This window comes from Streptomyces sp. NPDC001443 (assembly GCF_053597355.1).
Genome location: NZ_JBSFIA010000005.1, coordinates 1 through 115,343, shown reverse-complemented (window position 1 = coordinate 115,343; position 115,343 = coordinate 1). Strand labels below are relative to the sequence as shown.

The following is a 115,343-nucleotide window of genomic DNA, read 5'->3' as shown; positions in this document are numbered from 1 at the left end:
GGCGCGACGGCCCACACCTTCGGAACCGTGGTTCTCTGCGGAAGTGGATCCCATGCTCAAGTCCTCGCCTTCTCACAGGACTCAGGCGGTGAACCGGATCCTCCCGGCACCGCGGTCAGGTCAAGCAGGGTCGTACAGGACGTGCAGTTCCTCGAATCGCCGACAGGTATAGTCCACTTCACGCCAACAGGGCAAGATCGAATGCAACGTTGGTCATCGGTCTTTTCCGAGTTGAGACCTCCCGGAAATATGAGCCGCCTGTGGGCGCCTTGCCGGATAAATCCGCGACATAGAGCCCGAATGCCTCAGTCAACACCCTTGACAGCAAGGGCCACTTGCACCACTACTGGTCCCTGCGCCTGAAAGTTGACAACGTTGTCCAAAGCAGGGAGGGCTCCCCCGGATGCGGCACAGAACTCGGCACGGATGGGGTACGGCGGTCGCCTTGACGGCCGCCTTTGTCATGGCGGTGGGTGCGCAGGGAGCCGCGGTCGCGCAGCCCGCGACCGCGGCGGCGGACCGGGAGTTCAGCTCCTCGTTCGAGGCGGGCGACCCGGCCCCGGACTGGTCCAGCACCGTCGACACGGCCGCCGACGGCAGCGACCGGGCCTCGGGCGTCGACGGCGGCTACAGCACCGGCATCCCGGGCAACGCCACCGACCACGTCACCGACTTACGGGCGAGCGGCGAGAACACCGGCGCGGGCGAGGTGAAGGAGAACCTCGTCGACGGTGAACCGGGCACCAAGTGGCTGGCCTTCGAGCCGACCGGCTGGGTCGAGTTCGACCTCGACAAGCCGCTGACCCTCGTGACGTACGCCCTCACCTCGGCCAACGACTACGCCGAACGCGACCCGCGGGACTGGACCCTGAAGGGGTCCGCCGACGGCACGCAGTGGACGACCCTCGACACCCGCTCCGGCGAGAGCTTCGCCGAACGGTTCCAGACGAAGTCCTACGATCTCGCCGAACCGGCCGCCGGCTACCGGCACTTCCGGCTGGAGGTCACCCGCAACAACGGCGCCTCCGGCATCGTCCAGCTCGCCGACGTGCAGTTCTCCACCGGCGGCGGCGCCGGGCCCGTCCCGCCCGCGATGCTCTCGCTGGTGGACCGGGGCCCGAGCGGCTCGCCCACCGCCAAGTCGGGCGCCGGGTACACCGGCACGCGGGCCCTGCGTTACGCCGGACGGCACACGGCGGCGGGGCGTGCGTACTCGTACAACAAGCTCTTCGACGTGAACGTGGCCGTCGGCCGCGACACCGAACTGGCCTACCGGATCTTCCCGTCCATGGCGGACGGCGACCGCGACTACGACGCCACCGACGTCGCCGTGGACCTGGCCTTCACCGACGGCACCTATCTGAGCGGGCTGGGCGCCACCGACCAGCACGGATTCGCGCTCACCCCCCAGGGGCAGGGTGCCTCCAAGGTGCTCTACGTCAACCAGTGGAACGACGTCGTCGCGCGGATCGGGTCGGTCGCGGCCGGCAAGACGGTCGACCGGATCCTGGTGGCGTACGACTCCCCGGGCGGCCCGGCGAAGTTCCGCGGCTGGCTCGACGACGTGAAGATCCGCACCGCGGCGCCGCAGAAGCCGAAGGCCCATCTGGCGGACTACGCGCTCACCACCCGCGGCACCAACTCCAGCGGCTCCTTCTCCCGCGGCAACACCTTCCCCGCGACGGCCGTGCCGCACGGCTTCAACTTCTGGACGCCGGTGACCAACGCGTCCTCGCTGAGCTGGCTGTACGACTACGCACGTGCGAACAACGCCGACAACCTCCCGACGATCCAGGCGTTCAGCGCGAGCCACGAGCCCAGCCCCTGGATGGGCGACCGGCAGACCTTCCAGGTGATGCCCTCGGCCGCCGCGGGCACCCCGGACACCGGCCGCACGGCCCGCCAACTGGCCTTCCGGCACGAGAACGAGACCGCTCGGCCGTACTACTACGGGGTGCGGTTCGAGAACGGGCTGAAGGCGGAGATGGCGCCGACCGACCACGCGGCGGCCCTGCGCTTCACCTATCCCGGCGACGACGCGAGCGTCCTCTTCGACAACGTCACCGAGCAGGCGGGGCTCACCCTCGACCCGGCCACCGGCACCTTCAGCGGCTACTCGGACGTGAAGTCCGGGCTGTCGACCGGCGCGACCCGGCTGTTCGTCTACGGCGTCTTCGACAAGCCGGTCAAGGACGGTTCCTCCAGCGGGGTCAAGGGCTATCTGCGGTTCGACGCCGGCGCCGACCGCACCGTCACGCTGCGGCTGGCCACCTCCCTCATCGGCCTCGACCAGGCCAAGGACAACCTGCGCCAGGAGATCCCCGACGGCACCTCCTTCGACACGGTGCGCAAGCGGGCCCGCGGCCAGTGGGACCGACTGCTCGGCAAGGTCGAGGTCGAGGGCGCCACACCGGACCAGCTGACCACGCTCTACTCCAGCCTGTACCGGCTGTACCTGTACCCCAACTCCGGCTTCGAGAAGGTCGGTTCCAAGTACCAGTACGCCTCGCCGTTCTCGCCGATGCCCTCCCCCGACACCCCCACGCACACCGGCGCGAAGATCGTCGACGGCAAGGTGTACATCAACAACGGCTTCTGGGACACCTATCGCACCACCTGGCCCGCCTACTCGCTGCTGACCCCACGTCAGGCCGGGGAGATGGTCGACGGGTTCGTGCAGCAGTACAAGGACGGCGGCTGGACCTCGCGCTGGTCCTCGCCCGGTTACGCGGACCTGATGACCGGCACCTCCTCCGACGTCGCGTTCGCGGACGCGTACGTCAAGGGCGTCGGCTTCGACGCGAAGGCGGCGTACGAGGCCGCCGTGAAGAACGCGACGGTCGTACCGCCGTCCTCGGGCGTGGGCCGCAAGGGCATGGCGACCTCCCCCTTCCTCGGCTACACCAGCACCGACACCCACGAGGGCCTGTCCTGGGCGCTGGAGGGCTACCTCAACGACTACGGCATCGCCGAGATGGGACAGGCCCTGTACCGCAAGACCGGCGAGAAGCGCTACAAGGAGGAGTCGGCCTACTTCCTCAACCGGGCCCGGGACTACGTGAACCTCTTCGACCCGCAGGCCGGGTTCTTCCAGGGCCGGGACGCCAAGGGCGACTGGCGCCTGGCGTCGTCGCAGTACGACCCGCGGGTGTGGGGCTACGACTACACCGAGACCAACGGCTGGGGCTACGCCTTCACCGCCCCGCAGGACAGCCGGGGCCTGGCCAACCTCTACGGCGGCCGCGACGGCCTGGCGAAGAAGCTCGACGCCTACTTCGCCACCCCCGAGACCGCCTCGCCGGACGTCGTGGGCTCCTACGGCGGTGTCATCCACGAGATGACCGAGGCCCGGGACGTGCGGATGGGCATGTACGGGCACTCCAACCAGGTGGCGCACCACGTCACCTACATGTACGACGCGGCGGGCCAGCCCTGGAAGACGCAGCAGAACGTCCGCGAGGTCCTCTCCCGGCTCTACACCGGCAGCTCGATCGGCCAGGGCTACCACGGCGACGAGGACAACGGCGAGCAGTCGGCCTGGTACCTGTTCTCCGCGCTCGGCTTCTACCCGCTGGTGATGGGCAGCGGCGAATACGCCGTCGGCTCACCGCTGTTCACCAAGGCGACCGTCCATCTGGAGAACGGCAAGGACCTGGTCGTCAGGGCGCCCCGGAACAGCACGCGGAACGTCTACGTTCAAGGCTTGAAGGTGAACGGCCGTACCTGGACGTCGACTTCGCTCCCCCACGCGCTGCTCGCCAAGGGCGGGACGCTGGACTTCGCCATGGGGCCGAAGCCGTCCTCCTGGGGCAGCGGCAAGAACGCGGGGCCCGTGTCGATCACCCGGGACGACCAGGTGCCCACCCCGCGCGCGGACGTCCTGAAGGGCCCCGGCGCCCTGTTCGACAACACCTCGGCGACGGACGCGACGGTGACCTCGGTGGACCTGCCCGTCGGCGCGAGCACCAAGGGCGTCCAGTACACGCTCACCTCGTCCGCCGACCGTACGAAGGCCCCGACGGGCTGGACCCTTCAGGGCTCGTCCGACGGCACCACCTGGCAGACCCTGGACCGGCGCACCGGGCAGTCGTTCGCCTGGGACCGGCAGACCCGCGCCTTCTCGGTCGGGTCACCGGGCTCGTACGCGCACTACCGGCTGGTCCTGGACGGCGAGTCGACGCTGGCGGAGGTGGAACTGCTGGCGTGACGGCCTGACGCGGTGCCGGTGAGGGGGCGGGTCCGGTGACGGGCCCGTCCCTTCGCGTACACGGTTCGGAGCTCTGCGGGCTGCCGGGCGCGCCGCTCAGGACGCGACGGGCTGCCGGGGCAGTCTGGGCAGCAGTCTGCGCAGCGCGTCCGCGTGCTGATGGACCCGCCGGACCACCGCTCTGCGGGTGGCCGCGAAGGCCGGGACGTCCCGGGACGGGCCGCACTCGGCCGCCGCGTACAGGTCGTCCAGCCAGGCACCGGTGCCTCTGGTGCCGTCCGGCGCCACCGGTACCAGCCTGGTCAGCACCTCGGACTCGGCGCCGCCCAGGAACCAGACGCGGACCATCAGGTCCGCGCGCCGGTAGCGCAGGCCCCCCTCGATGTCCTCCGCAGGACAGAAGCCCTCGCCGTCCACCAGGAACGCGAAAGCCGTACGCGCTTCGGCCCGGAACTCCTCGGGCAACAGCGGCCGTTTCCCCATCCAGGGATGCTTGCACGCGGCGATGTGCCCCCGCCAGCGGAACGGGCGAGGGCACATCTTTTCGGCTTTTCGGCTTCGTCAACCCACGGCGACGGCGAAGACGTGGAGATCGGTGTCGTCCGGGAGCCGGACCGACGCGACGGCCTTGCCGGCCGGGGCCGTGAACGGCTCGGTGGCGAAGACGTAGGTCACCACCGGATCCCGGTCCGCGCCCGCCACATTGCGGTAGGCGGTCCTGGCCACGACCGTGTTGCCGTACTGGACGGTGCCCCCGCCGCCGCCGACCGTCCAGTCGGTGAAGGACAGGTCGACGGTGTCGGTGCCGCCGTCGGTGTACGTCACGGTCGCCCTGGCCCGCTGGTTGCCGTTGACGGCGCTGCCGATGAAGGACAACGTCCCTGCGGGCCGGTCCAGTTCGATGGTCTGTCCGGCCGCCGAGACGTTGTCCGGGCGGGCGCTCGGCGAGTCGGGCCAGGTGAAGGCGAGTCCGTTCACCGTGCCCGGCGCGCCCGGGGTGAGACCGGCGGCGGCGAGGGCCTGGCGCGAGTAGCTCCAGCCGCCGCCGTCGTAGTCCGCCTCGTCGTGGTCGCCGACGTCGTCCGAGACACCGGTGTTGTCGTACGCGGCGAGGAGGGTGCCGGGGGCGGCGACCGTCAGCGCCACCGGCTGCCGGTAGGAGGTGTCGCCCGAGGTCACGGTGACCCGCACGTCGTAGAAGCCCTGGTGCGCGGCGGGGTCCGCGGTGAGCGTGATGCCCTGGGAGCCGTCGGTCACCGTGCCCTCGGCGGGACTCGCCGTGACCCCGGCGGGCGTCTCGACCCGGTAGCGCACCTCCGGGCCGGTACCTCCGTTCAGCGCCAGCGCCCGGATGCTCAACTCGGCGCTGCCGCCGGGCGCGAGCGTCGCCGTGGTGGGTCCGACCCCGATCTGGTACGGCTGTTCGCCGGCCCGGAAGGACGGCGGGGCGTCGGCCGGGTCGCTGCCCCAGGTGCGGTCGGGGGTGGCGGAGAGCGTGTAGTCCAGGCGGCCGCCGTCCCGCACCAGCGAGGCGGGCAGCCAGGGCCGTTCGGTGCTGCGGCCGTCGACCTTCAGGGATCTGATGTACGGCGCGTCCGCCGCCGCGCCCTTCGCCCGGATCGAGATGTCGCCGCCGTGCGGCCTGCTGATCTCGATGCGATCGAACAGCGGTGAGGCGAGGACGAGTTCGGCCCGGGACGGGACCTGTGGGTACATGCCGAGGGCGGAGAAGACGTACCAGGACGACATGGCGCCGAGGTCGTCGTTGCCGGGGATGCCGCCGGGCTGGGTCGACCACAGCCGGGTCATCGCCGCGCGGACGGTCTCCTGGGTCCTGTAGGGCGCGCCCGCGTAATCGTACAGGTAGGGCACGTTGGTCGACGGCTCGTTGTCCAGCTCGGACTTCTCGCCGCCGCTGCCGGTGAACGCCCAGCCGCCGTCGGCGTCGTGGAAGAAGGTGTCGAGCCGGGCGAGCGCCTTGTCGCGGCCGCCCATCGCGGCGAACAGCCCGGCCGGGTCGTGCTGCACCATCCAGGTGTACTGGGCCGCCGTGCCCTCGACGAAGCCGTTGCCGGTGGCCGGGGTGAAGCCCGTGACCCAGCTGCCGTCGGCCTTGCGGTTGGCGATGTAGCCGCCGGAGGGGTCGGCGGCGAGGTTGAAGCTGTTCTGCCACCACTGGGCGCGGCGGGCGAAGTCGGCCGCGGTGTCCTTCCGCCCGGCGGCCGTGGCGAGCCGGGAGAGCGCGTAGTCGGCGCCGGACATCTCCAGGGTCTCGGCCGCGCCGCCCCAGGCGTTGGAGACGGACGGCATGTAGTGCAGGTCGAGGTACTTGTCGAGGGACGGGCGTTGTCCGGCCGACAGCACCGGTTTGCCGGCCGCCGACAGGTCCTGCTCGGTCGGGACCGTGGCCGCCTTCACCAGCGAGGCCAGCGCGCCGCGCAGATCGAAGTCCGTGCCGCCGAAGGCCCGGATGCCGGCCAGCGCGATGGGCGACGGGTCGCCGTTCATGACGTGGGTGCCGCTCGCGCCGTGCAGCCAGCGGTCCCAGACTCCCCCGTTCTGCCGCGCCAGTTCGTACAGCGACTGCGCGACGTCCGAGCCGGTGCGCGGATCGAGCAGGGTGAGGAGCTGGACCTGGGAGCGGTAGACGTCCCAGCCGGAGAAGGTGCCGTACTGCGCCCGGTGGCCGCCGCCGACCCGGTGCACCTTGTCGTCGGCGCCCCGGTAGCGGCGGTCGGCGTCGCTGATCACGTTCGGGTGCAGCAGCGCGTGGTAGAGCGCGGTGTAGAAGGTGGTGCGTTCCGCGTCCGTGCCGCCGCCGACCCGGATCGCGGACAGCCGCTCGCGCCAGGCCCGTTCGGCCGCTGCGCGCACCTTGTCGAAGGAGCGGCCCGGCGGGTTCTCGGCTCTGAGGTTGGCCTCGGCGCCTGCGCGGCTGACGTAGGAGATGCCGACCTTGACGTTCACCGGGCCGGTGCCGGGCTCGAACTCGACATAGCCGCCCGCCCCCTTGCCCGCGACTGGCCGCCCGCCCGCCGAGAAGCCGCCGGTGCCGCCGCTCGCGGAGGTGGATCCCGGGGTGAGCCGGTCGTCCTGCCAGGTGCCGGTCGCCTTGAACGCGCGGTCGAAGTGGGCGGTGAAGTAGAGGGTGTAGTAGGCCCGTCGGCCCTCCGGGTCGAGGTAGCCGCAGAAGTTGCCGGAGGTCACCGAGCCGGAGACGGTACGGGCCGCGGGGTCGATCTCGACCGTCGAATCGGTGGAGCCCACCTCGGAGTTGGCGGTGCGCACCAGCAGCGAGGCGGGCTTGCCGGCAGGGTAGTCGAAGCGGGCCGAGCCGGTACGGGCGGTCGCGGTGAGGTCGGCGGTGACTCCGGAGGCGAGGCCCACCCGGTAGTGGCCGGGTCCGGCCGTCTCGTCGGCGTGACTGAAGTCGGAGGCGTACACCGCGTCCTTGGTGTCGCTCGCCGGGGACGAGGTGACCTCGCCCGCGTACGGGAAGAACGGGATGTCGCCGCTGCCGCCCGCGCAGCCGGTGCCCGACATGTGGGTGAGGCTGAAGCCGCGGATGCGGGTGGCGTCGTACTGGTAGCCGCCGGGCGCCGCGGTGCGGGTGGCGTCGCCCCGCGTGTTCTCGGGGCTGAAGGAGAACATGCCGAACGGCGTGACCGCGCCGGGGAAGACATCGCCTCCGTTCCTGGTGCCGATGAGCGGATCGACGTACGGGGTCGGGTCGTCGACCAGGACGGTCGGTGGCGCGGTGGTCGCGGCGGTCGCCGCGAGGGCGGGGGTGCTGCCGCCGGCCGCGAGCGCGACGGCCAGTAACAGCGACAGTGACACGGGACGGAAACGCATGACGCGGCCCCTCCTCCTCCGGACGGGTCGCGCACCACGGGTCGCACAAGCCGCAGGGACAGTAGCGTGCGCCGGCCGTACCGCGGAAGGGCGCGTCCCCCGTGCGGGCCCACCTCGCCCGGAATGATGCTCCCGACTCTTGACATCGTTGTCTGCTGTGACGGTAGAGTCATACGCAGATCAGAAGACAACGTTGTCGCACCACGGATTCCCCAAGCCATGTTCCGCCCGGTCGCACCGACCCCCCTACGGGACCGACCGGCCCGCGGACCCGGAGGGCACCGGCTCGGCCCCACGGGTCCGCCCAGAGCGGCGGCTCAGCCCACCTGACAGGGCAGAGCCGCCGCGCTGTCCCCGCCGGAGCCGGAGACGACGTATCCGAACGTCGCGCTCTGCCCCGGACTCAGTGAGCCGTTCCAGTCGGCGTTGTGCACCATCACGTCCTGCCCGCTGTAGGTGGCGTTGCCGTTCCAGAGGCTGGCCACCGACTGACCGCTCGGCAGGGTCCAGTCGACCATCCAGCCCAGCATCGGGACGTCGCCCGAGTTGGTGACGGTCACCTCGGACTGGTAGCCGCCGTTCCAGCTGTTGGTGGTCCGGCGGGTGGCGGTGCAGGTGCCCGGGACCGGGTCGGTCGGGTTGCCCGGGTCGTGGATTCCGGTCACCTCGCCGTTGCCGCCGTCGAAGACGACGTCGGAGCAGGAGTAGAAGGTCTCCGCGCTGTCCGAGCGCTGCCAGACCATGTAGACGATGTGCCGTCCCGACTTGCCGGCCGGGAGCTTCCCGGACCAGGAGTAGTTGGCCTCGACCGTGCCGGGGGTGCCGTTGAGCGGGGGGTGGTCGACGGTGAGGAACGGCTGGTCCTCCATGTCGTTCCAGGTGAGGGTCCTGGTCGGGTCGAAGCCGTCCTTGGTGATGTAGACGTAGAACCAACCGGGGTGCGCGGCCCAGGCGTTGTACGAGAAGTCGACGGTCGCACCCGAGGTGAGGTGGGTCAGCGGCCAGTCGCCGCGCGGCAGGTCGAAGCCTGTGAAGTTGGGGTTCCCGCCGCTGCACAGCGAGCCGTCGGGCACGAAGCCGCGGGTGCGGCCGGCGCCGTCGGAGCGCAGCACGGAGAACCAGTTGTAGAACGGGGTGGTGCCGCTGACCTGCTGAGCGGCCTTGCAGGCCGGGTTGACCGGCTTGATCTCCCCGGTGTCGGTGAGCCCGTCCTGCCAGCACAGGAAGGTGCGACTGCCGGGCTTCATCGGGGTGCCGTGGGCTTCCGCCGGACCGCCGGCCGTGAGGATCAGGCCGAGGGCCGGAACGGTCGTGAGCAGGGCCAGGAGGACGAGGAACAGGGCGCTGCGGGAGGCCGGACGCGGTGATCGCCGCAGCCGTCGCGGGGGCGCGGGCGACGACTCGCCCGTTAATGTCATAGACATGTCAGGCAACATGACGGAGGGACGTCCCTTCGCTCGACGGTCGTGAGGAACGTGCGTGCGCGTACGCGCGCGCCGCAGGCGCGCGGGCGACAGGGGGGCGGGAGCGCTTCCGGGCGGGTTCCGGTCCACCGGGTGGGAGCGCTCCCACCCCCTGGTGCGGAAGGTAGCGCCGGACGCCGGAGTTGTAAACGGGCGGCGCCGGGATTGCCGGTGGGCCGCCGTAGGGAGCCGTGTCCTTCCCCGGCCGACGGACGGACCGGCTCTCGTAGCGGCGTGGTCACCCGTCGGTCCGTACCACCTGGGCGGCGGGGCGGCCGACCTGACGGACGCCGACCTGACGGACGCCGTCCGGTCGTACGACTTCCTCGGCGTCGCCGTCCGCGATGTCGGCCGGGGCGTCGGCCGTGAGCGGCAGTTCGACGGTGAACTCCGTGCGGCCCGGCTCGCTGCGCACGTCGACGCGGCCCCCGTGCGCGGTGGTGATCGCCGCGGCGACGGCGAGGCCGAGACCTGAACCGCCCGCCGCGCCGGCCGCCCGGCTCCGGGAGGCGTCGCCCCGGGTGAACCGCTCGAAGACCGAGGGGAGCAGATCGGACGGGATACCGGGCCCGTCGTCGCGGACCCGGACGACGCAGCCCGCGCCGCGGCCCCCCGCGGTGGTCTCCACACTGACGACGACCGTCGTACCCGCCGGGGTGTGGGTCCGCGCGTTGGCCAGCAGGTTGGCCACGACCTGGTGCAGCCGTACCTCGTCGCCGACCACCACGGGCGGTGCGCCGAGACGCAGGTCCAGTTGCCAGTCGTGGCCGTCGCCCGCGGCCCGCGCGTCCCACACCGCCTCGGCGACCAGCGAGGCCAGGTCCACCTCGGCCGACTGGAGCGGACGGCCCTCGTCGAGCCGGGCGAGCAGCAGCAGGTTCTCGACCAGGCCCGTCATCCGGGCCGACTCGGCGGAGACCCGGCGCCAGGCCAGCAGCGGCTCGCCCTGGCCGGTACCGCGGTTCATCAGCTCCGCGTATCCGGCGATGGAGGCGAGCGGGGTGCGCAGTTCATGGCTGGCGTCGGCGAGGAAGCGGCGCATCCGCTCCTCGCTGTGGCGCATCCGCTCCTCGCTGCGCCGGCGTTCGGCCAGCGAGGACTCCACCTGGTCGATCATGCGGTTGAGGGCGGCCCCGACCTGGCCGGCCTCGCTGCCCGGGTCGGTGTCCCGCTCCGGCACCCGGGTGAGGGCGGTGCCCTCGCCCCGGCCCAGCGGGGCGTGGGAGACGGCGACGGCGGTGGCGGCGACCCGGCCGAGGGGGCGCAGCTGGCGCCGTATGACCACGGCGCACACGCAGCCCGCGGCGGTGAGGCCGGCCACGGCGACGCCGCCCTCCGCCTTCACCAGCCGGCTGATCAGGTCCTGGACGTCGTCCATCGGCAGTCCGGCGAGGACCCGGACGCCGTCCGCCTCCAGCGCGGTGACCCGGTAGGTGCCGAGGCCGGGCACGTCGCGGGTGTGCGGCGAGCCGTCGGCCGCGAGGTGCGCCAGGGCCGCGCTCTGGGCGTCGGTGAGGTTCCGTGGCGGCGCGTCCTCGTCCACCAGGGCGGCGGCCAGCACGCGGCCGTGGTCGTCGAGACGGGCGGCGAGCATCCCGGCCGGGTGCCCGCGCTCGCCGAGGAAGGTCAGGTCCCGGTCGAGGTCCGGGTGGAGCGCGGCCCCGCCCAGGCTGTGTTCGGCGGCGTCGGTGACCCGGTCGTCCAGGTTCCCCAGCAGATAGGCGCGTTGGACCAGGGCGGTGGTGAGTGCCATCGCGGCGCACACGGCGGCGAGGGTGACGCCGATGAGGAGGAGCAGCCGCGTACGAAGGGTGTGGCGGCCGGACGGCCCGCCGGGCAGACGGCCCGACGGGCGGCCGGGCAGACGGCCCGACGGGCGGCCGGGCAGACGGCACGGCCGGCGGCCGGGCGTGGGGCCGGGCAGGTCGAACGGGGGCTCGTCGTCGACGGTCCGCGCACGGACACGGCCGCTTCGGAGCCCAGAGGTGCCAGTCATGTACCGATCCTGTCCCGGTCCGCTGGGGGAACCCTGTGTTCACCCTGAGGACCGGCGATGACCTGGCCGGAGGGCGGAGGGCGGAGGGCGGAGGGCGGAGGGCGGAGGGCGGGACGGTGACGGCCGGACGGAGCGGAGACCGCCCCGGGACCGCGGAGGCGGAGACGCGGACGCAGACGGCGGACGGCGGACGGCGGACGGCGGACGGCGGACACGGCGAAGGGCCGCATCCCCGGTGCGGGGGATGCGGCCCTTCGCCGTTCGGCGGGTGCCTACTTGCGGATCAGGTTGCGCAGCACGTACTGCATGATGCCGCCGTTGCGGTAGTAGTCCGCCTCACCGGGGGTGTCGATGCGGACGACCGCGTCGAACTCCACACCGGTGTCGGTGCTGACCTTGACCGTGCGCGGGGTGGTGCCGTTGTTGAGCTCCTCGACGCCGGTGATGGAGAAGGTCTCCTCGCCGGTCAGACCGAGGGACTCGGCGTTCGCGCCCTCCGGGAACTGGAGCGGCAGGACGCCCATGCCGATGAGGTTCGAGCGGTGGATGCGCTCGTACGACTCGGCGACGACGGCCTTGACGCCGAGGAGCGCGGTGCCCTTGGCGGCCCAGTCGCGGGACGAGCCGGAGCCGTACTCCTTGCCGGCCAGGATGACCAGCGGGATGCCCTGCTCGATGTAGTTGCGCGAGGCGTCGTAGATGAAGGAGACGGGGGCGCCGTCCTGGGTGAAGTCGCGGGTGTAGCCGCCCTCGGTGCCCGGCGCGATCTGGTTGCGCAGGCGGATGTTGGCGAACGTACCGCGGATCATGACCTCGTGGTTGCCGCGGCGCGAGCCGTAGCTGTTGAAGTCACGACGCTCGACACCGTGCTCCGTGAGGTACTTGCCTCCGGGGGTGTCGGCCTTGATCGCACCGGCCGGGGAGATGTGGTCGGTGGTGACCGAGTCGCCGAGCTTGGCGAGGACGCGCGCGCCGGCGATGTCCGAGACCGGGGTGGTCTCCATCGTCATGCCCTCGAAGTAAGGGGGCTTGCGGACGTACGTCGACTGCGGGTCCCACTCGAAGGTGTCGCCCTCGGGGATCGGCAGCGCCTGCCACTGGGCGTCGCCGGCGAAGACGTCCTGGTAGGACTTGCTGAACATGTCCTCGCCGATGGCGTTCGCCACGACGTCGTTGACCTCGGCCTCGGAGGGCCAGATGTCGGCCAGGTAGACCGGCTTGCCCTCGGTGTCGGTGCCGAGCGCGTCGCGGGTGATGTCCACCTTCATGGAGCCCGCGAGGGCGTAGGCGACGACCAGCGGCGGGGAGGCCAGGTAGTTCATCTTGACGTCGGGGTTGATACGGCCCTCGAAGTTCCGGTTGCCGGAGAGGACCGAGGTGACCGCGAGGTCGTGGTCGTTGACGGCCTTGGAGACCTCGTCCGGCAGCGGGCCGGAGTTGCCGATGCAGGTGGTGCAGCCGTAGCCGACCAGGTTGAAGCCGACCTTGTCGAGGTAGGGGGTGAGCCCCGCCTTGTCGAAGTAGTCGGTGACGACCTTGGAGCCGGGGGCGAGGGTGGTCTTGACCCACGGCTTGCGGGTCAGGCCCTTCTCCACGGCCTTCTTCGCGACGAGCGCGGCGGCGACCATGACGTACGGGTTCGAGGTGTTGGTGCAGGAGGTGATGGCCGCGACCGTCACCGCACCGTGGTCGATCTCGTAGGTCGAGCCGTCGGGGGCCGTGACCGTGACCGGGTTGGACGGGACGCCGTTGGAGGAGGCCGGGGCGTCGGAGGCCGGGAAGGACTCCTTGCCCGCCTCGTCGGCGGTGTCCACGTAGTTGCGGACGTCCGTCTTGAACTGCTCGGCGGCGTCGGCGAGGACGATGCGGTCCTGCGGGCGCTTCGGGCCGGCGATCGACGGGACGACCGTCGACAGGTCCAGCTCCAGCTTCTCGGAGAAGTCGGGCTCGGCGGCCGGGTCGAGCCAGAGGCCCTGCTCCTTGGCGTACGCCTCGACGAGCGCGACCTGCTGCTCGGAGCGGCCGGTGAGCTTGAGGTAGTTCAGGGTCTCGCCGTCGATCGGGAAGATCGCGGCGGTGGAGCCGAACTCCGGCGACATGTTGCCGATGGTGGCGCGGTTGGCCAGCGACGTGGCGGCCACGCCCTCGCCGTAGAACTCGACGAACTTGCCGACGACACCGTGCTTGCGCAGCATCTCGGTGATGGTCAGCACGAGGTCGGTGGCGGTGGTGCCGGTGGGCAGCTCGCCGGTGAGCTTGAAGCCGACCACGCGCGGGATGAGCATGGAGACCGGCTGGCCGAGCATCGCGGCCTCGGCCTCGATGCCGCCGACGCCCCAGCCGAGCACGCCGAGGCCGTTGACCATGGTGGTGTGCGAGTCGGTGCCGACGAGGGTGTCGGGGTAGGCCTGACCGCCTCGGACCATGACCGTGCGCGCCAGGTGCTCGATGTTCACCTGGTGGACGATGCCGGTGCCCGGCGGGACGACCTTGAAGTCGTCGAACGCGGTCTGGCCCCAGCGCAGGAACTGGTAGCGCTCCTTGTTGCGGCCGTACTCCAGCTCGACGTTCTGGCCGAAGGCGTCCTTCGTGCCGAACTTGTCGGCGATGACGGAGTGGTCGATGACCAGCTCGGCCGGGGAGAGCGGGTTGACCTTGGCCGGGTCGCCGCCGAGCTCCTTGACGGCCTCACGCATGGTGGCGAGGTCCACGACGCAGGGCACGCCGGTGAAGTCCTGCATGATCACGCGGGCCGGCGTGAACTGGATCTCCTGCGACGGCTGCGCCTGGGAGTCCCAGTCGCCGAGCGCGCGGATGTGGTCGGCGGTGATGTTCGCGCCGTCCTCGGTGCGGAGCAGGTTCTCCAGCAGCACCTTCAGGCTGTACGGAAGGCGAGCCGAGCCTTCCACCTTGTCCAGCCGGAAGATCTCGTACGACTCGTCGCCCACCTGCAGCGTGCTGCGGGCGTCGAAGCTGTTCGCCGACACGACAGTCTCCTTCATTGATGTGCGCGTACCACCGTCGATCCTGCCGCCACACCAACTTGGCCGATCCGCTAAGGTGAGGCTAAGTTAGGTAACCCTTACTAGTGGGGCGGCAGCGGGGCGCCTCGGCAGATATCTCGATGTCGAGATAACTCTAGTACATGGGGGCTGGATGGTCATGCCCGGCCCTGCTCCGCCATGCCGATATTCGGCTCCGCCTCACGACAACTCCACGGAAGCACGGCCATCAGTGGGCCGAGTCGGGGTAGACGCAGCACAGCAGGACACCCTCTCGCCCGAACGGAGGCCCCGATGCCCCTCACCTTCCGCAAGAGCTTCCGGATCCTGCCCGGGGTCCGCCTGAACATCAACCGACACTCCTGGTCGATCACGACCGGCGGAGAACACGGCCCCCGGCACACCCGCAGCAGCACCGGACGTCGTACGACATCGATGGATTTGCCCGGACCTTTCGGGTGGCGGCGCACCCGTACCGCCAAGCGCCGGTGACGGCACATCACCCGAATGGCCCCCCTCGGAAGGTGCCATCTCATATCTGAGATAGCCTCAGTCCCATGGCAGACGACTACCTCGTACGCATCGGCAAGCTCATCCGTGACGCCCGGCAGCACCGTGGCTGGTCACAGGCACAGCTCGCCGAGGCACTCAGTACCAGTCAGAGCGCCGTCAATCGCATCGAACGCGGCAACCAGAACATCAGCCTTGAGATGATCGCCCGGATCGGCGAAGCGCTGGACAGCGAAATCGTCTCTCTCGGCTACGCGGGTCCGATGCATCTGCGGGTGGTCGGCGGCCGTCGGCTGTCCGGTGCCATCGACGTCAAGACGAGCAAGAACGCGTGCGTGGCGCTGCTGTGCGCCACCCTGCTCAACCGGGGCCGCACGGTGCTGCGCCGGGTCGCCCGTATCGAGGAGGTCTACCGCCTGCTGGAGGTGCTCGGCTCGATCGGCGTGCGCACCCGCTGGATCAACGGCGGCGTCGACCTGGAGATCGTGCCGCCGGCCCGGCTGGAGATGGCGTCGATCGACGCCGAGGCCGCCGTCCGCACCCGCTCGATCATCATGTTCCTCGGTCCGCTGCTGCACGTCATGGACCGCTTCAAGCTGCCCTACGCCGGCGGCTGCGACCTCGGCACCCGGACCATCGAGCCGCACATGATCGCGCTGCGCCGGTTCGGCCTGGACATCGCGGCGACCGAGGGTCAGTACCACGCGCAGGTCGACCACACGGTCCGCCCCGACCGGCCGATCGTGCTGACCGAGCGCGGCGACACCGTGACCGAGAACGCGCTGCTGGCCGCGGCCCGGCACGACGGCGTCACGGTCATCCGCAACGCCTCCTCCAACTACATGGTCCAGGACCTGTGCTTCTTCCTGGAGGCGCTGGGCGTCAAGGTCGAGGGCATCGGCACCACCACGCTCACCGTGCACGGCGTACCGGACATCGACGTCGACGTCGACTACTCCCCCTCCGAGGACCCGGTCGAGGCGATGAGCCTGCTGGCCGCCGCGGTGGTGACGGAGTCGGAGCTGACCGTGCGCCGCGTCCCCATCGAGTTCCTGGAGATCGAGCTGGCGGTCCTGGAGGAGATGGGCCTCGACCACGACCGCACACCGGAGTACTTCGCGGACAACGGCCGTACCCGCCTGGTGGACCTGACGGTCCGGCCCTCCAAGCTGGAGGCGCCGATCGACAAGATCCACCCGATGCCGTTCCCCGGCCTGAACATCGACAACGTGCCGTTCTTCGCGGCCATCGCGGCCGTCGCGCAGGGCCAGACGCTGATCCACGACTGGGTCTACGACAACCGCGCCATCTACCTGACGGACCTGAACCGGCTGGGCGGCCGCCTCCAGCTCCTCGACCCGCACCGGGTCCTGGTCGAGGGCCCGACCCGCTGGCGCGCCGCCGAGATGATGTGCCCGCCCGCGCTGCGGCCCGCGGTGGTCGTCCTGCTGGCCATGATGGCGGCCGACGGCACGTCCGTGCTGCGCAACGTGTACGTCATCAACCGCGGCTACGAGGACCTCGCCGAACGCCTCAACTCCATCGGGGCGCAGATCGAGATCTTCAGGGACATCTGATGTGAAGGCGCCGCCGTACCCTGTCTGAGCAGCCGGAACGCTGATCCTGAGAGGGTGCGGCGGCGCCTGTGGCACTTCTCTGGGGCTTTGCGGCCGTGGCGGCCGTCCGAGGACGCAACGACCGCTCCGGCTTACGGATCTGCGTCGGCGCTACGGCGCGTCGAGCAACACTGAGTGATGGAACGGCCGCTGATGACGAGTCTTCCGGATGCCGACGCCAGCGTCGACGCTACCTGACCGGGATGAGGCATCAGGCGAAGCGACCTCTATGTTGCCGCCCTTTGCCGTGACCTTGGGCCATGCATGTCAGGCTGTGCGAGCTGGCGTTGCTCCTGTCGCACGGCCATGGGCAACCGGTCGAATACGCCTGCACCGTGATAGCTGAGTGTGATGGTGGGGCTGTCGTCGGCGAGGGCGGCCCAGGCCACTCGAGGATCGCGTGGAGCCATACGATCACGGGAGGCGGGCTGGGAATTCGCGGAGGCCACGCCGTGTACAGCAGGTTCCGCCGGCCAGTAGGCGACTTCCCACGCGTCGGCCTGACGTGGACCAGGAGCCGGGGGGAAGCTCGGATAGGCAGGTGCGCGCGGTGCTGACGTCCGCTTGTTCTCGCCGCTCGAAACCACGATCGTCACCCCGACGATGATGAGTATGAGCCCGGGCAGGGTCGCGGGGTGCACGCTCTGTCCCATCAGCCACCAAGCGGTGATCGCGGCGACGGGTGTTTCCAGCAGGAGCAGAACGCTCATGGTCGTCGCCGATGTCCTGCCCAGGGCGAAGTTCATGGCTCCGAGTCCCAGAAGCTGCGGAAGGACCAGCAGGCCGAGCAAGGACAGGTGGGTCGAGGCATCGAACCCCGTGAGGGGAGTGCCCGCCATCCGGCAGATGACGAACAGTTCCAGCCCACAAACCAGTGAGCAGACCGTCGAATACAGGGGTGTACTCATGTCCGACCGCGCCTTGTGGCTCAGGGCCGTGTAGGCGGCTTGCGCCACAGCCCCGGCGAGGGCGAGCAGGTCCCCCATCAAGGCGGTGCCACCGGACTTGATATCCAGACCGGCGGCTGCGGCAGCTCCGACCACGGCAAGGGAGAGACCCGCCCAGGTTCTCCTGCCGGCTCGAACGCCCTGGGCCGCCGCGATGAACGCCTGCCAGACGGGCTGCGTGGCGACGAGTGCTGTCGACATGGCGACAGTGGTGAGCCGTGTACTGGTCATGAAGGCTGCGAAATGGAGGGCGAGCGCGGTAGCCGCGAGTGAACCTATGCCCAGAGGCCTCCACTGCTCACGACGCAGAAGACCACGCCGGCCGCGGACGACACCGGCCACTTCACGTCGGCGCAGCAGCAGCAGGAAGATTCCAAGAGTGGCGAAGCCGAGGGCGTTGCGCCAGAAGGCCATGGCGAGAGGCGAAGCGGTGGCGGACGCGGTCAGCGGAGCCGTGGCCGAGATCGAGACGACGGCGACCCCCATCGCCGCCACGGTCAGCGGATCGATCTTGGATTTCATGCCGTATCACCGCCATCGGTTCCGCCGAAGCGTCTATCAGGCAGGCGAGAACAGGTTTCGGCGTCCGGCGACGGCAGAGCCGTTGGTAATCTGCGACGGGTATTCATACTGATGTGCCCCTGGGGTACGAACCGGGTCGGCCGAGACTCACGTCTGACGGACTCGGTAGTGCGTCACGCTTCGGGGCCGCCACCGACACTCCCCATGATCAAGGCGCCTGTAGGCAACCGAGGCGCGAGCGTCGGCGCGGCTGGACTTCCCGGCGGGACGGTGAATGGTGCCCCGCGCCCACACAACGGGACAGGCCGTCGAGCGGTTCAGAAGTTCTGCCGGCACTGGCCCGCCCACGGAAGAACGAGACGTTCACACGGGCCGGCGCCGGGTTCGGGGTGTCGGAAGCGACGGCATGGCGCTACGTCGACGAGACGCTCGAGGTCCTGGCCGCCCGGGGCGCCATGGTTCTCGCGCGCGGCACCGGGACGAACTCACGACCTGAGCGCGGCCCGCGCCCACGGCATCGGCCAAGCCTGCCCGAGTCGGCAGATCCTCGTCCTCGCCGACCGCGCCTGCCAGGGCGCCTGCGCCACCTGGCGACTGTTCAGGATGAAAGAGGCTCAGTGTCGTCAAGGTGGAGGTTGCGCCAGTTGCTGCTGCGTGACGCGTGCAGCCCGTGCCGGCGCATGTTCGAAGGCAACCGTCCTCGAAACGGCGCAAGACCTTGATGGTCTGCACTTTCAGCCATGAAGCGCTCAATTCGGGGAAGCCAACCTACAGCGTCGCGAATTACGTCACCGGAGAACCCGTTACGGGGGAAATCGTACGGCGGGTTCGGAGGGGGCCGCGCGAAAAAGGTCCTGCACATGGCAAGCACCTCGTCGCGCGGTCTATCCAACCAACCGCCTCAAGCAGTGGCGCGGCCTGGTCACACGAACCGACATACTCGCGATCGCCTATCGGGCCGCACTCCGCCTTGCGGGCATCCTCACCTGGATCCGAAGCCGACCCGAGAGGCAGCACCTAACGGCGTGGCCCCTTGGGTGCGGGAGCAGGAGCAGTTGCCTGCGGTGCAGAGTTGACAGCTCCCTGGTTCGCCTTCGGCTGTGCAGGCCCGGGCGGCAGATGCATGTTTGCATATTGCGCGACAGGATTTGCGGCACCACCGCTGAAGTTTTGCTCACTTTCAAGGTGCTGCGTGAAAGATTGGCCCAATTGCGCCCATCGGCCAATTTGAGACTGCAGCTCGACCCGCCGATCGACGCTGAACGACACGGCCGCCTGGGTCGCCGCACTCGGCTGCTGCGCGTGCTGTTCACGCCAATATTCGTACTCCGCGTGGGCAATCTTCCTGTGCGCCGCTTCGGCCTTCGGACTGTCGAGGGGGGTGAGGTAGGCGCTGGTGAGTGCCGGGTCCGTGAATACCTTGTGGACATCACGTGCACCATGCTCTCCCGCCCCATAGCGGATCCCTTCAATCGCGGCTGCGACGGCGTGGCCTACGGTGAATTCCTGCACCCCCTGCTGGTTGAGCACTCCGTGAATATGCGACATGGAATCCTCGCGAGGCTTGCTCGCCTGCGGTGCCGGATCCGACCGCAGGTCCATGATCTTCATCAGCGTGTCCACTTCTACCCCATTTCTGCGATTCTTTCGGACCTGTAAAGCACAACGCGAAAGACATCTCCGGGGTTCAACACGCGGTGTCATCAAAGCAGCGGGGCCGTCGCCGGTCACAGGAGCTGATCGTCCCCGCCTTGCGGCACAACGCTCGACAGCCTTCTTGGCGAGCAGGACACAGACACCCTCGTCGAGGTTCCAACCCCGGGTCCTTGAACCCTTTCGGGATCCAGCACGTTACTGACTGCAAGCGAGAGCCGCCATCAGACCCCCGGCACAAGGAACGCACGGAGGCTACCGAGATGCCAGAGCAGAACTCGTCCAGGGACGAGCAGCCACCGGCCTACGAAGGCCACGCCCCCAACCCGTTCGATTTCCTGGACCCAGACTCACAGGGCCTGCAGGACGCCATGGAACGTGGACACAACCAGGCATCGACGCACGGCTCCTCCGGAGCCAATTACGCACAGCCACCAGCGTACGGGGGTCCGCCGAACCCTCTGGCGTTTCTCGACCCGGATTCCAGAGCACGGCAGTCCGAAATCCAGCGCGGCCTTGTCGAACCGCCGCCAGCGTATGCGGGTGCGCCGAACCCTCTGGCATTTCTCGACCCGGATTCCAGAAGGCGACAAGAGGAAATAAGTGCCGGTCAGATTGGGCAAGTAAATTACTCGCAGGGGCAGATCGGACCGGAGGCTCAGGCGCTGATTGCTCACTACGCGAGTTCAGGCCGCACATCCCAGCAGCCTGCCCGGCAGCGCGACGGGCAGGGCAGCTCCTCCGCGCAGCAGACCTCTCATCATGGCAGCTCACGGTCCGGTAAGCGCAGACGCTGATGTCGACCTTTGGGCGAAGAGGGAACTCCTTCCTGCCTCAAGACCATTGAAGGCGAGTCCGGCTTACGAGTCAGGCTTGTTTCCGCCCGCCCCAGTGACGGATGCGGCCCTCGCCGTCAGGGCCGAGGTAAGTGTAGACATCGAGGCGAAGTGGGATCTTTTCGCCTCAGTGAACCTCTTTCGTCCTGTCTCCCAGGTGTAAATGGGCTGGTGGGCAGGGGGCGTGACAAGGCAGGGCCCCTCGTCGTTGGCGTGGTGATCTCACTCATCACACCGGCGACCGAGAGGCCCTGTTGGTTCCGTATCCTTCCATGCTCGATGTCCCGTACGAACTCGTCGAGCATGTCTCCTGGCTCGTCTACGCAAGAACGAGACGTACCGGCAGGTCGGCGTCGGATTCGGTGTGTCCGAGGCGACCGCCTGGCGCTACGTCGACGAGACGATCGAGATACTCGCCCCCTGGGCGCCCGGCCCGCACGAAGCCCTGACCGGACTCGGAGAGGGGCGGGCCAGACGCGGGCGTTGAGCTTGATCCCACACCTCCAGAACAGCCACATAAGCAGGCGATGGAGAGGAAACCGACCTCAAGCAGTCGGACGAACACCGGCAACGCCTGCCGTCTGCCGACAGGTGGGACAGGCCCGTATACACGGCGGCGGACCCGGACGCGCAGGCGTTCCCGGTCCGCAGCGCGGGGACACCGACGAGGCCGTCGTCGATCCGGAGCTCCGACGAGGAAGGAAATCCGAGCGGCTGCATCCCGGGGTTGAAGTGACCGAGCGTCATGCCGGTGCACGACGGAACGCCGTGGCCGGCAGGCCTCCTTCCCCCCTGGCACAGGCGCGATGGCGCCGGCCCGATCTCACCGTCCCCCTCGAAGCGCGGGTGGACGGCGGGATCGGTCGACGAACCGGCTCAGCCTCAGCAGCCGCCGACCGAGAGGGAGGACACCGCGTTGTCGTAGAGGTACAGCAGTTCCTGCTTCGCGCCCGCCGGGATACTGAAGGAGTAGCCGTGGTAGTCGGCATCGGTCCAGATGCAGACTTGACGGCCGCTGCGGTTCCACACGGAGCCGGCCCGATCGTTCCACGCCCAGTCGATGTAGGGGATGTCCACCGGATCGACCGCCAGCACGTCCCCGGTGTTGCCGTGGCCGTCAAAAAGGTAGATCTTGCCGGCGGGCCGGTTCACGGCGGTGGCGGTGGTGTGCACGGAGGGCTTGGCGGTCACGGTCGCCGTGGTCTTCGGCGGCCTCACCGTCACCGTGGCGTTCGGCGGGCTCACGGTCACGGTGCCGGCTGCCTCGGCGCCGCCGGCATGGGCCTTTTCGGGCTTCGGCTTCTTCTCCGTGTTCGAGGCGCTGGGCGACGGCGACAGGCTGGGCGACGGCGACAGGCTCGGCGACACGGAGACAGTGGGTGACGCCGGCGGACCGTGGTGTGCCGGGAGCCCGCTCAGCTTGTCGCCGGCACCGGCGGCCTCGCTGTGTCCTCGGTCACCGCCCGATCCGCTGCCCAGCAGCACCAGCGGCAGGACGACCACAGCGGCCACCCCAAGTGCCACCGGACCGACGAGCAGGGGCCGTTGCAGCAGGCCGGGAGCGCGGTACTCGTCGTCCGACTGCCGCGACGTCGCGCCTGCACCGGCGTCCCTGGAGCGGCGCAGCCCCGACAAGGAAGCGACCCGGGAGGAGAGCGAGGGCAGCGGAGATCGCGAGGGCTCGGGTGGCGGTGGTGAGGGCAGCGACCGGACGAGGTCGTCGTCCGGGCCGTCGTCGAGGTCCTCCAGGCCGTCGGAGTCGACGAAGTCGTCGTCCGTGCTGTCGAGGGCGGCATCGAACGAGGCGCCGCTACCGGAAGACACGGCCCCGCCGGTCTGGTTGTGCGCCTCGTGGAGCTCTGGCGACCCGGCTTTCGTTATCACCGGTGGCGGCGGCGCCGGTGCAGCCTGCGAGAGCTCGACCGGCTCCTCCACCAGCCTGCTGGAACCGTCGGGTGCCACTTCCACGAATGTCACATGCTCGGTGGCGGGGTCGGAAATAGCCGCGGTGACGGGCGAGTTGCGCCGGCGCGCGTGCCGGTGCAGCGTGTCGAGGACCGCCTCGTCGAGAGACTGCCCGCTCGCCGCCTGCACGGGCACCCCGTCGATGGAGGCGGAGCCGTCGGCGTCGATGAACACAGTGAACCCAGGCGTCCGCCCAGCGGCTCCCCCGGCAGACTCCCGGCTGCTCATGTCCACAGGCTCCCCGGGCTCAGCGCGCCGGCCCGACGCGGTGAGGCCGTCCGTTCCTTCGTCCCGGTTCATCCCTGTTCCCTCCCTGCGTTGTGCCTGCCAGCAACAACGGGAGGCGCGGGAACAAAGTTCAATGGCCTTGCCAGGGCGAACCCGTTTCGCCCTTCGGGACCGATCACCGGCCTGCCCGGCCTCGGGCAGACGACATCGTTTGCGGGCGGGCGGCAGGACGGGGCCGGCTCTGGTCCGGCAGGAACGCCTGTCGTCCCACCCCGACGGTGCCTGTCAGCGCTGTTCTGTCGGCAACCAGGGGGGCCGGTGGGTTGGGGTGGCCGTCTGGTTCGGAGGTGGGCGCCGCAGGAGGGTTTTCCGCAGCCACTGCTTCCCGCCGGCCATCCGGCCGGGCGGCAGGACGGGCGGTGGTCTCCGAGTGGTGTTCCAACGGCAACGGACTCCGCAGGTTGCCGGAGTACCAGGGGCTCGAGGGGTGGAGGTCACCACCGGCATCCAGAGCCTTGCCGGGCGATGCGGGCGCGGTCACCGATGCCACGTCGACCAGCGTGACCGCGTCGTCGTTCATCTCTTCCTCGCTGTCATCTGAGCGGCTGTCGGCGCGCGTCCGGTCGGACGAGGGCTCCGCCGACGCACCCCCCTCAGCCATCGCGGAAGCCGCTCTCATATTCGGGGAGAGCTTCTCTCGCAGCCACGCCAGTAGTTGGGCAAGGCGTCCCGGGTACGTGGAACGCGACCGTCGTGCAATCGCCTTCAGGTCGTCCTCGATCAGCTCCCGCGCCAGTTGCTCCGCGGGCGGCAGGGGCGGGGGCGAAGGCCTGATCCACCCGGACTCACGTGACTCCGGCCGGGAGCCAGGAGTGTCGAAGGACATGCTTGGATCAGGGCCTCTTTGATCTGCTCGCTACGCTCGGAGATCCAAGTTCTTGTCTCCGCCGCAAAACGCCACACCCTCCCCTCGAATAATCGACCTGGTAAAAATTCCCAAGCCCTCCGTTTGGATCTGAGCCTGCCATGTTCTCCCTCTCCTTGGGTGAACGGTTGCTCTGCTCGACAGGCACAACGGCCGTTCCGGAGCGTAGGCTCAGTACGGGCGCCGTCCGAGCTCGGAATCATCGGGCCGACGGCGGCGGCGCGAACGGGTCGAGCACGTCGACCGTCGGCTTCTCCTTCGGACGGTGGGCACCGGGTTTGCAGCCGGCGAAGGGGCCCTGCGGGTCCCGGAGGGAGTCCATGACCGAAGGCAGGAAGTCGCGATGCCAACGGGCAGGGCCGGACATGTCGGATTCAGGACCGGTCAGTTCTCCCCAGGCGAGCCAGAGGCCGTGGAGCTGGGCGACCGCTTCGGGGTGTTCCCACCAGCGGGAGCACCAGGGAGACGCGGACGTGACCTCCCTGCCGTAGACGGGCAACAGCACGTGATGCGTCCACAGGGTCAACTGACGCAGCGTGTTGAGGTAGGCGGGACCCTGCAGGTAGAGGATGAACTGTGGTGCCGGGGGGTGCTCCCGTGGCGCCTCACCCGCGGGCTCGGGCGCAGGCCGCTCCGCCGATGCGGCGGTGTCCTGCCCGGATCGGGTGTCCTGGAGACTCCCCGGCGATGTCGTGCCCATGATCCTCCTCTTGCCTGCACGGCTTTCCTGTCGGTCATCGAGCACAACGGGGTGACAACAGGAGGGGTTCAACAGCCCGACCGCCCACCTGGCGAGTTGCCCTCCGGACATGAGACAGAACCATTCACCGGCAAGACTCTGCCTGTTCATTCAGGTTTTCTCCCAATTCACCTGGCACACGATGTGTTCCGGATGACGGGCACGTACTGATCGAGAACGTCGGAGTCTGTCATACCGAACCGGGATCATCCGTTTAGTCCGCCGGTGGCGCCGAAGAAAACCGATGACAGGCCGTAGGAGATGGACGACATGGGCAGGTCCGCCTGAACCCGGCCTGGGTGCCGCTTGAGGCCATCTCAGCCGATGCCTTCACGCAGGGACCGGAGGGGCGGCCTGGATCTATTCGGTTGTCGAAATGGAACGCGAGATCGCCGGCGAACAAGGGTGGAGCCTGTCGTCATGCTGGGGCACCCGACGATCACGGCAGCATTCACCCCTGACGGCAGGACACGGGTGCAGGAGGCCATGATGAGTGGCGAGCCGCACGCCTATCCGTCGAAAAATCTCGTCGTACTGAACGAAAAGTCCGGTCGCTATATGAGCGTGAAGGCTCGTGGTGAAGTCGATCCCCGAGAAATCGCGGCGTGGGGGGAGGCGGTGCGCCGGCTGTTCAGCAAGCACCTCCCGGGAGTCATCGTGGAGTTCCAGCAGATCAAGACCCTGAGACCGCCGGAGAATGAGGTCATCGCCCATTTCGCCAACACCGTGTTGTCCCCTGCCAATCCAGGGACGACAACTGGCAACTCCCGTGCCGGGGTGGACACCTCCTCCCACCTCGGCAAGGCAAACGCTCCCACCACGGGAAAAGCGGCACGGCGCTGAACTCTTAGGTCACGGGGAGGATTCCAAGTACTGTCTTGTGCGTGGACGTACGCGCACAGACGTTGTTCCAGGTGTCCCTGCTGGGTCCGCTGCGGCTCCGGCGGCGAGAGAGCGAACTTCCACTCGGACCGCCCCAACAGCGCGCTGTCCTCGCGCTGTTGCTGCTGCGGCGTGGCCGGGTCGTCGCGGTCGACGAGTTGGTGGACGGGATCTGGGGCGCCGACCCGCCGACCGCCGCGGTGTCCGTGTTGCGGACCTACGTCTCCCGGCTGCGCAAGGTCCTCGAGCCCGACCGTCCCGCAGCCGAGCCACCTCGGATCCTGGTGTCCTTGGGTGACGGGTACGCGCTGCGTTCCGACGGCTTCCTGAGTGATCTCGACCGGTTCGACGACCTCGTGACGCAAGCCACGGCACATCGTGCCGAGGGCGACGACCGGACCGCCGTGAACCTCCTGCGCAGCGCTGACGAGTTGTGGGTGGGTGTTCCGCTCGACGGGCTGCCGGGGGCGTGGATCGAGGTCGAACGCAGTCGCCTGAGGGAACGGCGGCTGTCCACCCTGGAGACGCGGCTGCGCCTGGAACTGCAGCTCGGACAGCACGCCCGGGTGCTGCCCGAGCTGACCGCCCTGTCCGAGGCGCACCCGTTGCGCGAGGCACTGTGCGAGCTCCACATCGTCGCCCTGTACCGCAGCGGGCGCCGGACCGAGGCCTTCGACGTCTACGCCCACACGCGCCGCATCCTCGTCGAGGAACTCGGCATCGAACCCGGCCCGTCACTACGCGCCCTGTACGACGGTCTCCTCGCGAGCGATCCCGGGCCTGCCCGGCCCGGCTCCCAGGAGATGTCGGCGGACACCGATCACGATGCACGAACCCACCACGACCACTACCAGGCTCACGATCACGACCAGGCTCACACCAGCACCGTACGGCCATCCCAATTGCCCGCGGATCTGGTCACGTTCGCCGGACGCCGCGCCGAACTCGACTATGCCGAGGCGCTGCTACCCGACCAGGAACGTCCCACGACTGCGTTGTCGGTCCTGGTCAGTGGAATGGCCGGCGCGGGTAAGACCACCCTTGTCGTGCACTGGGCGCACCGGGTTGCCCACCGCTTCCCCGACGGCAGTCTCTACGTCAACCTCCGCGGCCACGACCCGACCGGTTCCCGGATGGATCCCCGTGAGGCGCTGGAGGGGTTCCTGGTGGCGGTCGGGGTCGCCTCGCAGGCGGTCCCCGAGGGGCTCGACGCACGAGCGGCCCTCTACCGCAGTGTGCTCGCCGGCCAGCGTCTGCTGATCGTGCTGGACAACGCCGCCGACACGGAACAGGTGGAGCCTCTGCTGCCGGCCGTCCCCGGCTGCCTGGTCGTCGTCAGCAGCCGCAACCGGCTCAGCGGCCTGATAGCCCGGCACGGTGCCCATCCACTCCCACTGGGCGTGCTGTCCGCCGGGGAATCACTCGAACTACTGGCCCGGCGGCTGGGCGCGGCACGCATCGACGCCGAACCGGAGGCCGCTCGGGACATCATCGACCTGTGTGCCCGGCTGCCACTGGCACTGTCGATCGTCGCGGCGCGTGCCGCCCTGTACCCCGGCTTCCGGCTCGCCGACATCGCCACGGAGCTACGGAAAGACCACGGCAGCCTGGACGCGTTCTCCGGTGGCGACCTGGGCACCGACGTCCGCGCCGTCTTCTCCTGGTCGTACCAGGCCCTCTCCCCTCAGGCGTCCCGCCTCTTCCGCCGACTCGCGCTGCACCCCGGCCCCGACATCACTCGCGCCGCGGCCGCCGCGCTGGTCGGCACACCCCTACGCCAGGTGCACGCTCCACTGACGGAGCTGACCGGAGCGAGCCTGCTCACCGAGCGTGCCCCCGGACGGTTCGTCTTCCACGACCTGCTGCGCACCTACGCCACGGAGCGCATGCGGGCCGAGAGCAGCAAGCCGGTGTGCAGTGCGGCGCTGCTCAGGTTGCACGATCACTTCCTTTTCACCGTGCACAACGCCGCCGCGGTTCTCGACCGCTTCCGTGAAACCATGCCGCTGCCGCCGGTTGATGCAGACGCCGCCCCGCTGGAATTCAGTGACCGCGCGCAGGCGGCCGCCTGGCTGCGCACGGAACGGCACGTCCTGCGCGCGATCGTCGGGCACGCCGCCGCGCATGGCTTCCACACCCACGCCTGGCTCACGGCCGCGGCGCTGGACGTCTATTTCAACCGGCTCGGCTACTGGCACGACCTGCTCGAAATCGAAACCACGGCACTGGAGTCGGCCCGGGCAGCCGGCTCGGTGACCGGCCAGGCCTACGCCCTGTGCGGACTGGGGGGCGCACACTCCCAGCTCGACCACCCGGATCAGGCGCTGCGACACCTCGAAGAGGCGCTGGAGCTGTTCCGGTCAGTGGGCCACGCGATGGGCCAGGCCCTGACCCATCGCGGCCTCGCCTACCTGAGCAATCGGACGGATCGCCCTCGGGCCGCGCTCGACCACTACGCGCAGGCCATCGAACTGTACCGGTCCGAGGACAACGCCAGCGGCACGGCCGGCGTGCTCAACCAGGTCGCGTGGACATGCATCCTGATCGGCGAAGCCGAGATGGCTGTTCAATGCTGCGAGGAGGCCATCCTGCACTGCAAGGAGTTGGGCGACCGCTACGGCGAGGCCTCGACGCGGGACACCCTCGGCTACGCCCTGTACCACCTCGCCCGACACCCGGAGGCCATCGCGTGCTTCCAGCGGTCGCAGCGGTTGTTCCACGAGATCGGCGACCGCTATCTCGAATCCGACGTCCTGCGTCACCTGGCCGCCGCCCACCTCGCCGCCGACGACCGTGACGCCGCGCGCGCCGCCCTGACGGCGGCACTCGCCCTGCTGGAGGAAGGCGACCACGCGGCGGCCGACCAGGTGCGGCAAGAACTGTACGAACTGGACGAACCGGAAACGGGTGTGCCGCCTGCCTGAAGCAGGACGCTCATCACGCCCCGTCGTCCGTCAGAGCCTCTTTGAGGCTGCGCAGAGCGTAATAGACCCGGGACTTCACCGTGCCCTGCGGGACGCCCAGAGCCTGGGCCGCCTGCTGGGTGGAGTGGTCCGCGAAGACCGTCGCCTGGAGCGCCTCACGGTGCGCCGAGGTCAGCGACCTCATGGCGTCCCGCACCACGATCGACGACAGCATCCTTTCGATGACGTCCACCTCGGCGGACATGTCGGCCAGCCAGGACTCGCCGTTGACCTCCGGCGGTCGCGCCATCCGCGTCCGATGCGCATCGATGACGAGGTTGCGGGCGACCCGGAACATCCAGGGCCGTACTGCCATCCCCTCGCTGTCGGCAAGGGCTCTGCTGTTCCAGCAGCGCAGCAGCGTCTCCTGGAGGATGTCCTCCGTACGGTAGGTGTCCCCGCCCAGCATGCGCAGCACGTACGAGTAGAGCGCCGGGCCGTGTTCCAGGTAGAGAGCGCGCAGAGCCCGCTCGTCGGGGGAGGTCGCGCTCGCCGATCCGATGACCGTCACGTTCAAGGTGTGCTCCTGGTGCTCGCGGTGGCCCGCCCCGATCCGCAGATCGGATGGCCGGGCCTCGTGGAGCTGGAGTCTTGCGACGTGCCGTGCATGTTCGATTGACAGTCGGTCCACGCGATGGACGACGGCGATATACGCCCAGGTCGTGCGCCGTGTTTCGGCTGCTGCCCATGGAAAGGCTCAGGCGAACACCTCCAGCTCGTCCAGGCGTCCGCGGATCCGTCCGGCGAGTGCGGCGTGGGACGGAGCCAACGAGCCCTGACGGCTCAACTGCGTCCACATGTCCAGCAGTTCGCGTCCGTGCACCTCGATCGCCCGCTCGTCGTCGAGCCACTGCCAGGCGGCCGTCGCCCGCACCACGTCCCCGTGCGCCGGCCGGTCCCCGACCCGACACCGGATCCGGGCGACGGCCAGGGCCAGTACGACGGCTTCGCGGTGTTCGCCGCACAGGTGCGCGACGTAGGCTTCCAGAGCCCGCGCCTCCACGGCGTACGGATCGTCGGCGCCCGCCTCGTCGGTGAGCCTCTGGCGCAGTTCGGACGCGAGGTCGTACGCCTCGTCCAGTCGGCCGGCCCGTGCGAGAGCGCCGATATGGCGGATCTGTTCACCAAGTCCGGCGGGAAGAGTGACAACGGGTACCGGGACAGGAACAGCGGCTCGATCGAGTACGGGGTCGGCCGCCTGGGCGGCAGCGGCGGCGCGGGCCACGGCGGCGGCGATGACGGTGCCGCCCACCGGGACGGGACCGGGGGCGGGCTCGGCGACCGGGCGGGGCTCAGGGTCGGTCCCGCACTCTCCCGCAGGCTCGTGTTCCGCTTCGGACTCGCGACCGGGCCCGGACTCGGACTCGAGACCAAGGCCTGCCCCGGACACCTGAGCGGGTTCGGGCGAGGGGTCGGGCCCGGGCTCGGATCCGGCGGTCGGCGGCGGCTCGAGGAGGCGGCTGGAGCCGTCCGGCGCGACCTCCAGGACGAAGTGGCCCTCGTCGGGCCGCTCGGTCACCGTCGCCTCGACGGGGCCACCCCGTTCGACGGCGTGCCGGTGCAGATGGTCCAGTACGACTTCGTGCACGGACCGGCCCGGTGCGGGGACGAGGGGTTCCCCGTCGATCTCGGCGAGCCCCTCGTGGGAGATGTACACCTCGTGGCGTGTCATGGCTGTCCTCCTCATGGGGTCGGTGCGGGCGCGAGGGCTTCGGTGGGAACGGCAGTGGGGAGGGACGTCTGGATGCCGGTGGGGGTGGCCATGCCCGAGGGAATGGCCGCCAGCCCCGAGTACTTGGCGAACTGGGCGCGCACGGCCGCGACATAACCCTGAACCTCGTTGGTCTGCGGCACGCCCTTGGCGGCCCGGACGGCGTCCATGCCCACGTCGTAGCCGGCCAGAGCGAGATCCAGGACACTGCCCGTGGCCTCGTTGGCGGCGATCATCTTCTTCGCCTGGTCGGCCAGATCGCACATGTAGTGTCCCTGCGCCATGATCGAGTCCTTGGCGTCCGACGCGGAGGTCTTGCCGTTGTCGTCGTCGTCCTTGCCGTACTTCGTGAAGATGTCGGGCGGCAACTGCGAGATGCCCTGTCTGCCGTCCGGTCCGACGAGGGACGCGTTGAAGCCGGACGCCTTCTCGATCTGTGACGCGATGACGATCGGACCGATGTCGGAGCAGAGTTTGCCGGCTTCCTGGATGGGGTCCACCAGGTCCTTGGGGACCGTCGAAGTGTCCAGGTCACCCCGACCGTCGCCCTGGAAGACGGCGATCACCGCGCTGGCGTCGCCCGGACCGGGAACGTCGCCGCTGCCCCCGCCGCCGAAGATGGCGTGGAACAGCAGGTAGACGGCGATCAGCGGGGCCAGGAGGACACCCAACCCGCAGAAGATGATGATGACGACGGCCCCGCCGGCCAGAGTCGCCGGGAACAGCAGGCAGCCCGCGCCGCCGACGGCGACCGCCGTGTTCCGGACGGCCTTCGATCCGCCTTCTTCCTCGCCCATGGGTGCACGCCTTCTTCCCCTTGCCTTGAACCGCTGTGCCGCATCGAACCGTTGTGCTGTCCAACGGGCTCGGCAGATCGAAACGGGCCCCGGAGCGAAGAAGTTCAAACCGGTGGAAACCAGATGATCCAGAACAGCGGACGTACGAGCCAGGGGGGCGGGGCACGCATGGGCGGACCTTCGGCGGCACCGTCGGGCCGGGGAGGCTGGGTGCGGGGACCGATGGCCACCGCGCCATCGCACCCGGCCCCCGAGGACGACGCAACCGGTACGGCGGCGGGACCGGCCACAGGGACGACCGCCTCGCCACCCGCCACCACCACCTCGTCGCGGACCACCGGACCTCGAGTCCCGGCCCGCACCACCGCGCCGGCACACCCCGCCGGCCGGACCGCTTCACGCACGGCGGCTCCGTCGTCCCCGCACCCGCCCCGCCGCCGTGCCGGCGCCCCGTCGTCCGAACCGGCCTGGGGCGAACCCCGCCGGCCCGGACCGGCACGCGGCGGTTCACGCGAAGCGGTCGGCTGGGTCAAGGCGCACGGCGGTGCCGGAGTGACTTCTCTGGCGGAGGTGCTGGGCGGGACGGACGTGGGAGCGCGCTGGCCCGACCCCTCCCGGGGCGAACCACGACGGGTTCTGCTCGTCGCGCGGACGAGCGCACGCGGCCTCACGTCCCTGTCCCAGGCGTTGCGCGTGCTGCACGAGGAACGCGCTCCGCAGGGGATCGAGCTGATCGCCGTGGTCCTCGTCGCCGACGCCCCCGGCCGCCTGCCGCTCGTCCTGCTGCGCCGTATCCGCGTGCTGCGCTCCGCCGCGCGGGTCCTGCGGGTGCCGTGGATCCCGGCGTGGCGAACCGGCCGTACCCCGAAGGTCCTGCCCAGGCAGTTCGACCGGCTCGCCGAACTGGTGGGTGGCGAGCTGTACACCGAGGGAGTCGCGCCATGACCCCTGCCCCGTCCGGCGCTCGGTTCCTGGCCGCCACCACCACCTACACCCCGCCCCAAGGCGCGCACACGATCATCGACCTCCTCGCCTGGTGCACCACGGCCGCGGGCGTCTTCGGGCTGATGGCCGTCGGTATCAACATGGCCGTCCAGCTCAACCGAGGGGAGCCGGGAGAGGGCGGCACCCACTTCCGCGGAGCCTTCATCGTCGCGCTCGCCTGCCTGGTCGCCTCGACCGCCGGCCCGCTCGTCACAGCCCTCGGCGACCTCTCCCTTCTCGGCGGGCCGTAGGTCCGTCACACCCTTTCCTGCACATAGATCCAGCCTTCTGCCCACCGCTCGTGCGGGCACCTGATTCCCCGGAGATCCCCCATGTCCTCGCTTCTCGTCGAAGCCACTCGTTTCCTCGCCGACGGGCCCTCGCCGGGCACCGGCGGCGGTGTGCCCCAGCCGAAGAGCAACGCACCCGGCGACCTGCAGAGCAAGGTCAACACGGTCCTCGGCATCGTCGCCTGGGCCGGTACCGCGGCCGGTGTGCTCGGTGTGCTGGTCACGGGCGCGATGATGGCCGTCTCTCTCAAGCGCGGCGAGAGCTCGGAGCACATGAGTCGCCTCGGCATGGTGCTCGGCGGCTGCGTGCTGGTCTCCACCGCCGGTCCACTGGTCGCCTTCGTCTTCAACTGAGCCGGCGGACCATCATGATGCGACGCAGACAACGGCAGGTGGAGGAACCCGGGCCGTACTGGAAGCAGCGCAGCTGGCAGTTGTCGGCGGGATTCCTCGGTCTCGTCGTGCTGGTCGGAGGGTTCGTCGCGTTGACATCCCCCGGCGACAGCGCGAGTCCGGTGGCGTCCCGGGGCCCGCTGTCCGGCAGCTCCGTGGCGCCGGACGGGCGCCCCGCAGGCTGCCGCACCGACGACACCGCGGGAGACGCGCTGCCGACGAAGGCGCCGAAGGACGTCAGCTGGCGCACCCTCGGCATCTCCCGCGTGCCCGTCTCCGTCTCGGCCGGGCCCACCCGGACGGCCGGGCCGGTGCACTGGTGCTACGCGCACACGCCCGTCGGTGCCGCCCTGGCCGCCACCGTCATCCCGTCCCAGATGAGCGGATCCGGTTGGAAGACGGTCAGCCGGCAGCAAGTGGTGGCCGGGAACGGACGCGATCTGTTCGAGTTCCAGCGCTCGACGATCCAGAGCATCGACAGTGCCGACCAGGCCGGCGGCGCGCCCGTCGGCTCGTACAGCGGCTTCTCGGTCACCTCGTACACGAGCCGGGCGGCGAACGTCAGCCTGCTGATCAGTACCGGTCAGGGCTATGCGACGACCGGCATCCGGCTGCGTTGGAACGGCGGGGACTGGAAAGTCGTGCCCGGCGGCGACGGTTCCCTGCACACACCGGTTACCACGGTCCAGGGCAGCTCGCACGGATACATCCTGTGGGGGGCGTGAGATGACCTGCGGCTCGACCGGCAATCCGCTCGGGGACCTGGTGGTGGGTTTCTTCTCGTTCCTCGGCGATCCCATCGGAACGATCATCAAAATGATCGCGAAGATGATTCTCTCGGCCGCGATATCGGTGTTCGGCGCGCTGACCACCAATGTGCAGACACTGCCGGACACCACCACGTCGAAGAACATCAGCAGCCAGACCCAGTGGCTCGTGGTCTATCTCGCGGTGGGATCGCTGCTCTTCTCGGCCGCCCGCATGGCGGTGGAGCGGCGCAGCACCGCGGGAACGACCGCCCTGAAGGGCATACTGCGGGTGATCCTGGTCTCGGGTGCCGCCACCACCATCGCGATGGCCGCCTCCAGTGTCGCGGACGACTATTCCACCTATCTGTTCAATGCAGGCGCACAGGACATGTTGAACAAGGCCGGCTCCTGCTCCTGGGACGACGGCGTCCAGGCCTTCCTGATGCTGATCCTGGCGTTCCTGCTGCTGATCGGCGGGATCATCCACACGGTCCTGATGTACATCCGGCTCGGCGTCGTGATCCTGCTGCTCGGCACTCTGCCGCTGGCCGCTGCCGCGTCGATGACCGACTGGGGCGGCGGCTGGTGGCGCAAGCACATCGGCTGGTTGATCGCCTGGCTGCTGTACAAGCCGGCGGCCGGACTCGTGATGTACGCGGGTGCGCAGATGCTCACGTCGAACGCCAAGGGAAGCAGCGGGGTGAACGAACGCATCGCCGGAATCGGAGTGATGCTGTTGTCCGCGGTCGCGCTGCCCGCGCTGCTGAAGCTCGTGGTGCCCGCCACCGCGGCGCTCGGCGGGGCGTCCGCGTACTCCGGAGCCATGCAGTCGGCGGGTGGTGCCCTGGCCACCGGCGCCCGGTCGCTCGGCGGCGGTGTCGGCGACGGCATCGGTGTCGGCGGCGGCAACCAGGGCCGACCGGGCCCGAGCGGCGCGTCGGGGAGCTCGGGCGGCACCGGTTCGACCGGTGCGGGTGGTTCGAGCGGCGCCGCGGCAGCATCGGGCGGCGGGAGGACGGGCCCCGCGGCGGGCCCCGGTGGTGCCGGAGGCGCCGACGGGGGCGGGGGCACGGCGGCGGGCGCGGGCCGCGGCGCGGCAGCGTCAGGCGCACGAGCGGCCGGTGCGGGGGTCGCGGCGGCGGTGACCGCGGCGCAGGTCCTCGGCCGGACCGCCTCCGGTGCCCTGGACGGCGCCGATGGCGACCAGGGCCACAACCCCAGCCCCCACCGTTGATCCGGTGACGGCTCGCCGGCGTGTCCGGCAGTACGCCGTCGCCCCCTGAACGGGCCGCCGGGCTCCCGCTCCCCCCGCGGAGCCCGGCGGCCCTCCCCACTTCCCGGCCCCTGCGGCCCCCACCGGTGTGGCGCCGTCACGCCACGCCTCTCGCTCCACGAAGGGAAACGGACACCCATGTCCACGGAAGTCGCCACCCATCCGACCTACGGGAACTGGCGCAGGCCACGGCGGCCGGGGCTCGGGCCGCTCGGGCTCGTCGGTACCTTCGGTGTCTTCGGCGGTCTCGTCGTCACGTTGCTCGCGTCGTTGATATCGCTGTACGCGGCGCTGGTCGTCTTCGTTCCGGTCGTGCTGCTGCTGACGCCGCTGGCCATCCGCACCCAGGACGGGCGCAACGTCTACCAGTTGCTCGCCCTGCGCATCGGCTGGCGCCGCCGCAGGGCCAGGGGCGCGCATCTGTATGTGTCCGGCCCGCTGTCCGTGCGGCCGGGCGGACGCTTCCGCCCGCCCGGCCTGCTGAACAAGGTCACCGCCATGGAGGGCCGGGACGCGTACGACCGCCCCTTCGGGATCCTGCACCACCCGGGCCGCGACCTGTACACCATCGTGCTGGGCTGTGATCCCGACGGCGGCTCCCTGGTCGACCCGGACCAGATCGACGTCTGGGTCGCTCTCTGGGGCGAGTGGCTGGCACGGCTGGCCCACGAACCCGGGCTGCGCGGTGCCTCCCTGATCGTGGAGACCGCACCCGACCCCGGCACCGCCCTCGCCAACGAGGTGCTGCCCCGCATCCGGCCCGACGCCCCCTCCGCCGCCCGTGCGGTGATGGAAGAGGTCGTCGAACGCTACCCGACCGCGTCCTCCGAGATGCACACCTACGTCACCCTCACCTACGGCGCGCCCGGCGGCCACAGGCGCAGGAAGGACGACGTGGTCACCGACCTCGCCGTCCGCATCCCGGGCCTGCTCAGCGGGCTCGTCGCGGCCGGTGGCGGATCCGCGTACCCCCTGTCGGCGGAGCACATCGCCGAGGTCGTGCGGGTCGCCTACGACCCGGCGGTGGCCGCCGACGTGCTCCAGGCCCGTGCGCAGCAGGGCGGTACGGGCCTGGAGTGGGAGGACGCCGGACCGGCCGCCGCCGTGGAGACCGTGAACAGTTACCAGCACGACTCCGGGGTGTCACGAACATGGCTGCTGACGCTGGCACCGCGCGGCACCGTCCGCTCGTCGGTGCTCAGGGGCCTGCTGGAGGCGAGTCCCGGCACCCGCCGCAAGCGGGTCGCGCTGGTCTACCGGCCTCTCGATCCCGCCACCTCGGCGCGGATCGTCGAGGCGGACCGACGCGCCGCCCAGTTCATGGCCACGTCGGGCCGGGGCATGGTGCAGGCACGCGCCGCCTCCGAGGTGCGGGCGGCCGAGCAGACCGCGTCGGAGGAGGCCGCGGGTGCCGGGCTCGTGGAGTTCTCGCTGATGCTGACCGTCACCGTGGACGACATCGGTCAACTGGCCGACGCGACGGTCGCCGTCCGCAATCTGACCGCGGCGTCCCGGGTGCTGATGCGCCCGGCCGACCGCATGCAGGCGGCGGCGTTCGGCTGCACGCTGCCCGTCGGCATCCTCCCGTGGGAGCAGACCCTGGTACCGCACGAGTTGCAGGAGGCGCTGTGAGCCGCCGGAGCGAGGAGAAGAAGGCCGAGCGGGAGGACCGGATCGCCGAGGAGACGATGTGGCGGGCGGGCCACGGCGCGGCACCGCCGAGCCTGTCGGCCGCGATGCGGGAGACGTCCGGGAAGAAGGGCCGGTCCGGCGGACAGAAGCCGGCCCGCCCCAGAGAGCTCTACGTCCCACCGCGCGGCTGGTACGGCCCCGGCGGCGGCCGCGTCGGCTACATGGATCCGCCGACCATGTGGCGCGCCACCACCGTGCAGGCTTGCGGCATGTGGCCTTTTGCCGCCGGTTCCGGATCTCCGATGACCGGTGTGCCGCTCGGGCAGCACCTCTTCACCGGCGCGACCGTCTGCGGCGACCCGCTGAACTGGTTCACGCGTGCCCGCTACATCTCCAATCCGTCCCTGTTCATGCTCGGCATGCCGGGCCTGGGCAAGTCCACCCTTATCAACCGGATGCTGATCGGACTGAGTGCGACCGGCGTCGTACCCCTGGTGCTCGGCGACCTCAAACCCGACTACGCCGATACCGTGCGCGCTCTGGGCGGCCAGGTGATCTCCATCGGCCGTGGCCGGGGCGGCATCAACGTGCTCGACCCGGGCGCCATGGGCGCTGCGGCCGCGCGGATCGGCGGCCAGGCGGGCGAGGTCCTGAAGGCCGAGACGCACGGCCGGGTGCTGAACATGGTCGCCGCGTTGGTCACCATCGTGCGTGGCCGTCCCATGGACGACCACGAGCAGTCGGTGCTCTCCGCGGTCCTGCACCACCTGCGTGAACGCACCCCCGAAGGCCGTGCGGTGCTGCTCCCCGACCTCCTGCGGGTCCTGACCGAGGGTCCCGAACGGGTGCGCGCGGTCACCCTGGACCGAGGTGACGACGCCCGTTACCGCGACGCCGTGGACCCGCTGCACCGCTCACTGCTGGGCATCCTCGACGGTCCGCTCGGCGACACCTTCGCCTCGGAGACATCCACCCGCATCCACCCGGACGCACCCGCCGTGTGCATCGACATCTCCGGCATCGGTGAAGCCGACACCCAGTTGACCGCCGCCGCGATGCTCGCCGCCTGGTCCGACGGGCTGGGCACGGTGGCCGCCTCACACGCGCTGGCCGACGCCGGACTCGCGCCGAGACGCTGGTTCTTCACGGTCCTCGACGAGCTCTGGCGCCCGTTGCGGGCCGCTTCCGGCATCGTCGACCGCATCGACGCGCTGACCCGTCTCAACCGGTCCCTGGGCCTGGGAGACGCCAAGATCACTCACACCCTCAAGGACGCCGAGGCGCTCGGCACCGACGCCGACCGTGCCAAGGCCCGCGGTTTCGTGGAGCGGGCCGGGATGGTGGTGTGCGCCGGACTGCCGAAGGCGGAGATGGAGGATCTCGGCAAGGTGGTGGGCCTGTCCCGGCGTGAGATCGAACTCGTGTCGTCCTGGTCCTCGCCCCCCGGCTGGGGCGTCTCCGGCGAACACGAGGAGCCGCCCGGCCGCGGCCGTTTCCTCATCAAGGTCGGCGGCCGGCCCGGCATCCCCATCAAGGTGGCCATCACCGACGCCGAACGGCGCCTGCACAACACCAACACCCGCTGGACGACCGACGAGGAGGCCGTCGAGCAGTCCGTGGCACACGCCGCCGAGCAGGTGGCGCGAGCCGCCCAGGAGGAACCGCCCCTGCCGGGGAGGTGGACCGCGTGACCGGCAAATCACCCTCGACCGGTGGTATGCACGAGCTCGCCCCCTGGGCGATCGTGGCCGCCGCCGGAACCTTCCTCACCGTGTTCACCGTCGGCTGGGCCGGCGGCACCCTCGGAGCCGGTGTCACCGGCCATGGCTGGGACGCCCCGCCGTTCGCCCTGTCCACCGCGGCGCGCCTCGCCTCCGGCGGTGCGGACGACCTGTGGCCGGGCGCCTCGCCGACAGCGGTCTACGGTGGCATGCTCGGCCTCCTGGCCCTGGTCGCGCTGCCCACGGCGTTCCTCGTACGGCTCCTGCTGGACCGGGCGAGCCGCACCAAGGGCCTGGCCGGCAGGCGCGAGCTGGCGAGCATGTGCCCCAAGGGCATCGAGGCCCGGGCCCGCGAACTGCGCCCCAGTCTCAAGGGCCGGGAGAACGTCCACCCGGACGAGACCGGCAACCTCCTCGGCGACCTCGACCCCGACGGCCCCGAGTTGCGCAGCAGCTTCGAGGACGTCGAACTCGACCTGATGGCTCCGCGAGCCGGCAAGTCCACAGGTATCGCCGTCCCCCGGGTGCTGCGCGCCCAGGGCGCCGTCCTGCTCACCTCCAACAAGTCCGACGTCTACGCCGTCACCCGCGCCGAACGGGCGAGGTCCGGCCGGGTCTGGACGTTCGACCCGCAGGGCATCGCCCACACCGAACGTGCCATGTGGTGGAACCTGCTCGGCGACTGCCGCACCATCGAGGGCGCCCGCCGGCTGGCCGGGCACTTCGTCGCATCCGTCAACGACGACACCGCGAAGAAGGACTTCTGGACATCGGCCGCGCAGAACACCCTCACGGCGCTCTTCCTGGCCGCGGCGCGCGGTGGGGCCCCGGTCACGGAACTGTTGGGCTGGCTGGCCGATCCCGCCGACCGCACCCCGATCGACCTGCTGCGCGACGCCGGCCTGGTGGCGATGGCGGAGCAGTTGCAGGGCACGGTGCGCGGTGCCGTGGAGACCAGGGACGGCATCTACGAGACCGCGAGGCAGACCGTGTCCTGCCTGCTCGACCCGGAGATCCTCGCCTGGGTCACGCCCGACCCGCTTCTCCCCGAGTTCCGCCCCGACCGGCACGTCGTCGGCACCGACACCCTTTACCTGCTGTCCAAGGACGGCGGCGGCTCCGCGGCCGGTGTCATCGCGGGCCTCGCGGACGCGACGATGCGGGCGGGCGTGGTGGCCGCCGAACGCATGGGCGGTCGCCTCGACCCACCGCTGACCGCGGTCCTCGACGAGGCCGCCAACGTCTGCCGCATCTCCGATCTGCCCGACCTGTACTCGCACTTCGGGTCCCGCGGCATCAACGTCGTGACCCTGTTGCAGAGCTACCGGCAGGGAGCCCGGGTATGGGGCGAGGTCGGGATGGACGCGCTGTGGAGCGCGGCGACCGTCAAACTGCTCGGCGCGGGCCTGGACGACGCGGACTTCGTGCAGAAGATATCCACCCTGGTCGGGCAGCACGACGTGAAGACGCCGAGCGTCTCCCGCAGCAGGGACGGGTCGCAGCGCTCGTACTCCTACCGACAGGAGTCGATCCTGCCGCCCGACAAGATCCGTGCCCTGCCCAAGGGCACCGCCCTGCTGCTCGCCACCGGCGTCCGGCCGGCGCTGATCCGGCTGCGACCCTGGTACAAGGAGCCTGGCGCGGACCTCATCTCGGCGCAGGCGAAAGCGGAGTCGAACGCGATCACCGCACGGGCGGCAGCCCGTCTGCCCGGGGGTGCGGCGCCGGCGAAGGGCAGGCGCTGGGAACGGGACGCCGTGCCGACGTGACCTCGATCGGCGGCGGTCGGGCGGGATGCTCCGCGCCGGGAACAGCGGTCCGCGATCGTACGTACGACGCCGTCCGCTCGGGGTGACCGCCGGCCGGAGCATACGGGCGCGCGGTCACCCGCCTGACGCTGCGGGCCCTCGGCACGGCGCCGGTGGGCAGGCCTCGACCGGTCGAAGCCGCGCGGGACGCCGGGCCGGGGCCCGTCCGCCGGCCGGGTGCGTCACGACGTGGCCGCCGCCGCGGTGCCGAAGGCGACGGTCGAGGACAGGAACCACCCGAACGACGGGGCGATCAGATGCCGAAGCGTCCACAGCCGTGCCGCCGTGGGGTGCTCTCGTACATAGACCACGGGTACGGAACGGCCGATCGGAGGCAGTCCGCACAGCGGCGCGTACACACCGGGATCGAGGATGAACTCCCGCCCGACATGGTCGCGGTAGAGGACAAGCCCACCGCGTCGCCGGTCCGCCGGGTCGCGCGCAGTGACGACTCCCGTCACCCGCAGGCCGCGCGCCCGCAGCCGTACGGCCGTCAGCAGGGCACGGGTGCCGAGCAGCAGGCATCCGAAACCGATTCCCGTCCCCAGCGCCGGCAGTACCAACTCCATGTCCATCCGTTCTCCTCTCCTCGTTCCCTTCGACGAACCTGTCCCGCAGAGCGCCGTCTTCGCTGCCCGGCACCGGCTCGGACCCACGGCAGACCACAACGGCGGGTGATTCAACGCGGTTCAGGTCGTCCACGGACCTCTTGAACCAGGCTGCCCAGCAGGTCCGTTGTGTGGGCGAAGCCCTCAGAACGTCGGCTGCGAAGGGATTTTTGGACCGCATGACACGGATCTCGCGCGCGCACGGCCACCGCACAGAGGCGGCCGTCGCCCTGCTGTGTGCTCTGACGATGACGGCACAGGTGCCCACCGCCCACGCGGCCCCCGATCCGCATACGGTCACCCTCGACGAGGTGCGTCGCCAACTGGACGACCTGTACCACCAGTCCGAGGTGACCACCGAGCAGTACAACGCCGCCGACGAGAAGGCCACCGAGCAGCAGAAGAAGATCACGGTGTTGAACGGCCGGGTCAGAGCGGCCGAACTGAAGGCAGCGCGCCTGGAGTCGCTGGTCGGCGCGGCGGCCCGCGCTCAGTACCGCGGTGGCGCACTCCCCGTCGAGGTGCAGTTCGCGCTCGCCTCCGATCCCGAGCACGCCTTGGAGGACGCGGGACTGGCTCAGCAGGCGCAGCAGAGCACGCAGCAGAAGCTGACCGCGTTGCAGGCGGCCCGCAAGGACCTGCGCGCCCGTACGGACGAGGCCACTGAAGAACTGACGGATCTGAAGGCGAGTCGCCGCGCCATGGCCAGGAGCCGCGACAAGATCGAGGCGCGCATCGCCGACGCCCGAGCCCTGGAGTCACGGCTGCAGGAAGCACAACTGCGTCGGCTGGCCGAACTGGAGCGGCAGGATCAGGCCGAGGAGCAGGCCGAGTGGGTCGGCACGGGCATCCTGGACGAGGTCGGCACCAAGGCCAGCGACGCCGGCCGGAAGGCCATCGAGTACGCCACCGAGCAACTCGGCAAGCCCTACGTCTGGGGCGCCGAGGGTCCCGATTCGTTCGACTGCTCCGGTCTGACCTCCCAGGCCTGGCTGCACGCGGGTGTCCCCATCCCCCGCACCTCCGAAGAACAGTGGGCCCGGCTGAAGCACGTACCGATCACCCGGATGCGCCCCGGCGACCTCGTCATCTACTTCTCCGACGCCAGCCATGTCGCCATCTACATCGGCGACGGGAAGATCATCCAGGCGCCGCGGCCGGGGCGTTGGGTGTACGTGTCACCAGCGGGATCGATGGAGATCCTGGGAGTGGTACGGCCTGATGCGTGAGGTGCGCCGCATCGACCACGGGACCCGAGGGTCCCACCGGATGGCTGCCGCTCACAGGGGCGCTCCGGCCGGACAGGGTTCCTGATCGGCGTGGACGAAAGGAGCAAGGCCCAACCTCCCGACGAGGCCGGTCCCCGTCGCCTCGTGCAACAGGGACGTCACTGAACGGAAGCAGTTCACCACCCTGGCACCAGTGTCATGTCGAGTGTCACTACCATCCTGAGGGTGATCAAAGAGACCTCGACCACCATACGTTTCTCCATACTGGGACCGGTCCGGGCCTGGCACAGAGGTCTTGAACTGGATCTTGGTTCACCGCAGCAGCGGGCCGTCCTGGCCGCACTGCTGCTGCGCCGCGGACAGGCTGTCACGCTCCCCGAACTCATCGACGCCGTATGGGGTGCTGAGCCACCGATGGCCGCCGTGTCCGTTCTGCGCACTTACGTCTCGCGCCTTCGCAAAGTCCTGGAACGCGACCGTGGTTCCGTCGGAACGGCGCGGACGATCGTCTCTGTCGGAAACGGGTACCGGGCCCAGATACCGGAAGAGATGCTGGATCTGGCCGTGTTCGAACGACAGATCGCGGACGCTGCGCGCGCGTTCTCCGCCGGTGACGAATCCGTCGCCGCGCAGCTGCTGCACGAGGCTCTCGGCAAGTGGCGGGGTGTGCCACTGGCCGGTCTGCCCGGCCCGCTGGCTGAGGCCGAGCGCTCCCGCTTGGCAGAGGAACGGCTGACCGCGCTGGAGAAGCGCCTGGACCTCGACGTCCGCCTCGGCCGTCACGGCGAGGCCATCGGGGAGCTGATGTCACTGAGCCGTGAGCACCCCTTGCGTGAAGAGCTGTGCCGGCTGCTCATGCTGGCCCTCTACCGGTCCGGAAGACAGGCAGAGGCCCTGGAGGCCTACCGAAGGACGCGCGCCACCCTGGTGACCGAGTTGGGCGTGGAACCCGGCCCGGCCCTGCGAGATCTGCACGCGCGAATCCTCGCGTCGGACGCGTCTTTGACTCCTGTCACTCCCTCCGACGCCCGACTGTTCCACCGGGAGGCCGGACAAGGCCCCGTGGCCGGTGCGTCACCCACGCAGGATGCAAGGGCCCGGGCATCATCCACGTGGGGCGCCCCGGCGGAGGCCGAGCCCTCGGAAGACGCGACTGCCGTGGCAGCGGCCGGGAGCGCCGTTTCCGCCGACGCCCCGGGCCGGTCGCAGGACCGTAGTACGTCCAGGATCCACCCGCAGGAGCCTCTTCAGGTACCCGTCGTCGGGCGTCCTACCGCCAGGTCCGCCAGTCCCCCTCGCCCCGCGCAACTCCCCGCCGATCTCGCCGCCTTCACTGGCAGGAGTGCCGAACTGGAGCACGTTCTCGCCCTGCTGCCGCGCGACGGGAACACGCCGACCACGCTGACGGTCAGTGCGATCGGTGGCATGGCCGGTGTCGGCAAGACCACCCTGGCGGTCCACCTCGCCCACCAGGTCGCCGACCGTTTTCCCGACGGACAACTCTGCGTCAACCTGCGGGGCTTCGATCCGACCGGCTCGGTGGTTCCTCCGCAGGAGGCCATCCGTATCCTTCTCGACGCTCTCGGTGTCCCCCCGCAGCAGCTGCCCGCCGGTCTCGAGGCCCAGGCCGCGTTGTACCGCAGTCTGCTGGCCGAACGGCGGGTGCTGATCCTCCTCGACAACGCCCGCGACAGCGAGCAGGTCCGCCCGCTGCTGCCCGGTTCCCCCGGCTGCCTCGTCATCGTCACCAGCCGCAGCCAGCTCACCGGTCTGGTCGTCGGCGAAGGAGCACATCCACTGACGCTGACTCAGTTGACGCCCGTCGAGGCACGGGAGTTCCTGATGCGCCGGCTCGGCGCCGAGCGGCTGACCGAGGAGCCGGCTGCGGTGGACGAAATCGTGACACGGTGCGCCGCGCTGCCCCTGGCGCTCGCCGTTGTCGCCGCGCGCGCCGTCACGCATCCCGACTTTCCGCTCAGCGCCATCGCCGCGGAACTGCGGGACAGCCACGACAGCCTCGACATCTTCGCCGGGGACGACATCACCACGGACGTACGGACCGTCTTCTCCACCTCCTACAAGGCTCTGTCCGCGCCGGCCGCGCGGATGTTCCGACTGCTGGGACTGCACGGCGGCCCGGACATCTCCGCGCCCGCAGCGGCCGCTCTCGCCGGGATCACCCCACGGGAGGTCCGCGCCCCGCTTCTCGAACTGACCCGTGCCCACCTGCTCACCGAGCACTTCCCCGGCCGTTACACCCTGCACGACCTGCTGCGCGTCTACGCCACCGAACGAGTCGCGGCAGAGGAGACATCCCAAGAGCGTGAGCCGGCAGTCCATCGGCTGCTGTCCTGGTATCTGTACACGGCCGATGCCACCTACCCGCTGCTCGCCCCGACCCGCCGCCGGATCCCCCTCGAACCGCCACCGGCCTTCTGCCGGCCACTGTCGTTCACGACCCATGGCGAGGCCCTGAACTGGTGTGAGACCGAGCGGTCCAACCTGGTCGGCGCGGTCCACCAGGCGGCCGCGCTCGGTCATGCGGACATTGCCTGGCGACTGCCCGCCGTCCTATGGGGGTTCTTCTACTTGCGCAGCCACCTGGAGGACTGGCTCGACACCTGCCTCACAGGCCTGACCGCCGCGCGCGATGCTCACGACCGTCGGGGCGAGGCGCAGGCCCTCCTCGACAGTGCCGCGGCGCTGCGCTCCGCGGGCCGCTACGACGAAGCCGTCGACCATCTGCACCGAGCGGTGACCGCCTGCCGGGAGATCGGGGACACGGACGGCAGGCGGAGGGTGGTGGGCAACCTCGGCGACACTTACCTTCAGAAAGGGCGGCTCGACAAGGCCGTCGAGTACATCCGCCGGTCGCTCGCGCTCAACCGAGCCACCGACAACATCTGGGGCGAGGGCATCGCCTTGAGCAACCTCGGGGATGCCTACCAGCGGCTCGGCCGTTTCGAAGAGGCCGCCCGCTGTCTCGAACGGGCTCTTGTCGTCCTGCGCGACGGTGGCAACCGCTGGGTCGAGGGTGTCGCCCTCGACGTGCTCGGCACGGTCCACTACAGGCTGGGTGCCCACGACCACGCGGTCCGGCACTACCTGCAGGCGCTCGCGGTCCACCGGGAACTGGGCAACCGGTGGGGGGAGGGACACACCCTGGGCAACCTCGGCGACGTCCAACTGGCCGTCGGTACACCCGAGGCGGCAGGGGCGACATGGCGGCAGGCCCTGGCGATCTTCGCCGAGTTCAATCACCCGGACGCCGTGAACATCGAGAAGAAGCTGCTGTCCCTTCAGTGAGCCTGGCGGTAGGCCTGGCCCGCGGTGTTCGCGGTCGTGCCGTCGTACAGGCCGGTCGGGCTGGTCCGGGTGGACAGCGTGAACCATGCGTAACGCTCCACGTGGTCGAGGCCGTCCAGCATCTGCGTCGAAGCCTTGATGAAGTCGGCCTCCTGCTGAGGGCCGGGGTATCGGGGGGTGCCCTGCGAGAAGTCGATCAGACCGTACTCGGTCAGCCAGACCGGCTTGTGGTATCGGTCATGTACTCGCTCGATGTAGTCGTGCAACTGGCCGGCCGCGTCCGGACCGAAATCAGCGCCGTACCAGTGCAGCGGGATGAAGTCGACGCGCAAGCCGCGCTGAGCGGCCCCCTGCATGAAGCGGTCCAGCCAACCGCCGGGGACATCGGCGTCGTAAGAGACCGCCGGGGCACCCAGACGCAGACCCGTGTCCTGCAGCCTGGGCCACAGGTCCAGCGCCTGTTCCGGCGTCATGTTCGCCTGGGCGGCGCTGTCGGGCTCGTTGAAGCCGAGAAGTGCGGTGCCCTCCTTCTTGGCGTCGGCGAGTTGGCCGTCGGTGACCGACCCGGGGCCCCAGAGCATCGGAACGTACTCGACACCCGCCGGCGGGGTGACGCCGTCTGTCGACGAGGCCCAGTTGAAGTACCAGGAGACGCCCGAGTCGGCCAGCGCCTGAGAGGCGCCGTCGAACGGGTTGAGGCTGACGCCCTTGCGACCGGGGACGTAGGTGGTGCCGGTGCCGGCGGATGAGGTCGGGGCGGGGGAAGAGGCGACGCCGGTCCCGTGGAAGGTGACGGTCAGGCCACTGCACTTGGTGCACTGGTACACGGTCCGGTTGCCGGGCTCCGCGTCCTGCTTCGACCAGGCGTACGCGGTGGGGCACTTCTGGTTGATCGCGTCGCTGTAGGGGGTCTTGGCGTCCCGGTTCGGGTTGACGCAGACCAGAGGTTTGCCCGAGGCCAGGTCCTTCGTCAGGTCCTCGGGCGGACAGGACGCCAGCAGGTCCACCGCGCAGCCCGCCGCCGCGCACTCCCCGGACACGGGCGGTGTCATGGCGTCGGGGGTGATGGTGACAGCGGTCGACACGGCGTCGACGTAGCTCACGTCGTACCAGGGTGCGAGCACGTCGGCGGAGTCGAAGTTGAACTCGGCCAGACTCGTGGGCTGCTGTCCTGTGGAGCAGTGGTCGGCGTGGGGGCCGCAGTCGCCCACCGCGCAGTGGAAGGTGCTGCCGTCCTCACCGGAACAACCTTGCCGGGCGAAGAACGTGCCGCGCCAGTGCCTGGCGCCCTGGTGCTCGGGCATCGTGATCGTGGCGGACTGGCCCGGGTCGAGGGCCGGAAGCCCGGTCAGCGCGGCAGAGCCGTCCGCGTTGACGTTGCTGCCGATCCAGATTCGGCTGTCGGTGCTGTTTCGCAGGGTAAGAGTGTGGCTGGTGCCCTCCACGGCGGCGGCCGGTGCACCGTTGATGCGTGCGGCGTCGTGCCGGTTGAGGATGATGGTGGTGGTGGTCGTCGCGCCGACGAGGACCAATATCAGAATGAGCAGAAGCGAGCGTCTGCGCATGAAGCGTGCCCTTCGGATCGCGCTTGCGCCGGATCGGTGGATCAGGTGCTGCCTACGCAGGCACGACGGATGCGGCCGGAGCGCGGTTCAGCCCGACCCGACGGCAGTGCGAGCAGGGCGCGGGGCGGCCCGAGGGACACCATCTTCCTGCCGGTCCGCAATCACGGAATCTCCACGTTCGCCTTGAACCCTCAAGGGGTGGTTGCCGTCGTGCTTGTGTACGTCGCACAGAGCCGGCGGCCGGTTCGGTCCGGCTCAGTCTGTAAGGAGTTATGCATGAAGTCATGGCGTTCCCGTGTCGCCGCCGTGGTCGCTGCCGCGGCAGTCACCATTCCGCTGACCGTGGGCTCCGCGTCCGCGTCGGTCCCCACCGACCCCGATGGCTTCCACCTGGCTGGTGGTTCCCCCCAGTACCAGTCGTGCATGGATGAGGGTCAGTCCGGCCTCGGGCAGGGATACACGGAGTACCAGTGCCGCTGGAACCCGAGCAGCAGCACCTGGGAGGTGTGGGTCCGCTCGACCAACCCCAAAGACGGCTACATAGGCGGCAGGGTCTACCTTTTCGACGGCCATGACAACACCGGGGACGTGCTGGCGGTCGATCCGGTGGACATCCCCTACATCGACTGGGCATGGAACGACCGGGCCAGCTCGGTGTGGAACCTCAGCAGCAGTCAAATCTGCATCTGGACCGATGCCGACCACCACGGCTACTCCTACAGCATCCCGGCGGGCGCGAAGCAGGAACTGCTGTACCTCTACGACAACGCGGTGTCCTCCCTCTCGGTCGGCGGCTGCTGAGGCTGAGCCGACTGGTCGACCGATCCCGCCGTCCCCCCGCGCTTCGAGGGGGGACGGCGGGATCGGGCCGGCGCCACCGCTCCTGTGCCAGGGGGAACGAGGCCTGCCGGCCACGGCGTTCCGTCGTGCACCGGCAAGTCGACCGCCGAGACGTGCGAGGTGACGGGACGCCTCCAGAGGCAAGCTCCGACCAATGGGACTACGCAACCTTGGATCCCGCTGCTGCGGCTCACGCAGTGGGGTGGCAGCCCTCCGCGGCAATCACCAGAGATGGAGTGCAACTCGGCCGCACCAACGTGTGACTGTGTCGCTCACCGGTTGGGGAATGCGGCCGATCACCCGGAACGTGTTCGGCGGTATCCCTCGGACATGACGGACGCGGAGTGGTCCGTGGCCCGGCCGCTGCTGCCGGTGCCCGGCCGGTTGCGCGGCCGGGGCGGGCAGCCGAAGGCATACTGCCATCGGGTGGACGCTCGAGGCGGACCGCATCACGGCACCGGCGTCCGCCGGACGTGTCCGGCCTCGGTCCGCAGGCCCTGCCGCTCCAGGGTGTGCGCCAGCTTGTCACGCCATCGCTTCGATCTCCGTACGCGGACGGCGGCGGGAGCCAGCTGCAACGCGGGGTCGTGCTGCCCGACCTCGTGCAGGGCGATGACCATGTCGACGACCTGCTGGACCGCCCTGGTCCGCACGGCGAGCTCCGCCAGTACGGCGTCCCGCTGCCATACGCACCGCTTCTCGTGGAGCAGGCGGACGAGTCTCGCGCTCCTCGAGGCCCGGTCGGCGCCCTGGCAGGCCTGCCCGGAGAACACCGCCTTGACCCCTTGAGGAACCAGTCGCGTGCCGTGCAGCGCCTCCATCACGGCGGCCACGTCCTCCACGCAACGGTCGCCGGCCCGGGTCAACAGCTCCCACCAGAGCGTGTGCGTGGCGGCCTCGGGTGCCAGCAGGTCCGCGATCTCCGCGACCGCGGGCGGCTCGCGCAGGGACAGGGCGGACAGGAAGTTGCCGAGGCATCCCTCGTCGATGCCGTCCACTCCGCGCCGCAGACTCTCCACGAGGGCCACGGCCTCGGCCGGTGGGCGCAGAGCCGCGCACGAGATGAGCAGATCGGCCTCCATGGACAGACCCGCCGCCTCCAGACAGCGCAATGCGTGGAGCATCTGGGGAAGCGGACGCCGGGCCGCCACGCCCAGCAGTTCCCGAGCCTCCGCAATCAGGTCGACGTCGTGGAGCTGTGTGAGGAGGTCCGGCAGACGCTCCATGTGCAGTCCGCCCTTCAGCTCCTCCGACACCTGTGCCAGCTGCCGGGGGATCGGCCGGGGCCGTCGCGCCTGGGCCGGTTCGTCCGCCGTCGGCGCCGACTGCGGTCGGAGCGTCTCCCGTTGCTCCTGGGCCGGTTCCGCCGCCAGTGGCGTCGACTCCGGTCGGGACGTCTCCTGTTGCTCCTCGGCGGGTCTCGGATGAACCCGGCGTTGCTGTTGCTCCAGGAGTTGTTGCGCGGCCCGCAACAACTCCTCCCGTTGCTCCAACCTCCTTTTGAAGACCCTGTTCTGATGGGCCGCCCCGCCGCTCAGCTGGGCGGCGTCGAGGATCTTCTCCAGTTGCTCCCACGGCATGACCGCACCCGGATCCGCGGCTCTGCCGAGAACCTCGTCGTGCAGGCTTCTGACCCATGAGCAGTCCGGGACGCGTCTGCCCGCAAGGTAACGGGAGACAGCTCCCTTGTCGCAGTACATGCGCGCTGCGTACCCGTTGAGTGATTCGCCGAGCAGTCCGAACAGCGCGCGCAGCGCCTCCGCCAGTGCACTGTTCTCCGCCGACAGGTCCGCACCCAGATCCTTGAAGTGCCGCACGACCGCTGCTCCCGTCCCCCGAGTGTTGCGACATTCGGGCAACCCGTGGTCGCTGCCGCAACACCGTCCCCGCCGTGGAAAGTCGACAGCACACCCACTGCCCTGTCGAAAGGCCCCGTCCATGAGCCACCACGGCGAACTGTTCGCCTTCATCGCGGTCCTGGCGGCCGGCATCGCGTTCATCGCACTGGGCGTGAGCCCGGGCTCGCTCTCCACGATCGCCATCGCGCTGAGCGGATTGTACGGCGCGTACCGTCACCAGAGGTCGGGAAACGGGACGGGAGGGGACAAGGACCGGCACAACGGTGGGAGTTGACCGATGTGGCCCTCCCAGGACCTGTGCAGGCCCTACCGTGGAAGCAGCGCAGTGCATGGGGTCGGTGCTCGGGATGTGCCGGCGAGTTCGGGGGGAAACATGCCGCTGACCAGTCTCACGCCGTTGCCGAAATACCGTACGGACCTTGTCACCCGACGGCTGTGCGCCACGGCCCATCTGGACGAGCCGTTCGCGCGCGCGGTGTGGTCCGAGTACGCGGAGGACGGACTCCAGGCGACGGCTCTGCCGCAGGGCATCAACCTGGTCGCCCTGGTCCGGCACACCCGGCAGGCGCTGACCCGCCTGCACCAGCGGGACAGGGTCCTCGCCCTCGCCGCGCTGGCACTGCCGGCCACGACGCTGGTGGCGCTGTGGCAGGTGATCGCCGGTCACCGAGGAGCGGCGGCGATCGCCGGACTCGCGGCGGCCGCCGTCCTCGCGGGGTCCTGGTACGTGACCTTCGCGACCGAACTGCGCTGCCGATGGGCCGCGTTGGCGCTGACCGGGGACGCCGCGCTGAACGACCTGGCCCCGCCGGTGGATCCGGCGGTGGAGAGCCGTCTCGAGTCCATGAAGAAGGCCAACCTCGTCGCCTATCACTCGGCCGTCGAAGCGGTGAACCCCTTCGTCGGCAGCGGTTGGCGGCTCACCGAGGCCGTGTGGCGGCCCATCGACGTGAGCCGTCCGGCCAAGGACGACCAGGGCCGCGAGCAGCAGATCATCCCGTTCGACGCCGCCGACCTGCACCACTACCTCGCCGTCGAGATGCCCAAGACCATCGGCCTGGAGACCCTCCAGGCACGCAACCGCCTCTACGTCCGCGGCCTGCACGTGTCGTACATGGGCAAGGACGTGCTGCCGGACCCCGCCCGACCACCGGCGGTCGTCGTACCCAGGCAACTGGTCAAGACCGGGGTGGTCACGACCGGCGCGGGCGCGGAGACCTATCTGTGCCTGCGCATGCTCGGGCCGGGCGGGCGTGTGGTCGTCACCATGCACCTGCGCGCCCATCTACTGATGCCCCGGCTGTCCTGGGAGGTCGCCGCGTATGTGATCCCGCCGCTGTCGGAGCGGTTCGACGCGGTGGAGTACCTGCCCACCGGCCCGGCCCGTCTGTGGTGGCACACCTTCCGCACGGTCAACCGGAGCTTCCGGAGCACCCTGTTCGGCTCCCTCGGCCGGCTGAACGGCGAGAACCGGCGACTGCGCCGCCTCTCCCGCGGCCTGGAGCGGGACCGCAAGGAGATCCGCAAGGGACGCAGGGACTGGGACTACGGCGCGGTCGCCGGGCTGCGCGAGGCGGTCGCCGACTGGGAGCGCATGGGCTACAGCGAACGCCGCGACACCTCCCACTACTTCAAACGGCTGGAACAGGGGGTGCTCCTGGCCACCAGCGCCTTCCTGCGCGCCCACAACATCGACACCTCCGACTTCGAGGACACCGAGCGGCAGGTGGCCAACGCGCCGACCTACAACTTCAACGGCGCCATCACCGGTCCGGCGATGTTCGGCCAGCACCTCCAGCAGTTCAACAACCAGCACCATGCGCCTCAGTCGGGCGGCGGCCAGCCACCGGCGGGCCCGTCCGGCAACCCCTGAGCACCACACGAGCCGCCCTGAGCACCACACGAGGAGACAGTCGTCATGAACAGCTTCAACTTCAACGGCCCGATCCAGGGTCCGAGCCAGTTCGGTGATCACAACACCCAGCGCAACACCTTGCACGGCGGCTTCCAGGCAGCCACCGCCCTGCAACTGGCCGACTCCCTCGTCCGCGAACTCGGCCCCTCCACCCCGCCCGAGGCCCAGGCCGTACGGGACGAACTCGCCCGCGCCGAACAGACGGGGGAACGGGCGGACCGCGGCAGGGTCCGCGCCTGGCTCGACACCCTGGCGCTGGGCCTTGGCACGGGGAGCAGTGCGCTGGCGCTGGTCGAGCAGATCCGGCAGGCCGTCGGCGGCTGACCGGTGTGCGGTGCCGGGCCGGCCTGCCGGAGCAGTTGATGACGGACCGTCAGGCCGTGTGCACCACGGCTTCCACTCCCTCCCCCAGATCCAGTCCGAGCCCCGGGCGCAGCGAGACGGTGCGACCGGGGTCGACCTGGCTGGTGGTGCCGTCGGGCCGACGGGCGTGCCAGACCACGGCGCCTCGGTTGGTGAGGCCGAACTGGCCCGGGCGCTTCGGGTTCTCCGTGAGCTCCGCGATCACCTGCGGTTCGGAGAAGTGGTGCCGCTTCGGCTCGGCCTGGAGGTGATGGGCGTACAGGCGTGCCTCACGGCCCAACCTCACGGTGCGCACGGACCGCGGCTGGCTGGTGGTGACCACCAGCCAGGCAGGCATGAGGAGCGTCTTGCGGCAGCTCCAGCACGAGCGCGTGGTCTTCCCTTCGGGCTCGGTCATGTTCTGCCGGCCGCAGTCGGCGCACACCACGACCGTGTCCCGGACCTTGCTCAGCGTCTCCCGCCACTGCGACTCGCGCACCCGCCGCGACGGCTGCCTGAGCCCCTCCGTGAAACTGTGCACGAACAGGTCACGCAGCGCCTGCGGCACCGCGTCCCAGGTGGCCAGCACCGTGGACTGCTCATGGGGGTCGGGGCTGTTGGAGTGATCGACCGGGTCGAAGACGAACACCGGATGCGTGCCGTACAGCTTGCGCTGGGCCGCCTCGTCGAAGCAGCGGATCGCCAGTTCGGCGCGGCCCTTGAGAGGGTGATGGTTCATCAGGAGCATGAACAGCAGCACGGCGAGGGAGTGCAGGTCCGTCTGGGTACTGGGCATCACCCCGTCGTCGCCGCGCACCAGTTCCGGAGCCATGAACTCCATCGTTCCGGAGATGCCCGAGACCGCCCCCTCCACCACCGCGTTGTCGTTGTCACAGATCAGCACGTCACCGTTGGCGGGGTCGAAGAAGACGTTGCCCCAGGAGATGTCCCGGTAGGCGACGCCCCGGGAGTGCAGGGCCTGGTACGCCTCCACCATGTGGATGCCGGCCGTCAGCAACTCCAGGTAGCGCGTGGAGACCTGACGCCTGAACAGTTCCGGCAGTCCCCGGAACTTGTCCGGGCGCAGGTGCATCAGATAGCCGAAGCCGCCGTTGCCGTCCAGCACGACCTGCTGCGGCCACAGGAACCGCTCGTCGGAGAAGCCCCGGCCCACCAGGTCCTCCACGATCTGCAACTGCTGGTCGGTGGCGCAGGCCGCGTAGTACCACTTCAGGGCGCGCTCCCCGGCGGGCGTGCGCACCCGGTAGACCTCGCCCTGGCCGCCCGAGCCGAGCAGGCCGACGATCACGACACTCTGGCCGTCCTCGGTGGTGAGCGTGGTGCCGGTGGGGATCATCCCGTTCGTCATTGTTCCTCCGTGCCGGCCGCGGCACGCCAGGCCGCGGCCACCGTGGTGTCGTCACCCGAGTACTTCGCGGCCTGGGCCAGCCAGTCCGGCAGATCGGCCTCGACCGTCGACGGGCCCTGCTCCAGCAGCCGTTCATAGGTACCGCGGACGAAGTCCAGGTAGCCCTGCCGGTCCACGAAACTCTTGGAGAGCCCGTCGGTCGACAGCAGCACCAGCGAGGGCGCGCTGTCCGCGGCGGTGATCGGCGACCAGTGCACGCGTACCAGGTCCTCGGCCTGACGGCTGCACAACGAGTCCGTCTCGTCGCCCAGTTCGGGCCGACCCGGATCCAGTGGCAGCCGCAGTTCGCCCCTCAGGTCGACGACCGCCAGCTCGCCGTCGCCGAGTTGCCAGCCCACGAGCAGTCCCGGGACGACGACCGCGCCGATCAGGGTCGTACCGTAGGGCACCAGATCGGCGTACCGGACGCCGGGAGCCCGGGCCGGATCCGACGGCCCGGAGCGCGGTGGGGGCGGCGCGTCGCACGACGGCTCGCCCTCCGGTCCGGGAACAGCGTGCCGACGCCGGGCGTCCTCCAGCACCTGGTCCTGCCACAGGCGGACCAGCTCACGCGGGAGCCGGTCCTGGGCCTCTGCCTTCAGGCGGGGCCACGGTGCCCCGGTCAGTGCCCGCTCGGCGAACTCCTTCGCCAGCCGCACGAAGATCTGGACCGCGTACCTGGCTCCGACATGACTGCGGGCATGGGCTGCCGAGCCGTGCCCGTCGGCGACCGCCAGCACCACGGCGTCGTCCCGCCCCGGCAGCGGTTCGGCGAGCGCGAAGTCCTGGTAGGTCCCCTTGCGGGGACCCATGACGTTCGCGCACAGGATCCGCCAACGCGCGTCCGGGGACAGGCCGCTGCCGGCCGGTGCTCCGGGCACGGTCACCATACGTCGTCATCGTCGTCGTCCGACGGCACGACGGGCGGCGCGTACGGCGTGTACCCCGACAGGGTCTTGGCGTCCGAGCCCGCGGCCACCGGGATCGAGGCCGCCTTGACCGCCACCGTGGACGCCCAGCGGATCGCGGCGGCGAGTTGCTTGGGGCTGTTGGCGTCCAGCGGCTCCAGCTCCGGGTTGGCGAGGAACTCCTTCAGCATGGCCCGGTCCGCGTCCTCGCCGATGGCGATGGCGACCCGCACGGCGCGCTTGCCCCACGGCGTGGCGTCGACCGCCTTGAGACCGGAGCGCCAGTCGTCGGTCGGCTGCCCGTCGGACACCAGCGCCAGCACCGGCTTCAGCGCCCGTTCCGGCATCGGCGGCATCTCCAGCTCACGGGCCACCAGCTTCAGCGCCTCGCCGAGATTGGTGGTGCCGTCCGGGTGGACGTCGTCCCAGTGGAAGTCGTCCACCGGGGTCGACGTCGGCTGGAGCCAGCGGGCGGTGGTGGAGAAGGTGAGCGCCCGCACCATCAGGGACGCCGACGGGTTGTCGCCCGCCACCGTCCGCATCTCGGGCAGCGCCTCCTTGATGTTGTAGTTCAGTGAGGCGATCTTGCCGTTGATGCCCATCGAGTACGAGCAGTCCAGCATCCAGAAGAAGTGGACCGGACGACTCGCCATGGCCCCGCCTGGAAAATCGCTCATGGTGTCCCCCCTCAGGTCAGAATCGATCAGCCGCGTGCGGGGCGCCGGACGCCGGTCAGCCCTTCATCGCGAGCACCGCGGCGGACAGGACCACCACGACGGCGACCGCCGCCGAGAGCCCGAACAGACCGAGCAGCATCCGACGCTGCCACGCCACATGGGTGGGCACCCGTGCCATGCCGTATCCCCCGTGTTTCCCCGCCGCGCGACACCCGCTTCACACGCGCCGCTGTCGACGATACCCGCCTCCTCGAGCCGTCGTCAGGAGCTTTCGGCAACGCCCGGATCCGTGGTCGGACGAGGCGGAATCCGACCGGATGCCACCGGTCGGCGCATCTTTCGAGGGCGCAGTCCGCTCCTTCCGAGCAGCCAGAGCACCGGCTCCGCCGCACGTCGCCGTTCGCCCGCGCGAGCCGACGTGCCGACCGCGTCCCAGGCGCTGAGGGAGGTGAACAGACTGGCTCCGAAATCGTGTTCAAGACCCCGTACGAGGTTCTCCAGCCCGACCACCCGCAGCCAGGCCGCCACGTCCTCGTCCAACGTCGGCAGGGATCCCAGATCGAGCAGGACGTCCCGCTTGGTCACCACCACGGCCACCGGCGTACGGCGTCGCCGCCCCGACATCGCGGCCAGCTCCCCGGTGAGCCGGTCGTAGGTGTCCATCGGACTCTCTCCGGCGGGGGAGGCGCCGGCTGCCCGGCCGCGCTCGTCGGGGGTGAGGCGCGCGGTCACCGCGGGGTCGGCCAGCACGTCCACGACCAGCAGGACGGCGTCGGCGTGGGCGAGGTACTCCTGTTCACGCAGCCGCTGCGCGGACTCGATGTTCTCACCGCGCGGGTCGTACAGGTACAGCAGCCGTCTGCGGCGCCGCCCGCGCACATCCAGCATGACCGCCGTCGGCAGGACCGCGGTCGTCTTCGCCGGCACCCCGCCGGACGCCAGCCGGGAGGCACCGTGCTCGTACTCCCGCCGGTCCTCGTCCCGCGCCCAGCGCACCGACAGCTCGCCCGCCGCCGCCCGGCCGAAGAGCCCGGTGACCATGGCCTGCACCAGCATGGTCTTGCCGGCCGACGTGCCGCCGATCAGCGGTACGTGGACCAGCCGGGCCGAGCCCAGTCCGTCCGGCAGCGGCAGTGAGCACACCGGGCACTCGGCGTCGAGCCGGTGCCGTCCGGTGAGGAAGCCGGTGGGCAGCCGCTGCTCGCAGCCGCAGACCCGGCGCAGCACGCCGTAACCACCGGGCCGCAGCGCGCGGTGCGCGGCGCGGCAGCGCGGACAGCGGTAGACGGGCAGCGCCACCGAGCGGTAGCAGCCGGGGTGTGGGCACTTCATCCGGATCCGCCCCACGGTCAGCCGCGCGCCGTCCAGCCCGCGCACGGCCAGCACCGCCAGCGTCAGCCCCAGGCAGACGGCGGCGGCGAGCGTGCCGAACACCACCAGCGTCACCACGGCGGTGACGGCGGCCGCGAGCGTGCCCAGCAGGGCACCCGCGGCCACCCCGAAGACGAACGTCCGCCGGAAGAACACCTCTCCCGAGCCCCGCAGTTGGTACGGAGTGCGGTACGGCGACCACAGCCTCATCAGCCGGTCGCGCACCCACACGTCCACGGCCCGCCGCCACAGCTCCACCAGCCCGGCCCGGGCCGCCACGACCACGTCCACCCAGGCCTGCCCCGCCCAGTAGGACCGGTACGCCGGCTGCGCACCGCCCGGCGGCAGCAGTCGCGGATCGGCGGCCCCGGACGTCCAGGGACCGACGGCCCGGCCGGTGGAGGCGACGAACCGGACGTACGCCACCGGCGCCGAACGCAGCAGGTTGTAGACCACGACCGGCGTCTGCAGCACGAGCAGCACGAGGAGGACGGACGCCCACCACGGGCCGGAGAACAGGGCGGCGAGGTGTTCGTCGGCGTTCTCGGAGGTCACCCCGGACAGCGGGCCGTCCTCGGTGGTCACGTTCATCAGACCTCCTCCGCTTCCCCTCGCGAGTGCGCCGTGCCCGGGTCGATCTCGAGGCCGGTCCGGGACGGACGTACGGCGCCGGCCGCCCTGTCGGCGCGCCGCCGCGCCCAGCGGCGGCCCAGCCCCGGCCGGTACCAGCGCCGCCACCGGTCGGCCCAGGAGGCGCCGGCCTCGGTGAGGTGGGTCTCGGCGTCGGCGAGCACCGTGTCCGGCAGCTTGCGCACCGTGGGCCGCAGGAACTCCTCGAGGAGCCGCAGCCGGACCCGGTCCCAGGCCGGGTACAGGCCTTCGAAGCTGTTCCAGGCGACGAAACAGACCGCCAGGTGCAGCGGGTGGCGCCGCAGCCGGTCGGCCGCGAGGGGTCCCTTCGCCTCCGCCTCGTAGGTCGCCAGCAGCGCCTCGTCCCCGGAGCGCGCCAGCTGCTCCAGTTCGTCCGCCATCAGGGTGCCCGCGACGCTCGCCCGTCCCGGGTCCGGGGAGGAGCGTCCGACCAGGAGCCGCGCGGCGAGATTGCGGGCCAGTCGGCGCTCGAGGCCGTCCGCCAGCGGCCGGGCCCGGTCGCGCAGCGCGACCGCGTAGGCGGTGAAGCCGGGCTCGACCTCGCCTGCGCGGATGTCCTCGGCGTGGATCAGCAGGTTCAGCGCGTCACTCAGCCGTGGGTCGGCGGGCCCGCTTCCCTGCAACTGCGCCTGCAGCAGTCCACGGGCGAGCTCGGGCGCCTCCGGGTCGGTGGGGTCGGCCACGAGCGCGGCCCGGGCCAGTGGGGCGTCCAGACCGCTCGCCTCCAGCAGGGCCGACGGGACGGTGCGCAGCAGCATCAGGGCGTCGCAGGTACTGGGCGGCCCGGCGGGCCACGCCAGCCGGAAGGCGGTGAGCAGCGCGGACGGATCCGCAGTCTCGGGCTGTCCCGCGTCCCGCGTGAGCCGGTTCATCAGCTGCAGTCCGGTCTCCGTCCCGCCGTACCACCGCCCCGCGGCGGCGACCACCCGCAGATGCGGATACGCGGTCGGGTCGGCCGTGTCCAGCGCTCCGGAAAGCCGTGCGAGCACGGGCACCACCGGCCCGGGATCACCCGCCAGCGCCACGTCGTTGAGCCGGTCCAGCAACGCTGCCAGCACCGCGTCGACGCCCCGACCGGCCAGGACGGCGGCCACCTCCTCGGGGGTGGGGCCGGGCGAGGCGGTGCGCTCGTCCGTCGTCCGAGGCGTGGTGGTGCTCTCGTACGGCGTCCCGGAGTCTCCTTCGCCGGCCGGCGTGCCGAAGCTCTGGGCGCCCGCGGCTCGTGGGCCGGAAGTCTGCGCTCCGGCGTGCCCCGTCCGGGCAGCCCGGGCTCCGGTGGCGTGTGCGCCGAAGGCTCCGCCGGCGGCGTGGGCCAGGAGGTGGTCGGCCAGGCGGGCACCGGGCGCGGGAGGTGGCGGGTGACCGCCGAGGTCTGTGCCCAGAAGACTGCTCAGCCGCAGCAGGTCGAGGAGGTGTCCGGGCGCTGCGGCCGGGTCGGCGAGCCGGGTGGCCAGACGGGGGCCCAGCGTGCGGGCGAGTTCCGCGCGCGCCCCGGGGGACAGCGCGGCGGCGAGGCCGTCCGGCACGGTGCCGCGGCCGTCGGCGACCTCGTGCACGACGGCACGGGCCAGCGGCTCGGTGACCTCCTGAGGCCAGTGGGCGGCAAGCGTGTCCAGCAGCGTGGGCAGCAGTTCCTCCACGGTGCCGTCCGGAGCGCTCGGGAAGCCGGTCGTGACGGGTTCGGGACGGTCGGGACCCTGCGCCACGGCGCCGGAAGGGCGGTCGGGGGTACGGGCCTCGGTGCCGCCCCCCTCGCCGGGTAAGCCCTCCACGGCACCGACGGGATCGCCGAGGGCACTGGTCACGGTGTCGCCGTCGTCCAGCAGCGCCGTCACGAAACGCTGCCAGAAGGCCGGATCGTGACGGTGGGCGTGCTCCAGGGCCCACCGGGCGCCGGTCGCACGGCCGGACGCGTCCAGGGCGATGCCCTCGTGCAGCGCCCGGGCGGCCAGCGTCTGCGCGTCGAAGGGCGCTTCATCGGCGGCGCGGGCCAGCAGGCCGGGCCGGCCGGCGAGCCAGACCCGGGCGGCCACGGCAGCCCACGGATCGGGGCGTGGCACGGACGAGGTGCCGCCCAGGCAGTGGTGGACGCGGAACTGATGGCTCAGATCGGTCGAGGCGTAGCCGAACTCGGCGTCGACCGGCACGCCCACGACGCGCTGATCGGCGAGGTAGGGGCGACGGGTGTACGTGGTGAAGGTCAGGGCCGCCGCCTCCCGGTACGGGAGGGCCGCGCAGGCCAGGGCCACCCACAGCGCGACCTCCTCGGCACCCTCCTCGATCATGACCAGGGACGGGGACGGGGCTTGCTCCTCGGCGAACAGGCGCCGTACGTCCGCCAGGAACGGGGCCAGTCGTCCGGCCCGCCGCCGCGCGAAGGCGGTGAGCCGCTCCCGGCCGAACCGACCGCCCGGACGCAGCGTCTCCAGCGGGGGCGGGGTCCGGTCCGCCGGAGTGACGGTCCGCCAGTCCGGCGACTCCCACGCCTCGATGGGCAGCATCCTGCCGGGCAGGTTGTCACCCGGCCGCACCAGCAGCGCGTGCGCGTGGAAGTTGCCGTACCGCCCGCTGTAGTCGGTCCCGGTGTAGCGGGTGCGGCTGAGCACACCCGTGCCGTCCGGCAGCAGACTGAAGCCGAACGCTGTCGGAAACGCCGGCAGTTCGGCCTCGGTGGGCCGGTCCGGGGCGCCTCGTGGCGGCTCGTATCCGAGCAGTGGTTCGGCCAGCCGCAGCAGGGCCGCGTCGGTGCCCGGACTGACGGCGGTGAAGCGGAAACCGGAGCCGTCAGGACCGGGTGGGGCCGAGGTGTAGTGCAGTTGACGGAGCGTCATCGCTCATTGTCCCTTCCGGGCCGCACGGTCCTGCCGGACCGGAAGCAGCCCGCGCAGTCCGAGCAGCCACAGCAGTGGATCCTCGACGCGCAACGGCCGGGGGCCGGCCTTGGGGGCGTCGGAGGGGGCGTCGGCGGGCGGTGGCGCGCCGAGCGCCGAGAGGCAGAAGAGGGAGAACTGCGCGAAGTCGCGCTCCAGCTGGCGGTACAGCACCCCGCCGTCCCACTCCTCCAGCAGCGCCCGCGTCTCCTGGTGGACCGCGATCCGGTCCGACTCGTCCAGTCTCCCGCCGGGCCGCTCGGCGGGACGCGCCAGACGTGAGCCGTGCGGCAGCCACGTCCGCAGCATGTCGCTCTTGGTGACCACGACGGCCAGGGGTGTGGTCACCCGCCCCTTCCCCTCGCCCCGATTGCGGCTGCGCAGCTGGGCGGCGAGGTCGGCGGCGACCTGCTCGGGGGCGGTCTCGACCGTCGGCAACCGACCTTCCATGTCCGGCAGTTGTTCGCGAACGGAGCGCAGCTGCAAGGGGTCCACCAGGAGGATGACCCCGTCGGCGGCGGCCAGGTAGGCGGTGTAGCGGTCCATGGCCTCGGCGTCCGCCAGGTCCTCGCCGGCCGCGTCGAAGAAGACCAGGGCGGTGTGCCGGCTGCCGTCGCGCCCCAGCGCGAGCGAGCCGTGCCGTGGGGTGCTGAGCCTGAAGATCAGCGGGTCGTTGAAGCGCATGGCGGCCGGCTGGGTGGGGCCGGGCAGCAGCAGCCGGTGGTAGAGGTCGTCCTCCATGGCCCGGTAGCGCTGCTGGGTGGCGGCGCCCATGCTGGCCAGCGAGGCCGCGAACTCACGGCCCACCCGGTTGCGCAGCTCGTGGGCGAGCACGCTGACATAGGTGCTCTTGCCCGCGCTCTTGGGGCCGATCAGCGCGATGATCCGGCTGCTCTGGCCACAGTAGTCGCTGGGCAGATCGTTGTGACAGGTGAGGCAGACCCGCACCGGCGACTCCACCCCGCAGGCTGGGCAGGGGGCGCGTCCGCGGCCGGTGCGCAGTCCGCGCGGCGGGTCGAAGCAGGGGCCGCGCAGCGCGGCAGGGCCGCCGACCGACACCCCGGTGAACGCGGCCCAGGCGGTGTCCGGTTCGGGCGAACAGGCGCTCGCCCCGCGCAGTCCCGTCCGTGCCATCAGACAGCGGTACGCCAGCCGGGAGTCGCGTTCGGACTTGAAGCAGTAGGGGCAGACGATTCTCGTCATGTCAGCGCACCACCAGCGTCTCGGGCGGAGGATGGTTCAACTGCGCTGCCGGGGCGCCCGCGCCGAGCAGGAAGCCGCGCAGCAGATAGGGGCGGGCACGGTCGCGCAGGTCGATCTCGGTGTGCACCGGCTGTCCGGCGGCGAGCAGGTCGCCGGGGAGCCGCAGTTCCTCGGTGCCGTGCCGTGGGTCGAGCGGCGGTACGCTCTCGCGGCCCACCAGGAGGAAGTCCGGACACTCCATCAAATCCGTTACGGAGCGAGCCAGTTCGGCCTGCACTTCGACGGTACGGCGGGCACCGGCCCGCCAGCCCGGTTTCACCAGCCGGTAGGACAGCCGGATCCGGGGTGGCACACGGAGGTGTCCTGCGCCGGAGAGCACGAACTCCGCGTCGCCCGCGGCCACCGGGGTCACCACGATGTCGACCGCCTCGCCACTCACCGGAAAGGTGAAGCCGTCGCGCAGGTAGGCGCTGCGGGTCAGCAGCCGCTCCTCGGCCACCGCACCCTGCCGCCAGCCGACGACGACCGCGAGAGCCGGGTCGGGCCAGTCGAAGCCGAGCCGGACCAGGTCGTCGGGGGCGCGTTCGGCCGTCATGCCGCGCACCGGTGTCTGCGCCTCGACCAGCAGACCGGTGCCGGTGACGGCCCGGCCGCCGAACACGGTCACCGCGACGATACGCATCGAGGTCCCCGCCGCAGGACTGACCAGGTGGGAGTCCAGCGGTGGGGCCGGCGGCGCGACGGCGAAGCCGTCCGGCAGGTCGGTGCCCGGCGCGGGCGGCGGCCCGGTCCACGGCACCAACAGCACCTCGCCCCGTGGCGGCGGGGTCCAGGACAGCCGTACCGGGCCGGCCTGCGAGCAGAGTCCACCGGCCAGGTCGGTGACGGGCTGCGGCCATTCCTCGACCACCGCGGATGCCTCCACGCCTGGCGAGGCGAGGGTCCGGCCGTCCGGCGCCCGGTACTCGCAGCGAACCCGGTAGGCATGGCGTCCCGGTACCGGCCCCAGATCCTCGAACCCTTCCTGACGGGAACTCAACTCCGTCGTCACACCGGCGTGTTCGCGTACGACACGGATCGCGGTCGAGGCCGCCGAAGCCCGCCATGTGCCCGTCACCCCGGACCGTGCCGTGACCAGTTCGAGGTCGGCCACGTCCGGCGCGACCGGCGTCTGCGCGCTCGTCCGTGCCCGCCCCACCGGCCGCTCCGCCACCACAGGAAGCACTCCGTACCGCACGGTGCTGCCCGGAACGGCGTTCCGGTCGACGATCCGGGTCGCCGTGACAGGCGGTCCGAGGTCGGCGTACTTCTCCGACCGCCCGACCGGATACCTGACCACCCGGTAGCGCACCGGCCGACCGCTCTGCGCGGAGGCAGGATCCCAGGCGACCGTGACCCCTTCGAGGGTCACCTCGGTCCGCACCGGCATCGGCGCCGCGCTTCCGGAGTGCCCCGCCGTTCCGGCCTCCACGGCGCTCTCCGCCTCCGCCGCTCGCAACAGAGCGACCAGCGCCCGGGGTTCGTCGACGGCGTGCCGGGCCGCGCGCAGGGCGATGGTGGCGGACCGACGGTGTTCCCCGGCACGCAGGAGCGCCTCCGCGAGGGCCAGGTCTTCGTCGGTGCGATCACGCAGGACGGTCACGGCGGCGCGCAGCGCGCGGAGTTCATGGTCGGCGACGACGCCGGACAGTCGGGCCGTGTACTGCTCGGCACGGCGCAGGCGGCCTTCGCCCAGCGCCTCCTGGAGACCTTCGGCCGCCTCACGGTCGAGTCGGCCGGCCGACGTGAGACACGCGGTGACGGCGTCGGCCAGTTCCGCCGCCTCGGCCTCGTCCACGCCCAAGTCGGTCGCCGCACGGGCGCGGATGCCCTCGGGGTGTTCCTGGAGCAGCAGGACCAGTTCGTGGACGACGACACGGCGCAGCCCCATGGGGTCCCGGTCGAGGATCTCCCCGGCGCGGTCCAGCAGCGCTTGGGCGGACGTCCGTCGCTCGGCGTCCTCGCTTCGCCAGTGCCCGTGCTGCTTGCGCAGGTACGCCCGGTCGACGCGCAGCCAGGTCATGCCCCGCTGCCGGTACCAGAGCCCGTCGAGCACTTTGAACCCCGGCCGCGCACCCCAGGCGCCCAGCAACTCGGCGGTGTGCCGGAAGCCCAGGCCCCGTAAGGCCGCCGCCCAGGCACCGTGGTCCGTCATGCCCGGAGTCAACGGAAGTTCCGGGGGCGTCCACCCGTCCCCCCGCCGCTTCCTCCACCCCCCGTGATCCGGCAATCCCGCGTCCCCCCTGCCGTACGTCCCCGTCGTCCGCCGCGACACATCGCACCCGGCGGTCAAAACGGGGTCGGAGAGTCCATTGCAGCAGAATCCGCCCTTCTGCACCCCGTCTTTGCCCGCGCCCGTACGCGGTGGGAGTCTCCCCCGACGCCTGCCCCGGAGGAACGGGCCGGGGGCGCGGCTTCCGGTCGTCCTTCGTCCCGGGGCATGGAGCGGTACGGCATGCGACCGGGCGGGCGCCGGTCGGAACAGCGGCCCCGCCGCCTTGGTGGGGGCGGACTCGCGCCGGCCTCGCACCCGGGCGCTGTTCGAGGCCTGCCCGCGCCGCGGCCATGCCCGCCGGTGAGGACCAGCGGGTACGGGGAGCCGAGGTCGAGGATGTCGACGAGCAGACGCTCGTGGAGCGGAGTGAGCTTCACGCCGCGGTCGCGTCGGTCGGACCGCTGCGGGGCAGCTCCGGGAAGGCGTCCTCCCAGGCCTCTCGGATGTAGGGGCTGACCAGGCGGCGCAGCACAGGCCGCTGTTCGCTCAGCAACCGGTGGTGGAGGTAGGTCGCCAGATCGTCGTGCAGGCCCTCGGCGAGAACGGTCCGACAGAGGGTCATGCGGGACTTCGGACGGTCCAGGCTGTAGCTCGTCCGTCCGGACCAGACGATGTGCAACGGCAGGTCGACGGTGCCCTCGACAGGCCCGGCCAGCTCCTGCAGGTGCTCGGGCAGCCGACTGCGGTATCGGTCTCGCAGCACCTCCACGCGGGTGGCGGGTGGCATCGCGTCCATGCGTCCAGTATCACTGGCGGGACGGAGAGGCGTGGCGGATACAGCACTCTCCTAACGCATGCGGGATCGTGCGCCACTCGCTGTGGTCGTGGCCCTCACCGACCACTGGGACGGCGCCCGCCACCCGACCAGGAGATGTCCGAGCGGTGCTCGCCACATCGTCCTCCAGGCGGTGACGGGCTGCGGAATCCAGCCTGGAGCAGGGTCCGTCGGGCCCTGCACCGGACACGTCGAGCCGGTCCACGCCAAGGCGGACCGATGAGTACGACCGCGGCTACGCCACCACGGACAGCGCGGGGAAACACCGAGCTTGCCCTCGTCCAGCAGAATGGCGGTGGCCTTGCCGATGGCGAAGCGGCAGCCGTCGAGTTCACGACGCTCGTCGACGAGCCTGTCCTCGTGCAGCTGCTCGAGCAGCTCCGTGATGCGCTCGATCGCCTGCCGGCGCTTCTGGTCGGCATGCGCGCTCATCCCGACCGCCACGGCCATGAGGACGAGCGGTGCTGCCACCGTGAGCGCCGCGCTGCCGGCGACCGCGACACCGCCGGTTGCACCGGCCCCACCGGCTGCGCCCGCCGGTGCCACCGTACCGACCGGCACGTAGGTCGCGCCGGCGACGATTTTGCCCGCCGAGTCCACAAAGGGACCCCGGACGCCACCGGCTACCCCCTTCGCCGCCATCGAGCGAACGGTGCCCTGCCCGACCTGCGCCGCCACCTTCGCCGGAATCACCATGCGATACAGGGCTTCGCCGCCCCCGGCCGCCGTGGCGGAGCCCCGCGCCGACTGCGTGATGAGCTGCGACAGGTGCTGTGCCAAGGGACTCGCGGCATCGGGGGGAATGCCCCGGCCGCGGTCGAGCTTGTCGGGCAGCGGGTGTGCCTCAAGCGTGGCGATCGGCTCGTCGGCCAAGGCGGCCAGCACGCCGCGCAGTTCGGCCAGGCGCTCAGCCGCAGCGGTCCCCACGTGAACATTTCCGCGCTCACCGGAGTTCCGCCGCCCCCTGTCGGACCCGCGTTCGCGGGGGTCCGGCAGGGGGCGGCGCCATTTCGGGGGGCTTCGGGCTCAGGCGGTCTCGTGTTCGATGCGGTCCCGGCCCACTTCGCGCATGCGCCCGAAGGAATAGACGCAGCCGGCCAGGGCGAGGTCGGAGAGCAGCATGAAGCCGATGGCGTAGGAGCCCTTGGCGCTGTAGACGGCGCCCATGACCAGGGGCGGGACGAAGCCGCCGAGTCCGCCCATCGCGCCGACGATTCCGGTGACGCTGCCGACCTTCGGCGGCGGGGTGACCCGCGCGACCATCGCGAACACGCTGCCGCTGGTGGTGCCGAGGCCGGCCGCCATCACGAGGAGCAGGACCGTTCCGCCCGGGACGAGCTGGGGCTCGAAGGCCTGACACACCGCCAGGACCCCCACGAGGCCGAGCGCCCAGGAGGTGACGACGGCCGGGTGGCTGCGGTCGGAGAGCCAGCCGCCGATCGGACGGAAGATCACGGTGACGAGCGCGAAACCGGCCGCCCGCGTTCCGGCGTCGGTGGCCGACAGGTCGTACCAGGTCTTGAGGTACGTGGGCAGGTAGACGCCGAACGCGACGATGCCGCCGAACCCGATCGCGTACAGGGCCGCGAGCTCCCAGGTGACCCGCAGACGCCCGGCGTCGCCCAGTCGCTTGCCCAGCGAGGTGGTGGGGACGACGCGGTCGGGACGGTCGGAGAGGAGGAAGAACTCCACGACGGCCATGACGGCCAGGGCGATGGCCAGCACCACGAACGGCAGGCTCTCGCCGTGCTTGTAGATACGGGGGGTGAAGTAGCCGGAGAGGGCGACGCCGCCCATGCCCGCGCCGAAGACGCCGACGGCGAATCCCCGGCGCTCGGGCGGGAACCAGGAGTTGACCAGGGGGACGCCGATCGCGAAGGTCGTGCCGGCCATGCCGAGGACGAATCCGACGACGAGGAGGCCCGCGTAGGAGTCCTTCACGACGATCAGCAGCAGGACGGGCACGATGGTCAGCGCGCTGACGAGCGGGAACATGATCTTCGCGCCGAGGCGGTCGGTGAGCGCGCCGACGGGCACCCGTCCGAGCGAGCCCACGAGTACGGGGACGGCGACCATCAGCGACTTCTCGAAGGAGCTCAGCGAGAGCTTCTCGCCGAGGGTCGTCGCGAGCGGTGAGATGAGGTTCCACGCCCAGAAGGAGATGGCGAACCCGATCGTGGCGACGACCAGGTTGCGGTAGGCGGCGCCGGGCACCGCGGCGCTCTCGGCGGTCCGGGGGGTCCGGGTGGTCCGGGCGGTCACTGCACACGCTCCCATCCGGGCCGCTCGGCACGGGTGCCGAGCTGACCGCGTTCGCGGCTGCGGTAGACGATGTAGGGGCGGAAGAGGTAGGGCACGGGGGCGCTGAACATATGGATCAGCCGGGTATAGGGGACGAGGGCGATGAGCACGCACCCGACGACGATGTGGATCTGGTAGGTGACCGGCACGCCGTGCATCCGCGCGTAGTCCGGATGCAGGGTGAAGACACTGCGCAGCCAGGGGGAGATGGTGGTGCGGTAGTCGTAGCCGTGGCCTCCCGCGTGCGTGAGTTTGGCGATCATGCCCAGCAGGATCGCGGCGAGCAGCACGACGTACATGAGCTTGTCGTTGCGGGTGGTGGCGAGGAAGACCGGCCCGTTGGTGCGGCGGCGGTAGACCAGCAGCGCGATGCCGGCGACGGTGGCGAGGCCCGCGAGCGTGCCCGTGTAGAGGGACAGGTAGTGGTACGCGGCCTCGCTCACCCCGAGCGCGCTGGTCCAGGAGTCGGGGACGAACAGTCCGACGAGGTGACCGGCGAGGACGAAGAGGATGCCGTAGTGGAACACCGGCGAGGCGATCCGCAGCAGTCGGGACTCGTAGAGCTGCGAGGAGCGGGTCGTCCAGCCGAACTTGTCGTAGCGGTAGCGCCAGATGGTCCCGCCGACGAGCAGGACGATCGTGATGTACGGCATGGCTGTCCACAGGAGACTGTCGGCGAGGCTCATCGGGAGACGACCTCCAGCAGCGGGGTGCCGAACGGGGCGAGCCCCACGTCCTCGCGCGGCGGCCCGTTGCGGGCCATGGCCTGGGCGGCGGCGCGGTCGCGGGGGGAGGCACCGGGCAGGGTGGCGACGAGGGCCTGGAGGACGCCGACCCAGGGCGACTGGGCCTCTACGAGGGCGAAGCGCAGCAGTTCCAGCGCCGGGCGGTGCTCGCGCAGGAGGGTGTCGGTGCCGGTGAGGGCGCAGAACTCGCAGACGGCCGGGAGGAAGTCGGGGAGTTCGCCGGTGTCCGCGTACTCCCAGCCGTGCTCCCGGTAGATCTCCTTGAAGCGCACCAGGGACCGGCCGCGGCGACGGGTGTCGCCGTCGGTCCACCAGGTGAGGTACAGACAGCGGCGGCCGGTGAAGTCGAAGGTCCGGACGTAGTCCTGCCGGAGCCGGTCGGGGTCCGTGCCGCCCGCGTGGTCGAGGAACGCGCACAACTCGCGTCTGCCCGGTCCGGGTTGTTCGTCCAGAGCCGCGCGCAGGACGCTCAGCCCGGCGTGGAACTCGCCGTCGGGGTAGACCAGGCAGCGGGCGGCCGCCGCGTGGATCACGGCGTGCGGGCTGGTCATCTCTCCTCCTCGTCGTGCTTCTCGTTCTCGTCGTTCTCGGCTGAGGGTGGGGCGGTGCCGGGGCCGCCGGGCCTTTCCGGCCTTTCGGGGAACAGTCCGGCGGGGTGGCCCAGGCCGTCCCAGTTGAGGAGGTTGACGCGACTGCGGGCGGGGTCGGCGGGCGCGTCGGCGCTCTGGCGGTCGCGCAGGACGTGGAAGTTCTCCACGGACATCGGCGGCATCCCGCCGGACCCTTCGCCGTAGGGGCCGGAGCCGCCCATGCCGGGCCCGCCCGCGTAGTCGAGGCTGCACTCGTCGGGCAGCACGGACTCCTCCAGCCGTCGGGCGTCGCCGACGGCTGCGGTGGGGATCACGTACCGCTCGTCGTACTTGGCGAGGGCCAGCAGCCGGTACATCGCGTACATCTCGTCCCCGGACATGCCGACCGAGCGGGCGATCTCCTCGTCGACCGGGGCCGGGCCCGAGGGCTCGCCGGCGAGCAGCCCGGGGCGCATCGCGCCGCGCATGGCCGCGAGCTTCTCCAGCGAGGCCCGTACCGGAGCGATGTCGCCGGCGGTGAACAGTTCGGCCAGGTACTCCAGGGGGATGCGCAGGGTGTCGATCGCGCCGAAGAGGTTGCCGGCGTCCTCGCCGTCGAAGCCGGTCTCGGTGAGGGCCTCGACGACCGGGGAGAGCGGCGGGATGTACCAGACCATCGGCATGGTGCGGTACTCCGGATGGAGCGGCAGCGCCACCTTGTACTTGCTGATGAGCGCGTGCACGGGTGAGCGGCGGGCCGCGTCGATCCAGTCCTGGGCGATGCCGGCGCGTTCGGCCTCCCGGCGTACGCCGGGGTCCTCGGGGTCCAGGAACACGCCGAGCTGGGCCTCGTACAGGTCTGTGTCGTCGGGGGCGGAGGCCGCTTCCAGGACCTTGTCGGCGTCGTAGAGCATGACGCCGAGATAGCGCAGCCGTCCGACGCAGGTCTCGGAACAGACGGTGGGCAGGCCGACTTCGAGGCGCGGGTAGCACAGCGTGCACTTCTCGGCCTTGCCGGTGCGGTGGTTGAAGTAGACCTTCTTGTACGGGCAGCCGGTCACGCACATGCGCCAGCCCCGGCACTGGTCCTGGTCGACCAGCACGATGCCGTCCTCCTGGCGCTTGTACATCGCGCCGGACGGGCAGGAGGCGACGCAGGACGGGTTCAGACAGTGTTCGCAGATCCGCGGCAGATAGAGCATGAAGGTCTGCTCGAAGGCGAACCTGACCTTCTCCGACGCCTGTTCACGGACCTTCGCCACCATCGGGTCGAGCGCGCCGTGCTCACTGACGCCACCGAGGTTGTCGTCCCAGTTGGCGCTCCACTCGATCTTGAAGGGCTTTCCGCTGAGGAGCGAGCGCGGCGCGGCGACGGGGATGTCGTCCCCGAGGGGGGCGTCGACGAGGTTGGCGTACTCGTACGTCCACGGCTCGTAGTAGTCGCTGATGTTGGGCAGTTTGGGGTTGGAGAAGATGTGGGCGAGTTTGGAGAACCTGCCGCCGCCCTTCAGCTTCAGCCGGCCGCGCTTGTTGAGTTCCCAGCCGCCCTTCCAGGTCTCCTGGTCCTCGTAGCGGCGCGGGTATCCCTGTCCGGGGCGGGTCTCGACATTGTTGAACCACACGTACTCGACACCGCCGCGGTTGGTCCACGCCTGTTTGCAGGTGACGGAACAGGTGTGGCAGCCGATGCACTTGTCGAGGTTCATGACCATCGCGATCTGCGCCATGACGCGCATGTCAGTACTCCACCGGTTCGGTGCGGCGCCGGATGACCGTGATCTCGTCGCGCTGATTGCCGGGCGGGCCCAGGTAGTTGAAGGCCCAGCTCAACTGCGCGTATCCGCCGATGAGATGGGACGGTTTGAGCAGAAGTCGGGTGAGGGAGTTGTGGGTGCCGCCGCGCTTGCCCGTCGTCTGCGTCTTGGGGGTGGCGACCACGCGGTCCTGCGCGTGGTGCATGTACACCGTGCCCCGCGGCATGCGGTGACTGACGACCGCGCGCGCCGCGACGACGCCGTTGCGGTTGACCGCCTCGATCCAGTCGTTGTCGCGTACGCCGATCGCCTCGGCGTCCTGCGGGGACATCCAGATGTTCTGGCCGCCGCGGGAGAGCGACAGCATGAGGAGGTTGTCCTGGTACTCGGAGTGGATGGACCACTTGCTGTGCGGGGTGAGGTAGCGGACCGTCACCTCGGCCCGGCCGTCGCCCCCGGTGGAGACCCTGTCCCCGAAGAGGCGGCGCATGTCCAGCGGCGGCCGGTAGACGGGCAGCGCCTCGCCGAGTTCGTGGATCCAGTCGTGGTCGAGGAAGAAGTGCTGGCGGCCGGTGAGGGTGTGCCAGGGCTTGGCGTGCTCGGTGTTGAGGGTGAAGGCGGTGTAGCGGCGTCCGCCCGACTCGCTGCCGGACCACTCCGGGGAGGTGATGACCGGCACGGGCGCCGCCTGGGTGTCGGCGTACGTGATCCGCTTGCCCTCGTGCTCGGCGGCGAGGTGGGCCATCGGCTGTCCGGTGCGGCGCTCCAGGGTGTGGAAGCCCTGGGTGGCGAGGTGGCCGTTGGTGGTGCCGGACAGGGCGAGGATCGTGTTCGCCGCCTTGACGGCGGTGTCGAGGAGCGGCCGTCCCAGCGCCGGGCCGGCCAGCCGCAGGCCGTTCCGGTCGGCGAGCAGCCGCACCTCTTCCGCCACGTCGAAGGCGATGCCCTTGACCGGCAGGCCCAGCTTCTCCGCCAGCGGGCCGAGGGTGGCCATCTTCTCGCCGACGGCACCGTAGTCCCGCTCCACGACGGTCAGTTGGGGCATGGTCTTGCCCGGTACCGGCTCGCACTCGCCCTTGCGCCAGTCCAGGGCGACGCCCCCGGGCTGCGCCGTCTCGCCCGGGGTGTCGTGCTGGAGGGCGGTGGCGACGAGGTCGCGGCGCACTCCCAGGTGCTTCGCCGCCATCGCGGAGAAGGCCTGGGCGAGGGCGTGGAAGGCGGCGAAGTCGGTGCGGGCCTGCCAGGGCGGGTCGACGGCCGGGGTGAAGGAGTGCACGTAGGGGTGCATGTCCGTGCTGGACAGGTCGTGCTTCTCGTACCAGGTCGCGGCCGGCAGGACGATGTCCGACATGAGGGTGGATGACGTCATGCGGAAGTCCAGTGACAGCAGCAGGTCGAGCTTCCCCTCGGGCGCCTTCTCGTGCCAGCGCACGTCGCGCGGCCGCTCCTCGGGCCCGGCCTCCTCGGCCCCGAGCGAGGAGGTGGTGCCGAGCAGGTGCTTCTGGAAGTACTCGGTGCCCTTCGCCGACGAGCCGAGGAGATTGGCCCGCCACAGCGTCACGATCCGGGGCCAGTTGGCGGGAGCATCCGGATCCTCTCCGGCGAATCCCAGCTTTCCGGCGCGGAGTTGGTTCACCGCGTACCCGACCGGGTCCTCCTCGCCCGCCTCGTCGCACAGGTCGAGCGGGTTGCGGTCGAACGTCGGGTAGGAGGGCATCCATCCCGAACGGGACGCCTGGGCGAGGCAGTCGGCGGCCGTCATCCCGGCGAAGGCCCCGCTGCCGAGCGGGGAGGCGAGCGTGTCGGCCCGGTAGTGGTCGTAACGCCACTGGTCGGTGTTCAGGAACCAGTAGGCGGTGCCGATCGCCTGGCGCGGCGGGCGCGACCAGTCGGACGCGGCGGCGAGGGTGGCCCAGCCGGTCACCGGGCGGCACTTCTCCTGGCCGACGTAGTGCGCCCAGCCGCCGCCGTTGCGGCCCTGGCAGCCGGTGAGCTGGAGCAGGGCGAGGAAGGCCCGGTAGATCGTCTCGGAGTGGAACCAGTGGTTCGTGCCGGCACCCATGAGGATCATGCAGCGGCCCCGGGACCGCTCGGCGGTGTCCGCGAACTCCCGCGCGGTACGGACGGCCGCCGCGGCCGGGACGGAGGTGTGGACCTCCTGCCAGGCGGGCGTGCAGGGGACGGAGGCGTCGTCGTACCCCGTCGGCCAGGTGCCGGGCAGTCCGGGGCGGCCGACGCCGTACTGGGCGAGCAGCAGGTCGTAGACGGTCGTCACCAGGTGATCGCCGACGCGGACGGCGGGGACACCGGCGGTACGGACCGCCCCGCTGCCCTGGCCGTGCGGCCCGCCGTCGGTGTCGAAGCGGGGCAGCAGCACCTCGGTCGGGACGGCTTCGTCGTGTGCGTGCAGGGAGAGCCGGGGCTCCAGGTCACCCAGTTCGAGATTCCAGCGGCCCTCGCCCGACTCGGTCCAGCGGAAGCCGAGCGACCCGCCGGGGACCTCCGGCCGGCCGGTCCGGTCGTCGAGGACGACCGTCTTCCACTCCGCGCCCTCCGCGGTGTCGCCGAGGTCGGAGGCGCGCAGGAACTTGTCCGGGACGTGCCCGCCGTCGCGTTCCCGCAGGGTGACGAGGAACGGCAGGTCGGTGAAGCGCCGGACGTAGTCGGTGAAGAACGGCACCTGCCGGTCGACGAAGAACTCCTTGAGCACGACATGGCCCATCGCGAGGGCCAGCGCTCCGTCGGTGCCGGGGTGGGGGTGCAGCCACTCGTCGGCGAACTTCGTGTTGTCGGCGTAGTCCGGGGACACGACCACGACCTTCTGGCCGCGGTAGCGCGCCTCGGCCATCCAGTGCGCGTCCGGGGTGCGGGTGACCGGGACGTTGGTGCCCCACATCATCAGGTACGCGGCGTCCCACCAGTCCCCCGACTCGGGGACGTCCGTCTGGTCGCCGAAGACCTGCGGGGAGGCGACCGGCAGATCGGCGTACCAGTCGTAGAACGACAGCATGGGGGCGCCGATGAGCGAGTGGAACCGGGCGCCGGCGGCGTGCGAGACCATCGACATCGCGGGGATCGGCGAGAAGCCCGCGATGCGGTCGGGCCCGTGGGTCTTGATGGTGTGCACGTGCGCGGCGGCGGCCAGCTCCACCGCCTCGTCCCAGCTCGCCCGCACCAGACCGCCCTTGCCGCGCGCCTGCTGGTAGCGGCGGCGGCGCTCGGGGTCGGCCTGGAGGTCGGCCCACGCGGTGACGGGGTCGCCGGTGCGCGCCCTCGCCTCCCGGTACATCTCCAGGAGCACGCCGCGGACGTACGGGTAGCGCACCCGGGTCGGCGAGTACGTGTACCAGGAGAAGGCGGCCCCGCGCGGGCAGCCGCGCGGCTCGTACTCGGGGCGGTCCGGGCCGACGCTCGGGTAGTCCGTCTCCTGGGTCTCCCAGGTGATGATGCCGTCCTTGACGTACACCTTCCACCGGCAGGAACCGGTGCAGTTGACGCCGTGCGTGGAGCGCACGACCTTGTCGTGGCTCCACCGGTCCCGGTAGAAGACGTCGCCGCCGCGCCCGCCCTCCTTGGAGAGGGTCCGCAGGTCGGCGGAGGTCTCGCCCCGTCGGAAGAACCTCCCGGTACGCAGCAGCAGCTCACTGGCGGTGCCGTCCATCCCGCTCGTACCTCGGGCCTCTGTCGCGGGCACGGGTGCTCCTCTCGGCCGGCTTCACCTCAGGGCACCATCGGCGGGCTGGGGGCGCATGTGCGGGGGGCTGAAAGGGTGATCACGGCGTGGACCGGTCCTGCGGGGCCGCCCCCGTAAGCCGGTCATCGGCGTGACAGGCGGAAGTCATCCGATGTCCGATCCGACCATTTTCGGGACCCTGTCGGAACAATTGATCAATTTCGCCTGGGCATGGGCGACTCGTGCCATGATCGGCGCCGTGGGGGACACATGGGGACCTGGAACGGTGCTGGCCGGTGGCCGCTACCGGATCGACGCGAGACTCGGCAGCGGCGGCATGGCCGAGGTCTTTCGGGCCTACGACACGAAGTTGGCCCGCGCGGTCGCGCTCAAGGTGATGTCGGCCGACCTGTCGCTGGACGACGGGTATCCGGCCCGGTTCCGGCGTGAGGCCCAGGCCATGGCCGCCCTCAGCCACCCGCAGGTGGTGGCGGTCCACGACATGGGGGACGAACCCGTCCCGTACATCGTGATGGAACTCGTCGAGGGCCGCAGCCTCGCCGATCTGCTGACCGCGCGGCGCCGGCTGCCGGTGCCCCAGGCCCTCGATCTCGCCTCGCAGGTGCTGGCCGGGCTCGCCGCGGCCCATGCGCACGGACTGGTCCACCGCGACATCAAGCCGGGGAACGTACTGCTGGCGGCGGACAGCACCGCGAAGGTGGCGGACTTCGGCATCGCGCGGGCCGCCGAGGGGACCGGGACCGTCCTCACCCAGACCGGCCTGATGATCGGTACCCCGCACTTCATGTCGCCCGAGCAGGTGCTCGGCCGCTCCGACATCGACCACCGCTCCGATCTCTACTCGGTCGGCGTGATGCTGTTCCAGATGCTCACCGGCCGACTTCCCTTCGAGGCGGACTCCGGCTACTCGATCGGCTATCTGCACCTCACCGCCCCGCCGCCCACCCTCGCCTCCCTGGGCATCGCGGCGGGCCCGATGGTGGAGGCCGTCCTGGCCCGCGCACTGGCGAAGGAACCGGCCCTGCGCCACCCGGACGCGGAGTCGATGCGCGTGGCGCTGAGGGAACCCGTTCCGACACCGCCGCCACGACAGCCCGCCTTCGGGCCTCCTCCACGTCCTGCCTTCGGGCCACCGCGACAGCCCGGTTTCGGTCCACCGCAACAGTCCGCCTTCGGTCCACCGCAGCCGACCACGTTCGGCCCGTCGCAACAGCCCACGTTCGGCCCGTCGCAACAGCCCACGTTCGGTCCATTGCCGCAGCCCACGTTCGTGCCCCCGCAACCGCCTCGGCCCCCGGGGAGCAGGGCCCCCCGAGGCCCGGTGTCCCGGGTCTGCCGACTGGTCCTCGCCTTTGCGCTCCTCCCTTTCATGGGGCTGATGATTTCGCAGATGGACAGCCAGAAGAGCAGCAAATGGGTCCTGGGGATCGGGCTCCTGGTCTCACCGGTGCTGGGACTGTGGCTGTCGTGCTCGGCCGTCACCCGGCGCGGCGGGCGGCTGAACAAGGGGGTCAAGATCTCGGCGACCGTCGGAATCGTCTTTTACGGGGCACTGCTGCTCATCCTTCTGATCGGCACCGTGAACGACCTCTCCTGACCTGGAACGCCTCCTGGGGCGAAGCCCGGAGAGGGCGCTCAACCGGTCCGGGGCCCTGGGGCGGGGATCGTCCCGCCTTCGGTGGCGAGTCGGCACCGGCCGTCTCGGGGGCGTCCGTCTCGAGGGCGTCCGAGAGTTGTCCTGGTGCTGTCACGCTTCGCGGCGCGCTGTTCCGATCGGTGCGCCGCGCGCGCATGGTCTTCTCAGGCGAGGGCGACGACAGCGCCGCCGACACTCCTCGCGTCCCAGGTGGAGGTGCACCATGTGTTCACACCGGTCCTCGTGCCCGTCCGCGGACGCCGCCGTCCCGCACATCGTCTCGGCCCGTCCCGAGCAGGGCTGGAGCCTGCTGTGCAACGGCGCGATCGTCTTCGACGACGGCGGCGAACTGCTCCCCGACGGCAGCGTGATCGCCCCCCACCGGGTGTTCGCCGACGACCTGACCGTGGCGGCCTGAACCTCGTAGCCCCGCGAGGCCCTACGCCAGCACGGCGAAGCCGTCGAGTTCGACCAGCGCCTGTTCGTCCCACAGGCGCACGGCGCCGACGACCGCCATCGCCGGGTAGTCGCGTCCGGCCAACCGCCTCCAGACGCGCCCGAGTTCGTGGGCTCGGGCACGGTAGTCGGCGAGGTCCGTGGTGTACACGGTGACCCGGGCCAGATCGGCGGGGGTGCCGCCGACCGCCTTGAGCGCGGTCAGCAGGTTGGTGAGGGCCCGCTCGAACTGCTCGGGCAGGTCTGCGCCGACGACCGCGCCGCTCGGGTCCAGCGCGGTCTGGCCGGCCAGGAACACCAGGCGCGACCCGGTGGCGACGACGGCGTGCGAGAAGCCGGTCGGCGGGGACAGTTCGGGCGGGTTGACGCGCTCGGCGGTCACTGCGCCTCCAGTCGGTCGTACAACTCCTTGGCGATGATGCCCCGTTGGACCTCGCTCGCGCCCTCGTAGACGCGCGGGGCACGCACCTCGCGGTAGAGGTGCTCCAGCAGGTGGCCGCGCTCCAGCGCCCGCGCGCCGTGCAGTTGGACGGCCGTGTCGACGACGTACTGGGCGGTCTCGGTGGCGAGCAGCTTCGCCATCGCGGCGTGCCGGGGGATGTCGGGTGCGCCGTCGTCGTACGCCGTCGCCGCCGCGTACACCATCAGGCGGGCCGCCTCCGTGCGCAGCGCCATCTCGGCGACCTGGTGGGCGACGGCCTGAAGGTCCCTCAGTTTGCCGCCGAAGGCGTCCCGTCGGGCCGTGTGCAGCAGGGTCGCGTCCAGGGCGGCCTGGGCCATGCCGACGGCGAAGGCGCCGACGCTGGGCCGGAACAGGTTGAGGGTGCCCATGGCGACCCGGAAGCCGCGGTCGGTCCCGCCGAGCACGTCGTCCGCGGTGACGGGTACGGCGTCGAAGTCGAGGGCGCCGATGGCGTGCGGGGAGAGCATGTCCAGGGCGGTGCCGGTGAGTCCGGGGCGGTCGGCGGGGACGAGGAACGCGGTCACGCCGCGGGCGCCCGCGCCGGGGGTGGTGCGGGCGAAGACGGTGTAGAAGTCGGCTTCGGGGGCGTTGGAGATCCAGCACTTCTCACCGGTGAGCCGCCAGCCGGAGGGGCCGTCGGGCTCGGCGGTGAGCGATGCGCCCTCCCGAGCGCCGCCGCCGGAGGCGGCCACCGCGCCCGTCCCGTCCGGTGCCACCCGCACGGCCGACCCCACCGCACCCGTCCCGAACGGTGCCGCCCGGAAGTTCGACGCCCCCGCAGCCGTCCCGTCCGGTTCCGCCCGCAGGGCCGGCGCCATGACGTCCGTCCCGTCCGGCTCCACCCGTACGGCCGACCCCACCGCGGCCGCCCCGACCGGTTCCGCCCGCAGGGCCAGCGCCGCCGCGTCCGAGCCCGCCCCCGGCTCGCTCAGCGCGAACGCGGCCACCGCGCTGCCGTCGGCCACCCGGGGCAGCCAGCGCTTGCGCTGGGCGGGGGTGCCGTGGGCGTGCACCGGGTGGGCGCCCAGGCCCTGGAGGGCGAGGGCCGTCTCGGCCTCGGTGCAGGCGTACGCCAGGGATTCCCGCAGCAGACAGAGGTCGAGCGCGCCGGCGGTGAACAGGCGGGCCAGCAGGCCCAGTCGGCCGAGCTCCGCGACGAGCGGCCGGTTGACGCGTCCCGGCTCGCCCCGGTCGGCGATCGGGCGCAGCCGTTCGGCGGCCAGGGCGCGCAGTTCGGCACAGCGGACGATATGTTCCGGTTCGAGCGAGAATGCGGGCATCGCCGGTCCTCTCTCCTGACCTGTACGGCCACTCCCACCCCCGACGGTATCGCGTACCGTTGACTGTCGTCACCAAGGCGATACGCTCGTTGCGCGAGCCCACACGACGCCCACGACGGCAAGGGGGCGAACCGCCCATGGCCGGCCCGATCCACTCCGCGCACGTCGACACCTTCGCGCGCGACCACCTCCCGCCGCCCGAGCAGTGGCCCGAGCTCCGCTTCGACCTGCCGGAGCTGTGCTACCCCGAACGGCTGAACTGCGCCGCCGAGCTCCTGGAGAGCGCCGACCCCGACCGCCCGGTGTTCCACACGCCCTCGGCCGGGACGTGGACCTACGGGGAGCTGCGCGCCCGGGTGGACCGGCTCGCCCATCTGCTCACCGGTGACCTCGGCGTCGTCCCGGGCAACCGCGTCCTGCTGCGCGGCCCCACCACGCCGTGGCTGGCCGCCTGCTGGCTGGCGGTGCTGAAGGCGGGCGCGGTCGCCGTCACGGTGCTGGACCGGCAGCGCCCGCACGAGCTGCGCACGATGTGCGAGATCGCGCGGGTCCGGCACGCGCTGTGCGACATCCGGGCCGTCGACGACCTGGCCAAGGCCGAGGTACCCGGCCTGCGGATCACGACGTACGGTGGCGACGGGCTCGACGACCTGCTCAACCGCCCGGCGCCCGCCACCCCGTACCGGGCCGTGGACACGGCGGCCGACGACGTCGCGCTGATCGCCTTCACCTCCGGCACCACCGGCCGCCCCAAGGGTTGCATGCACTTCCACCGGGACGTCCTGGCCGTCGCGGACACCTTCTCCCGGCAGATCCTCCAGCCGCGGCCGGACGACGTCTTCGCGGGCAGTCCCCCGCTCGGCTTCACCTTCGGGCTCGGCGGTCTCGTGGTCTTCCCGATGCGGGCCGGCGCCAGCGCCCTGCTGCTCGAACAGGCCGCACCCCGGGAGCTGCTGCCCGCGATCGCCGAGCACCGGGTCTCCGTGCTGTTCACCGCGCCGACCGCTTACCGCGCGATGCTCGCCGAGCTGGACGGTCACGACGTGTCGTCGCTGCGCCGCTGTGTCTCGGCGGGCGAGAACCTGCCCGCGGCCACCTGGCGGGCCTGGCACGAGCGGACCGGGCTGCGGCTCATCAACGGCATCGGCGCCACCGAGCTGCTGCACATCTTCATCTCGGCCGCGGACGAGCACATCCGGCCCGGCACCACCGGGGTGCCCGTGCCGGGCTGGCACGCGCGCGTACAGGACGAGAGCGGAAACCCGGTCCTCGACGGGGAACCCGGTCTGCTGGCGGTGCGCGGTCCGGTCGGCTGCCGCTATCTCGCCGACCCGCGGCAGCGGGAGTACGTGCGCGACGGCTGGAACATCACCGGCGACACCTACGTGCGCGACCCCGACGGCTACTTCCGCTATGTCGCCCGCGCCGACGACATGATCATCTCGGCCGGGTACAACATCGCAGGACCGGAGGTCGAGGACGCGCTGCTGCGCCATCCGGACGTCGTCGAGGCCGCGGTGGTCGGGCGGCCCGACGAGGCGCGCGGGCAGGTCGTGGTGGCGTACGCCGTGCTGCGGGAGGGCGCGCGGGCGGACGCGGAGGCACTGCGCGCCTTCGTCAGGGAGGAACTGGCCCCGTACAAGTGCCCGCGCGAGTTCGTCTTCCTGGACGCGCTGCCGCGCACGGCGACCGGCAAGCTCCAGCGCTTCCGTCTGCGTACCGACGGTGACCAGCAGTGATGCACCCGCCTGTGGTGCTCCGCGACGACCCGGACGACCTAAGATGATCAACGTGTCCGAGCAGCACGCCCCCCGGTCCCTCATCGTCACGCTCTACGGCGCGTACGGCCGCTTCATGCCCGGCCCGGTGCCCGTCGCCGAGCTGATCAGACTGCTGGCCGCGGTCGGCGTGGACGCGCCCTCCGTCAGGTCGTCGGTGTCCCGGCTCAAGCGGCGCGGTCTGCTGCTGCCGGCCCGTACCGAGCAGGGCGCGGCCGGGTACGAGCTGTCCCCCGAGGCCCGGCAGATGCTGGAGGACGGCGACCGCCGGATCTACGCCGCGGCCCCGCCGGCCGACGAGGGCTGGGTGCTGGCCGTGTTCTCCGTACCGGAGTCGGAGCGGCAGAAGCGGCACGTCCTGCGCTCCCGGCTGGCCGGTCTCGGCTTCGGCACCGCCGCGCCGGGCGTGTGGATCGCCCCGGCCCGGCTGCACGAGGAGGCCCGGCACACGCTCCAGCGGCTGCACCTCGATCCGTACGTCGACTTCTTCCGCGGCGAGCACCTGGGCTTCGCGCCCACCGTCGAGGCGGTCTCGCGCTGGTGGGACCTGGCGGCGATCGCCAAGGAGCACGAGGAGTACCTGGACCGGCACGCGCGCGTGCTGCACGACTGGGAGGGCAGGGCGCAGGCCTCGCCCGAGGCGGCCTACCGCGACTACCTGCTCGCCCTGGACTCCTGGCGCCGGCTGCCCTACACCGACCCCGGACTGCCGGTCCGGCTGCTGCCCGCGGACTGGCCGGGCGAGCGCTCGGCGACGGTGTTCCGGGAGCTGCACGCACGACTGCGGGACACCGGCGCGGAGTTCGTGGGTCTGTGACCGGCCGGGGGCCGGCACACCGTCAAGTACCCAGCGACAGGCGCGGCTTGGGAGCGTCCGTGCGTCCGGTCCGCGGGGGCCGGCTGCCCGCGCGGTAGGGGTCGGGCCAGGCGACGCCCGGACCCTCGTACCCCTGCTCGGCGGCGGCGTGCAACGTCCAGTGCGGATCGTAGAGATGGGGGCGGGCCAGCGCCACGAGGTCCGTACGCCCGGCCAGGATCAGGGAGTTGACGTCGTCCCAGGAGGAGATGGCGCCGACCGCGACGACCGGGATGCCGACCTCGTGCCGGATCCGGTCGGCGAACGGTGTCTGGTACGACCGCCCGAAGTCCGGCTCCTCCTCCGCCACCACCTGGCCGGTCGACACGTCGATCGCGTCGGCGCCGTGCGCGGCGAAGGCGCGGGCGATCTCGACCGCGTCCTCGGCCGTGGTGCCGCCGTCGGCCCAGTCGGTGGCCGAGACGCGCACGGTCATGGGCCGTTCCTCGGGCCACACCCCGCGTACGGCGTCGAAGACCTCCAGCGGGAACCGCAGCCGTTTCGCGAGCGATCCGCCGTAGGCGTCGGTGCGCCGGTTGGTCAGCGGGGAGAGGAATCCGGAGAGCAGATAGCCGTGGGCGCAGTGGAGTTCGAGCAGGTCGAAACCGGCCCGGGCGGCCCGCCAGGTGGCGGCCGTGAACTGCTCTCGGATGTCGGTGAGTTGCGCGCGGGAGAGCTGGCGCGGGGTCTGACTGTCCGGCCGGTACGGCAGCGGCGAGGCGGCCACGAGCGGCCAGTTGCCGTCGGGCAGCGGCTGGTCGATGCCCTCCCACATCAGCCGGGTGGAGCCCTTGCGGCCGCTGTGGCCCAGCTGCACCCCGATGGCGGCGCCCGGCGAGCGCGCGTGCACGAAGTCGGTGATCCGCCGCCAGGCCTCGGTCTGCCGGCCGGTGTAGAGGCCGGCGCAGCCGGGGGTGATCCGGCCCGTCTCGCTCACGCACACCATCTCGGTCATCACCAGCCCCGCCCCGCCCAGCGCCCGGGCGCCCAGGTGGACCAGGTGGAAGTCGCCCGGCACGCCGTCGACCGCCGAGTACATGTCCATGGGGGACACCACGACCCGGTTGGGCAGGGTCAGACCGCGCAGCCGGAAAGGGGTGAACATCGGGGGCGTGCCGGGCGGGCAGCCGAACTCGCGCTCCACGGAGCCGGTGAAGTGGGCGTCGCGCAGCCGCAGGTTGTCGTGGGTGACCCGGCGGCTGCGGGTGAGCAGGTTGAAGGCGAACTGGCGGGGCCGCTGACCGAGGTACAGCCCGACGTTCTCGAACCACTCCAGGCTGGCGCGGGCCGCGCGCTGGGTGGAGGCGACGACGGGCCTGCGCTCCTGCTCGTAGGCGGCGAGGGCTTCCGCCGTCGTGTCCTGTTCGGTCAGGCAGGCCGCCAGGGCCAGCGCGTCCTCGACGGCCAGCTTGGTGCCGGAGCCGATGGAGAAGTGGGCGGTGTGGGCGGCGTCTCCGAGGAGGACGACGTTGCCGTGCGACCAGCGCTCGTTGACCACCGTACGGAAGGTGGTCCACAGGGAGTTGTTCGAACGCAACGGCCGGCCGCCGAGCGCGTCGGAGAAGATCTTGGCGCAGCGGTCGACCGACTCGCTCTCGCCGAGTTCGTCGAATCCGGCCGCCCGCCACACCTCCTCGCGCATCTCCACGATGACCGTCGAGGCGTCGGCGGAGTAGGGGTAGCCGTGCAGCTGCATCACGCCGTGCTCGGTCTCGGCGACCTCGAAGCGGAAGGCGTCGAAGGCGAAGTCCGCGGCGAGCCAGACGTAACGGCAGCGGTGGCCGGTCAGGGTGGGCCGGAAGACGTCGGCGAAGGCCTCGCGGGTGGTGCTGTGCACGCCGTCGGCGGCGACGACGAGGTCGTACGCCTGCGCCAGCCGGGCCGGGTGGGGCGCCTCGGTGCGAAAGCGCAGTTCCACGCCGAGCGAGCGGCACCGCTCGTGCAGGATCTCCAGCAGGCGGCGCCGGCCCAGTGCCGCGAAGCCGTGGCCGCCCGAGCGGTGGCGCACGCCCCGGTGCACGATGTCGATGTCGTCCCAGCGGACGAACTCGGCCTTGAGCGCCTCGTGGACCACCGGGTCCGCGTGCTCGATGCCGCCGAGCGTCTCGTCGGACAGCACGACCCCGAAGCCGAAGGTGTCGTCGGGGGCGTTGCGCTCCCACACGGTGATCTCCCGGGTGGGGTCGAGGCGTTTGAGCAGGGCCGCCGTGTACAGACCGCCGGGCCCGCCGCCGACGACGGCGGCCTTCCGGACCGGCCCGGTCGCCCCTCCCGCCGATTCGCGTGTCACCGCGGACCTCACCTCCCGCGCCACTTGGGCGCGCGCTTCTCGGTGAAGGCCGCGTGGAACTCGGCGTAGTCCTCGCCGTTCATCAGCAGGGCCTGGGTCGAGGCGTCCAGCTCCACCGCCGCCGCCAGCGGCATGTCCAGCTCCGCGGTGAGCAGCGCCTTCGTCTGGGCGTGGGCGAGGGCGGGTCCGTCGGCCAGTCGGCGGGCCAGCGCGTGGGCGGCCTCGGCCGTGCGGCCCTCCTCCGTCAGCTCGCTGATCAGGCCGATCCGCTCGGCCTCGGGCGCGCGCACCGGCTCGCCCAGCATCAGCAGCCGGGTCGCGTGCCCGAGGCCGACGATCCTGGGCAGCAGATAGGCCGCGCCCATGTCACCGCCGGACAGGCCGACGCGGGTGAAGAGGAAGGCGAAGCGGGCGGAGGGGTCGGCGACCCGGAAGTCCGCGGCGAGCGCGAGCACCGCTCCCGCTCCGGCCGCCACCCCGTGCACCGCCGCGATCACCGGGAACGGGCACTCCCGTACGGCCCGGACGACCTGCCCGGTCATCCGGTTGAAGTCGAGGAGCTGGGCGGTGTCCATCGCCAGGGTGGCACCGATGATCTCGTCGACGTCGCCGCCGGAGCAGAAGCCACGCCCCTCCCCGGCCAGCACCAGAGCCTGTACCGACCGCTCCCGGGACAGCTCCGCCAGCAGGTCGCGCAGGTCGGCGTAGGCGCCGAAGGTGAGTGCGTTGAGCTTGTCCGGGCGGGAGAGGGTGACGGTGGCGACGCCGTCGGCGTGCTCGACGCGCAGATGCCGCCAGTCCGGGGTACGGGTGGCGGAGCCGGTGAAGGGACTCATGGGGCGGCCTCCTCGGGCGGGAGCGCGGGCACTGCCTGTCCGGTCTCCACCTCATGAAGCTATCACCGATATCTGACTGTCGTCACGAGTGCGCGATAGCCCGATCTGGTGTCACCGTGTGACCGGATCCCACCTCGCCTGTCACAACCGTCACGGTGGTCACAGGGAATCAATAGCGCGGTAACAATCGGGGCAGTCGTGGGAGACCGGCCGCCGGTCCGGGTAAGCCGCTCGTTGTCGGGGCACGGGCCCCGGCCGACGCCCGTCGTACGTACCTGACGGAGGGCGCCGTACCATTCCTGAGGATTGAAAGCAGGCCGGCCTGATGTCGATCACGTGGTGGCCTGCGCCATGAACGGACTCGCCTTGCACGAACGCCCTTCCGCCTCCGCCTCCTGGCGCATCGCGCTGCCGCACACCGCCGCGGCCGTGCCGGTGGCCCGCGCCCTGGTCCGTACGGCGCTGGCCGAGGCACCGCACGGCGCGGACAGCGACACGGCGGAACTGCTCACCGCCGAGCTGGTGGCGAACGCCGTGGAGCACACCGCGGGGTCCGCTCCGATAGAGCTGGTGGTGGAGCTGCGGCCGTCCGGCTGCCAGGTCGAGGTGCACGACCCCGACCCGGCGCCGCCGCGTGATCTCACCCGGCCCGGCGTCGCGGCGCCGGACCCGTGGCAGGAGCACGGGCGCGGTCTGCTGCTGATCCGCGCCCTGAGCTCGTCCTGCGGTCACCGCCCCACCGACTCCGGCAAGGCGGTCTGGTTCCGGCTGGCTACCGTGCCGCCTCAACGACATCGGCGGTGAGCTCGGCCGTCAGGGTGCCGGTCGCCATGGCCTCGGCGACCTCCGCGGCCGCCGTGGCCTTCGCGGTCACGGCCAGCCTGGAGTGCCGACGGCCGTAGGCGGCGTACACGGCGAGTCCGGCCACCAGGAACACGGCGAACTGGAGCCAGGTCGTCCAGCCCGTCTCGTACATCAGGTAGAGGCAGAAGCCGATGCCGAGCAGGGGCGCGACGGGGTAGAACGGGACCCGGAAGGTCCGGTCGAGGCCCGGCTCGCGGCGGCGCAGCGCGAGGACGGCGAGGTTGACCACGGCCATGACGGCGAGGGTGCCGATGGTGCACAGGTCGACCACGGCGTCCAGCGAGGCGAAGGCCGCCGGGATCGCGAACACGATCGCGATGATCAGGGTGCCGGCCACGGGGGTCGAGGTCCGGGGCGAGACCTTCTCGAAGACGCGCGGGACGAGCCCGTCCCGGGACATCGACATCAGGATGCGGCTCTGGCCGTACATCACCGCGAGCACCACCGAGGCGATGGCTACGACCGCGCCGAAGGCGACGACGGCGCCGCCGATCGTGGAGCCGGTGACCTGGTTGACGACGTACGACAGCGCGGCGGGCCGGCCGCCGACCTCGTGGGCGCCGATCGCGCCGATCGCGGCCAGGGCGACCGCGCAGTACAGCAGGGTCACCACGCCCATGCAGACGAGGATCGCCACCGGGATGTCCCGGCGGGGGTTCTTCGCCTCCTCGCCGGCCGTGGTGATCGCGTCGAAGCCGATGTAGGAGAAGAAGGCGGCCGTGGTGCCCGCGCCGATGCCGCCGAGGCCGGCCGGCGAGAACGGGGTGAGGTTGCCGTCCTTGAAGGCGCTGTAGCCGATGGCGCAGAACGCGAGCAGGATGGTCAGCTTGACCGCGGCCATGGCGGCGGTGGCGCGGGCGCTCTCGCGCACCCCGCGCACCAGCAGCACGCAGGCCATCGCGATGACGATCACGGCGGGCAGGTTGACGGCACCGCCCTCACCGGGCCCCGCGGACAGCGCGGCGGGCAACTGGATGCCGAACAGGCTGTGGAGCAGTTCGTTGACGTACTGGCTCCAGCCGACCGCGACGGCCGAGATGGAGATGCCGTACTCCAGCAGCAGGCACCAGCCGACCAGGAAGGCCGTGGTCTCACCGAGTCCGGCGTAGGCGAAGGAGTACGACGATCCGGAGACCGGGATCGCGCCGCCCAGCTCGGCGAACGAGAGCGCGGTGAAGACGCAGGTGATCGCGGCGAGGACGAAGGAGACGACGACGGCCGGCCCGGCCTGCGCCACCGAGTCGGAGAGCCCGACGAAGATGCCCGTGCCGACGATCGCGCCGACGCCGAAGCAGATGAGCTGGAAGAGGCCCATGGTGCGCTTGAGGCCGTGACCCGCGCGGTCGGCGCCGGATTCGGCGACGAGAAGGGCAGGGGACTTGATGCGAAGCTTGGTCGCGGGAGCGGGCATGCGGGTGGTGCTCGTTTCTGGTGGTGCGGGTGCGACCAGGGGGTACCCCCGCTCGAACGAGGCCGAGCACGCGGGGAGGTCGCGGGGCGGCCGCGAAATGGGTGATTCCGGGCCGCCGTTCAGAATAGGGGCAGATGAGCCGGGGGGCGATGACGGACGCCACAGCCCCTGGGACGGGGCCTAGCCGGCGAGGGTCGCGACCAGGATCGCCTTGATGGTGTGCAGGCGGTTCTCCGCCTCGTCGAAGACGACCGAGTGCTCCGACTCGAAGACCTCGTCGCTCACCTCCAGGTACTCCAGGCCGTGCCGCTCGTGGATGTCGCGACCGACCTGGGTGCCCAGGTCGTGGAAGGCGGGCAGGCAGTGCAGGAACTTCACGTCCGGATTGCCGGTGGCGCGCAGCACGTCCATCGTCACGGCGTACGGGGCGAGGGCCGCGATCCGCTCGTCCCAGACCTCCTTGGGCTCGCCCATGGAGACCCAGACGTCGGTGGCGACGAAGTCGGCGCCCGCGACGCCCTCCGGGAGGTCCTCGGTGAGGGTGACCCGGGCACCGCTGGCGTCGGCCAGCTCACGGGCCCGGTCGACGATCTCCTGGGCGGGCCAGTACGCCTTCGGCGCGACGATCCGTACGTCCATGCCGAGCAGGGCGCCGGTGATCAGGTAGGAGTTGCCCATGTTGAAGCGGGCGTCGCCGAGGTAGGCGAAGGCGATCTCCGTCAGGGGCTTGCTGCTGTGCTCCGTCATGGTCAGCACGTCGGCGAGCATCTGGGTGGGGTGCCAGTCGTCGGTGAGACCGTTGTAGACGGGCACGCCCGCGTACCGCGCCAGTTCCTCGACCCCGGCCTGACTGTCGCCGCGGTACTGGATCGCGTCGAACATGCGGCCGAGGACGCGCGCGGTGTCCCGTACCGACTCCTTGTGGCCCATCTGCGAGCCGGACGGATCGAGGTAGGTCGTCGAGGCGCCCTGGTCGGCGGCGGCGACCTCGAACGCACAGCGCGTGCGCGTCGAGGTCTTCGCGAAGATCAGCGCGATGTTCCGGCCCCGCAGGTACCGCGTCTCGGTCCCGGCCTTCTTGGCGGCCTTCAGCTCGGCGGACAGTTCGATCAGACCGCGGAACTCGTCCCCGGTGAAGTCCAGTTCCTTGAGGAAGTGGCGGCCGGCGAGGGCGGACGGGACTGTCGCCATGGGGGCGCTCCAACGGGTGCGGGTGCAGGGACAGGAACGGATGGAATTCTATACGACATTCGGCATTTCTATACACGCCCTGCTCCGCACCCGCTCCCGCACCCTCCGCCACACCCCCTCTACACGGCGTCCCGCTCCACCGGGCAGCTCATACAGCGCGGCCCGCCCCTCCCCCGCCCCAGCTCGCTGCCCGGGATCTCGATCACCTCGATGCCCTGCTTGCGCAGATGGGTGTTGGTGGTGGCGTTGCGCTCGTAGGCGACGACGACACCCGGTTCGACGGCGAGGACGTTGCAGCCGTCGTCCCACTGCTCGCGCTCGGCGGCGTGCACGTCCTGGGTGGCGGTCAGCACCCGGATCTCGCTCAGCCCGAGGGCGGCGGCGATCGCGCGGTGCATGTGCTCGGGCGGATGGTCGGTGACCTTCACCTCCTTCTCGCCGGAGCCCGGTTCGATGGTGTACGAGCGGAGCATGCCGAGTCCGGCGTACTGGGTGAAGGTGTCGCCGTCGACCATCGTCATCACGGTGTCGAGGTGCATGAAGGCGCGCCGCTTCGGCAGGTCGAGGGCCACGATCGTGCGGGCGGAGCCGGCGGCGAACAGCTTGTGCGCGAGCATCTCCACGGCCTGGGGCGTGGTGCGCTCGCTCATGCCGATGAGCACGGCGCCGTTGCCGATCACCAGGACGTCCCCGCCCTCGATGGTGGAGGGGTAGTCGGCCTGCCCCTCGGACCAGAGGTGGAACCGCTCGTCACGGAAGAGCGGGTGGTGCCGGTAGATCGCCTCGAAGTGGACGGTCTCGCGCTGCCGGGCCGGCCAGCGCATGGCGTTGATGGAGACGCCGTCGTAGATCCAGGCGGAGGTGTCCCGGGTGAACAGGTGGTTGGGCAGCGGGCCGAGCAGGAAGTCGTCCAGCTCCATGGCGTGGAAGCGCACGGAGGCGGGCTCCTGGTGCGCATCGAGGAACTCCCGCTTGGTCGCCCCGCCGACGAGGGCTTCGGCGAGCTCGCCGGGGGGCAGGGTCGCGTAGGCGGCGCGCAGGTGGTCGGTGGCGAGCGGGCCGTACTCCTTCTCGTCGAAGACGCGGTCGAGGACCAGTTCCCGAGCCTCCGGGATCGCCAGGGTCTCGGTGAGCAGGTCGCCGAAGAGGTGGACGACGACGCCGCGGTCGCGCAGCACGTCCGCGAACCCGTCGTGCTCGGCGCGCGCCCTGCGCACCCACAGCACGTCGTCGAAGAGGAGGGCGTCCTTGTTGCTGGGGGTGAGCCTCTTGAGCTCTAGGTCCGGCCGGTGCAGGATCACGCGGCGCAGCCGTCCGGTCTCGGAGTCGACATGGAATCCCATGCCTCCATCCTGACCACCGGGGGCCGCCCTGACCCTCCCCTCCCCCATTTCCCCTCCCCTTCTTCTCGTCCTCTTGACGATAAACAGGCCCCTCCTTTATCGTCTTGATGACGAGAAAAAGGGGAGGGGATCGCACATGGCCGACATCACCCGGCGCCTGGGCTGGCGTCATCTGCGCGGCGCGCCGACGGCGCACATCCGGTACCACCGCTCGGGCAAGCCCGTGCACGACGGCCCGGGACTCAGCTTCTGGTTCCGCCCGCTGACGGCCGCGATATCCGAGATCCCGGTCGACGACCGGGAGTTGGCCATGACGTTCCACGCCCGCACCTCCGACTTCCAGGACGTGGCCGTCCAGGCGACCGTCACGTACCGGATCGGCGACCCGGCCGTCGCGGCCGCCCGTCTGGACTTCTCGATCGACCCGGACACCGGCGGGTGGCGGGGTGCCCCGCTGGAGCAGCTCGGCACGCTGCTGACCGAGACGGCCCAGCAGCACGCGCTGGACGTACTGGCCCGTACGCTGCTGTCGTCGGCGCTGGTGGACGGGGTGGCGGCGGTGCGCGAGCGGATCGCGGAGGGGCTGGGCGCCGAGCCACGGCTGCCCGCCACCGGCATCGAGGTGGTGGCCGTCCGGGTGATGGCGCTGCGCCCGGAACCGGAGGTGGAACGGGCGCTGCGCACCCCGGCCCGTGAGCAGATCCAGCAGGAGGCCGACCGGGCGACCTACGAGCGGCGGGCCGTGGCCGTCGAACGCGAGCGGGCCATCGCCGAGAACGAGCTGGCCAGCCAGATCGAACTCGCCCGGCGCGAGGAGCAGTTGGTCGACCAGCGCGGTACGAACGCGCGGCGCGAGGCGGAGGAGCACGCGGCCGCCGACGCGGTACGGGCCGGCGCGGAGGCCGCCCGTGCGGTACGGCTGGCGGAGGCCGAGGCGGCCCGCACGGTCAAGCTCGCCGAGGCCGAGGCGACCCGTGCGGTACGACTGGCCCGCGCCGAGGCCGAGGGCGCGCGCGAGGTCGGCGAGGCGCGGGCGCAGGCCCAGGCGGCCTGGCTGCGGGTGCACGCCGAGGTGGACGTGGCCACGCTGCACGCGCTCACCGGGACGCGGCTGGCCGAGAACCTGCCGCGCATCGACAGCGTGACGGTGTCGCCGGACGTGCTGACGGGCCTGCTGGCCCGGCTCGGTTCGCAGGACCGGGAGTGAGCCTCGCCCCGCGTGCCGTGATCGTCCACCGCACCACGGAGTACGAGGAGTTGGTGGCCCGGCACGGCACGCACGGCCAGGCCGCCTTCTTCCTCGCCTCCCGCGGCCGTGACATCGAGGAGGTCGCCGAACGGCACCGCCGGACCCGGCGGGCCCTGGCCGAGGTCGCCGCGGCGGTGCCGCTGACGTGGCGTCAGGCCCGGGTGGAGCGCGCCGACCTGGACCGGTTCCTGTTCGCCGCCGAGGACGTCGTCGTGGTGGTCGGGCAGGACGGTCTGGTGGCGAACGTCGCCAAGTACCTCGCCGGGCAGCCCGTGGTGGGCGTCGACACCGACCCCGGACGCAATCCGGGCGTGCTCGTACGGCACCGGGCGCGGGACACCGCCGCGCTGCTGCCGGCCGCCCTCGCCCGGGGCGCCGGTTCCGGCACCGGCTCCGGCACCGAGGAACTCACCATGGTCGAGGCCGTCGCGGACGACACCCAACGGCTGGTGGCCCTCAACGAGATCTATCTGGGTCCGCCCGGTCACCAGACCGCCCGCTACCGCCTGGGTCTCGACGGCGACAGGGGTGCCGTCGAGGCCCAGGCCTCCTCCGGGGTGCTGGTGGGGACCGGGACGGGGGCGACCGGCTGGCTGCGGTCGGTGTGGCAGGAGCGCGGCGCGGACCTGCGGCTGCCCGGTCGCACGGAGGACCGCCTGCTGTGGTTCGTCCGCGAGGCCTGGCCCTCGCCCGCCACCGGCACCTCGATGGTCGCGGGCGAGCTCACGGCCGACGGCCGACTGCGGATCACCGTCGAGTCGGAACGCCTGATCGCCTTCGGCGACGGAATGGAGACGGACTCGCTGGAACTGACCTGGGGGCAGTCGGTGCGGGTGGGGGTGTGCGCGGAGCGGCTGCGACTGGTGGGGTGACCCTCGCCCACCCGGCGGCTGTCCGACGAATGCCCCGCGGATGCCCCGCGGATGCCCGACGGCTGCCCGACGGGCGAGAGTCACCCGCCGGGCAGCCACCCGGCACCTTTCACAGCCGCGGGTCCACCGGCTCCGACTCCAGGGCCAGCACTCCGAACACCGCCTCGTGCACCCGCCACAGCGGCTCGCCCTCCGCCAGCCGGTCCAGGGCCTCCAGACCGAGCGCGTACTCGCGGATCGCGAGGGAGCGCTTGTGGTTCAGGAACCGCCCGCGCAGCCGGGCCAGGTTGTCGGGTCGGGTGTACTCCGGACCGTAGATGATCCGCAGGTACTCGCGTCCCCGGCACTTGATGCCGGGCTGCGCCAGGCGCCCCTCGCCGGTGCGCACCACCGCGCCGAGCGGCTTGACGACCATGCCCTCGCCGCCGCGGCCCGTCATCTCCAGCCACCAGTCGACACCTGCCTGCACCGACTCCGGGTCCCCGGTGTCGACGTACAGGCGCCGGGTGGTGTGCAGCAGTCCGGTGCCGTCGTGCTCGACGAGCCGGTCGAGCAGGGCGAGCTGTTCGTCGTGCGGGAGCGCGGCGAGGCTGCGGCCCTGGACGGCCAGGAGCTGGAACGGCGCCAGCCGGACGCCGTCGAGGCCGTCCGTGGTCCAGCAGTAGCGGCGGTAGGCGTCGGTGAACGCGGCCGCGTCCGCGGCCCGTTCGCGCTGGCGGGCCAGCAGGTCGGTGACGTCGACGCCCCGGGCGGCCGCGCCCTCCAGCGCGGCCAGCGCGCCAGGGAACACCGCCCCGGAGGCGGCGCCCACCGCCGCGTACTGGCTGCGCAGCAGCCCCTGCGCCTTCAGCGACCACGGCATCAGCTCGGCGTCGAGCAGCAGCCAGTCCGTGTCGAACTCCGTCCACAGCCCGGCCGCGTCGATCGCCGACCGCAGCCGGCCGAGGACCGCCTCGGTGACCGAGGGGTCGTCGAAGAACGGGCGGCCGGTACGGGTGTACAGGGAGCCCGTCGGACCCGCCCCGACACCGAAGCGCTTCTGCGCCGCCCCCGCGTCCCGGCAGACCAGGGCCACCGCCCGCGAGCCCATGTGCTTCTCCTCGCACACGACCCGCTCGACGCCGTCCTCGCGGTACTGCGTGAACGCCTCGACGGGGTGCTCCAGATAGCCTTCGACGTGCGAGGTGGCCGTCGGCGCCATGGTCGGCGGGAGGTACGGCAGCAGCCGCGGGTCCACCGCGAAGCGGCTCATGACCTCCAGGGCGGCGGCCGCGTTCTCCTCACGGACCGCCACCCGGCCGGCGTACCGGGTCTCGACCGCGCGTCGGCCGTGCACGTCCGCCAGGTCCAGCGGGCGTCCGTCGTGACCGCCCGGCGCCTCGCTGCGCAGCGGCTTCGTCGGCTCGTACCAGACCTGTTCGGCCGGTACGTCGACCAGTTCGCGCTCCGGCCAGCGCAGCGCGGTGAGCTTGCCGCCGAAGACGGCGCCGGTGTCCAGGCAGATGGTGTTGTTCAGCCAGGTGGCCGTCGGGACGGGGGTGTGGCCGTAGACCACGGCCGCCCGGCCCCGGTAGTCCTCGGCCCACGGGTAGCGCACCGGCAGGCCGAACTCGTCGGTCTCGCCGGTGGTGTCGCCGTACAGCGCGTGCGAGCGGACCCGGCCGGAGGTGCGGCCGTGGTACTTCTCCGGCAGGCCGGCGTGGCAGACCACCAGCCGGCCGCCGTCGAGGACGTAGTGGCTGACGAGCCCGTCGATGAACTCCCTTACCTGCTGCTTGAACTCCTCGCTCTCGCCCGCCATCTGGTCGATCGTCTCGGCCAGGCCGTGGGTGTGCTGGACGTTGCGGCCCTTGAGGTGACGCCCGTACTTGTTCTCGTGGTTGCCGGGCACGCACAGGGCGTTTCCGGAGCCGACCATGGACATCACCCGGCGCAGCACGCCGGGGCTGTCCGGGCCGCGGTCGACGAGGTCGCCGACGAACACCGCCGTGCGGCCGTCCGGGTGCACGCCGTCGACATAGCCCAGCCGGGTGAGCAGGGACTCCAGTTCGGCCGAGCAGCCGTGGATGTCTCCGACGATGTCGAAGGGGCCGGTGAGGTGGGTGAGGTCGTTGAACCGCTTCTCGGTGACGACGGTGGCGTGGTCGATCTCCTCCACCCCGCGCAGCACATGCACCTTGCGGAAGCCCTCGCGCTCCAACTGCCGCATTGAACGGCGCAGTTCGCGGATGTGGCGCTGGATCACCCGGCGCGGCATGTCGGCCCGGTCGGTGCGGGCCGCGTTGCGCTGGGCGCACACCTCCTCCGGGACGTCCAGCACGACGGCGATGGGCAGCACGTCGTACTTCCTGGCGAGGTCGATCAGCTGACGCCGGGAGTCCTGTTGCACGTTGGTGGCGTCGACGACCGTGCGCCGGCCCGCCGCGAGCCGCTTGCCCGCGATGTAGTGCAGGACGTCGAAGGCGTCCCGGCTGGCGCTCTGGTCGTTCTCGTCGTCGCTGACCAGACCGCGGCAGAAGTCGGAGGAGATGACCTCGGTGGGCTTGAAGTGGCGTCGGGCGAAGGTGGACTTGCCCGAGCCGGACGCGCCGACCAGGACGACGAGGGAGAGGTCGGTGACGGGCAGGGTGCGCCCCTGTCGGTTCTCGGTCATGCCGCCTTCGCCTCCTTCGCTTCGGTGTCCCGCATCCGGAACACGGCCATCTGCGTGGGCGGCCCCACCTCGGGGTCGTCCGGTCCGACCGGCTCGAACTCCACCTGGTAGCCGTGCCGTTCGGCCACGGCGTGCGCCCAGGTGCGGAACTCCTCGCGCGTCCACTCGAAGCGGTGGTCGCCGTGCCGGACGTGTCCGGCCGGGAGGGTCTCCCAGCGGACGTTGTACTCGACGTTCGGGGTGGTCACGAGGACCGTGCGCGGACGTGCCGCGCCGAACACCGCGTATTCCAGGGCGGGCAGCCGGGGCAGGTCGAGGTGCTCGATCACCTCGCTCAGCACGGCGGCGTCGTACCCCTTGAGCCGGTTGTCGGTGTAGGCGAGCGAGCCCTGGAGGAGCTGGACGCGCGCGGCCTGCCGCTCCCCCATCCGGTCCAGCTTCAGCCGCCGGGCGGCGATGGTCAGCGCCCGCACCGAGACGTCCACGCCCACGATCTGAGTGAACCGCGGGTCCTTCAGCAGCGCCTGGACCAACTGGCCCTGCCCGCAGCCGAGGTCGAGGACCCGGGCCGCACCGGACTCGGTCAGCGCGGTGACGATCGCGTCGCGGCGCTGCACGGCCAGCGGGGTCGGCTTCTCCTCCGTCTCGGCCTCGGCCGCCACGGCGTTGTCGATCTCCTCGACCGCGCTGTCGTCGGCCTCCGCGAGTCGCACCAGCTCCAGCCGCTCCATCGCCTCCCGGGTCAGCGACCAGCGGCGCGACAGATACCGGCTGGTGATCAGCTTCTGCTCGGGGTGGTCGGGCAGCCAGCCCTCGCCGGCCCGCAGCAGCTTGTCGACCTCGTCGGGGGCGACCCAGTAGTGCTTGGCGTCGTCGAGGACGGGCAGCAGGACGTAGAGGTGACGCAGGGCCTCGGCGAGGGTCAGCGTCTGCGACGCGAGCACCAGGTGCACGTACCGCGAGTCGCCCCACTCCGGGAACTCGGTGTCCAGGGCCACCGGCTCGGCGGTCACCGTCCAGCCGAGCGGTTCGAAGAGGCGTCCGACCAGGCCGGGGCCGCCGCGGGCGGGCAGCGCGGGCACCTCGATGCGCAGCGGCAGGGGCTGCCCGGCCCGCTCGGGCAGGGCGTTGCACACACCGCGCATCGCGCTGGAGAACACCGCGCTCAGCGCGACCGCGAGCAGCGAGGAGGCCGCGTACGGGCGGTCGTTGACGTACTGCGCGAGCGCCGCGTCGGGTGCGCCGCCGCGCCCCTTGCCCTTGCCGCGCCGCACCAGCGCCACCGTATCGACCTCCAGCAGCAGCGCGGCCGTGCAGCGCTCGTCGTGCGCCTCGGGGTAGAGGACGTGCGCGGTGCCGTAGGAGGTCGAGAACGCCTGCGATTTCCCGGGATGCTTGTGCAGCAGGAACCCTAGGTCGGTCGCGGGGCGCTCCTCGGTGCCGGTGGTGCTGATCGTCAGGAACATACGGTCGATTCTCCCGGGCGAAACAGCTCGCGACCACCGGTTTTCCCGTGCTCGGGCACCGAAGGGCGCGGGGCTGCCGGCGTCGGCGAGCGCGGGGCGACCGGCGGCAGAGTCCACCGGACCCGAGCCGTCGGGCCGCGGAGACCACCGGGCCCGAGCCGTCGGGCCGCGGAGACCACCGGGCCCGAGCCGTCGGGTCCGGCCGCCCGCGAGCCGTTCCCCCGCCGGCCGCGCCCACCCCACTACGGCAGCTGCGTCTGCACCTGGGACGAGATCAGCTCCAGGTGGTCCAGGTCGTCGAGGTCCAGCATCTGGAGGTACATCCGCCGGGAGCCGATCTCCGCGTAGCGGCCGATCCGGTCGACGACCTCGGCCGGCGAGCCCGCCAGACCGTTGACCTTGAGCTCGTCGACCTCGCGGCCGATCGCGGCGGCGCGCCGGGCGACCTCCTGGTCGTCCCTGCCGACGCAGACCACGAGCGCGTTGGAGCAGACGAGGTCGTCGGCCGCGCGGCCGGCCTCCACCGCGGCGGCCCGCACCCGGCCGAACTGCCGCGCGCTGTCCTCGACCGAGCCGAAGGGCATGTTGAACTCGTCCGCGTACTGGCCTGCCAGCCGCGGCGTCCGGGTCGCGCCGTGGCCACCGATCAGCACCGGGATCTTCCGCTGCGCGGGCTTGGGCAGCGCGGGCGAGTCGGTGAGGTCGTAGTACGTGCCGTGGAAGTCGTAGGACTTGCCGGGCTCCGTCGCCCACAGTCCCGTGACGATCTCCAGCTGCTCCTCGAGACGGCCGAACTTCTCCTTCGGGAACGGAATCCCGTACGCCGTGTGCTCCTCCTCGAACCAGCCCGCGCCCAGGCCGAGTTCGACGCGGCCGCCGGACATCTGGTCGACCTGCGCGACCTGGATGGCGAGCACTCCGGGCAGCCGGAAGGTGGCGGCGGTCATCAGCGTGCCGAGCCGGATGCGCTTGGTCTCGCGGGCCAGGCCCGCGAGGGTGATCCAGGCGTCCGTGGGGCCGGGGAGGCCGTCGACGGAGCCCATCTTGAGGTAATGATCAGACCGGAAGAATGCGTCGAAGCCGAGGTCCTCGGTCGCCTTCGCCACGGTGAGCAAGGTGTCGTAGGTCGCCCCCTGCTGGGGCTCGGTGAAGATGCGAAGATCCATACCTCCATCCTGCACTCCACGGGGCACTCCGGCCCCATCAGGCCCTCCGCCGGCTCCGCGGCGTCAGCGCTCCGGCAGCACCTGGTCCCGGAGCTGGTCCCGGTCGGCCAGCTTGCGCAGCATCTCCCGGACCCGGTCCCGGGATTCGTCCGCCGCGTCGATCGCCTCCATGCACTGCCAGTACGTTCCCTCGTCGTCCGCGCCGCTCGCGACGCCGACCAGGGCGATACCGACCTCGGCCAGCAGTACGCCGAGGCTGAGCAGTGCCTGACGGGCGTCGTCCAGTTCGGTCAGCCGAGCGGCGCGCAACTCCCCGAGATCGAGCTCCGGCGCCTCCAGCACCCCACAGCCCCTGCCCGCCAGCTCCGTCAACCCCAGTGCCTCACCGCGCAGTTCGGGCGGCCCCGAGACCGCCAGCCGACTGCCGATCGCCTGCGCCAGAGCCTGCGCCTGCCACACCTCCGTCAAGATCTCAGGTACTCCGCTGCTCCCGGCGAGAGCACGTCTGCTCGTCAGGATGAGCCGCACCGCCTCCATGGCCTTCCCCCGTCCGCCGGGACGTGTTGTCAGCACGTCCGCCCGAACTTCGTTGTCCACTACCCAGAGTGAAGTGTTGTGGGACGAAAAGCCAGAGGAAGGCGGAAATCTGTGGACAACAAATCGATTTCGAGCAGGCGAACAACTCCGGAGAGTGAAAACGGATCGTGCGGCTCCCGCATGCCCGGATGGGCCGCGGTCACCGCTCCCCAGGCGCCGGGAACCGCTCCTCGTTCCGGTCGATCTTCGCGTCCAATGCCGCCAGCGCGTCGATCCCGAGCACCTCGCACAGTTGCAGCAGATAGGCGAGCACGTCGGCCACCTCGTCCGTGACCCGGTGCGCGGTGTCGGGGTCGTCCATGACGCGCGCCGACTCCTCCGGCGTCAGCCACTGGAAGATCTCCATCAGTTCGGAGGCCTCCACGCTGAGCGCGGCGACCAGGTTCTTCGGGGTGTGGTACGGCTGCCAGTCGCGCGCCGCCGCGAACTCGGCCAGTCGGCGTTGCAGTGCGGCCACGTCCAGGTGCTGGGGCTCTTTCGTCACGGGTCCAGATGTACCACCGTCACTCCCGCCGTCCCCACGGCCCACGAGGCGTCGTTCACCGTCCCGACGCAGCGCAGATGCCCGATCCCGCCCGTCCGCGCCGCCAGCCGCAGCAGTTCGGCGCGCTGCCGTCCGTCCAGGGCCCGGTCGAAGCCGTCGGCGAGCACGGTGAGCGTCTGGAACGCGGCGGGCACCTCGCGGGCCGGGTCGACCTCGAGCACGCCGGGGCCGGTCAGCAGCACCAGGGCGAGGGCGAGGTACCGCAGCTCGCCGTCACCGAGCCGGTCGAGCCGGGTGCGGATGCCGTCGCCCCGGTCCAGCAGGGCGTGGACCGTACCGCCGGGCAGCCGTTCGGCGACGACCCCGGCGACGGGTCCCGCGCACCCGGCCCGGACCGCCGCGACGAACTGCCCGTGCCGCCGCCCGCATTCGGCCTGGGTGCGCCACAGGACGTCGGCGAGGTTGGCGCAGTCGCCGAGCAACCGGCCGGAACCGACCGGTACGGGGGCACGCATCCGCTCCGGCCGGGGGTCGCAGGGGAAGACGGAACGCAACGCGACGACCATCTGCTCGGCGGCGGCGAGCACTTGGCGCTGCCCGTCCGTCTTGCCCGCCACCCGCAGCGGCAGCAGCGCGGTGCCGAGCAGGTCGTCCGGGAGCGGGGCCCGGGTCACCGGCGCGGACCCGGCCGTGTGCCACGCGGCCTGCACGGTGCGCCGTCCGGGGTCGCGCAGGGCGGTCTCCAGCAGGACCAGCCCGCCGGCCGTCAACCGCTCCCCGACGATGCGCAGTTCGGGCTCGGCCTGGACGGCCAGGTCGAGCCGGACCGGCCCCTGCGGCCCGTCAGCCGTACAGCCGATGCGAAAGCCGCGGCGCCGCTGGGCGTCCGGCCGGGCCCGTTCGGGTACGCAGGCGGCCGGGTCGGCGAACACCTCGGCGAGTTCGGCGCCGCCGCCGAGCCGGGCAAGCGCCTCGTAGGCCCGTAACGCGGTCGACTTGCCGCTGCCGCTGGGCCCGGCCAGGAGGGTGAACGGCCCGAGCGGGAACCCCGCGCGCCGATGGCCCGCGAAGGCGGACAGCCGCAGTTCGGTGAGGTGCGGCCGGCCCACAGGACCCTGACCGGCTCGAACCGCGGCCGGACCGGCGTCCGGAGCCGGAACGGCGGTCACCGAGGACGGGGAGGACGGGGAGGACGGGGAGGGAACGGGCAGCGCGGCGAAGGCGGCGGACGACGCGGCGGGAACCGCAGGCGCGAAAGGAGCAGAGGAAACGGAGGGGGCGGAGGGGACAGAGGAGGTAGAGGAAACGGAGGGGGCGGAGGGGACAGAGGAGGTAGAGGAAACGGAGGGGGCGGAGGGGACAGAGGAGGTAGAGGAAACGGAGGGAGCGGAGGGAGCGGAAGGTCCCGAAGGCACGGACGGCAGGGAACGCGGAGCCATATCCGGACGGTAAGACTCCGCAGCCGGCGGAACCGTTCCGCCCAGAACGTCTTCCCACGATCGGGGGACCGTCCTCAGTTCTCGGAGACGCCCGCGCCCTCCATGAGCCCGCTCACCTCGGTCCCGGGCGGAGTCAACAGGAACACGTTCCGGTCGACCCGGTGCATCCCGCTCGCCAGGCCGAAGACGACACCCGTGCTGAAGTCCAGCACCCGCTTGGCGACCTCGGTCTCCGCTCCGGTCAGGTCGAGCAGTACCGGGATGCCCGACATCAGCGTCTCGGCGACCTCGCGGGCGTCGGCGAAGACATTGATCCTCAGGACGACGAACCGGCGCCGGGTCTCCGTCGCGGCGTCGGGCAGCGCCCGGTGGTCCACGGCGGACGGCCACGCGTCCCGGCCTCTCAGCGGAACGACCTGGGCGAGACCCTCCCACTGTTCATCGGTGGCGTCGTAACGGCTCACCGGATCCCCCCGATCTCACTCGTAGTCATTGCCTGCACCAGCCATTCTTACTCCAAGTCACCCGTTCGGCCCAACTACGACACGGTGCGCGACCGGCCGATTCCCGTCCGCCGCGGCCTCTTAGAGCTCCGAACAAAAGTGGGGTCCGATCAGCGGGCGGTGTCCGGTGCGTGCGATCGCAAGGCGCCGGAAGGTCCTTGTAGCGGAGCTACCAGGGCCTTTCGGCAACGCCGCTGGGGGTCCCCCCTCTGGGGGAGCGCGTGCCGGGCGCCACCCGCCGGGCCCCACTTTTGTTCGGAGCTCTTACCGCCCTCACACCCGGCTCTTCACGTCCGGCGACCCTCCGCTCACCCGGAGCGACTACCGTCCAGTCGCGTGCATCTGGCAGAAAAACCGCTGGTGACACCGGGCCGGCGGACACAGTCGGCGGTGTCCGCCGCTCCGGAGTCCCCCGCACAATGGCACCGCGTGCTCACCCTCCTGGCCGACGTCAGTCTCTTCATCGGTACGCGGTCGGTGTGGACGAGCGCGGCGAGCCACCGCCTGGCCGTGGCCGCCGTGATCTCGGTCTGCTACGCCTCGATCCTGGCGTGCGGGGTGCTGGTGCTGGTGGTGCGCCGCACCCGGACGCTGGCGCGCGTGGACCTGTGCGTGCTGCTGACCGCGGCGACCCTCACCCTGTGCGCGTGGAGCATGACGCACAACGGCGGCGACGAGGCGGTCCTCACCACCCAGGCCGCACGGGAACTGGTCGCGGGCCACGCCGTCTACGGACAGCCCTGGCCGTGGCTGTTCACCCACGGGGTCGCGGTCACCCCGACGGTGACCGGCGGCTACGACTTCACGTACGGCTATCCGCCCCTCGCCCCGCTGCTGACCGCGCCGCTGCTGTGGCTGGGACACGCCGGCACCCCGGCCACCGCCATGACCACCTGCGCGCTCATCGTCTCCGCGGCGACCACCTGGCGGATGCTGCCGGTGCCGTGGCGGTCGGCGGCGACCATGCTGTTCCTCGGCTTCGCCTTCCTGCCGTCGTACGCCCGGCTCGGCTATCCGGCGATCCTGGCCCTGGCGCTGCTGGTGCCGGTGGTGGTGCGCTGGCCGCGGATCGGGCAGGGCGGCCGGCTCGGCGCCGCGGGGCTCGCGCGGGCCGCCTGTCTCGGCGCGGCCTGCGCGGCGCAGCAACTGCCCTGGTTCGTGACACCGTTCCTGCTCGCCGGGATCTACGCGGTGCGCCGCGGCGAACTGGGCCGGCGGGCGGCGGCGAACGTACTGCTGCGGGTGACCGGGGTCGCCGTGACCGTATGGCTGCTGATCAACGCGTACTTCGTCGTGCGCGCGCCCGGCGCCTGGCTGGGCGGCATCGCCCTGCCGCTGACCCAGGGCGCGGTGCTGCACGGCCAGGGCCTGGTCGGTGTGTCGCTGTACCTGACCGACGGCAGCGACCGGCTCGACTGGTACGGGCACGCGAGTCTGCTGCTGGCCGCCGCGCTGCTCGCGCTGTTCGTGCTGTTCGTGCGGCGGCTCGGACCGGCCGCCACCGTGCTGCCCTGGTGCGCGTTCTATCTGGCGACGCGCTCCCAGGACGGCTACTACCTGATGATGACTCCGCTGTGGCTGGCGGCCGCGATCACGGCGCCTCCGGCGGAGTTCAGCCGTGCGTGGCAGCCGCGCCCGCGCCCGTTGCGCCGCCTGCCCGGCGGGCCGGCGCGGGCCGCCGTCGCCCTGCTGGTGCTCGCCCCGGCCCTGGCGTGCGCGCTCTGGGCGGCGACCGGGGCGCCGCCGCTGCGGATGCGGGTCACCGCGGAGCGGCGGGTATCGGCGACCGCGGTGTCCATGCTGCGGCTGCGCGTCACCAACACCGGGGACAGCGCGCTCAGTCCGCACTTCACCCTGACCACGGGCCAGGGCATGAGCAAGTACTGGTCGATCACGCGGGGGCCGGCGACCCTGCCCGCCCACACCACGGCCGAGTACGAACTCCGGCCGCCCACCGGCCGGTTCCACCTTCCTCGACCGGGCGTACGGATCCGGTTGCGCGCCTTCACACCCGCGCCGCAGACCCTGTCGAGCGCGGACGTACGGCTCACGCGGGGCGGGTGAGTTCGAGAACGGCCCCCGGTCGGCAGATCAGGAGGCCCGGGTGAAGCGGAGCGTCGTGGTGACCGTGGTCAGGCCGCGAATCATGCCCAGTTGGTTCCAGCCCATACCGAACTCCGCCCGGTCCACCGTGAATTCGGCGGCCAGCGTGAGCGCCTCGGCGTCCGCCGCGGTCACTCGGGCCGGGAAGGACAGCGGCCGGCTGATGCCGCGCACGGTCAGCTGACCAGACACCTCCACCGCGCCGTCCCCGTCACCGCCCCGCTCGACGTGGCGCGCCACGAAGGTGATCTCCGGGTGGTTGTCGGCGTCGAAGAGGTCGGCGGACCGCAGGTGGGTGTCGCGCTTGGCGTTCTTGGTGTCCAGGGAGGCGACGTCCAGGGTGAGGGCGCCGGTGGCGGTGCCGTCGGCGGCGACCTCGCCCTGACCGGTCACGGCGCCGAAGACGCCCTTGACGGTGACCAGGCCCCACATCGTCCGGTGCCGGAGTTCGACGGCGGAGGCGCTCGGGTCGAGCTGCCAGAGTCCGGTTTCCACGGCGACGGTCATGATCCTTCTCCAGGTGGTCCAAATTTGGATGTTCGAGGTCCGCCACAGTAGCCGGACATCCAAATTTGAACAACCCACTGATCCAAAAATGGACAACAGGTAGACTCGACCTCATGGCAGTCCCCGATGAGCAGCCCACCGACCTGCCCACCGACCTGCCCGAATGCCCGTCCATGCAGGGCGGCACGGGACTGCTCCCCGCCGAGCTGCGCGCCTGGATGCTGCTGCTCGCCGCGACGGGGGCGGTGGAACAGCGGCTGCGTACCGTGGTCAAGGAGCGGCTCGACGTCTCGCACGACGAGTTCCTGGTGCTGTGCCTGCTGGCGGAGATGCCCCGGGAAGGCATCCGGATGACCCGGATCGCGGACCTCCTGGGCCGCCCCAAGACCCGGCTCACCTACCAGATCGCCTGCCTCCAGCACGCCGGACTCGTCACCCGCAGATCGGTCCACGACGACCGGCGCGGCGTCGAGGTCGCCCTCACCGAGAAGGCCCGCCGACTGCTGCGGGAGGCCTCGGACCCGCTCGCCGAGACGGTGACCCAGGCGCTCGCCGGCGTCATGGGACCGGAGCAGCGCGAGGCGGTGTGCGGGCTGCTGCCCGGCCTCGACGACGGGAGCGGCCGGAGCACCACGACACCGTAGGCACCCCGCCCGCACCCCCTTCCGGACACGGCTCAGGCGGCCGCCTCGGCCAGCAGGTCCAGCAGGGCCGCCCTGGCCCGCGCCACCCGGGACCGGACGGTGCCGACCGGACAGCCGCTCAACGCGGCCGCGTCCGCGTACGGCAGACCGAGCAACTGGGTGAGGACGAACGCCTCGCGCCGCTCGGCCGGCAGCAGCCCCAGCAACTCCGACAGAGCGACGCCGTCTTCAAAACCGGGCAGGTCGCGGGGCTGGGCGCGCTCGACCGCCGACTGCCAGTCCGGTACGTCGATCGGCCGGGGCCGGGCGGCCGCGTACCGGTAACTGTCGATCACCGCACGGCGGGCGATGGACAGCAGCCAGGACCGGGCGGAGGAACGCCCCTCGAAACGGTGCAGACTGCCCAGCGCCCGCAGGAACGTGTCCTGCGCCAGATCGTCGACCGCCTGCGGATCGGCGCACAGATGGGCGACGTAGCGCAGGACGTCGCGTTGCAGCGCGCGTACCAGTTGCTCGACCGCCCGTGCGTCACCGCCCCGGGCGGCCAGGGCCCAGGCGGTGACCGACTCGTCGGTCGATGTCGCTTTGTCGCTTCTGCCGTACGCGGTGGGCGGGGAGCCGGGCAGGGTGGAGGAGATCACCTGGTGTCCTTCTCGGATCGTCCGGGGCAGCGCGGGCAGCCCGCAGTGCCCCGGATCCGGACCTCGGCGCATGCGACGGCGCGGACGGTCCGGTGGGCGGGGAGACACGGCCGCGGCGCCTGCGCGCTCGCACGACCGTGGCCCGGGGCCACACAGGGGCGGCCCCGGGTTGCCGGCTGCCGTCAGGCGGCAGCGGTCCCCGCGGGCGGCCCCCGGGAGGTGATCGCGTGGACGAGAAGGAGAAGACGGGGCGCCCGGTCCGAGCGGGGACGGCCCACGCCGAGGCGCGGCCGGTCCGCCGGGGCGGGCAGGGCGAGCAGCAGCCGCAGGGGCGCCGCGAGCCGGCCGGCCACGGTCCGCAGGATGCGGAACACGGACTTCTCGCCGTACGCCAGCCAGAGCCCGCACAGCACGGCTGCCAGGAGATGGGCGACGAGCATGCCGTACGCGGACGAGCCACCGCCCATGAGGGGATCGCCATCCGGGAACTGCCCCACGCGATCCATATGACCCATATGACCCATGGAGTCCATGCGGCCCATGGACCACATGGACTCCATGGACCGCATGGAGCTCATGTCCATACGCCCCATGTCCATGTCCACGTGGCCCATGTGGTCCACGTGGTCCATGTTCATGGTGGCGGCCATGTCCGCGGACGTCGACCGGGCGAGGGCGAACGCCGAGTGCAGGGCCGTCTGAGCGGCGACGACAGCGGTCACGACCAGCGGCAGCCCACGCTCACGGCCCGTCAGACACCAGCCGACGGCACCGGTCACGATCACGGCGGTGGCCAGCACCCAGCCGGGCACGTACGTGCCCGACATCATGACGTGCCCCAGGGCGGCGAGCAGCACACAGACGACCGCGAACACCGCGGCCCGTACCGTGCGCGAACACCACCCCGCCGTCATGCCACCCCATCCTTGCACCCGGGTTCCAGGTCGTCAGAGGTGAGTACGGATTTTCCCGGCCAGGACTCGGGTCCGGCTCGACCGTTCTGCTCGGCCGGTCGGTCGGTCGGCCGGTCGGCCGGCCGTCGGCTCAGGCGGAAGGCTTCTCGTCGAAGCTCGCGAAGTAGGCGGCGACCATGTCCTCGTCGGCGTGCCCCTGGGCGGCGGCGCGCTCCAGGCGCTCCGCGCTCGCGGCGGCCACGTCGAGCCGGACACCGTGGCGCGCACCGGCCTCGACGATCAGCCGGGCGTCCTTCGCCGCGGTCGTCACCGCGAAGGACGCCGGGGACAACCGCCCCTCCAGCACGAGTTGGGCCTTGGCGCGCAGATAACCCATGTCGAGCGGGCCGCCCGCGATCAGGTCGAAGAAGCTCTGCGGGTCCACCTCCAGCCCCTCCGCCAGGGCCAGCACCTCGCCGGTCGCGGCGGTGGCCGCGATGACCCAGCTGTTGGCGACGAGCTTCAGCCTGCTGGCGCTGCCGGCCGCGCCGTCCTCACCGGTCCACACCGTACGGGAGCCCACGGCGTCGAACACCGGCGTCACCAGGTCCCGCGCCTCGGCCGGACCGGCGGCCAGCACGGTGAGCTGCCCGGCCTCCGCGGGCTGGCGGGTGCCCAGCACGGGGGCGTCGTAGAAGTGCAGGCCGTGCTCGCGGGCGAAGGCGGCCAGCTCGTCGATCGCCTCGACACCGGCGGTGGTGGCCTGTACCCAGGCGGTGCCGGGGCGCAGCGCGGACGCCGCCCGGCGCATCACGTCCAGGACCGCGGGACCGTCGTACAACATGGTCAGGACGACGTCGGTGCCCTGAACCGCCTCGGCGGGGTCACCGGCGACGTACGCGCCGTCGGCGGCCAGCGGTTCCGCCTTGTCCCGGCTGCGGTTCCAGACCCGGACGGCATGTCCGGCACGGGCCAGGTTGCGGGCCATCGCGGCCCCCATGATGCCGGTGCCCAGAACGCTCACGCTGCGCTGGTCAGTCATCTTCGTCGGTCTCCAGTTCCTGTTGCCGTGAGTGGCGCGGAGGTCGGTCCGGGTACCGGACCAGCCAAGCATGCGGCACGCCCAGCCGCTCCCCCGGCCCACCGCCCGCTTCGCCGTCCACGGCGGGCGGCCCGGGACACCGGCGGCGGGAACCTGGAATCGCACGACGTGCGCGTGGAGGTTCAGGGCCGCCCTTGAGATCCGAGGTGGCCCCGAGGCGTCCGGTCCGCACGGGCCGGAGGGCACGTCTCGTCGTTGTCGTGCGTCGGCGCGGTGGCCGAGTCGGGCAGGAGCAGACGGAAGGTGCAGCCCTCACCCGGGCGGTTGTCCAGTTCGAGACGTCCCCCGTGGGCGGCCGCGATGGCCGCGGCGATGGCGAGGCCGAGGCCGGAACCGGGTTCGGGCGCGGTCTCGGAGCCGGGTTCGGCGGGTTCGGCGTCTTCCTCGAGCCGGCCGGGCGGAGTTGCCCGGTAGAAGCGCTCGAAGACATGGGGAGCCTCGTCGGGATCGATGCCGAGACCGTTGTCGGCGACCTCGATGACGCACACGGGGGTACGGGGCGGCAGCGGCGGACCGCTGCCGAGGCTCTCCCCGGCAGAGGTGCGGGTTGCGCCGACCCGGACGCGGATGCCCGAGTCGGCGGGAGTGTGGGCGCAGGCGTTGGAGAGCAGGTTGCCCAGGACTTGGGCGAGCTGATGTGGGTCGCCGGGAGCTTCGACGATGTCGAGATCGTCGTCGAAGCCGCTGTCGACGTCGGCGCCGAGGCCGGTGCCGATACCGAGGCGGGTGCCGGTGTCGGTGGAATGGCTCGCGAGGGGTTCGAGGGTGATGGCGCGGCGCGGGTGGCGTATCGCGGTGGTGGCGATGGCGTCGGCCGCCAGGCACAGGAGGTCGACGGGTTCCCGGTGCGCCACGCGTGCGCCGCTGTCGCTGTCGGCGTCGCCGAGTTTGGCGAGGAGGAACAGGTCGTCGACGAGACGGCTCATCCGGTCGGCGTTGTGGGCGATCAGGGCGTGCGCCTCCTGCCGTCGCCGGTCCGCCATGCCGGGTTCGTCCAGAAGGAGCTCGGCGAAGCCCTGGATGGCGGTGAGCGGAGTGCGCAGTTCGTGGCCGGCGTCCGCGAGGAAGCGGCGCAGTTGCTGTTCGGAGGCCTCCCTGCGGTGGAGCGCGGTGCGCAGCCGGTCGAGCATGGTGTTGAGGGCCAGGCCCAGCCGTCCGACCTCGGTGTCCGGGTCGGTCACCGGGACGTTGAGTTCGAGTGCGCCGTCGGTGATGTGCTGGGCGGTGCGCTCGACGCGGGTGAGTGGGCGCAGCCCCAGACGGACGGCGCCGTTGCCCAGGACGACGACCCCGACGGCGACAGCGGCGCCGAGGCCCAGGCTGACCCACAGGAGTTTGGTGGTGGCGCCGTCCACGGTGTCCAGCGGCAGGGCGACGACGGCGCGCATGTGGTCGGCCCCGAGTAGACGATCACTCGCCAGCCCGATCCGTCGGCTCCGTCCTCGGACTCGACGGTGCTCGGCCGTCCGGCGGTCAGGTCGAGGTCGGCGGCACGTCGCGGCAGCCGGGGGCCCGAACCGTTGCCGCCGCCCAGGGAACTGCGCAGCAGGTTTCCGTCCCGGTCGTAGAAGAAGACGCGGTAGTCCGAGGGCAGTGCGTTGTCCGAGCTCGGCGGGGGCATCGCCCCCTGCTCGGCGAAGCCCAGATAGAAGCTGTCCGGCGGCCGGAAATGGGAGAGGCGGTTGTCGACCTGGTCGGTGAGCCAGCCGTGCAGCACGATGAGGCCCGCGAGCTGGCACAGCAGGACGGCGCTGGTGGCCAGAAGGCCGGCGATCAGGACGAGGCGGAAGCGCAGGGAGTGCGGGCGCGGGAGGCGGGGCCGCCTCATCGCGTCGCCGCGTTCGTCTCTTCGCGCGGCAGCCGCAGGCAGTAGCCGACGCCGCGCACGGTGTGGATCAGTGGCGGCCCATCGCAGTCGATCTTGCGGCGCAGGTTCTTGACATAGGTGTCGACGATGCGGGTGTCGCCGGAGAAGTCGTACTGCCAGACCTGCTGGAGGATCTCCGGTTTCTCCAGGACGCGTTCGGGCTGGGCCAGCAGGCAGGCCAGGAGCCGGAACTCGGTCGGCGACAGTTTCAGCGGACGGCTCCCGCGCCGCACTTCACGGGTGGTCTCGTCCAGGACGAGATCGCCGTAGCGCAGGGGTGGGCGGGCGCCGACCGCCGTGCTGGCGGGAGCGGAACTGCGGCGCAGGATGGCGCGGATGCGCAGCAGCACCTCCTGGACGTGGAAGGGCTTGGTGACGTAGTCGTCGCCGCCGGAGCTCAGGCCGATGATGCGGTCCTCGACACCGGTCCTCGCGGTGAGGAACAGCACCGGTGTGTAGACGCCCAGGGCACGCAGGTCGCGGGTGAGCTGGAAACCGTCGGTGTCGGGCAGCATGACGTCGAGGACGATCAGGTCGGGGCGGCGCCTGCCGGCCTCGAACATGGCCTCCTGCCCGTTGGACGCGCTCGCCACGGCGTACCGGGCCGCGGTGAGCGCGGAGGTGAGCAGCGTTCGGATGCTGGCGTCGTCCTCCACGACCAGGACGGTGTGCCCGGCGACAGGTGTACGCGAAGGGGTGTGCTGGTCGATCACGTTCGGATACCTCGGGGAACGGGCAGGAGGAGCCGTCGCGCGACGGATCCCGGTCGTGCGGCGCGATGGTAGACGGAGATCCTGTGCGCGAAAGGCATGCTTCATCCTCGATCGGGTGGATGACGACATCCCGGGCCATACCCTCGGAGCAGGGAAGGCCCGGGATGCCGGAGCTCTCAGCCGCCGACCTCCTTGTCCTTGGCCAGGGCCGCCGTGCGGTCGGTGACGGTCTTCTGGAGCTTGGTCACCGCGGTGTCCAGGTCCTTGGAGCCGGCGCCCGCGGCCCGGGCCTGCTCCGCGACCTCCTGGAGGTGCTTCGCCGCCGCGCCCGAGCCGTAGAACTTCTGGTACAGCTCGCGGTACGCCTTCTTGTACGTGGCGTCGAAGGCGTCGGAGTCGAGGAACCTGGTCTTCAGGACGTGCCCCATGAGGCCACCGCCCAGGCCACCCTTCGTGTCGCCGCCGCCTTGCTGCCCGGGGTCGCCGGCCGCCCCGCCGGGCATGCCCTGGGGCATCCCGGACGGCATGCCCTCAGGCATTCCCTGGGGCATCCCGCTCGGCATCGCGTCGGGCTGCTGCTGCGCACCCGACGGCGCTCCGGAGGGCGCGGCACCGCCCGCCGAGGGCTGCTGGGCGCCGCCCTGCCCGCCGCCGGGGTTTCCCGTGCCACCGGGCATCCCGCCGCCCATGCTGATCGAGTCGTCGGGCCCGGCGGTCGCGTCGCCGCTGAAGGTCAGGTTGTAGTCCCAGCCCAGGACGGAGAACTTCTGGGTGTCCAGGTCGTACCGGAGCAGGTAGTTCTTGCCGGGCCCGGCCATGTCGTCGAAGTTCAGCAGCAGGTTCTGCGCCGCGAGATAGGTGGCGAGCGAGTCGACGTCCACGTACTTGTGAAGATCGCGGACGAACTCCTTGTCCGAGGCACCGTTGACCCACTTGATGAGTTTCATCACCGGTTCGAGGTCCTGGCTGCCCTTCTTGTCGAGCTGCTTGAAGGAACTCTCGTAATCGGTGGGGTCGTCGCCCTTGTACTCGAAGCTGCCGCTCGCCCTGGCCTTGTAGAGCACCCCGTTGCCGTCGGACACGTCGTCCGCGTAGTCGGTGTCGGGGGCCTCGACCATGAGGCGGGTGGCGGTCGGCCGGTCGTTCACCTTCAGCTCGGTGAAGGCGTACCGCTCGGCCTTCGTCCCGCTGTCCTCGGTGAGCGACAGCGACAGCGCCTCGTTGAGCGGGACCTGATCATTGCTGCCGGGACGCAGCGAGATCTCCCGCTCGCCCTGGTAGGCACGGCCCTCGACGAACTCGTCGATCTTGACGAGCCAGGGAAGTTCCTCGGGCTTCGCCGCGGACAGGTCGTACTGCACCATGCCGCCCGCGCCGCCCATACCACCCATGCCGCCCGCGCCACCGGGACCACCGCCCGCCGCCTGCTTCCCGTCGCCGCCCCGGCCTGCGGCTCCGTTGGCGGCGAAGTCCGGTACGCCCTGGGCGCCTTGGGGCAGGCCGCCCCCGCCACCACCGGGCGTACCCTTGCTGCCGCGCAGGGAGGACAGGGTGGAGTTGCCCTTGAGACGGATCCCGACGTCGTTGAGGTACACGCCGTCGACGACGAGGTCGGCCTCGATGTAGTCCTTGGTGCCGTCCTCCTTGAACTCCTTCATCATCTTGTCGAAGTCGGTCTGCTGATAAGTGAGTTGGACCGAGTGCGACACCGACGTGTCGTACAGGTCCACCGCCCCCCCGACGTTGTCCGTGATGGCGTCTGCCTCGGCGCGCGAGGACGACGTGACGTACGGGGAGATCCGCGCGTCGCCGAGGAAGGCGACGAGCGCGGCGAGTCCGACGCCCATCGCCGCGGCCGGCTTCCAGTGGTGGCGCAGGCGGACGGGCAGCCGGTCCCGCAGTCGCGGCTGCCGCGCCTTGAACTCGCCGCTCATCAGAGGTCCGTCGTGTCGTATCCGGTCAGAACCGTGACCCGCTGCCCCGAGGTGCGTTCCTGAAGGGCGCTGACCAGGTCACCGGGCTCGGCACCCTTCTTCAGCCGCACCGTGTAGAAGACCTCGCTCAGGGCGCCGCCGCGGATCGTCTCCGTGCTCACCAGCTCGAACTCACTGGTGTACTTGATCAGTACGTCACGGATCTGCGGCGTGTAGTCGTCCCCGGCCGGGACCTGGACCTTGACGACCTGACGCTGCACGTTCAGCGCGAACCAGTTGAACTTGAACATCACCAGGACGACGGCGCAGATCACCACGGCGCCGACCGCGGCCAGTGTGTAGAACCGGGCGCCGCAGGCCATGCCTATCGCCATGGCCAGGAAGATGAATCCGACGTCCCGGGTCTCCTTGACCGCGTTGCGGAAGCGGACCACGGACAGGGCTCCGACAAGTGAGAACGCGCGGGCCAGGTTGGATCCGACGACCAGCATGATCAGGGCGACGATCATGCCGACGACGACCAGGGTCTGCACGTACGACTGGCTGTAGGAGACGTTGCGGTGCGTGTACCGGTACACATGGCCGATCAATGTGGACAGGATGAACGACAGCAACATCGACGCCACGACGTCGGCCACGCTGAACGTGCCGCTGAGTTCCTGTAGATCGAAGTTCACTGTGCTCCTACTTTCAACGACGCATCGGACTGCGTCGGCCGCTGCTCGTGCGGCTGCTCTTCAGTGGGGGTGGGTGGCGGGTAGTCCGCCTCGTCGACATGGAAGACCGAACGCGGGGCCAGGCCGAACGCCTCGATGGACTGCGTGTACTTCGAGATCCGTACGAGGTCGAGGTTGCGCCGCGCGGCGAGGTCGGTGATCCAGTGGGGGGTGCGCTCGTTGACCTTGATCTCCATGACCGACAGGTGCGGCGGGATCGTGAACCGGTTCTCCGGCGTGGCGATGCCGAAGTGGAAGTCCCGGTCCCGGCCGCGGATCCGGCGATCGAAGGTGATGCGCAGGCCGGTGTCCGCGTGCCGCCCGACGAGTGCCTCTCGCTGGTAGCCGGTGACGGCCGTGGGGCGCAGGTCGAGCCGTACGACCAGGTCGAGGACCTCCTGGATGAAGGCGCTCTCCTTCACCGAGTGGTCCACCATCACCCGGTCGTCGCACAACTGCCGTGCGACGCCGTAGGGAAGGGTGATGCGGCGCTTCTGCGTGACCCGGTTGACCCGCTGCTTGATCTCCACGCACATCGGCGACTCGTCGGTGACGCCGTCGAGGTCGCCGTAGTGCCGTACGCGCAGCTTGCGGCGGAACTTCAGACCCTCGATCTTCTCCCAGTAGAACCGGAGCTGAGGAGAGTCGTAGTACAGGCTCCACACGCCGTATCCGCCGACCGGGCTGTACGGATCGCTGTCCATCCGCTCGGCCAACTCGTCGCGGATGTCGGCCGCTCGGTCGACCGGCACCAGATACTTCAGCTCGAACCGGTTGAACGCGTGCAGCCGACTGGCCACATGCAGCGGCTCCTCGCTCCCCTGCTCCCCTCCGGCCGCGGGGGCCTTGTCCTCCTGGCTCTCACGCGCCGCGGCAGCCCTCGACAGGAACACCATCCGCCTCCTTGCTCGTACGTTGCCGACCGACTGGCTTCGCACACGCAATCAACGGCGCATGAAGGACCCATGAGAATCGCGGGTTTATTTAAGGAGTCTTCCGAGAGTCCAGAAAGTGAACAGAAAGCGACCCAGGGGAGCGCGACGATCGCCCGCGGCTCCAGCGGAATCCGGTCCGCCGCCAACAGCGGCCGCAGCCGCCCGGCGGTGCGGCGTCACGCCGCACCGCCGTTACGTACCGTCACAAGCCCGGAGCGCCAGGCCGGCCGGGAGCGCGGCACGGTTGACAGCGAACTCTCCGGGCGCCGAACCCTCAGAGCGGGTCGGGGGCGGTGAACACCACGACGACGTTCTGTCCGCCGAAGCCGAAGGCGTTCGCCATCGCTGTACGCACGGGCACCCGCCGCGCGACGCCGGGCACGTGGTCCAGGTCGCACTCCGGGTCCGGGGAGTCCAGATTGATCGTGGGCGGCACGACGCCGTCACGGATGGCCAGCGCGCACACCATCGCGTTCAGCGTGCCGGCTCCACCGATCATGTGGCCGACGGTCGACTTCGGGCTGCTCACGGGGATCCGGTCCATCGCCGCGCCGAGCGCCGCGCGGAGCGCCTTGGTCTCGGTGCTGTCGTTGGCCTTGGTGGAGGTGCCGTGGGCACAGACGTAGTCGATGTCGTCCGGTGCGACCGCGGCCCGCTGGACTGCGGTCCTGATCGCGGCCGCGGCGTACTCACCCGTCGGGAGCGGGTGGCTGACGTGGAAGGCGTCACAGGTCAACGCGGCGCCGCTGACGGTGGCGTACGGGGTGACTCCGCGCCGGCGGGCGTGCTCGGCGGACTCCAGGACCATGATCACCGCCCCCTCGCTGAGCACGAACCCGTCCCTGTCCGCGTCGAACGGGCGGCTCGCCGCGGCAGGGTCGTCGTTGCGCCGGGACAGCGCGCCCATGGTGGACAGACCGTTCATGAACAACGGCGTGATCCCCGCCTCGGTACCGCCGCAGACGACCACGTCCGCCTCGCCGGAGAGGATCAGGCGCCGCGCGTCCATCAGGGAGTACAGGCCGCTCGCGCAGGCCAGCACATTGGCGTTGACAGGGCCGTGGACGCCGAGGTCGATCGCCACCTCGCAGCCGGGCATGTTCGCCAAGGAGTACGGCACGAAGTAGGCGCTCGGTTCCCGGTCGGCGACCAACTGCCGCGTGGCCGCCTCGATGGTGTCGAAGCCCGCGACCCCGGCGTTCACCACGACCGCCACCCGGTCCCGGTTGTCGTCGTCGATGCCCAGCTTCGCGTCGGCCACCGCCTCGCGCGCCGCCACGACGGCGAACGCGGTGAACCGGGAGATACGCCGGGTGCGCTTGGCGTCAAAATGGTCGGAAAGCCGGAAAGACTTCACTTCACCGGCGATCCGGGTGCTCATTCCGGTGGTATCGAAAGCGGTAACGGGTGCGATGCCGGACCGACCCGCCACTATCGCTTCCCAGCTGCTCTCCCGATCATTTCCGACCGGAGTCAGGGCCCCTATGCCTGTGATTACGACGTCATCAGTCATTGCACCGAGAATACTCAGCAGAGCCGATCCGGGCAATACCACCCGCCGGGCCCTCCACCGCGCACGCCCGGATCTGGACACCGGGATGGGCCGGTGCCAAAGTGGGGAAGCGTGCGGATCCCCGAGGACGAACGCGTCGCCATATTCGGAATGAACCTGCGCACATCCGAAGGAATAACGGATTCCGATTCCCGCCAACCTGCCCCCGGGAGCGACCGGAACCCTGACAGTCGGGCTGCTACGCAGCTCAGAGCAGCTTTCAGCAGTATCCGAGCGGGCGCAGCGACCCGTACAGGACACCCGCCCGACCCTCCCCTCCTCGACTCCGGACCCTTCGCCGCACCTCTCGTGACACATGCGTGGCCGACCTTTGAAACCTTCTCCAACTCAAGCGTTTTCCGGTAATTCCTCGAACGCTTTTCAAGTGCCCCTCAAGCGCTTATCGAGCGGCAATCAAGCTTTTGTCGAGCGGCGCTCAAGCTTTTATCAAGTACGACTGGAGACAGTATGCTGGGCATTCACGCGCCCAGCAATCATCCGATCCACGCCGCGCAGGACGCAGGTATCCTCACCGGCATCGGCCACATCCATCTTCACCCCCGGCTCGCTTTCCGCACAACCACAAGGAGAAACTCCATGTCCAATTCCACTGAGGTGACCGCGGAGGCCGTGCACGAGCTGCTCCGCACCGAGCTCGTCGACCTCGGCATACCGGAGGAGATCATCTCCGCGGAGACCACGATCGACACGCTGGAGATCGATTCGCTCGACATCGCCGACCTGATGGTCACGGTCAAGCAGAGGTACGGCGTGGACATCCGGCGCGCCGAACTGGCCGGTGTCACCATCGGCGGACTGGTGGACCGCGTCCTGGCCGACGCCTCCGCTCGTTGACGGCGGCCTTCGCCGACCGCGGGCACCTGGAGACGGGGAGACGGGAGCGATGACCGACGCGGACGGCCCGGTGGCCGTGGTGGCGGACACCGACGAGGTGCTGCGGCATCCGTCGGCGGGGACGCACCTGCTGAACGAGGGAGAGCGGGGGCGGCTCACGCGGTTCCACCGGGAGACGGCCCGTCGGGACTTCGTCGCCGCGCACGCTCTGGTCCGGCTCTGCGCGGGGTGGCTGCTGGGCGTCGCCCCGACCGAGGTGGCCTTCGCCCAGCGCTGCCCGACGTGCCGCGGGACCGACCACGGCCGGCCGCTGCTCGCCGACCGGCCGGACGTGCACCTGAGTCTCTCGCATGCCGACGGCGTGGTGGCCGCCGCCGCCGGTCACGTCCCGGTGGGCATCGACGTGGAGCGGCTCGTGCGTGGCCGCGGCACCGAGGTCAAGCGGCATGTGCTCACCGCCGCCGAGCTCGCCCTGGTGACCGCGCACGCGGACCCTGATCACGCCTTCCTGCGCCAGTGGGTCCGCAAGGAGGCGTTGATCAAGATAGGCAGGACGGACCTCGATTCGCTCGACGCCCTTGATCTCTCGGCGCTTCCGCTGGACGGGCGGGAGGACGGGTCACCACTGCGCTTCGAAGACCTCTACGTCACGGACTGGAACGACTCTCGCCGAGGTGCCCTGGCCTCGGTGGTGAGCGCCGAACCGGCTCGGCTGGCCACCGTGTCGAGGAGCGAGGCTTCGCGTCCGTCTCCACCGCCGGCAGCGGCGGCCACCCCTGCCACGACTCGCTGACGCCCGGCCGTCAGCCGCCCGGCCGGTCCTCCAGTCCGGTTCAAGGCCGAACCTGTCAACTGGGGTCAAGGCCACGGGCTCGCCTCCCACAGGGGCATCGCCGGCGTCCGCCGACCGGCTGCGCCCGCGCATGCGCCGGCGGGCGTCGACGAGGCGATGTCCGCGTCGTGCTCCACCGGGCCACGGCAGGTGGAGCTGCCGGACGAGGCGCTCGCCGACCGGTTCGCCCTGACCCTGTACAACCTTGGATTGGAGATTCGCATGTCGAGCAATTTCCCGGCCTTCGCCGAGTTGATCGCGCAGACCAAGCACTCCGCCGTCCACCTGGAGACGCGCGACATCTACACCCCGCAGGGGCCGGTCTTCGTGGACTGGCAGAAGGGCGTCCCGATCGAGTACGACCGGCACGGCGACTGGATCGACCTGGTGCAGGACGCGACGAAGCGCGGCATCGACTGGCGACGGGCGCGGATCGTGTCCGAGCCGGTCACCGACTTCATCCAGTACGAGTGGGAGACCACCACGATCGTCAACGTGCCCGCCGGCGAGAAGGTGCGCTGGCTGCCGAGGCAGCGCGCGTCGGACCTGCTGCTGCCGGGCAACGACTTCTGGGTGTTCGACGACACCCTGCTGCGCTTCACCAACTTCCACGGCGACGGCTCGTGGGGCCCGCACGAGTTCTCCGAGGACCCGAAGCTGATCCGGCGGTGCAAGGAGGCGTTCGAAGCCGTGTGGGAGCGCGCCGTCGACCACGCCGACTACACGCCGCCGCGCAAGGAGCAGGCCGCGGCCTGAGGCGACCAAGCCCGACGACCCCTCCCCCGTCACCGCGGGCATCGTCCGCGGGACGGGAGACGGGTCGTCCTCGTCGTAGGAGGAAAACATGACGGCACACCGACTGCTCCGCCTGGACAGCGCGGACAAGGCACGCGAGCGGCCACCAGGTGCGCGTAACGACATCCACTTCACCGAGGCGCAGATCCGGCCGATCGTGGAGGCGTTCAGTCCGCCGGGCGGCCGGGTGCTCGACCCGTTCTCCGGCTACGGCACCACCATCGTCGTCGCCGACCGGCTCGGCCGCGTCGGCACCGGGATCGAGTTGCAGGAACAGCGCGTCGCGTCCAGCAGCGCCCGGCTGCCGTCGGGTTCGCCGAGCCGGTTCCTCGCGGGCGACGTGCGCGACTGGGACCGGCTCGGGCTCGGCGAGTTCGACCTGTGTCTGACCAGCCCGCCGTACATGGCGCGGCACGACCACCCGGAGAACCCGCTCACCGCGTTCCGCACCATGGACGGCTCCTACGGACGCTACCTCGCCGAACTGGCGGACATCTTCGGCACCATCGGCAAGCATCTGCGTCCGGGCGGCCGGATCGGCGTCTGCGTCGGCAACTTCCGTGACTCCAGCGGCAAGGTCACCCCGCTGGCGTTCGACGTCGGGCACGCGCTGTCCGCGGTGCTCGAGTTCGAGGGCGAGATCTACTTCGAGTGGAGCACGCCGTCGGAGAGCCTCACCGGCGACTACTGTCTGCTGTTCTCCGCTCCTGACTCCTGATCCGGCCCCGACTCCCGATGCCGTTCAGACACCGATGATCTCGAACGGCATGGTCGGCACGTCGTGGAAGCGCTCGCCGAAGCGCGTGAGCTTGGCGGTGAGGTAGCCCGCGACGTCGGCCATCGGGTTGTCCGGCGGCAACGACGCCAGATAGCCGGCGTGCGCGGCCAGTGCCTCGATGCCGGCGTCCATGCCATCGGTGACGTCGACGGCGTGCCCGGACGCCGGGGAACCGCCCACCGCCACACAGCGCACTCCGGCCCACGGCTCGAAGCCCTCGTCGACGAGGTCGGGGAAGACCCAGGGGTTGCCGGCGTCGCTCGCCGCGTCGAGCAGCGCGACGCCCACGTTGCGGTGGTCCGGGGTGTTCCAGTCGCCGCTGCGCCACCGTTCGTGGAAGTTGATGGTGACCAGCACGTCGGGGCGGTACTTGCGGATCGAACGCGCGATGTCACGGCGCAGCGGCAGGCCGTACTCGATGACGCCGTCCGGGTGGCCGAGGAAGTCCACGTCCCGCACCCCGACCGCGGCCGCGGCCCGCACCTGTTCCGCGGCGCGCAGCGCACCGGTGGCGTCCGGGTCCATGGTGGCGATCCCGGCCTCGCCGCGGCTCACCACGGCATAGGCGACGAACTTGTCCTGCCCGGTCCACCTGGCGACGGCGCAGGCGGGCCCGTACTCCAGGTCGTCGGGATGCGCGACGACACACAGCGCGCGCTGCCAGTCCTCCGGCATCGGTTCGTACGGCTTGGTCATGTCGCCTCTCCAAGAATGCGCGTCGGCCGAGTCTTCACGGGGCAATTTCCGTCTTCACGGGGGCGGCCTCCGTCCTCACGGGGCCGTCTGCGCGGTGGATCGCAGGCATTCTTCGAAGAAGGCGCGTGCGCGCAGGCGGCAGGAGCGGGCGGCCGGGCCCGCAGTCACCCGTGGTCCCTCGTCGGTCGGCGGCGAACTGGGTCCGGACGGCCGGGACACCCGCACCGCAGGAGCCCCGGCACACGGAGAAGGTCAGGCGAGCTGACGGGCGAAGGTCGCCATATCGAAGTAGAGCGTCTCGTCGATCAGCACATCACCGTCGAAGTGGAAGAAGATCGCCACCGGAGCGTCCACGGTCTTGCCGCGATTGGGTATACC

General features: G+C 71.1%; 86 protein-coding genes and 5 pseudogenes (1 of these 91 running past the window's edge). 35 read left to right on the top strand and 56 right to left on the bottom strand.

Annotated features, from left to right (window positions below):
- On the bottom strand, nt 1-54 hold the 5' portion of the coding sequence (gene ngcE, locus ACWC24_RS08525; protein WP_450662060.1) for an N-acetylglucosamine/diacetylchitobiose ABC transporter substrate-binding protein. 1,395 nt of this gene lie to the left of the window's left edge; only the first 54 of its 1,449 coding nucleotides appear in the window; it begins with the start codon at nt 52-54; its stop codon lies off the left edge, out of view.
- 409 nt (nt 55-463) lie between these two features.
- Between ngcE and ACWC24_RS08520 the strand changes: the two genes are divergently transcribed.
- Nucleotides 464-4,207 (top strand): GH92 family glycosyl hydrolase, encoded by a 3,744-nt coding sequence (locus tag ACWC24_RS08520; protein ID WP_450662183.1) that lies wholly within the window; start codon nt 464-466, stop codon nt 4,205-4,207.
- Nucleotides 4,208-4,303: 96 nt separating this feature from the next.
- Here the strand turns inward: ACWC24_RS08520 and ACWC24_RS08515 are convergent, their stop codons facing one another.
- From ACWC24_RS08515 to acnA, 5 genes are all read right to left on the bottom strand, one after another.
- Nucleotides 4,304-4,690, bottom strand: coding sequence for a hypothetical protein (locus ACWC24_RS08515; RefSeq protein WP_450662059.1), 387 nt, complete (start codon nt 4,688-4,690; stop codon nt 4,304-4,306).
- Nucleotides 4,691-4,768: 78 nt separating this feature from the next.
- Nucleotides 4,769-8,059 carry a GH92 family glycosyl hydrolase gene (locus ACWC24_RS08510; protein ID WP_450662058.1) on the bottom strand — a complete coding sequence of 1,097 codons (3,291 nt, stop codon included), beginning with the start codon at nt 8,057-8,059 and terminating at the stop codon, nt 4,769-4,771.
- 317 nt (nt 8,060-8,376) lie between these two features.
- On the bottom strand, nt 8,377-9,483 hold the full coding sequence (locus ACWC24_RS08505; protein WP_450662057.1) for a lytic polysaccharide monooxygenase auxiliary activity family 9 protein: 1,107 nt from the start codon (nt 9,481-9,483) through the stop codon (nt 8,377-8,379).
- A 277-nt stretch (nt 9,484-9,760) separates the two neighbouring features.
- Nucleotides 9,761-11,275, bottom strand: coding sequence for a HAMP domain-containing sensor histidine kinase (locus tag ACWC24_RS08500; RefSeq protein ID WP_450662182.1), 1,515 nt, complete (start codon nt 11,273-11,275; stop codon nt 9,761-9,763).
- A 515-nt stretch (nt 11,276-11,790) separates the two neighbouring features.
- Nucleotides 11,791-14,505, bottom strand: a complete 2,715-nt coding sequence (gene acnA / locus ACWC24_RS08495) for an aconitate hydratase AcnA (RefSeq protein ID WP_450662056.1) — start codon at nt 14,503-14,505, stop codon at nt 11,791-11,793.
- A gap of 309 nt (nt 14,506-14,814) precedes the next feature.
- On the opposite strand from acnA, the gene ACWC24_RS08490 reads away from it, so the two are divergent.
- Both ACWC24_RS08490 and ACWC24_RS08485 read left to right on the top strand, forming a co-directional pair.
- The gene (locus ACWC24_RS08490; RefSeq protein WP_450662055.1) at nt 14,815-15,012 is read left to right on the top strand and encodes a DUF4236 domain-containing protein; all 198 of its coding nucleotides are present in this window, start codon (nt 14,815-14,817) and stop codon (nt 15,010-15,012) included.
- 65 nt (nt 15,013-15,077) lie between these two features.
- Nucleotides 15,078-16,607 carry a UDP-N-acetylglucosamine 1-carboxyvinyltransferase gene (locus ACWC24_RS08485; protein ID WP_450662054.1) on the top strand — a complete coding sequence of 510 codons (1,530 nt, stop codon included), beginning with the start codon at nt 15,078-15,080 and terminating at the stop codon, nt 16,605-16,607.
- A gap of 266 nt (nt 16,608-16,873) precedes the next feature.
- Here the strand turns inward: ACWC24_RS08485 and ACWC24_RS08480 are convergent, their stop codons facing one another.
- Nucleotides 16,874-18,115, bottom strand: coding sequence for a DMT family transporter (locus tag ACWC24_RS08480; RefSeq protein ID WP_450662053.1), 1,242 nt, complete (start codon nt 18,113-18,115; stop codon nt 16,874-16,876).
- A gap of 320 nt (nt 18,116-18,435) precedes the next feature.
- Here ACWC24_RS08480 and ACWC24_RS08475 point away from each other — a divergent pair.
- Nucleotides 18,436-18,709, top strand: a pseudogene (locus ACWC24_RS08475) (helix-turn-helix domain-containing protein); the annotation flags it as partial.
- Nucleotides 18,710-19,009: 300 nt separating this feature from the next.
- A pseudogene (locus ACWC24_RS08470) lies at nt 19,010-19,117 on the top strand (IS5/IS1182 family transposase); the annotation flags it as partial.
- 15 nt (nt 19,118-19,132) lie between these two features.
- Here ACWC24_RS08470 and ACWC24_RS08465 read toward each other — a convergent pair.
- Entirely contained in the window at nt 19,133-19,738 is a 606-nt protein-coding gene (locus ACWC24_RS08465) for a hypothetical protein (RefSeq protein ID WP_450662052.1), read from the bottom strand.
- 1,079 nt (nt 19,739-20,817) lie between these two features.
- Here ACWC24_RS08465 and ACWC24_RS08460 point away from each other — a divergent pair.
- Nucleotides 20,818-21,070 (top strand): annotated as a pseudogene (locus ACWC24_RS08460) (helix-turn-helix domain-containing protein); the annotation flags it as partial.
- Nucleotides 21,071-21,486: 416 nt separating this feature from the next.
- Here ACWC24_RS08460 and ACWC24_RS08455 read toward each other — a convergent pair.
- Nucleotides 21,487-22,797, bottom strand: a complete 1,311-nt coding sequence (locus tag ACWC24_RS08455; RefSeq protein ID WP_450662051.1) for a peptidase inhibitor family I36 protein — start codon at nt 22,795-22,797, stop codon at nt 21,487-21,489.
- A gap of 1,124 nt (nt 22,798-23,921) precedes the next feature.
- Nucleotides 23,922-24,422, bottom strand: a complete 501-nt coding sequence (locus ACWC24_RS08450; protein WP_450662050.1) for a DUF4913 domain-containing protein — start codon at nt 24,420-24,422, stop codon at nt 23,922-23,924.
- Between the two features lie 459 nt (nt 24,423-24,881).
- Between ACWC24_RS08450 and ACWC24_RS08445 the strand changes: the two genes are divergently transcribed.
- Together ACWC24_RS08445 and ACWC24_RS08440 are read left to right on the top strand one after the other, a co-directional pair.
- Nucleotides 24,882-25,304, top strand: coding sequence for a hypothetical protein (locus tag ACWC24_RS08445; RefSeq protein ID WP_450662049.1), 423 nt, complete (start codon nt 24,882-24,884; stop codon nt 25,302-25,304).
- A 41-nt stretch (nt 25,305-25,345) separates the two neighbouring features.
- Nucleotides 25,346-28,267, top strand: coding sequence for an AfsR/SARP family transcriptional regulator (locus tag ACWC24_RS08440; RefSeq protein ID WP_450662048.1), 2,922 nt, complete (start codon nt 25,346-25,348; stop codon nt 28,265-28,267).
- 13 nt (nt 28,268-28,280) lie between these two features.
- Here ACWC24_RS08440 and ACWC24_RS08435 read toward each other — a convergent pair whose 3' ends face one another.
- From ACWC24_RS08435 to ACWC24_RS08425, 3 genes are all read right to left on the bottom strand, one after another.
- Nucleotides 28,281-28,817: a sigma-70 family RNA polymerase sigma factor gene (locus ACWC24_RS08435; protein WP_450662181.1), complete on the bottom strand. Its 537-nt coding sequence runs from the start codon at nt 28,815-28,817 to the stop codon at nt 28,281-28,283.
- A gap of 186 nt (nt 28,818-29,003) precedes the next feature.
- Nucleotides 29,004-29,978 (bottom strand): hypothetical protein, encoded by a 975-nt coding sequence (locus tag ACWC24_RS08430; protein WP_450662047.1) that lies wholly within the window; start codon nt 29,976-29,978, stop codon nt 29,004-29,006.
- Between the two features lie 11 nt (nt 29,979-29,989).
- The gene (locus ACWC24_RS08425) at nt 29,990-30,814 is read right to left on the bottom strand and encodes a lytic transglycosylase domain-containing protein (protein WP_450662046.1); all 825 of its coding nucleotides are present in this window, start codon (nt 30,812-30,814) and stop codon (nt 29,990-29,992) included.
- A gap of 552 nt (nt 30,815-31,366) precedes the next feature.
- Here ACWC24_RS08425 and ACWC24_RS08420 point away from each other — a divergent pair.
- The 8 genes from ACWC24_RS08420 to ACWC24_RS08385 all read left to right on the top strand — a co-directional run bounded on the left by ACWC24_RS08420 (nt 31,367) and on the right by ACWC24_RS08385 (nt 39,625).
- A complete protein-coding gene (locus tag ACWC24_RS08420) occupies nt 31,367-31,759 on the top strand; it encodes a DUF6668 family protein (RefSeq protein ID WP_450662045.1) in 393 nt (130 codons plus the stop codon).
- Entirely contained in the window at nt 31,756-32,049 is a 294-nt protein-coding gene (locus ACWC24_RS08415) for a hypothetical protein (protein ID WP_450662044.1), read from the top strand. Before ACWC24_RS08420 ends, ACWC24_RS08415 begins: the two co-directional genes overlap by 4 nt.
- Before the next feature lie 81 nt (nt 32,050-32,130).
- Nucleotides 32,131-32,442, top strand: a complete 312-nt coding sequence (locus tag ACWC24_RS08410; RefSeq protein WP_450662043.1) for a hypothetical protein — start codon at nt 32,131-32,133, stop codon at nt 32,440-32,442.
- Between the two features lie 38 nt (nt 32,443-32,480).
- Entirely contained in the window at nt 32,481-33,206 is a 726-nt protein-coding gene (locus ACWC24_RS08405) for a hypothetical protein (RefSeq protein ID WP_450662042.1), read from the top strand.
- A 1-nt stretch (nt 33,207) separates the two neighbouring features.
- Entirely contained in the window at nt 33,208-34,464 is a 1,257-nt protein-coding gene (locus ACWC24_RS08400) for a hypothetical protein (protein WP_450662041.1), read from the top strand.
- Between the two features lie 177 nt (nt 34,465-34,641).
- Nucleotides 34,642-36,135 carry an SCO6880 family protein gene (locus ACWC24_RS08395; protein WP_450662040.1) on the top strand — a complete coding sequence of 498 codons (1,494 nt, stop codon included), beginning with the start codon at nt 34,642-34,644 and terminating at the stop codon, nt 36,133-36,135.
- 104 nt (nt 36,136-36,239) lie between these two features.
- Nucleotides 36,240-37,826 (top strand): ATP/GTP-binding protein, encoded by a 1,587-nt coding sequence (locus ACWC24_RS08390; RefSeq protein WP_450662180.1) that lies wholly within the window; start codon nt 36,240-36,242, stop codon nt 37,824-37,826.
- A gap of 26 nt (nt 37,827-37,852) precedes the next feature.
- A complete protein-coding gene (locus tag ACWC24_RS08385) occupies nt 37,853-39,625 on the top strand; it encodes a type IV secretory system conjugative DNA transfer family protein (protein WP_450662179.1) in 1,773 nt (590 codons plus the stop codon).
- A 221-nt stretch (nt 39,626-39,846) separates the two neighbouring features.
- Here ACWC24_RS08385 and ACWC24_RS08380 read toward each other — a convergent pair whose 3' ends face one another.
- A complete protein-coding gene (locus ACWC24_RS08380; protein WP_450662039.1) occupies nt 39,847-40,239 on the bottom strand; it encodes a hypothetical protein in 393 nt (130 codons plus the stop codon).
- Between the two features lie 212 nt (nt 40,240-40,451).
- Here ACWC24_RS08380 and ACWC24_RS08375 point away from each other — a divergent pair, with 212 nt between their 5' ends.
- Together ACWC24_RS08375 and ACWC24_RS08370 are read left to right on the top strand one after the other, a co-directional pair.
- On the top strand, nt 40,452-41,501 hold the full coding sequence (locus ACWC24_RS08375; RefSeq protein WP_450662038.1) for an NlpC/P60 family protein: 1,050 nt from the start codon (nt 40,452-40,454) through the stop codon (nt 41,499-41,501).
- A gap of 225 nt (nt 41,502-41,726) precedes the next feature.
- Nucleotides 41,727-44,807 carry an AfsR/SARP family transcriptional regulator gene (locus ACWC24_RS08370; RefSeq protein ID WP_450662037.1) on the top strand — a complete coding sequence of 1,027 codons (3,081 nt, stop codon included), beginning with the start codon at nt 41,727-41,729 and terminating at the stop codon, nt 44,805-44,807.
- Here ACWC24_RS08370 and ACWC24_RS08365 read toward each other — a convergent pair.
- On the bottom strand, nt 44,801-46,372 hold the full coding sequence (locus ACWC24_RS08365) for a glycosyl hydrolase (RefSeq protein ID WP_450662036.1): 1,572 nt from the start codon (nt 46,370-46,372) through the stop codon (nt 44,801-44,803). The genes ACWC24_RS08370 and ACWC24_RS08365 overlap by 7 nt on opposite strands.
- 276 nt (nt 46,373-46,648) lie before the next feature.
- On the opposite strand from ACWC24_RS08365, the gene ACWC24_RS08360 reads away from it, so the two are divergent.
- Complete coding sequence (locus ACWC24_RS08360; RefSeq protein WP_450662035.1) at nt 46,649-47,173, top strand: peptidase inhibitor family I36 protein; 525 nt, start codon at nt 46,649-46,651, stop codon at nt 47,171-47,173.
- Nucleotides 47,174-47,661: 488 nt separating this feature from the next.
- Here the strand turns inward: ACWC24_RS08360 and ACWC24_RS08355 are convergent, their stop codons facing one another.
- Entirely contained in the window at nt 47,662-49,029 is a 1,368-nt protein-coding gene (locus tag ACWC24_RS08355) for a hypothetical protein (protein ID WP_450662034.1), read from the bottom strand.
- 121 nt (nt 49,030-49,150) lie between these two features.
- Between ACWC24_RS08355 and ACWC24_RS08350 the strand changes: the two genes are divergently transcribed.
- The 3 genes from ACWC24_RS08350 to ACWC24_RS08340 all read left to right on the top strand — a co-directional run bounded on the left by ACWC24_RS08350 (nt 49,151) and on the right by ACWC24_RS08340 (nt 51,310).
- Entirely contained in the window at nt 49,151-49,345 is a 195-nt protein-coding gene (locus ACWC24_RS08350; protein ID WP_450662033.1) for a hypothetical protein, read from the top strand.
- Between the two features lie 99 nt (nt 49,346-49,444).
- Nucleotides 49,445-50,944, top strand: a complete 1,500-nt coding sequence (locus tag ACWC24_RS08345; protein WP_450662032.1) for a hypothetical protein — start codon at nt 49,445-49,447, stop codon at nt 50,942-50,944.
- Nucleotides 50,945-50,989: 45 nt separating this feature from the next.
- Nucleotides 50,990-51,310, top strand: a complete 321-nt coding sequence (locus ACWC24_RS08340; RefSeq protein WP_450662031.1) for a hypothetical protein — start codon at nt 50,990-50,992, stop codon at nt 51,308-51,310.
- 49 nt (nt 51,311-51,359) lie between these two features.
- On the opposite strand, the gene ACWC24_RS08335 is transcribed toward ACWC24_RS08340, so the two are convergent.
- The 15 genes and pseudogenes from ACWC24_RS08335 to ACWC24_RS08265 form a co-directional block, all read right to left on the bottom strand.
- Nucleotides 51,360-52,697, bottom strand: coding sequence for a protein kinase domain-containing protein (locus tag ACWC24_RS08335; RefSeq protein WP_450662030.1), 1,338 nt, complete (start codon nt 52,695-52,697; stop codon nt 51,360-51,362).
- Entirely contained in the window at nt 52,694-53,626 is a 933-nt protein-coding gene (locus ACWC24_RS08330) for a PP2C family serine/threonine-protein phosphatase (protein WP_450662029.1), read from the bottom strand. The genes ACWC24_RS08335 and ACWC24_RS08330 overlap by 4 nt, the downstream gene beginning before the upstream one ends.
- Nucleotides 53,620-54,297 (bottom strand): vWA domain-containing protein, encoded by a 678-nt coding sequence (locus ACWC24_RS08325; protein WP_450662178.1) that lies wholly within the window; start codon nt 54,295-54,297, stop codon nt 53,620-53,622. Before ACWC24_RS08325 ends, ACWC24_RS08330 begins: the two co-directional genes overlap by 7 nt.
- A 79-nt stretch (nt 54,298-54,376) precedes the next feature.
- The gene (locus tag ACWC24_RS08320) at nt 54,377-54,499 is read right to left on the bottom strand and encodes a hypothetical protein (protein WP_450662028.1); all 123 of its coding nucleotides are present in this window, start codon (nt 54,497-54,499) and stop codon (nt 54,377-54,379) included.
- A gap of 83 nt (nt 54,500-54,582) precedes the next feature.
- The gene (locus tag ACWC24_RS08315; protein ID WP_450662027.1) at nt 54,583-56,283 is read right to left on the bottom strand and encodes a TRAFAC clade GTPase domain-containing protein; all 1,701 of its coding nucleotides are present in this window, start codon (nt 56,281-56,283) and stop codon (nt 54,583-54,585) included.
- Nucleotides 56,283-59,174 carry a GTPase-associated protein 1-related protein gene (locus ACWC24_RS08310; protein ID WP_450662026.1) on the bottom strand — a complete coding sequence of 964 codons (2,892 nt, stop codon included), beginning with the start codon at nt 59,172-59,174 and terminating at the stop codon, nt 56,283-56,285. The genes ACWC24_RS08315 and ACWC24_RS08310 overlap by 1 nt, the downstream gene beginning before the upstream one ends.
- A gap of 3 nt (nt 59,175-59,177) precedes the next feature.
- Nucleotides 59,178-60,416: a TRAFAC clade GTPase domain-containing protein gene (locus ACWC24_RS08305; RefSeq protein WP_450662025.1), complete on the bottom strand. Its 1,239-nt coding sequence runs from the start codon at nt 60,414-60,416 to the stop codon at nt 59,178-59,180.
- Between the two features lies 1 nt (nt 60,417).
- A complete protein-coding gene (locus tag ACWC24_RS08300) occupies nt 60,418-62,610 on the bottom strand; it encodes a hypothetical protein (protein ID WP_450662024.1) in 2,193 nt (730 codons plus the stop codon).
- Between the two features lie 493 nt (nt 62,611-63,103).
- Entirely contained in the window at nt 63,104-63,466 is a 363-nt protein-coding gene (locus ACWC24_RS08295) for a hypothetical protein (protein WP_450662023.1), read from the bottom strand.
- A 297-nt stretch (nt 63,467-63,763) separates the two neighbouring features.
- Nucleotides 63,764-64,432, bottom strand: a pseudogene (locus ACWC24_RS08290) (hypothetical protein); the annotation flags it as partial.
- A gap of 99 nt (nt 64,433-64,531) precedes the next feature.
- On the bottom strand, nt 64,532-65,767 hold the full coding sequence (locus ACWC24_RS08285; protein ID WP_450662022.1) for a nitrate/nitrite transporter: 1,236 nt from the start codon (nt 65,765-65,767) through the stop codon (nt 64,532-64,534).
- Nucleotides 65,764-66,492 (bottom strand): respiratory nitrate reductase subunit gamma, encoded by a 729-nt coding sequence (narI, locus tag ACWC24_RS08280; RefSeq protein ID WP_450662021.1) that lies wholly within the window; start codon nt 66,490-66,492, stop codon nt 65,764-65,766. Before narI ends, ACWC24_RS08285 begins: the two co-directional genes overlap by 4 nt.
- A complete protein-coding gene (gene narJ, locus ACWC24_RS08275) occupies nt 66,489-67,103 on the bottom strand; it encodes a nitrate reductase molybdenum cofactor assembly chaperone (RefSeq protein ID WP_450662020.1) in 615 nt (204 codons plus the stop codon). Before narJ ends, narI begins: the two co-directional genes overlap by 4 nt.
- Nucleotides 67,100-68,857: a nitrate reductase subunit beta gene (narH, locus tag ACWC24_RS08270; RefSeq protein ID WP_450662019.1), complete on the bottom strand. Its 1,758-nt coding sequence runs from the start codon at nt 68,855-68,857 to the stop codon at nt 67,100-67,102. The genes narJ and narH overlap by 4 nt, the downstream gene beginning before the upstream one ends.
- 1 nt (nt 68,858) lies before the next feature.
- A complete protein-coding gene (locus ACWC24_RS08265; protein ID WP_450662177.1) occupies nt 68,859-72,536 on the bottom strand; it encodes a nitrate reductase subunit alpha in 3,678 nt (1,225 codons plus the stop codon).
- A 271-nt stretch (nt 72,537-72,807) separates the two neighbouring features.
- Between ACWC24_RS08265 and ACWC24_RS08260 the strand changes: the two genes are divergently transcribed.
- Nucleotides 72,808-74,166 (top strand): protein kinase domain-containing protein, encoded by a 1,359-nt coding sequence (locus ACWC24_RS08260; RefSeq protein WP_450662018.1) that lies wholly within the window; start codon nt 72,808-72,810, stop codon nt 74,164-74,166.
- A gap of 262 nt (nt 74,167-74,428) precedes the next feature.
- Nucleotides 74,429-74,623, top strand: a complete 195-nt coding sequence (locus ACWC24_RS08255; protein WP_450662017.1) for a DUF5999 family protein — start codon at nt 74,429-74,431, stop codon at nt 74,621-74,623.
- Nucleotides 74,624-74,644: 21 nt separating this feature from the next.
- On the opposite strand, the gene ACWC24_RS08250 is transcribed toward ACWC24_RS08255, so the two are convergent.
- Together ACWC24_RS08250 and ACWC24_RS08245 are read right to left on the bottom strand one after the other, a co-directional pair.
- Nucleotides 74,645-75,043 (bottom strand): RidA family protein, encoded by a 399-nt coding sequence (locus tag ACWC24_RS08250; RefSeq protein ID WP_450662016.1) that lies wholly within the window; start codon nt 75,041-75,043, stop codon nt 74,645-74,647.
- Nucleotides 75,040-76,404: an acyl-CoA dehydrogenase family protein gene (locus ACWC24_RS08245; RefSeq protein ID WP_450662015.1), complete on the bottom strand. Its 1,365-nt coding sequence runs from the start codon at nt 76,402-76,404 to the stop codon at nt 75,040-75,042. Before ACWC24_RS08245 ends, ACWC24_RS08250 begins: the two co-directional genes overlap by 4 nt.
- 137 nt (nt 76,405-76,541) lie before the next feature.
- Between ACWC24_RS08245 and ACWC24_RS08240 the strand changes: the two genes are divergently transcribed.
- On the top strand, nt 76,542-78,143 hold the full coding sequence (locus ACWC24_RS08240; protein WP_450662014.1) for an AMP-binding protein: 1,602 nt from the start codon (nt 76,542-76,544) through the stop codon (nt 78,141-78,143).
- Nucleotides 78,144-78,186: 43 nt separating this feature from the next.
- Complete coding sequence (locus ACWC24_RS08235; protein ID WP_450662013.1) at nt 78,187-78,999, top strand: PaaX family transcriptional regulator; 813 nt, start codon at nt 78,187-78,189, stop codon at nt 78,997-78,999.
- Nucleotides 79,000-79,021: 22 nt separating this feature from the next.
- On the opposite strand, the gene ACWC24_RS08230 is transcribed toward ACWC24_RS08235, so the two are convergent.
- Together ACWC24_RS08230 and ACWC24_RS08225 are read right to left on the bottom strand one after the other, a co-directional pair.
- Nucleotides 79,022-81,328: a bifunctional salicylyl-CoA 5-hydroxylase/oxidoreductase gene (locus ACWC24_RS08230; RefSeq protein ID WP_450662012.1), complete on the bottom strand. Its 2,307-nt coding sequence runs from the start codon at nt 81,326-81,328 to the stop codon at nt 79,022-79,024.
- Between the two features lie 8 nt (nt 81,329-81,336).
- Nucleotides 81,337-82,164 (bottom strand): enoyl-CoA hydratase family protein, encoded by an 828-nt coding sequence (locus ACWC24_RS08225; protein ID WP_450662011.1) that lies wholly within the window; start codon nt 82,162-82,164, stop codon nt 81,337-81,339.
- Nucleotides 82,165-82,515: 351 nt separating this feature from the next.
- Here ACWC24_RS08225 and ACWC24_RS08220 point away from each other — a divergent pair, with 351 nt between their 5' ends.
- On the top strand, nt 82,516-82,968 hold the full coding sequence (locus ACWC24_RS08220; RefSeq protein ID WP_450662010.1) for an ATP-binding protein: 453 nt from the start codon (nt 82,516-82,518) through the stop codon (nt 82,966-82,968).
- Here the strand turns inward: ACWC24_RS08220 and ACWC24_RS08215 are convergent.
- The 3 genes from ACWC24_RS08215 to ACWC24_RS08205 form a co-directional block, all read right to left on the bottom strand.
- The gene (locus ACWC24_RS08215) at nt 82,937-84,439 is read right to left on the bottom strand and encodes an amino acid permease (RefSeq protein ID WP_450662009.1); all 1,503 of its coding nucleotides are present in this window, start codon (nt 84,437-84,439) and stop codon (nt 82,937-82,939) included. The two genes, ACWC24_RS08220 and ACWC24_RS08215, sit on opposite strands and share 32 nt — an antisense overlap.
- A gap of 180 nt (nt 84,440-84,619) precedes the next feature.
- Nucleotides 84,620-85,630 (bottom strand): ornithine carbamoyltransferase, encoded by a 1,011-nt coding sequence (gene argF, locus ACWC24_RS08210; protein ID WP_450662008.1) that lies wholly within the window; start codon nt 85,628-85,630, stop codon nt 84,620-84,622.
- Between the two features lie 119 nt (nt 85,631-85,749).
- On the bottom strand, nt 85,750-86,973 hold the full coding sequence (locus ACWC24_RS08205; protein WP_450662007.1) for an arginine deiminase: 1,224 nt from the start codon (nt 86,971-86,973) through the stop codon (nt 85,750-85,752).
- A 136-nt stretch (nt 86,974-87,109) separates the two neighbouring features.
- On the opposite strand from ACWC24_RS08205, the gene ACWC24_RS08200 reads away from it, so the two are divergent.
- Together ACWC24_RS08200 and ACWC24_RS08195 are read left to right on the top strand one after the other, a co-directional pair.
- A complete protein-coding gene (locus tag ACWC24_RS08200) occupies nt 87,110-88,180 on the top strand; it encodes an SPFH domain-containing protein (protein ID WP_450662006.1) in 1,071 nt (356 codons plus the stop codon).
- Nucleotides 88,177-89,094: a hypothetical protein gene (locus ACWC24_RS08195; protein WP_450662005.1), complete on the top strand. Its 918-nt coding sequence runs from the start codon at nt 88,177-88,179 to the stop codon at nt 89,092-89,094. The genes ACWC24_RS08200 and ACWC24_RS08195 overlap by 4 nt, the downstream gene beginning before the upstream one ends.
- A gap of 109 nt (nt 89,095-89,203) precedes the next feature.
- Here the strand turns inward: ACWC24_RS08195 and ACWC24_RS08190 are convergent, their stop codons facing one another.
- The 7 genes from ACWC24_RS08190 to ACWC24_RS08160 all read right to left on the bottom strand — a co-directional run bounded on the left by ACWC24_RS08190 (nt 89,204) and on the right by ACWC24_RS08160 (nt 97,363).
- Nucleotides 89,204-91,747, bottom strand: coding sequence for a polynucleotide kinase-phosphatase (locus tag ACWC24_RS08190; RefSeq protein ID WP_450662004.1), 2,544 nt, complete (start codon nt 91,745-91,747; stop codon nt 89,204-89,206).
- Nucleotides 91,744-93,213 (bottom strand): 3' terminal RNA ribose 2'-O-methyltransferase Hen1, encoded by a 1,470-nt coding sequence (locus tag ACWC24_RS08185; RefSeq protein ID WP_450662003.1) that lies wholly within the window; start codon nt 93,211-93,213, stop codon nt 91,744-91,746. The genes ACWC24_RS08190 and ACWC24_RS08185 overlap by 4 nt, the downstream gene beginning before the upstream one ends.
- A gap of 242 nt (nt 93,214-93,455) precedes the next feature.
- Entirely contained in the window at nt 93,456-94,379 is a 924-nt protein-coding gene (locus ACWC24_RS08180; RefSeq protein ID WP_450662002.1) for an LLM class F420-dependent oxidoreductase, read from the bottom strand.
- Between the two features lie 63 nt (nt 94,380-94,442).
- Nucleotides 94,443-94,916 (bottom strand): DUF6099 family protein, encoded by a 474-nt coding sequence (locus ACWC24_RS08175; protein WP_450662176.1) that lies wholly within the window; start codon nt 94,914-94,916, stop codon nt 94,443-94,445.
- A 199-nt stretch (nt 94,917-95,115) separates the two neighbouring features.
- Nucleotides 95,116-95,460 (bottom strand): nucleotide pyrophosphohydrolase, encoded by a 345-nt coding sequence (locus tag ACWC24_RS08170; protein ID WP_450662001.1) that lies wholly within the window; start codon nt 95,458-95,460, stop codon nt 95,116-95,118.
- Nucleotides 95,457-96,671 (bottom strand): AAA family ATPase, encoded by a 1,215-nt coding sequence (locus ACWC24_RS08165; protein ID WP_450662175.1) that lies wholly within the window; start codon nt 96,669-96,671, stop codon nt 95,457-95,459. Before ACWC24_RS08165 ends, ACWC24_RS08170 begins: the two co-directional genes overlap by 4 nt.
- 302 nt (nt 96,672-96,973) lie before the next feature.
- A complete protein-coding gene (locus ACWC24_RS08160) occupies nt 96,974-97,363 on the bottom strand; it encodes a cell division protein SepF (RefSeq protein ID WP_450662000.1) in 390 nt (129 codons plus the stop codon).
- A gap of 429 nt (nt 97,364-97,792) precedes the next feature.
- Here ACWC24_RS08160 and ACWC24_RS08155 point away from each other — a divergent pair, with 429 nt between their 5' ends.
- Nucleotides 97,793-99,466 (top strand): hypothetical protein, encoded by a 1,674-nt coding sequence (locus ACWC24_RS08155; protein ID WP_450662174.1) that lies wholly within the window; start codon nt 97,793-97,795, stop codon nt 99,464-99,466.
- A gap of 27 nt (nt 99,467-99,493) precedes the next feature.
- Here ACWC24_RS08155 and ACWC24_RS08150 read toward each other — a convergent pair whose 3' ends face one another.
- On the bottom strand, nt 99,494-100,012 hold the full coding sequence (locus tag ACWC24_RS08150; RefSeq protein ID WP_450661999.1) for a YceI family protein: 519 nt from the start codon (nt 100,010-100,012) through the stop codon (nt 99,494-99,496).
- A gap of 113 nt (nt 100,013-100,125) precedes the next feature.
- On the opposite strand from ACWC24_RS08150, the gene ACWC24_RS08145 reads away from it, so the two are divergent.
- A complete protein-coding gene (locus tag ACWC24_RS08145) occupies nt 100,126-100,656 on the top strand; it encodes a MarR family winged helix-turn-helix transcriptional regulator (protein ID WP_450661998.1) in 531 nt (176 codons plus the stop codon).
- A 32-nt stretch (nt 100,657-100,688) separates the two neighbouring features.
- Here the strand turns inward: ACWC24_RS08145 and ACWC24_RS08140 are convergent, their stop codons facing one another.
- From ACWC24_RS08140 to fabF, 9 genes and pseudogenes are all read right to left on the bottom strand, one after another.
- Nucleotides 100,689-101,297 carry a sigma-70 family RNA polymerase sigma factor gene (locus ACWC24_RS08140; RefSeq protein ID WP_450661997.1) on the bottom strand — a complete coding sequence of 203 codons (609 nt, stop codon included), beginning with the start codon at nt 101,295-101,297 and terminating at the stop codon, nt 100,689-100,691.
- Between the two features lie 182 nt (nt 101,298-101,479).
- The gene (locus tag ACWC24_RS08135) at nt 101,480-102,211 is read right to left on the bottom strand and encodes a hypothetical protein (protein ID WP_450661996.1); all 732 of its coding nucleotides are present in this window, start codon (nt 102,209-102,211) and stop codon (nt 101,480-101,482) included.
- A gap of 130 nt (nt 102,212-102,341) precedes the next feature.
- A complete protein-coding gene (locus tag ACWC24_RS08130; RefSeq protein WP_450661995.1) occupies nt 102,342-103,304 on the bottom strand; it encodes an NAD(P)-dependent oxidoreductase in 963 nt (320 codons plus the stop codon).
- Nucleotides 103,305-103,414: 110 nt separating this feature from the next.
- Nucleotides 103,415-105,120 (bottom strand): annotated as a pseudogene (locus ACWC24_RS08125) (sensor histidine kinase).
- Nucleotides 105,117-105,872 carry a response regulator transcription factor gene (locus tag ACWC24_RS08120; protein WP_450661994.1) on the bottom strand — a complete coding sequence of 252 codons (756 nt, stop codon included), beginning with the start codon at nt 105,870-105,872 and terminating at the stop codon, nt 105,117-105,119. Before ACWC24_RS08120 ends, ACWC24_RS08125 begins: the two are co-directional and overlap by 4 nt.
- Before the next feature lie 176 nt (nt 105,873-106,048).
- Nucleotides 106,049-107,806: a CotH kinase family protein gene (locus ACWC24_RS08115; protein ID WP_450661993.1), complete on the bottom strand. Its 1,758-nt coding sequence runs from the start codon at nt 107,804-107,806 to the stop codon at nt 106,049-106,051.
- Entirely contained in the window at nt 107,806-108,483 is a 678-nt protein-coding gene (locus tag ACWC24_RS08110) for a DUF4956 domain-containing protein (RefSeq protein ID WP_450661992.1), read from the bottom strand. The genes ACWC24_RS08115 and ACWC24_RS08110 overlap by 1 nt, the downstream gene beginning before the upstream one ends.
- Entirely contained in the window at nt 108,480-109,322 is an 843-nt protein-coding gene (locus ACWC24_RS08105; RefSeq protein ID WP_450662173.1) for a VTC domain-containing protein, read from the bottom strand. The genes ACWC24_RS08110 and ACWC24_RS08105 overlap by 4 nt, the downstream gene beginning before the upstream one ends.
- A gap of 409 nt (nt 109,323-109,731) precedes the next feature.
- Nucleotides 109,732-110,970, bottom strand: a complete 1,239-nt coding sequence (gene fabF / locus ACWC24_RS08100; RefSeq protein WP_450661991.1) for a beta-ketoacyl-ACP synthase II — start codon at nt 110,968-110,970, stop codon at nt 109,732-109,734.
- Nucleotides 110,971-111,606: 636 nt separating this feature from the next.
- Between fabF and ACWC24_RS08095 the strand changes: the two genes are divergently transcribed.
- The 4 genes from ACWC24_RS08095 (at nt 111,607) to ACWC24_RS08080 (ending at nt 114,209) form a co-directional block, all read left to right on the top strand.
- Complete coding sequence (locus ACWC24_RS08095) at nt 111,607-111,864, top strand: acyl carrier protein (RefSeq protein WP_450661990.1); 258 nt, start codon at nt 111,607-111,609, stop codon at nt 111,862-111,864.
- 49 nt (nt 111,865-111,913) lie between these two features.
- Complete coding sequence (locus tag ACWC24_RS08090; RefSeq protein ID WP_450661989.1) at nt 111,914-112,657, top strand: 4'-phosphopantetheinyl transferase family protein; 744 nt, start codon at nt 111,914-111,916, stop codon at nt 112,655-112,657.
- Between the two features lie 156 nt (nt 112,658-112,813).
- Nucleotides 112,814-113,452: a DUF6879 family protein gene (locus ACWC24_RS08085; protein WP_450661988.1), complete on the top strand. Its 639-nt coding sequence runs from the start codon at nt 112,814-112,816 to the stop codon at nt 113,450-113,452.
- 88 nt (nt 113,453-113,540) lie between these two features.
- The gene (locus ACWC24_RS08080; RefSeq protein ID WP_450661987.1) at nt 113,541-114,209 is read left to right on the top strand and encodes a DNA methyltransferase; all 669 of its coding nucleotides are present in this window, start codon (nt 113,541-113,543) and stop codon (nt 114,207-114,209) included.
- A gap of 24 nt (nt 114,210-114,233) precedes the next feature.
- Here ACWC24_RS08080 and ACWC24_RS08075 read toward each other — a convergent pair whose 3' ends face one another.
- The gene (locus ACWC24_RS08075) at nt 114,234-114,965 is read right to left on the bottom strand and encodes a PIG-L deacetylase family protein (protein WP_450661986.1); all 732 of its coding nucleotides are present in this window, start codon (nt 114,963-114,965) and stop codon (nt 114,234-114,236) included.
- Between the last annotated feature and the right edge of the window lie 378 nt (nt 114,966-115,343).

Excerpts from the sequence above, each read along its gene's own strand:
- ACWC24_RS08295 (WP_450662023.1), bottom strand. The coding sequence starts at position 63,466 with ATGGACGCGATGCCACCCGCCACCCGCGTGGAGGTGCTGCGAGACCGA.
- ACWC24_RS08300 (WP_450662024.1), bottom strand. The coding sequence starts at position 62,610 with ATGACGGACCACGGTGCCTGGGCGGCGGCCTTACGGGGCCTGGGCTTC.
- ACWC24_RS08240 (WP_450662014.1), top strand. The coding sequence starts at position 76,542 with ATGGCCGGCCCGATCCACTCCGCGCACGTCGACACCTTCGCGCGCGAC.
- ACWC24_RS08180 (WP_450662002.1), bottom strand. The coding sequence starts at position 94,379 with ATGGATCTTCGCATCTTCACCGAGCCCCAGCAGGGGGCGACCTACGAC.
- ACWC24_RS08205 (WP_450662007.1), bottom strand. The coding sequence starts at position 86,973 with ATGGGATTCCATGTCGACTCCGAGACCGGACGGCTGCGCCGCGTGATC.
- ACWC24_RS08425 (WP_450662046.1), bottom strand. The coding sequence starts at position 30,814 with ATGGGCGAGGAAGAAGGCGGATCGAAGGCCGTCCGGAACACGGCGGTC.
- ACWC24_RS08340 (WP_450662031.1), top strand. The coding sequence starts at position 50,990 with ATGAACAGCTTCAACTTCAACGGCCCGATCCAGGGTCCGAGCCAGTTC.
- ACWC24_RS08175 (WP_450662176.1), bottom strand. The coding sequence starts at position 94,916 with ATGGAGGCGGTGCGGCTCATCCTGACGAGCAGACGTGCTCTCGCCGGG.
- ACWC24_RS08450 (WP_450662050.1), bottom strand. The coding sequence starts at position 24,422 with ATGGGCACGACATCGCCGGGGAGTCTCCAGGACACCCGATCCGGGCAG.
- ACWC24_RS08135 (WP_450661996.1), bottom strand. The coding sequence starts at position 102,211 with ATGACGGCGGGGTGGTGTTCGCGCACGGTACGGGCCGCGGTGTTCGCG.
- ACWC24_RS08220 (WP_450662010.1), top strand. The coding sequence starts at position 82,516 with ATGAACGGACTCGCCTTGCACGAACGCCCTTCCGCCTCCGCCTCCTGG.
- ACWC24_RS08335 (WP_450662030.1), bottom strand. The coding sequence starts at position 52,697 with ATGACGAACGGGATGATCCCCACCGGCACCACGCTCACCACCGAGGAC.
- ACWC24_RS08455 (WP_450662051.1), bottom strand. The coding sequence starts at position 22,797 with ATGAGCAGCCGGGAGTCTGCCGGGGGAGCCGCTGGGCGGACGCCTGGG.
- ACWC24_RS08505 (WP_450662057.1), bottom strand. The coding sequence starts at position 9,483 with ATGTCTATGACATTAACGGGCGAGTCGTCGCCCGCGCCCCCGCGACGG.
- ACWC24_RS08415 (WP_450662044.1), top strand. The coding sequence starts at position 31,756 with ATGACCCCTGCCCCGTCCGGCGCTCGGTTCCTGGCCGCCACCACCACC.
- ACWC24_RS08375 (WP_450662038.1), top strand. The coding sequence starts at position 40,452 with ATGACACGGATCTCGCGCGCGCACGGCCACCGCACAGAGGCGGCCGTC.
- narJ (WP_450662020.1), bottom strand. The coding sequence starts at position 67,103 with ATGACCAGCCCGCACGCCGTGATCCACGCGGCGGCCGCCCGCTGCCTG.
- ACWC24_RS08305 (WP_450662025.1), bottom strand. The coding sequence starts at position 60,416 with ATGACGAGAATCGTCTGCCCCTACTGCTTCAAGTCCGAACGCGACTCC.
- ACWC24_RS08490 (WP_450662055.1), top strand. The coding sequence starts at position 14,815 with ATGCCCCTCACCTTCCGCAAGAGCTTCCGGATCCTGCCCGGGGTCCGC.
- ACWC24_RS08360 (WP_450662035.1), top strand. The coding sequence starts at position 46,649 with ATGAAGTCATGGCGTTCCCGTGTCGCCGCCGTGGTCGCTGCCGCGGCA.
- ACWC24_RS08350 (WP_450662033.1), top strand. The coding sequence starts at position 49,151 with ATGAGCCACCACGGCGAACTGTTCGCCTTCATCGCGGTCCTGGCGGCC.
- ACWC24_RS08320 (WP_450662028.1), bottom strand. The coding sequence starts at position 54,499 with ATGGCACGGGTGCCCACCCATGTGGCGTGGCAGCGTCGGATGCTGCTC.
- ACWC24_RS08385 (WP_450662179.1), top strand. The coding sequence starts at position 37,853 with ATGCACGAGCTCGCCCCCTGGGCGATCGTGGCCGCCGCCGGAACCTTC.
- ACWC24_RS08390 (WP_450662180.1), top strand. The coding sequence starts at position 36,240 with ATGCGGGAGACGTCCGGGAAGAAGGGCCGGTCCGGCGGACAGAAGCCG.
- ACWC24_RS08510 (WP_450662058.1), bottom strand. The coding sequence starts at position 8,059 with ATGCGTTTCCGTCCCGTGTCACTGTCGCTGTTACTGGCCGTCGCGCTC.
- ACWC24_RS08395 (WP_450662040.1), top strand. The coding sequence starts at position 34,642 with ATGTCCACGGAAGTCGCCACCCATCCGACCTACGGGAACTGGCGCAGG.
- ACWC24_RS08130 (WP_450661995.1), bottom strand. The coding sequence starts at position 103,304 with ATGCTTGGCTGGTCCGGTACCCGGACCGACCTCCGCGCCACTCACGGC.
- ACWC24_RS08190 (WP_450662004.1), bottom strand. The coding sequence starts at position 91,747 with ATGACCGAGAACCGACAGGGGCGCACCCTGCCCGTCACCGACCTCTCC.
- ACWC24_RS08080 (WP_450661987.1), top strand. The coding sequence starts at position 113,541 with ATGACGGCACACCGACTGCTCCGCCTGGACAGCGCGGACAAGGCACGC.
- ACWC24_RS08225 (WP_450662011.1), bottom strand. The coding sequence starts at position 82,164 with ATGAGTCCCTTCACCGGCTCCGCCACCCGTACCCCGGACTGGCGGCAT.
- argF (WP_450662008.1), bottom strand. The coding sequence starts at position 85,630 with ATGGCGACAGTCCCGTCCGCCCTCGCCGGCCGCCACTTCCTCAAGGAA.
- ACWC24_RS08500 (WP_450662182.1), bottom strand. The coding sequence starts at position 11,275 with ATGGCACTCACCACCGCCCTGGTCCAACGCGCCTATCTGCTGGGGAAC.
- narH (WP_450662019.1), bottom strand. The coding sequence starts at position 68,857 with ATGCGCGTCATGGCGCAGATCGCGATGGTCATGAACCTCGACAAGTGC.
- ACWC24_RS08090 (WP_450661989.1), top strand. The coding sequence starts at position 111,914 with ATGACCGACGCGGACGGCCCGGTGGCCGTGGTGGCGGACACCGACGAG.
- ACWC24_RS08115 (WP_450661993.1), bottom strand. The coding sequence starts at position 107,806 with ATGAGCGGCGAGTTCAAGGCGCGGCAGCCGCGACTGCGGGACCGGCTG.
- narI (WP_450662021.1), bottom strand. The coding sequence starts at position 66,492 with ATGAGCCTCGCCGACAGTCTCCTGTGGACAGCCATGCCGTACATCACG.
- ACWC24_RS08145 (WP_450661998.1), top strand. The coding sequence starts at position 100,126 with ATGGCAGTCCCCGATGAGCAGCCCACCGACCTGCCCACCGACCTGCCC.
- ACWC24_RS08075 (WP_450661986.1), bottom strand. The coding sequence starts at position 114,965 with ATGACCAAGCCGTACGAACCGATGCCGGAGGACTGGCAGCGCGCGCTG.
- ACWC24_RS08410 (WP_450662043.1), top strand. The coding sequence starts at position 32,131 with ATGTCCTCGCTTCTCGTCGAAGCCACTCGTTTCCTCGCCGACGGGCCC.
- ACWC24_RS08215 (WP_450662009.1), bottom strand. The coding sequence starts at position 84,439 with ATGCCCGCTCCCGCGACCAAGCTTCGCATCAAGTCCCCTGCCCTTCTC.
- ACWC24_RS08380 (WP_450662039.1), bottom strand. The coding sequence starts at position 40,239 with ATGGACATGGAGTTGGTACTGCCGGCGCTGGGGACGGGAATCGGTTTC.
- ACWC24_RS08480 (WP_450662053.1), bottom strand. The coding sequence starts at position 18,115 with ATGAAATCCAAGATCGATCCGCTGACCGTGGCGGCGATGGGGGTCGCC.
- ACWC24_RS08330 (WP_450662029.1), bottom strand. The coding sequence starts at position 53,626 with ATGGTGACCGTGCCCGGAGCACCGGCCGGCAGCGGCCTGTCCCCGGAC.
- ACWC24_RS08430 (WP_450662047.1), bottom strand. The coding sequence starts at position 29,978 with ATGACACGCCACGAGGTGTACATCTCCCACGAGGGGCTCGCCGAGATC.
- ACWC24_RS08345 (WP_450662032.1), top strand. The coding sequence starts at position 49,445 with ATGCCGCTGACCAGTCTCACGCCGTTGCCGAAATACCGTACGGACCTT.
- ACWC24_RS08400 (WP_450662041.1), top strand. The coding sequence starts at position 33,208 with ATGACCTGCGGCTCGACCGGCAATCCGCTCGGGGACCTGGTGGTGGGT.
- ACWC24_RS08515 (WP_450662059.1), bottom strand. The coding sequence starts at position 4,690 with ATGGGGAAACGGCCGCTGTTGCCCGAGGAGTTCCGGGCCGAAGCGCGT.
- ACWC24_RS08185 (WP_450662003.1), bottom strand. The coding sequence starts at position 93,213 with ATGTTCCTGACGATCAGCACCACCGGCACCGAGGAGCGCCCCGCGACC.
- ACWC24_RS08200 (WP_450662006.1), top strand. The coding sequence starts at position 87,110 with ATGGCCGACATCACCCGGCGCCTGGGCTGGCGTCATCTGCGCGGCGCG.
- ACWC24_RS08365 (WP_450662036.1), bottom strand. The coding sequence starts at position 46,372 with ATGCGCAGACGCTCGCTTCTGCTCATTCTGATATTGGTCCTCGTCGGC.
- ACWC24_RS08310 (WP_450662026.1), bottom strand. The coding sequence starts at position 59,174 with ATGACGCTCCGTCAACTGCACTACACCTCGGCCCCACCCGGTCCTGAC.
- ACWC24_RS08520 (WP_450662183.1), top strand. The coding sequence starts at position 464 with ATGGCGGTGGGTGCGCAGGGAGCCGCGGTCGCGCAGCCCGCGACCGCG.
- fabF (WP_450661991.1), bottom strand. The coding sequence starts at position 110,970 with ATGACTGATGACGTCGTAATCACAGGCATAGGGGCCCTGACTCCGGTC.
- ACWC24_RS08445 (WP_450662049.1), top strand. The coding sequence starts at position 24,882 with ATGCTGGGGCACCCGACGATCACGGCAGCATTCACCCCTGACGGCAGG.
- ACWC24_RS08265 (WP_450662177.1), bottom strand. The coding sequence starts at position 72,536 with ATGGACGGCACCGCCAGTGAGCTGCTGCTGCGTACCGGGAGGTTCTTC.
- ACWC24_RS08235 (WP_450662013.1), top strand. The coding sequence starts at position 78,187 with ATGATCAACGTGTCCGAGCAGCACGCCCCCCGGTCCCTCATCGTCACG.
- ACWC24_RS08095 (WP_450661990.1), top strand. The coding sequence starts at position 111,607 with ATGTCCAATTCCACTGAGGTGACCGCGGAGGCCGTGCACGAGCTGCTC.
- ACWC24_RS08315 (WP_450662027.1), bottom strand. The coding sequence starts at position 56,283 with ATGAACGTGACCACCGAGGACGGCCCGCTGTCCGGGGTGACCTCCGAG.
- ACWC24_RS08255 (WP_450662017.1), top strand. The coding sequence starts at position 74,429 with ATGTGTTCACACCGGTCCTCGTGCCCGTCCGCGGACGCCGCCGTCCCG.
- ACWC24_RS08325 (WP_450662178.1), bottom strand. The coding sequence starts at position 54,297 with ATGGCGAGTCGTCCGGTCCACTTCTTCTGGATGCTGGACTGCTCGTAC.
- ACWC24_RS08085 (WP_450661988.1), top strand. The coding sequence starts at position 112,814 with ATGTCCGCGTCGTGCTCCACCGGGCCACGGCAGGTGGAGCTGCCGGAC.
- ACWC24_RS08150 (WP_450661999.1), bottom strand. The coding sequence starts at position 100,012 with ATGACCGTCGCCGTGGAAACCGGACTCTGGCAGCTCGACCCGAGCGCC.
- ACWC24_RS08485 (WP_450662054.1), top strand. The coding sequence starts at position 15,078 with ATGGCAGACGACTACCTCGTACGCATCGGCAAGCTCATCCGTGACGCC.
- ACWC24_RS08245 (WP_450662015.1), bottom strand. The coding sequence starts at position 76,404 with ATGCCCGCATTCTCGCTCGAACCGGAACATATCGTCCGCTGTGCCGAA.